Origin of the sequence: Rhodobacter sp. Har01 (genome assembly GCF_020564565.1) — a bacterium.
In the GTDB taxonomy this organism is placed as follows: Bacteria; Pseudomonadota; Alphaproteobacteria; order Rhodobacterales; family Rhodobacteraceae; genus Pseudogemmobacter.
Genome location: NZ_JAJCTD010000005.1, coordinates 112539 through 220268 on the forward strand (window position 1 = coordinate 112539; position 107730 = coordinate 220268).

Annotated in this window: 114 protein-coding genes (2 of these 114 running past the window's edge); 59 read left to right on the forward strand and 55 right to left on the reverse strand. The window is 68.4% G+C overall.

Going from position 1 to position 107730, the window contains the following annotated elements; genetic code table 11:
• Positions 1-828: the 5' portion of a bifunctional allantoicase/(S)-ureidoglycine aminohydrolase gene (locus LHP98_RS13375; protein WP_227253044.1), read on the reverse strand. Its footprint begins 30 nt before the window's first position; only the first 828 of its 858 coding nucleotides appear in the window; the start codon lies at positions 826-828; its stop codon lies off the left edge, out of view.
• Positions 825-2240 carry an allantoinase PuuE gene (gene puuE, locus LHP98_RS13380; RefSeq protein WP_227253045.1) on the reverse strand — a complete coding sequence of 472 codons (1416 nt, stop codon included), beginning with the start codon at positions 2238-2240 and terminating at the stop codon, positions 825-827. Before puuE ends, LHP98_RS13375 begins: the two co-directional genes overlap by 4 nt.
• Before the next feature lie 120 nt (positions 2241-2360).
• On the opposite strand from puuE, the gene uraH reads away from it, so the two are divergent.
• A complete protein-coding gene (uraH, locus tag LHP98_RS13385) occupies positions 2361-2720 on the forward strand; it encodes a hydroxyisourate hydrolase (RefSeq protein WP_227253046.1) in 360 nt (119 codons plus the stop codon).
• Here uraH and LHP98_RS13390 read toward each other — a convergent pair.
• Entirely contained in the window at positions 2717-3385 is a 669-nt protein-coding gene (locus tag LHP98_RS13390; RefSeq protein ID WP_227253047.1) for a hypothetical protein, read from the reverse strand. The two genes, uraH and LHP98_RS13390, sit on opposite strands and share 4 nt — an antisense overlap.
• A gap of 184 nt (positions 3386-3569) precedes the next feature.
• Between LHP98_RS13390 and LHP98_RS13395 the strand changes: the two genes are divergently transcribed.
• Positions 3570-5069, forward strand: coding sequence for a DUF2125 domain-containing protein (locus LHP98_RS13395; protein WP_227253048.1), 1500 nt, complete (start codon positions 3570-3572; stop codon positions 5067-5069).
• Between the two features lie 123 nt (positions 5070-5192).
• The gene (locus tag LHP98_RS13400; protein WP_227253049.1) at positions 5193-6428 is read left to right on the forward strand and encodes a urate hydroxylase PuuD; all 1236 of its coding nucleotides are present in this window, start codon (positions 5193-5195) and stop codon (positions 6426-6428) included.
• 31 nt (positions 6429-6459) lie between these two features.
• Here the strand turns inward: LHP98_RS13400 and LHP98_RS13405 are convergent, their stop codons facing one another.
• The 3 genes from LHP98_RS13405 to LHP98_RS13415 all read right to left on the reverse strand — a co-directional run bounded on the left by LHP98_RS13405 (position 6460) and on the right by LHP98_RS13415 (position 8584).
• A complete protein-coding gene (locus tag LHP98_RS13405) occupies positions 6460-7383 on the reverse strand; it encodes a TsoY family (seleno)protein (RefSeq protein ID WP_227253050.1) in 924 nt (307 codons plus the stop codon).
• Positions 7384-7395: 12 nt separating this feature from the next.
• Positions 7396-7686 (reverse strand): hypothetical protein, encoded by a 291-nt coding sequence (locus LHP98_RS13410; RefSeq protein ID WP_227253051.1) that lies wholly within the window; start codon positions 7684-7686, stop codon positions 7396-7398.
• A gap of 79 nt (positions 7687-7765) precedes the next feature.
• The gene (locus LHP98_RS13415; protein ID WP_227253052.1) at positions 7766-8584 is read right to left on the reverse strand and encodes a sulfotransferase family protein; all 819 of its coding nucleotides are present in this window, start codon (positions 8582-8584) and stop codon (positions 7766-7768) included.
• Positions 8585-8730: 146 nt separating this feature from the next.
• On the opposite strand from LHP98_RS13415, the gene LHP98_RS13420 reads away from it, so the two are divergent.
• From LHP98_RS13420 to LHP98_RS13430, 3 genes are all read left to right on the forward strand, one after another.
• Positions 8731-10308, forward strand: a complete 1578-nt coding sequence (locus LHP98_RS13420) for a DUF5928 domain-containing protein (RefSeq protein WP_227253053.1) — start codon at positions 8731-8733, stop codon at positions 10306-10308.
• A gap of 6 nt (positions 10309-10314) precedes the next feature.
• Positions 10315-10695, forward strand: a complete 381-nt coding sequence (locus LHP98_RS13425; protein ID WP_227253054.1) for an HIT domain-containing protein — start codon at positions 10315-10317, stop codon at positions 10693-10695.
• 71 nt (positions 10696-10766) lie between these two features.
• Positions 10767-11273: a DUF1203 domain-containing protein gene (locus LHP98_RS13430; protein ID WP_227253055.1), complete on the forward strand. Its 507-nt coding sequence runs from the start codon at positions 10767-10769 to the stop codon at positions 11271-11273.
• 12 nt (positions 11274-11285) lie between these two features.
• Here the strand turns inward: LHP98_RS13430 and LHP98_RS13435 are convergent, their stop codons facing one another.
• Both LHP98_RS13435 and polA read right to left on the reverse strand, forming a co-directional pair.
• A complete protein-coding gene (locus LHP98_RS13435; RefSeq protein WP_227253056.1) occupies positions 11286-11645 on the reverse strand; it encodes an MmcQ/YjbR family DNA-binding protein in 360 nt (119 codons plus the stop codon).
• Between the two features lies 1 nt (position 11646).
• Positions 11647-14448, reverse strand: a complete 2802-nt coding sequence (polA, locus tag LHP98_RS13440; RefSeq protein ID WP_227253057.1) for a DNA polymerase I — start codon at positions 14446-14448, stop codon at positions 11647-11649.
• 153 nt (positions 14449-14601) lie between these two features.
• On the opposite strand from polA, the gene LHP98_RS13445 reads away from it, so the two are divergent.
• Positions 14602-15075: a cupin domain-containing protein gene (locus LHP98_RS13445; RefSeq protein ID WP_227253058.1), complete on the forward strand. Its 474-nt coding sequence runs from the start codon at positions 14602-14604 to the stop codon at positions 15073-15075.
• Here the strand turns inward: LHP98_RS13445 and LHP98_RS13450 are convergent.
• The 3 genes from LHP98_RS13450 to LHP98_RS13460 all read right to left on the reverse strand — a co-directional run bounded on the left by LHP98_RS13450 (position 15072) and on the right by LHP98_RS13460 (position 16681).
• Positions 15072-15257: a zinc-finger domain-containing protein gene (locus LHP98_RS13450; protein ID WP_227253059.1), complete on the reverse strand. Its 186-nt coding sequence runs from the start codon at positions 15255-15257 to the stop codon at positions 15072-15074. The genes LHP98_RS13445 and LHP98_RS13450 overlap by 4 nt on opposite strands.
• Positions 15258-15325: 68 nt before the next feature.
• The gene (locus LHP98_RS13455; RefSeq protein ID WP_227253060.1) at positions 15326-16099 is read right to left on the reverse strand and encodes a hydroxypyruvate isomerase family protein; all 774 of its coding nucleotides are present in this window, start codon (positions 16097-16099) and stop codon (positions 15326-15328) included.
• A 9-nt stretch (positions 16100-16108) separates the two neighbouring features.
• Positions 16109-16681 carry a DUF1285 domain-containing protein gene (locus LHP98_RS13460; protein WP_227253061.1) on the reverse strand — a complete coding sequence of 191 codons (573 nt, stop codon included), beginning with the start codon at positions 16679-16681 and terminating at the stop codon, positions 16109-16111.
• A gap of 85 nt (positions 16682-16766) precedes the next feature.
• Between LHP98_RS13460 and LHP98_RS13465 the strand changes: the two genes are divergently transcribed.
• From LHP98_RS13465 to LHP98_RS13485, 5 genes are all read left to right on the forward strand, one after another.
• Positions 16767-17771 carry an AAA family ATPase gene (locus tag LHP98_RS13465; RefSeq protein ID WP_227253062.1) on the forward strand — a complete coding sequence of 335 codons (1005 nt, stop codon included), beginning with the start codon at positions 16767-16769 and terminating at the stop codon, positions 17769-17771.
• Positions 17768-18634 (forward strand): DUF58 domain-containing protein, encoded by an 867-nt coding sequence (locus LHP98_RS13470; RefSeq protein WP_227253063.1) that lies wholly within the window; start codon positions 17768-17770, stop codon positions 18632-18634. Before LHP98_RS13465 ends, LHP98_RS13470 begins: the two co-directional genes overlap by 4 nt.
• Complete coding sequence (locus LHP98_RS13475; protein ID WP_227253064.1) at positions 18635-21421, forward strand: DUF4159 domain-containing protein; 2787 nt, start codon at positions 18635-18637, stop codon at positions 21419-21421. It abuts the gene before it with no gap.
• Positions 21418-23490, forward strand: a complete 2073-nt coding sequence (locus LHP98_RS13480) for a hypothetical protein (RefSeq protein ID WP_227253065.1) — start codon at positions 21418-21420, stop codon at positions 23488-23490. The genes LHP98_RS13475 and LHP98_RS13480 overlap by 4 nt, the downstream gene beginning before the upstream one ends.
• Before the next feature lie 157 nt (positions 23491-23647).
• Positions 23648-24886: a flavin monoamine oxidase family protein gene (locus LHP98_RS13485; protein ID WP_227253066.1), complete on the forward strand. Its 1239-nt coding sequence runs from the start codon at positions 23648-23650 to the stop codon at positions 24884-24886.
• Positions 24887-24951: 65 nt separating this feature from the next.
• Here LHP98_RS13485 and LHP98_RS13490 read toward each other — a convergent pair whose 3' ends face one another.
• Complete coding sequence (locus LHP98_RS13490) at positions 24952-25644, reverse strand: DUF599 domain-containing protein (RefSeq protein ID WP_227253067.1); 693 nt, start codon at positions 25642-25644, stop codon at positions 24952-24954.
• An 85-nt stretch (positions 25645-25729) separates the two neighbouring features.
• On the opposite strand from LHP98_RS13490, the gene LHP98_RS13495 reads away from it, so the two are divergent.
• From LHP98_RS13495 to LHP98_RS13520, 6 genes are all read left to right on the forward strand, one after another.
• Positions 25730-27163 carry an FAD-linked oxidase C-terminal domain-containing protein gene (locus LHP98_RS13495; RefSeq protein ID WP_227253068.1) on the forward strand — a complete coding sequence of 478 codons (1434 nt, stop codon included), beginning with the start codon at positions 25730-25732 and terminating at the stop codon, positions 27161-27163.
• 66 nt (positions 27164-27229) lie between these two features.
• Positions 27230-28324 (forward strand): FAD-binding protein, encoded by a 1095-nt coding sequence (locus LHP98_RS13500; RefSeq protein ID WP_227253069.1) that lies wholly within the window; start codon positions 27230-27232, stop codon positions 28322-28324.
• On the forward strand, positions 28324-29613 hold the full coding sequence (gene glcF, locus LHP98_RS13505; RefSeq protein ID WP_227253070.1) for a glycolate oxidase subunit GlcF: 1290 nt from the start codon (positions 28324-28326) through the stop codon (positions 29611-29613). Before LHP98_RS13500 ends, glcF begins: the two co-directional genes overlap by 1 nt.
• 81 nt (positions 29614-29694) lie before the next feature.
• The gene (locus LHP98_RS13510) at positions 29695-30522 is read left to right on the forward strand and encodes a trypsin-like serine peptidase (protein ID WP_227253071.1); all 828 of its coding nucleotides are present in this window, start codon (positions 29695-29697) and stop codon (positions 30520-30522) included.
• Entirely contained in the window at positions 30519-31361 is an 843-nt protein-coding gene (locus tag LHP98_RS13515; protein WP_227253072.1) for a trypsin-like serine peptidase, read from the forward strand. Before LHP98_RS13510 ends, LHP98_RS13515 begins: the two co-directional genes overlap by 4 nt.
• A 132-nt stretch (positions 31362-31493) precedes the next feature.
• A complete protein-coding gene (locus tag LHP98_RS13520) occupies positions 31494-31967 on the forward strand; it encodes an Hsp20 family protein (protein ID WP_227253073.1) in 474 nt (157 codons plus the stop codon).
• Between the two features lie 64 nt (positions 31968-32031).
• Here LHP98_RS13520 and LHP98_RS13525 read toward each other — a convergent pair whose 3' ends face one another.
• Together LHP98_RS13525 and LHP98_RS13530 are read right to left on the reverse strand one after the other, a co-directional pair.
• Entirely contained in the window at positions 32032-34089 is a 2058-nt protein-coding gene (locus tag LHP98_RS13525; protein ID WP_227253074.1) for a vWA domain-containing protein, read from the reverse strand.
• Complete coding sequence (locus LHP98_RS13530) at positions 34086-34622, reverse strand: RNA polymerase sigma factor (RefSeq protein WP_227253254.1); 537 nt, start codon at positions 34620-34622, stop codon at positions 34086-34088. Before LHP98_RS13530 ends, LHP98_RS13525 begins: the two co-directional genes overlap by 4 nt.
• 137 nt (positions 34623-34759) lie before the next feature.
• Between LHP98_RS13530 and LHP98_RS13535 the strand changes: the two genes are divergently transcribed.
• Complete coding sequence (locus LHP98_RS13535) at positions 34760-36694, forward strand: DUF3857 domain-containing transglutaminase family protein (protein ID WP_227253075.1); 1935 nt, start codon at positions 34760-34762, stop codon at positions 36692-36694.
• A gap of 106 nt (positions 36695-36800) precedes the next feature.
• On the opposite strand, the gene LHP98_RS13540 is transcribed toward LHP98_RS13535, so the two are convergent.
• The 7 genes from LHP98_RS13540 to ubiA form a co-directional block, all read right to left on the reverse strand.
• Positions 36801-37295 (reverse strand): peptidoglycan-binding domain-containing protein, encoded by a 495-nt coding sequence (locus LHP98_RS13540; RefSeq protein ID WP_227253076.1) that lies wholly within the window; start codon positions 37293-37295, stop codon positions 36801-36803.
• A 173-nt stretch (positions 37296-37468) separates the two neighbouring features.
• Positions 37469-38320, reverse strand: coding sequence for a glutathione-dependent disulfide-bond oxidoreductase (gene yghU, locus LHP98_RS13545; protein ID WP_227253077.1), 852 nt, complete (start codon positions 38318-38320; stop codon positions 37469-37471).
• A gap of 63 nt (positions 38321-38383) precedes the next feature.
• Complete coding sequence (locus LHP98_RS13550; RefSeq protein ID WP_227253078.1) at positions 38384-39862, reverse strand: NAD-dependent succinate-semialdehyde dehydrogenase; 1479 nt, start codon at positions 39860-39862, stop codon at positions 38384-38386.
• 128 nt (positions 39863-39990) lie between these two features.
• Positions 39991-40563 carry a hypothetical protein gene (locus LHP98_RS13555; RefSeq protein ID WP_227253079.1) on the reverse strand — a complete coding sequence of 191 codons (573 nt, stop codon included), beginning with the start codon at positions 40561-40563 and terminating at the stop codon, positions 39991-39993.
• A gap of 157 nt (positions 40564-40720) precedes the next feature.
• Positions 40721-41053: a hypothetical protein gene (locus LHP98_RS13560; RefSeq protein WP_227253080.1), complete on the reverse strand. Its 333-nt coding sequence runs from the start codon at positions 41051-41053 to the stop codon at positions 40721-40723.
• A gap of 15 nt (positions 41054-41068) precedes the next feature.
• Positions 41069-43039: an OmpA family protein gene (locus tag LHP98_RS13565; protein ID WP_227253081.1), complete on the reverse strand. Its 1971-nt coding sequence runs from the start codon at positions 43037-43039 to the stop codon at positions 41069-41071.
• A gap of 58 nt (positions 43040-43097) precedes the next feature.
• Positions 43098-44069 carry a 4-hydroxybenzoate octaprenyltransferase gene (gene ubiA, locus LHP98_RS13570; protein WP_227253082.1) on the reverse strand — a complete coding sequence of 324 codons (972 nt, stop codon included), beginning with the start codon at positions 44067-44069 and terminating at the stop codon, positions 43098-43100.
• A gap of 11 nt (positions 44070-44080) precedes the next feature.
• On the opposite strand from ubiA, the gene LHP98_RS13575 reads away from it, so the two are divergent.
• The 3 genes from LHP98_RS13575 to LHP98_RS13585 all read left to right on the forward strand — a co-directional run bounded on the left by LHP98_RS13575 (position 44081) and on the right by LHP98_RS13585 (position 46997).
• Positions 44081-44809, forward strand: a complete 729-nt coding sequence (locus LHP98_RS13575; protein ID WP_227253083.1) for a 16S rRNA (uracil(1498)-N(3))-methyltransferase — start codon at positions 44081-44083, stop codon at positions 44807-44809.
• Positions 44810-44996: 187 nt separating this feature from the next.
• Positions 44997-45569 (forward strand): hypothetical protein, encoded by a 573-nt coding sequence (locus LHP98_RS13580; RefSeq protein WP_227253084.1) that lies wholly within the window; start codon positions 44997-44999, stop codon positions 45567-45569.
• Positions 45570-45650: 81 nt separating this feature from the next.
• Entirely contained in the window at positions 45651-46997 is a 1347-nt protein-coding gene (locus LHP98_RS13585; protein ID WP_227253085.1) for a glutamate--cysteine ligase, read from the forward strand.
• Here the strand turns inward: LHP98_RS13585 and LHP98_RS13590 are convergent.
• From LHP98_RS13590 to LHP98_RS13615, 6 genes are all read right to left on the reverse strand, one after another.
• A complete protein-coding gene (locus tag LHP98_RS13590) occupies positions 46994-47497 on the reverse strand; it encodes an NYN domain-containing protein (RefSeq protein WP_319638952.1) in 504 nt (167 codons plus the stop codon). The two genes, LHP98_RS13585 and LHP98_RS13590, sit on opposite strands and share 4 nt — an antisense overlap.
• Before the next feature lie 29 nt (positions 47498-47526).
• Positions 47527-48141 carry a glycerol-3-phosphate 1-O-acyltransferase PlsY gene (gene plsY, locus LHP98_RS13595; RefSeq protein ID WP_227253086.1) on the reverse strand — a complete coding sequence of 205 codons (615 nt, stop codon included), beginning with the start codon at positions 48139-48141 and terminating at the stop codon, positions 47527-47529.
• 3 nt (positions 48142-48144) lie between these two features.
• Positions 48145-49428, reverse strand: coding sequence for a dihydroorotase (gene pyrC, locus LHP98_RS13600; RefSeq protein ID WP_227253087.1), 1284 nt, complete (start codon positions 49426-49428; stop codon positions 48145-48147).
• 85 nt (positions 49429-49513) lie between these two features.
• Positions 49514-50137 carry a hypothetical protein gene (locus LHP98_RS13605; RefSeq protein ID WP_227253088.1) on the reverse strand — a complete coding sequence of 208 codons (624 nt, stop codon included), beginning with the start codon at positions 50135-50137 and terminating at the stop codon, positions 49514-49516.
• A 2-nt stretch (positions 50138-50139) separates the two neighbouring features.
• Positions 50140-50583, reverse strand: a complete 444-nt coding sequence (locus LHP98_RS13610) for a hypothetical protein (protein WP_227253089.1) — start codon at positions 50581-50583, stop codon at positions 50140-50142.
• A 119-nt stretch (positions 50584-50702) separates the two neighbouring features.
• The gene (locus tag LHP98_RS13615; RefSeq protein WP_227253090.1) at positions 50703-51665 is read right to left on the reverse strand and encodes an aspartate carbamoyltransferase catalytic subunit; all 963 of its coding nucleotides are present in this window, start codon (positions 51663-51665) and stop codon (positions 50703-50705) included.
• A 105-nt stretch (positions 51666-51770) separates the two neighbouring features.
• Here LHP98_RS13615 and LHP98_RS13620 point away from each other — a divergent pair, with 105 nt between their 5' ends.
• The 4 genes from LHP98_RS13620 to moaB are packed head-to-tail and all read left to right on the forward strand — an operon-like array spanning position 51771 to position 54303.
• Positions 51771-52571 (forward strand): uracil-DNA glycosylase, encoded by an 801-nt coding sequence (locus tag LHP98_RS13620; RefSeq protein WP_227253091.1) that lies wholly within the window; start codon positions 51771-51773, stop codon positions 52569-52571.
• Complete coding sequence (locus LHP98_RS13625; RefSeq protein ID WP_227253092.1) at positions 52568-53131, forward strand: hypothetical protein; 564 nt, start codon at positions 52568-52570, stop codon at positions 53129-53131. Before LHP98_RS13620 ends, LHP98_RS13625 begins: the two co-directional genes overlap by 4 nt.
• A 5-nt stretch (positions 53132-53136) precedes the next feature.
• Entirely contained in the window at positions 53137-53760 is a 624-nt protein-coding gene (locus LHP98_RS13630; RefSeq protein ID WP_227253093.1) for a LysE family translocator, read from the forward strand.
• 3 nt (positions 53761-53763) lie between these two features.
• Positions 53764-54303 carry a molybdenum cofactor biosynthesis protein B gene (moaB, locus tag LHP98_RS13635; protein WP_227253094.1) on the forward strand — a complete coding sequence of 180 codons (540 nt, stop codon included), beginning with the start codon at positions 53764-53766 and terminating at the stop codon, positions 54301-54303.
• Positions 54304-54371: 68 nt separating this feature from the next.
• Here moaB and LHP98_RS13640 read toward each other — a convergent pair whose 3' ends face one another.
• Positions 54372-55202, reverse strand: coding sequence for a protein-disulfide reductase DsbD domain-containing protein (locus LHP98_RS13640; protein WP_227253095.1), 831 nt, complete (start codon positions 55200-55202; stop codon positions 54372-54374).
• Positions 55203-55365: 163 nt separating this feature from the next.
• Between LHP98_RS13640 and LHP98_RS13645 the strand changes: the two genes are divergently transcribed.
• The 7 genes from LHP98_RS13645 to LHP98_RS13675 all read left to right on the forward strand — a co-directional run bounded on the left by LHP98_RS13645 (position 55366) and on the right by LHP98_RS13675 (position 61636).
• Positions 55366-55920 (forward strand): YqgE/AlgH family protein, encoded by a 555-nt coding sequence (locus tag LHP98_RS13645; protein WP_227253096.1) that lies wholly within the window; start codon positions 55366-55368, stop codon positions 55918-55920.
• Positions 55921-56041: 121 nt separating this feature from the next.
• A complete protein-coding gene (locus tag LHP98_RS13650; protein ID WP_319638953.1) occupies positions 56042-57097 on the forward strand; it encodes a Hint domain-containing protein in 1056 nt (351 codons plus the stop codon).
• Positions 57098-57272: 175 nt separating this feature from the next.
• Positions 57273-57893 (forward strand): 30S ribosomal protein S4, encoded by a 621-nt coding sequence (gene rpsD / locus LHP98_RS13655; protein WP_227253098.1) that lies wholly within the window; start codon positions 57273-57275, stop codon positions 57891-57893.
• 262 nt (positions 57894-58155) lie between these two features.
• Entirely contained in the window at positions 58156-58707 is a 552-nt protein-coding gene (locus LHP98_RS13660; RefSeq protein ID WP_227253099.1) for a TIGR00645 family protein, read from the forward strand.
• 75 nt (positions 58708-58782) lie between these two features.
• Positions 58783-59868, forward strand: a complete 1086-nt coding sequence (gene hisC, locus LHP98_RS13665) for a histidinol-phosphate transaminase (RefSeq protein ID WP_227253100.1) — start codon at positions 58783-58785, stop codon at positions 59866-59868.
• Positions 59865-60800 (forward strand): prephenate/arogenate dehydrogenase family protein, encoded by a 936-nt coding sequence (locus tag LHP98_RS13670; RefSeq protein WP_264473790.1) that lies wholly within the window; start codon positions 59865-59867, stop codon positions 60798-60800. The genes hisC and LHP98_RS13670 overlap by 4 nt, the downstream gene beginning before the upstream one ends.
• The gene (locus tag LHP98_RS13675; protein ID WP_227253101.1) at positions 60797-61636 is read left to right on the forward strand and encodes an extensin family protein; all 840 of its coding nucleotides are present in this window, start codon (positions 60797-60799) and stop codon (positions 61634-61636) included. Before LHP98_RS13670 ends, LHP98_RS13675 begins: the two co-directional genes overlap by 4 nt.
• Positions 61637-61639: 3 nt before the next feature.
• On the opposite strand, the gene LHP98_RS13680 is transcribed toward LHP98_RS13675, so the two are convergent.
• Positions 61640-62662: a DUF2125 domain-containing protein gene (locus LHP98_RS13680; RefSeq protein WP_227253102.1), complete on the reverse strand. Its 1023-nt coding sequence runs from the start codon at positions 62660-62662 to the stop codon at positions 61640-61642.
• A 63-nt stretch (positions 62663-62725) separates the two neighbouring features.
• On the opposite strand from LHP98_RS13680, the gene LHP98_RS13685 reads away from it, so the two are divergent.
• The 4 genes from LHP98_RS13685 to LHP98_RS13700 all read left to right on the forward strand — a co-directional run bounded on the left by LHP98_RS13685 (position 62726) and on the right by LHP98_RS13700 (position 66606).
• Positions 62726-63259 carry a gamma-glutamylcyclotransferase gene (locus tag LHP98_RS13685; RefSeq protein ID WP_227253103.1) on the forward strand — a complete coding sequence of 178 codons (534 nt, stop codon included), beginning with the start codon at positions 62726-62728 and terminating at the stop codon, positions 63257-63259.
• 115 nt (positions 63260-63374) lie between these two features.
• Positions 63375-64565 carry a biopolymer transporter ExbB gene (locus LHP98_RS13690; protein ID WP_227253104.1) on the forward strand — a complete coding sequence of 397 codons (1191 nt, stop codon included), beginning with the start codon at positions 63375-63377 and terminating at the stop codon, positions 64563-64565.
• Positions 64566-64568: 3 nt separating this feature from the next.
• Positions 64569-66203: a peptidoglycan -binding protein gene (locus LHP98_RS13695; RefSeq protein ID WP_227253105.1), complete on the forward strand. Its 1635-nt coding sequence runs from the start codon at positions 64569-64571 to the stop codon at positions 66201-66203.
• Position 66204: 1 nt separating this feature from the next.
• Positions 66205-66606 (forward strand): nuclear transport factor 2 family protein, encoded by a 402-nt coding sequence (locus LHP98_RS13700; RefSeq protein WP_227253106.1) that lies wholly within the window; start codon positions 66205-66207, stop codon positions 66604-66606.
• 64 nt (positions 66607-66670) lie between these two features.
• Here the strand turns inward: LHP98_RS13700 and LHP98_RS13705 are convergent, their stop codons facing one another.
• A complete protein-coding gene (locus LHP98_RS13705; RefSeq protein ID WP_227253257.1) occupies positions 66671-67429 on the reverse strand; it encodes a class I SAM-dependent methyltransferase in 759 nt (252 codons plus the stop codon).
• 64 nt (positions 67430-67493) lie between these two features.
• Between LHP98_RS13705 and gloB the strand changes: the two genes are divergently transcribed.
• The 9 genes from gloB to LHP98_RS13750 all read left to right on the forward strand — a co-directional run bounded on the left by gloB (position 67494) and on the right by LHP98_RS13750 (position 76791).
• Positions 67494-68261, forward strand: a complete 768-nt coding sequence (gloB, locus tag LHP98_RS13710; RefSeq protein WP_227253107.1) for a hydroxyacylglutathione hydrolase — start codon at positions 67494-67496, stop codon at positions 68259-68261.
• Between the two features lie 162 nt (positions 68262-68423).
• Positions 68424-70742, forward strand: coding sequence for an ATP-dependent Clp protease ATP-binding subunit ClpA (gene clpA, locus LHP98_RS13715; RefSeq protein ID WP_227253108.1), 2319 nt, complete (start codon positions 68424-68426; stop codon positions 70740-70742).
• Between the two features lie 149 nt (positions 70743-70891).
• A complete protein-coding gene (locus LHP98_RS13720) occupies positions 70892-71137 on the forward strand; it encodes a hypothetical protein (RefSeq protein WP_227253109.1) in 246 nt (81 codons plus the stop codon).
• Between the two features lie 106 nt (positions 71138-71243).
• Positions 71244-71804: a F0F1 ATP synthase subunit delta gene (locus LHP98_RS13725; RefSeq protein ID WP_227253110.1), complete on the forward strand. Its 561-nt coding sequence runs from the start codon at positions 71244-71246 to the stop codon at positions 71802-71804.
• Positions 71804-73342, forward strand: coding sequence for a F0F1 ATP synthase subunit alpha (gene atpA / locus LHP98_RS13730; RefSeq protein WP_227253111.1), 1539 nt, complete (start codon positions 71804-71806; stop codon positions 73340-73342). The genes LHP98_RS13725 and atpA overlap by 1 nt, the downstream gene beginning before the upstream one ends.
• 21 nt (positions 73343-73363) lie before the next feature.
• Positions 73364-74224: a F0F1 ATP synthase subunit gamma gene (locus tag LHP98_RS13735; RefSeq protein ID WP_227253112.1), complete on the forward strand. Its 861-nt coding sequence runs from the start codon at positions 73364-73366 to the stop codon at positions 74222-74224.
• Positions 74225-74245: 21 nt separating this feature from the next.
• Positions 74246-75694, forward strand: a complete 1449-nt coding sequence (gene atpD / locus LHP98_RS13740; protein ID WP_227253113.1) for a F0F1 ATP synthase subunit beta — start codon at positions 74246-74248, stop codon at positions 75692-75694.
• A gap of 55 nt (positions 75695-75749) precedes the next feature.
• Complete coding sequence (locus tag LHP98_RS13745; RefSeq protein WP_227253114.1) at positions 75750-76142, forward strand: F0F1 ATP synthase subunit epsilon; 393 nt, start codon at positions 75750-75752, stop codon at positions 76140-76142.
• Positions 76143-76443: 301 nt separating this feature from the next.
• Complete coding sequence (locus tag LHP98_RS13750) at positions 76444-76791, forward strand: H-type lectin domain-containing protein (protein ID WP_227253115.1); 348 nt, start codon at positions 76444-76446, stop codon at positions 76789-76791.
• A 72-nt stretch (positions 76792-76863) separates the two neighbouring features.
• On the opposite strand, the gene LHP98_RS13755 is transcribed toward LHP98_RS13750, so the two are convergent.
• The 8 genes from LHP98_RS13755 to LHP98_RS13790 form a co-directional block, all read right to left on the reverse strand.
• On the reverse strand, positions 76864-78312 hold the full coding sequence (locus LHP98_RS13755) for a methyl-accepting chemotaxis protein (RefSeq protein ID WP_227253116.1): 1449 nt from the start codon (positions 78310-78312) through the stop codon (positions 76864-76866).
• A 72-nt stretch (positions 78313-78384) separates the two neighbouring features.
• A complete protein-coding gene (locus tag LHP98_RS13760) occupies positions 78385-79404 on the reverse strand; it encodes a ribose-phosphate pyrophosphokinase (RefSeq protein WP_227253117.1) in 1020 nt (339 codons plus the stop codon).
• A gap of 108 nt (positions 79405-79512) precedes the next feature.
• Positions 79513-80538 (reverse strand): threonine aldolase family protein, encoded by a 1026-nt coding sequence (locus LHP98_RS13765; protein WP_227253118.1) that lies wholly within the window; start codon positions 80536-80538, stop codon positions 79513-79515.
• Positions 80538-80990, reverse strand: coding sequence for a YcgN family cysteine cluster protein (locus LHP98_RS13770; RefSeq protein ID WP_227253119.1), 453 nt, complete (start codon positions 80988-80990; stop codon positions 80538-80540). Before LHP98_RS13770 ends, LHP98_RS13765 begins: the two co-directional genes overlap by 1 nt.
• 105 nt (positions 80991-81095) lie before the next feature.
• Positions 81096-81680: a GNAT family N-acetyltransferase gene (locus LHP98_RS13775; RefSeq protein ID WP_227253120.1), complete on the reverse strand. Its 585-nt coding sequence runs from the start codon at positions 81678-81680 to the stop codon at positions 81096-81098.
• A gap of 122 nt (positions 81681-81802) precedes the next feature.
• Positions 81803-82726, reverse strand: a complete 924-nt coding sequence (locus LHP98_RS13780) for a bifunctional riboflavin kinase/FAD synthetase (RefSeq protein ID WP_227253121.1) — start codon at positions 82724-82726, stop codon at positions 81803-81805.
• A gap of 42 nt (positions 82727-82768) precedes the next feature.
• Positions 82769-83221, reverse strand: a complete 453-nt coding sequence (locus tag LHP98_RS13785; protein ID WP_227253258.1) for a MaoC family dehydratase — start codon at positions 83219-83221, stop codon at positions 82769-82771.
• Between the two features lie 126 nt (positions 83222-83347).
• Positions 83348-84235, reverse strand: coding sequence for a TIGR01459 family HAD-type hydrolase (locus LHP98_RS13790; RefSeq protein WP_227253122.1), 888 nt, complete (start codon positions 84233-84235; stop codon positions 83348-83350).
• Between the two features lie 125 nt (positions 84236-84360).
• On the opposite strand from LHP98_RS13790, the gene LHP98_RS13795 reads away from it, so the two are divergent.
• A complete protein-coding gene (locus LHP98_RS13795; protein WP_227253123.1) occupies positions 84361-84759 on the forward strand; it encodes a rhodanese-like domain-containing protein in 399 nt (132 codons plus the stop codon).
• A gap of 52 nt (positions 84760-84811) precedes the next feature.
• Here LHP98_RS13795 and LHP98_RS13800 read toward each other — a convergent pair whose 3' ends face one another.
• Positions 84812-85732, reverse strand: coding sequence for a manganese-dependent inorganic pyrophosphatase (locus LHP98_RS13800; protein WP_227253124.1), 921 nt, complete (start codon positions 85730-85732; stop codon positions 84812-84814).
• Between the two features lie 388 nt (positions 85733-86120).
• Here LHP98_RS13800 and LHP98_RS13805 point away from each other — a divergent pair, with 388 nt between their 5' ends.
• Entirely contained in the window at positions 86121-86309 is a 189-nt protein-coding gene (locus LHP98_RS13805) for a hypothetical protein (protein ID WP_227253125.1), read from the forward strand.
• Positions 86310-86560: 251 nt separating this feature from the next.
• Here LHP98_RS13805 and LHP98_RS13810 read toward each other — a convergent pair whose 3' ends face one another.
• From LHP98_RS13810 to LHP98_RS13820, 3 genes are read right to left on the reverse strand one after another with little or no spacing between them, the layout of a single operon-like run.
• Positions 86561-87406 carry a DMT family transporter gene (locus LHP98_RS13810; RefSeq protein WP_227253126.1) on the reverse strand — a complete coding sequence of 282 codons (846 nt, stop codon included), beginning with the start codon at positions 87404-87406 and terminating at the stop codon, positions 86561-86563.
• A 26-nt stretch (positions 87407-87432) separates the two neighbouring features.
• Positions 87433-88188, reverse strand: a complete 756-nt coding sequence (locus LHP98_RS13815; protein ID WP_227253127.1) for an MBL fold metallo-hydrolase — start codon at positions 88186-88188, stop codon at positions 87433-87435.
• On the reverse strand, positions 88185-89180 hold the full coding sequence (locus tag LHP98_RS13820) for a TraB/GumN family protein (RefSeq protein WP_227253128.1): 996 nt from the start codon (positions 89178-89180) through the stop codon (positions 88185-88187). The genes LHP98_RS13815 and LHP98_RS13820 overlap by 4 nt, the downstream gene beginning before the upstream one ends.
• Positions 89181-89373: 193 nt before the next feature.
• Here LHP98_RS13820 and LHP98_RS13825 point away from each other — a divergent pair, with 193 nt between their 5' ends.
• The 4 genes from LHP98_RS13825 (at position 89374) to LHP98_RS13840 (ending at position 93531) form a co-directional block, all read left to right on the forward strand.
• The gene (locus LHP98_RS13825; protein ID WP_227253129.1) at positions 89374-89661 is read left to right on the forward strand and encodes a co-chaperone GroES; all 288 of its coding nucleotides are present in this window, start codon (positions 89374-89376) and stop codon (positions 89659-89661) included.
• Between the two features lie 50 nt (positions 89662-89711).
• The gene (groL, locus tag LHP98_RS13830) at positions 89712-91358 is read left to right on the forward strand and encodes a chaperonin GroEL (RefSeq protein WP_227253130.1); all 1647 of its coding nucleotides are present in this window, start codon (positions 89712-89714) and stop codon (positions 91356-91358) included.
• 181 nt (positions 91359-91539) lie between these two features.
• Positions 91540-91701 carry a hypothetical protein gene (locus LHP98_RS13835; protein WP_227253131.1) on the forward strand — a complete coding sequence of 54 codons (162 nt, stop codon included), beginning with the start codon at positions 91540-91542 and terminating at the stop codon, positions 91699-91701.
• Between the two features lie 267 nt (positions 91702-91968).
• A complete protein-coding gene (locus LHP98_RS13840; RefSeq protein ID WP_227253132.1) occupies positions 91969-93531 on the forward strand; it encodes a peroxidase family protein in 1563 nt (520 codons plus the stop codon).
• A gap of 36 nt (positions 93532-93567) precedes the next feature.
• Here LHP98_RS13840 and LHP98_RS13845 read toward each other — a convergent pair whose 3' ends face one another.
• The 3 genes from LHP98_RS13845 to LHP98_RS13855 are packed head-to-tail and all read right to left on the reverse strand — an operon-like array spanning position 93568 to position 94992.
• Positions 93568-94050, reverse strand: coding sequence for a GNAT family N-acetyltransferase (locus tag LHP98_RS13845; RefSeq protein ID WP_227253133.1), 483 nt, complete (start codon positions 94048-94050; stop codon positions 93568-93570).
• Positions 94037-94537: a GreA/GreB family elongation factor gene (locus LHP98_RS13850; protein WP_227253134.1), complete on the reverse strand. Its 501-nt coding sequence runs from the start codon at positions 94535-94537 to the stop codon at positions 94037-94039. The genes LHP98_RS13845 and LHP98_RS13850 overlap by 14 nt, the downstream gene beginning before the upstream one ends.
• Entirely contained in the window at positions 94534-94992 is a 459-nt protein-coding gene (locus LHP98_RS13855) for an NUDIX domain-containing protein (RefSeq protein ID WP_227253135.1), read from the reverse strand. Before LHP98_RS13855 ends, LHP98_RS13850 begins: the two co-directional genes overlap by 4 nt.
• 84 nt (positions 94993-95076) lie before the next feature.
• On the opposite strand from LHP98_RS13855, the gene LHP98_RS13860 reads away from it, so the two are divergent.
• Together LHP98_RS13860 and LHP98_RS13865 are read left to right on the forward strand one after the other, a co-directional pair.
• A complete protein-coding gene (locus tag LHP98_RS13860; RefSeq protein WP_227253136.1) occupies positions 95077-95475 on the forward strand; it encodes a low affinity iron permease family protein in 399 nt (132 codons plus the stop codon).
• Between the two features lie 57 nt (positions 95476-95532).
• Positions 95533-96231: an esterase/lipase family protein gene (locus LHP98_RS13865; protein WP_227253137.1), complete on the forward strand. Its 699-nt coding sequence runs from the start codon at positions 95533-95535 to the stop codon at positions 96229-96231.
• Between the two features lie 69 nt (positions 96232-96300).
• Here LHP98_RS13865 and LHP98_RS13870 read toward each other — a convergent pair whose 3' ends face one another.
• Together LHP98_RS13870 and purE are read right to left on the reverse strand one after the other, a co-directional pair.
• Positions 96301-97368 carry a 5-(carboxyamino)imidazole ribonucleotide synthase gene (locus LHP98_RS13870; RefSeq protein ID WP_227253138.1) on the reverse strand — a complete coding sequence of 356 codons (1068 nt, stop codon included), beginning with the start codon at positions 97366-97368 and terminating at the stop codon, positions 96301-96303.
• Positions 97361-97846 (reverse strand): 5-(carboxyamino)imidazole ribonucleotide mutase, encoded by a 486-nt coding sequence (gene purE / locus LHP98_RS13875; RefSeq protein WP_227253139.1) that lies wholly within the window; start codon positions 97844-97846, stop codon positions 97361-97363. The genes LHP98_RS13870 and purE overlap by 8 nt, the downstream gene beginning before the upstream one ends.
• Before the next feature lie 119 nt (positions 97847-97965).
• On the opposite strand from purE, the gene LHP98_RS13880 reads away from it, so the two are divergent.
• Entirely contained in the window at positions 97966-99081 is a 1116-nt protein-coding gene (locus LHP98_RS13880; RefSeq protein WP_227253140.1) for a hypothetical protein, read from the forward strand.
• 28 nt (positions 99082-99109) lie between these two features.
• Here the strand turns inward: LHP98_RS13880 and LHP98_RS13885 are convergent, their stop codons facing one another.
• Positions 99110-99328, reverse strand: coding sequence for a YdcH family protein (locus LHP98_RS13885; RefSeq protein WP_227253141.1), 219 nt, complete (start codon positions 99326-99328; stop codon positions 99110-99112).
• A gap of 210 nt (positions 99329-99538) precedes the next feature.
• Between LHP98_RS13885 and LHP98_RS13890 the strand changes: the two genes are divergently transcribed.
• Positions 99539-99967, forward strand: a complete 429-nt coding sequence (locus LHP98_RS13890; protein WP_227253142.1) for an Hsp20 family protein — start codon at positions 99539-99541, stop codon at positions 99965-99967.
• Positions 99964-100194 (forward strand): DUF1150 family protein, encoded by a 231-nt coding sequence (locus LHP98_RS13895; RefSeq protein WP_227253143.1) that lies wholly within the window; start codon positions 99964-99966, stop codon positions 100192-100194. The genes LHP98_RS13890 and LHP98_RS13895 overlap by 4 nt, the downstream gene beginning before the upstream one ends.
• An 11-nt stretch (positions 100195-100205) precedes the next feature.
• On the opposite strand, the gene LHP98_RS13900 is transcribed toward LHP98_RS13895, so the two are convergent.
• Complete coding sequence (locus LHP98_RS13900; RefSeq protein WP_227253144.1) at positions 100206-101177, reverse strand: threonine dehydratase; 972 nt, start codon at positions 101175-101177, stop codon at positions 100206-100208.
• A 216-nt stretch (positions 101178-101393) separates the two neighbouring features.
• Between LHP98_RS13900 and LHP98_RS13905 the strand changes: the two genes are divergently transcribed.
• Positions 101394-101849 carry a cytochrome b gene (locus tag LHP98_RS13905; RefSeq protein ID WP_227253145.1) on the forward strand — a complete coding sequence of 152 codons (456 nt, stop codon included), beginning with the start codon at positions 101394-101396 and terminating at the stop codon, positions 101847-101849.
• Between the two features lie 70 nt (positions 101850-101919).
• Here LHP98_RS13905 and LHP98_RS13910 read toward each other — a convergent pair whose 3' ends face one another.
• From LHP98_RS13910 to trxB, 4 genes are all read right to left on the reverse strand, one after another.
• A complete protein-coding gene (locus tag LHP98_RS13910) occupies positions 101920-103626 on the reverse strand; it encodes a bifunctional sulfate adenylyltransferase/adenylylsulfate kinase (protein WP_227253259.1) in 1707 nt (568 codons plus the stop codon).
• Between the two features lie 204 nt (positions 103627-103830).
• Positions 103831-104340, reverse strand: coding sequence for an RES family NAD+ phosphorylase (locus tag LHP98_RS13915; RefSeq protein WP_227253146.1), 510 nt, complete (start codon positions 104338-104340; stop codon positions 103831-103833).
• An 8-nt stretch (positions 104341-104348) separates the two neighbouring features.
• Positions 104349-104723 (reverse strand): hypothetical protein, encoded by a 375-nt coding sequence (locus LHP98_RS13920; protein ID WP_227253147.1) that lies wholly within the window; start codon positions 104721-104723, stop codon positions 104349-104351.
• Between the two features lie 122 nt (positions 104724-104845).
• Positions 104846-105784: a thioredoxin-disulfide reductase gene (gene trxB, locus LHP98_RS13925; protein WP_227253148.1), complete on the reverse strand. Its 939-nt coding sequence runs from the start codon at positions 105782-105784 to the stop codon at positions 104846-104848.
• Between the two features lie 179 nt (positions 105785-105963).
• Here trxB and LHP98_RS13930 point away from each other — a divergent pair, with 179 nt between their 5' ends.
• Positions 105964-106464 carry an Lrp/AsnC family transcriptional regulator gene (locus LHP98_RS13930; protein WP_227253149.1) on the forward strand — a complete coding sequence of 167 codons (501 nt, stop codon included), beginning with the start codon at positions 105964-105966 and terminating at the stop codon, positions 106462-106464.
• Between the two features lie 153 nt (positions 106465-106617).
• Here the strand turns inward: LHP98_RS13930 and LHP98_RS13935 are convergent, their stop codons facing one another.
• Entirely contained in the window at positions 106618-106785 is a 168-nt protein-coding gene (locus LHP98_RS13935; RefSeq protein WP_227253150.1) for a hypothetical protein, read from the reverse strand.
• A gap of 222 nt (positions 106786-107007) precedes the next feature.
• Positions 107008-107730 carry the 3' portion of a peptidoglycan editing factor PgeF gene (gene pgeF, locus LHP98_RS13940; protein WP_227253151.1) on the reverse strand. Its footprint extends 36 nt past the window's final position, so the window shows 723 of its 759 coding nt (coding positions 37-759); its start codon lies beyond the right edge, outside the window — the gene reads right to left on this strand; its stop codon occupies positions 107008-107010.

Genomic DNA, 107730 nt, shown 5'->3' on the forward strand with positions numbered 1-107730 from the left:
AGCCCAGGGGCCGCGCAGTTTGGCGTGGCGGTTCACGTCCTTGTAGAGCAGATAGCGGAAGCGGCCCGGTCCGGCGGCATAGCAGGCCTGCGGGCAATAAGCGCGCAGCCACATGAAGTCGCCGGCCTCGACCTCGACCCAGTCCTGGTTCAGCTTGTAGACCGCCTTGCCTTCCAGCACGTAAAGCCCGTGCTCCATGACATGGGTTTCCTCGAACGGGATCACCCCGCCGGGCTGGAAGGTGACGATGTTGACATGGGCGTCATGCGCCAGGTCCTCGGGGTCGACAAAGCGGGTGGTGCCCCAGCGATCGCCGGTGTCGGGCATCCAGCGGATCGGCACGTCGCGTTCGTTGGTCACGAAAGGTTCGGGCGGGCGCAGGCCCGGGGCCGGCTCATACAGCTTGCGCAGCCAGTGAAAGCGGCTGGGGTCGTGGCCCTCGGCCAGCAGCGTCCAGCGGGTGCCGGGCGGGATGTAGGCGTAAGAGCCGGCCTCCATCTCGTAGCCGGTTCCGGCCAGGGTCAGGGTGGCCAGCCCGCCGGTGAAGAACAGCCAGTGCTCGGCCCCGGCCTCGGGGTCGGGCGCGTCCGAGCCGCCGCCGGGGGCGACCTCCATCACGTATTGGCTGAAGGTTTCGGCAAAGCCCGACATCGGCCGGGCGATCAGCCACAGCCGGGTGCGGGTCCAGCCGGGCAGCAAGCTGGCGACGATGTCGGAAAAGCACCCGCGCGGGATGACGGCATAGGCGGGAGTGAAGACGGCGCGGCCGGTCATCAGCGCGGTCTGCGGCGGCAGGCCGCCGGGCGGGGCGAAGTAGGTGGGGCTCATGGCAGGTGGTCCTTGAGGCGGAGTTCGGCGATGCGTTCGACCTGGGCGCAGGCGGTGGCGAATTCGGTTTCGGTGTCGTTGGCAAGGCGGGTCTGGAACGCCTGCAGGATACTGTCGCGGGTGTGGTCGCGCACGGCGATGATGAAGGGAAAGCCGTGCCTGGCCGTGTAGGCGGCGTTGAGGCGCTGGAAGGACTCGCGCTGGGCATCGGTCAGCGCGTCGAGGGCCGCTGACGCCTGTTCGGCGGTGCTTTCGGCCGTGAGTCGCCGGGCCTGTGCCAGCTTGCCGGCGAGGTCGGGGTGGGCCTTGAGGACGGCCAGACGTTCCTCGGGCGCGGCACTGCGGAAGGCGCGGCAGAGCGCGTTGTGCAGGCCCGTCGCGCTGTCATGGGCGGGGCCAAGTTCCAGCGCCCAGGCACGCTCGGCGATCCAGGGGGAATGTTCGAAAACGTTGCCGAAGCGGGCGACGAACGCTTCGCGCGGCATCTGAGTCGGACGCTCGAACCGCCTGTGAGGATGAGTTTTCCGCCAGTGGTCGGCAATGTCGATCCGGCGCGGGAACCAGACCCCCGGGTGCGATTGTGCATGGTCGAGAAAGCGGCGCAGGCCGGCGATCTTGCCCGGGCGACCGATCAGCCGGTTGTGCAGGCCGATCGAGAACAGCTTGGCCCGGCCCTGGATGCCCTCGGCATAGAGGGTGTCGAAGCTGTCCTTGAGATACTGGAAGAACTGCTCGCCGGTGCTGTAGCCGGGCGCGGTGGCAAAGCGCATGTCGTTGGCTTCCAGCGTGTAGGGGATCACCAGCTGGTTGTAGTCCCCCACTTCGCGCCAATAGGGCAGGTCGTCGTCGTAGGTATCGGAAATCCAGTCCAGCCGGCGGGTTTCGGCCGTCAGACGCACGGTGTTCATCGAACAGCGGCCGGTGTACCAGCCGCGCGGCGGACTGCCTGTCACTTCCTCGTGCAGGCGGAAACTCTCGGCGATCTGGGCGCGTTCCTCGGCTTCAGTCAGGTCGCGGTGGTCGACCCATTTCAGGCCATGCGAGGCGATTTCCCAGCCTGCGGCCTGCATCGCGGCCAGCTGCTCGGGGTTGCGGGCCAGCGCTGTCGTGACGCCGAAGATCGTGACCGGGACCGACTTTTCGACGAAAAGTCGGTGCAACCGCCAGAACCCGGCGCGGGCACCATAGTCGTAGAGCGATTCCATGTTCCAATGCCGCTGACCGGGCCAAGGCGCCGCACCGGCGATGTCGGAGAGAAAGGCCTCGGACTGGGCGTCGCCGTGCAAGAGGTTGTTCTCGCCGCCTTCTTCGTAGTTCAGCACCAGCGACACGGCGATCCTGGCGCCGCCAGGCCAGGCCGCATCGGGCGGGTTCGGCCCGTGGCCGCGGAAATCGCGCGGGTAGCGCTGCATTCGGTCCTCCGTGCCCGTCTGCGCCCAGATGACCGCAAACCGGGGCGCTTGGCCAGACGGTCGTTGCGGGCACGCGGGCGAATGCGGCAAGCTTGCGCGCGCAGGACAGGGAGACGGGCGATGGGCGAGGGGCGGCTGACGACACATGTGCTGGATACCGCGCGGGGGTGCCCCGCGGCGGGGGTGAAGATCGCGCTCTACCGGGTCAGCGGCAATTCGCACCGCAAGATCGCCGAGACGGCGACCAACGCCGACGGCCGGACCGAGGCGCCGATGCTGGCGGGCAAGGGCTTTGCCGCAGGCAGCTATGAATTGGTGTTCTTTGCGGGCGACTATCTGCGGGCCAGCGGGCAGGCGGGCGAAGGCGTGCTGTTCCTCGACCAGATCCCCATCCGCTTCGGCATATCCGACGCGGCGCAGCACTATCATGTGCCGCTGCTGATCTCGCCCTTCGCCTATTCCACCTATCGCGGCAGCTAAGTCGCCAGCCGCTGCCGCAACCGGCCCCCGGCCGAGGCGGCGATGCGCAGCAGGCGGCGGCGGTCGCCGGCCAGAGCCGAATCCAACAGTCCTGCCAGCGCGCCCCGGGCCTTGAGGTGAGGCACCAGGCCGGAATGCGACAGGCCGGGGAACAGGATGTGATCCCGGCCCGGCGCGGGTGGAAAGCCCAGGGCCTGATCGCGGTCGTCGTCCAGGCCATGCAGAAGGATCGTCCAGCGCGCGGCCGGGGGCGGCGGCGTGATGGGGGCGGCGCGGGCGGCCCAGGGCTGCCAGCGCGGCCCTTCCCGGTCCAGCCAGGACTGCGGGCCGAAGGCCAGCGCCACCTCGACCGACAGGACCGAGGCCGCTCGCAAGGCCATGTGGCCGCCCATCGACTGGCCCAGCGTCAGGATGTGCCCGACCGGATGGCGTTGCCGCATCAGCCCGACGGCCTTCGACAGGGCTGCGGCAAAGCCCGGATGCTTGCCCCAGCTGCGGCTGGCATCGCTGACGAACAGCGCCGGCCGCCCGCCTGCCGTGGCGGTGCCGACGAACTCGGGCGAGGGCGCACGCGTGGAGTCGTGGCCGACCGAGGCGAAGGCAATCACCAGCGCCTCGCCAGTGCCTGAAAGGGTATCGACAGCCAGGCCATCGGCTTCGACCAACCTCTCGAAGCTTCGCGCGGGGCGCGCATCGGATAACACCATCGTGTTCAATTCAATCCAGAATCCGGCCGCGGCGGGGTGCCGGAGCAGGCCGGGTGATGAATACCCTGCTTGCGGCGCCGGCGCAAAACGGCTTTGGTATGCGCCGAAAACCTCCCCCATTCCTGCATAGGAGCGCCTTCGCATGTTCATCACCAGGTCATTTGCAGCCTCATCCGCCCTTGTCTTGCTGATGGGCGGCACCGCCCATGCCGCGCTGACCGCCGACCAGGTCTGGCAGTCGTGGAAGGATGCGGCCGCGCTGGCCGGCCTGCAGGTCACCGCCGCGACCGAGGCCAATTCCGGCGGCGTGCTGACACTTAACGGCGTCACCATCGCACCGGCGGGCGCGCCGATGGGGCTGACCATCTCGGACATGACGCTGACCGAGGAAGGCGACGGGTCGGTCACCATCCGGCCGGGCGCCTCGATCGCGGCCGGCGGCGGCGAGGCCGGCGGGATGACGATCACCCACGAGGGCCTGGAGATGACGGCCCGTGAGGGCGAGGCCGGCGGCATGATCTACGACTACAGCGCCGACAAGCTGTCGGCGGCCATCGCCTCTGCGACCGATGGCTTCAGCATGACGGACACGCCGGCGCAGAAGGTGACCAACGACGTCGTGGTCAATTTCGAGAACCTGGCCGGCACCTATTCCGACACCCCCGGCGCCAACCGCACCTTCGGGCTGGATCTGACGGCCTCAACCCTGGCCTATGACGTCAAGACCGAAGACCCGAACATGCAGATGAAGACCGCTTCGACCAGCGAGACGGCGGATGTCAGTCTGGGAGTCACCTTCGCCCTGCCGGCGACAATGTCGCTGGCCGCGCTGGCCGGCCCGGGCGATTTCGGCAAGGCGCTGCAGGACGGGTTGTCGGTCAGCCTGTCCACCAAGCAGGGTGTCTCGACCGGCACGGTGAACCAGGAAGACCAGATCTTTCCCTATCAGGCCACCATCGCGGCCCAGGGCGGCGAGGGCACCTTCAAGCTGGACAAGACGGCCTTCTCGGTTGCCTCGCAGGGTGCTGGCCTGAACGTGGACCTGACCACCCCGGCGATGCCGGCGCCAGTCAAGGTGACCACCGGCCCGATCGTGATGAACCTCTTGTCGCCGGTGCAGGCCATCGACGCGGCGGCCGACTATGGCATGGTGATGAAGATCGCCCAGCTGACCCTGAACGATGAGGTCTGGGGCATGTTCGACCCCGGCGCAGCGCTGAAGCGCGAGCCGTTCGACCTGGCCATCGACGTGTCGGGCAAGACCAGGATCGACTGGATCGGCATGATGGAAGCCAGCGACATGGGCATGCAGCCGCCGGTTCCGGCGCCCGAGACGCTGAACATCACCGAAATCGCGCTCAAGGTTGCGGGGGCCGCCGCCAACGCCACCGGCGCCTTCACCTTCGACAACTCGATGGGCATGCCGATGCCGTTGGGTAGCGCCGATGTCAGCGTGACTGGCGCCAATGCGCTGATCGACGGGCTGATCGCGACCGGCCTGGTCACCTCGGATGATGCGATGGGCGTGCGGATGATGATGGGCGCCTTCATGACCCCGGGCACCGAGCCGGACAGCCTGACCTCGAAGATCGAGGCCAAGGAGGGCTTTCAGATCTTCGTGAACGGGCAGCAAGTTCAATAGGCGCCCACCGCTTCGGCGGATGGCGGGGGAAGGCGGGGCGCAGGCCTCGCCTTTTTCCGTTGCAGGCTTTTCGCCGCGCGTCGGGACGGTATAGCCTGTCCGAACCGGCAGAGGACAAGACGCATGACCGATTGGGTGGTGATCTGGGAGTGGGTGACGATCGCCGCGCGCTGGCTGCATGTGATCACGGCGATGGCCTGGATCGGCTCGTCCTTCTATTTCATCGCGCTGGACCTGGGCCTGCGCCAGACCGCCAGCCTGCCCCCCTTGGCCTACGGCGAGGAATGGCAGGTGCATGGCGGCGGGTTCTACCATGTCAACAAGTACCTGGTGGCGCCCGATGCGATGCCGGACCACCTGACCTGGTTCAAGTGGGAAAGCTACGGCACCTGGCTGAGCGGCTTTGTCATGCTGGTGCTGGTCTATTACCTGGGCGCCGAGTTGTTCCTGATCGACCCGACGGTGATGGACTTGGCGATCTGGCAGGCGGTGGCGATCTCGATGGCGTCGCTGGCCTTTGGCTGGATCGTCTATGACGCGATCTGCCGGGTCTTCGTGAATGCCAACCAGACCGCGGTGATGCTGGCGCTGTTTGGCGTGCTGGTGGGGATGAGCTGGTTCTACACCCAGGTCTTTTCCGGCCGGGCGGCGATGCTGCACCTCGGCGCTTTCACTGCCTCGATCATGTCGGGCAACGTCTTCTTCACCATCATGCCGAACCAGCGCATCGTGGTGGCTGACCTCAAGGCGGGACGCAAGCCCGACGCGAAATACGGCCAGATCGCCAAGCAGCGGTCGATGCACAACAATTACCTGACGCTGCCGGTCATCTTCCTTATGCTGTCGAACCACTATCCGCTGGTCTTCGCCACCCCTTGGAATTGGCTGATCGCCAGCCTGGTGTTCCTGATGGGCGTCAGTATCCGGCACTGGTTCAACCAGCGCCACGCCCGCAAGGGCAACCCGCACTGGACCTGGGCGCTGACGGTCGTGCTGTTCCTGCTGATCGCCTGGCTTTCCACCGTGCCGATGCGGACGGAACCGGAGCCCGAGGCCCGGCTGGCGGGCCCGGCGCTGGTCTATGCCGCCGCGCCGGGGTTCGCCGAAGTGGTGGGCATCGTCCAGGGCCGCTGCAGCATGTGCCACGCCGCCGTGCCGTCCTGGGAGGGCGTGCACGCAGCGCCGAAGGGCGTGCTGCTGGAAACCGAGGCCCAGATTGCCCGCGAGGCCTGGCGCATCTACCTGCAGGCTGGCCTGAGCCACGCCATGCCGCCGGGCAACCGCAGCTTCATCGAACCCGGTGAGCGGGCGCAGATCGTGGACTGGTTCCGCGCCGCCGGGTCCGGCGATCCGGTCTGACGCCCGCCTCTGCCCACCTTGGGTCGCCCGGTCACTCTGCCGGAGGGGTCCGTCCGGGCGCCGACCGGGGCACTTGCGCGGTGCGGTGGAAGTGGCGTCGGTTCAGCTGTGACAGCAGCTTCACCATCCTGAGCTGGGTGATCAGCGGTACAAGGGTCAGCATCCAGTAGGCGGCCGAGAACCTGGTCACCAGCCCGGCGCCGACCGGCACGGCGTTGATCCAGGACGGCATCAGCACGCCGAAGGCGGCGCAGGAACAGATCAGGGCACAGGCGCCCACCGAATTCTTCTCACTTTTCAGTAGCTTGGCCGCATAGCCCAGCCGGCGCAGGATGCCCAGGCCCGGCAGGGCAAGGACGAGTTGCGCCGAAATCAGCTTCGTCAGCAGAGGCAATCGTTCGCCCGGCGCGGCATGCACCTGCAGATGCTCATGCATCCCGTGATCGCCGCGCAGCATCAGGATGCCCAGCACGGTCAGGATCGGGATGACGATCAGAATTGTCGGTGCCGCCTCGGGCGTGCCGCTGCGGCTCAGCATCGAATGGATGTAAGGCAACAGCGCAACCAGCCCTACCAGCACTGCCGCGACCAGGAAGAAGGTGGCCAGCGTCATTCCGACGGCCGAGGGGACGGGCAGCGTGGACATGGCGGCCGGCGCGGCCAGGCTCACGCCCACCATCGACAGCGCGAAGGCCGGCAGCATCTGCGCCAAGGACCCGTTCGCCGTCCAGTCGAAGCCGCCTGCGGTCTTGACCCGGCCCGGAAAGGCGCCCGACTGCGCAAGCGCCAGAACCCCCACGGCCAGGAAGGTCAGAATCGCGGCAGGGAACAGGTATTCCGCCCCGCGCCTTAGCCCGGGTACGACGACCATGCCCAGCCCGAAGCCGACGTTGATCGCCATGGCCAGGGTCAGCGGCAGCGCCAGAAGCTGCGATTCCGCATTCGAGGCGCACAACTTCGCATAGACCTACGTGCGCCTGAAGGTGGACCGCTGGCGCAGGTTCCAGATCAGCAGCCGGTAATGCTTTAGCGCAAAGACCAGGATCGCCGCAGCGGCGAAGACGATGATCCCCTTCATCTGCGGGGGGCCGTGGCGGAACGCGGCCAGGATGTCCTCGTTCACCGGTACCGGATGCGCGGGGTGCGGCATCCAGAAGTGAAGCCACAGGAGGAAGGTGACGGCGATGCCGCCCGCCCCCAGCGAGGCCAGGAAGCAGTGCGGCGAGTAGGCATCCGCAGGTCCTGACCGTTGAGTCATCGGAGCCTATCACATAATCACATGTGAACGTGTGAGAGTGATGCCGCTTCAGGAGTGCGGCCCTGTGGCGCAGGATCCGTCAGTCGCCCAGCTTGGCGTGCACCTCGGCCAGGTCCACCGGGCCCTTGGGCATCTTGTTGCCGGGATTGTCGAAATCATAGCGGAACAGCTGGAAGTCGCGCTTGTAGATTTCCCAGATGATATGCATCGACAGGTCGTCAAAGTAATCCTCGACGGGGTGCGCCCGGGCCGGCCCGTGGCCTTCGCTTTCGTTGAAGCGCGGGATCGTCTTCAGGTCGACAGGGTGCTTGACGGCGACGCTGTCCAGCACCGTCTGCATTCCGGCGTTGAAATTCTCGGTGAAGAAGACGTGGTCGTAACGCCCGCCGTTGGCAATGAAGGTGGCGATGTGGCTGGACATCGCCGACCAGTGGATGTCGGGTTCCATCGGCTTTTTCCAGCGGATGGTGTCACGTGCGAACAGCAGGAAACGGCGAAAGCTCTTGATCTGGTCGAACTCGCGCTTGCCGTCGGGTCCGCCGACCTCGATCCCGTATTTCTGCACCAGCATCGGCACCAGATTGCCGCGATAGCGCTTGCCGTTGCGCTGGATGCCGCAGATCTTGTCGAAGAACGACGACAGGATGCGGGCGTAGGGGTTGCGCACGCAGGTGAAGGCATAGGACTTGTGCGTCTTGACGTTTCGTTCGATCAGGGTCTGGCTGGCCTCGATCGCCCACTTGTGCATGCCCGACGTCGCGTCATGGATGTCGCCGTCGAAGAACCGGCCGTGATCGGAATAGAACATGATCTGGCCGATGGTCGAGCAGGCGCATTTCGGCACCACCCGATACACCATGCTTTCGCTTTCCGTCATCCAGGTGCCTGGAAACCCCATGAAAACCTACTCCTGCCTCATCCGGGGGATCTTTCTGCCCTGGAACCAATGACGCGAAAAAAGCAAAGAACCCCTCGCTTTTCAAGAAAGCATGACGCAATTAATGGGACGTGTCCGACGACGAGCCGGAAGCGAACCCGCGTCCCATGACGAAGATTGCCTATATCCTTCTGTGCCACAAGGACCCCGAGGGGATCATCGCCCAGGCCGAACGGCTGACCGCGGTGGGCGACTGCCTTTCGATTCACTTCGATGCTCGATCGAAGCGCGAGGACTATGAGAAGATCCGCGCTTCGCTGGCGCAGAACCCCCTGGTCACCTTTGCGCCGCGCCGGATCAAGTGCGGCTGGGGCGAATGGAGCCTGGTCGAGGCCACCCTGCAGGCCTTGCGCGCGGCGGTCGATGCCTTTCCACGGGCGACACATTTCTACATGCTCTCGGGCGACTGCATGCCGATCAAGTCGGCGGAATATGCCCATGCCTTCCTGGAACGCGCCGAGGTCGACTACATCGAGAGCTTCGACTTCTTCAGTTCCGACTGGATCAAGACCGGGATCCGGGAAGAGCGCCTGATCTACCGGCACTGGTTCAATGAACGCAGCCGCAAGAGCTGGTTCTACCGTTCGATGCAATGGCAAAAGCGGCTGGGCCTGGCGCGCAAGGTGCCGGCGGACCTGGCGATCCAGATCGGCAGCCAGTGGTGGTGCCTGCGCCGGCTGACCGTCGAGCGGCTGCTGGATTTCGTCGCCAAGCGGCCCGACGTGGTGCGGTTCTTCCGCACCACCTGGATTCCGGACGAGACCTTCTTCCAGACCCTGGTGCGGCACCTGGTCCCCGAGGCCGAGATCAGGGCGCGCACGCTGACCTTTCTGATGTTCACCGATTATGGCATGCCGCTGACCTTCTACAACGATCACTACGACCTGTTGCTCAGCCAGGACTACCTGTTCGCCCGCAAGATCAGCCCCGATGCAAAGGCGCTGAAGACGCGGCTGGGCGAGTTGTATTCGGCCACCGGCCGGCGGTTCCAGATCTCGAACGAAGGCCGAAGCCTGTTCAAGTTCCTGACCGGGCGGGGCCGCATCGGCCGCCGGTTCGCGCCGCGGTTCTGGGAGACCGAATCCAGCCTGGGCCGTGACCGGACGCTGATGATGGTGACCTGCAAGAAATGGCACGTCGCCAAGCGGCTGGTCGAGCGGGTGCGCAACGTGACCAACCTGCCGGCGATCGACTACCTGTTCAACGAGGAGGCGACAGCCCTGCCCGATCTGGGCGGCATCCAGACCACGCTGGAAAAGCGCACCCGCCACCGTCGGGCCTTGGTGCGAATGTTGTTCGATTACTGGCAGACCGACCGGCTGATTCTCTGCATCGATCCGGCCTCGGTGGACCTGATGCAGGATTTCTACAATGACAAGGCCAAGGTCCGGCTGCTGGAGATTGAATGCGATTTCTCGGACGAGTATCTGACCGGGCATGCCAAGCGCGTGGGCCTGGCCGGCGAAAGCACGCCGCGAGAGACCCTGGACCGTCTGCTGCCGACTATCCGCTACGACGTGCGGTTCGAAAGCGACCGGATGCGCGAAATGAACTTGCCGGGGTTCAAGGTCATCCGCCAGTCGGCCAGCGTGGACGAAAACACCGTGCCCCTGGCCGAGTTCCTTGACATTCAGGTCGAGAAGGCGCGCGAGATCGTGGCGATGGAACACCTGTTCGTGGATTGAGCACACATGGCCGAAAAAGCAAGATTCTGGACCTATGACCCGACCAACATCTTCGCCCGCATCCTGAGGGGCGAGATCCCCAACAAGACCGTGATCGAAACCTCTCACACGCTGGCGTTCCACGATATCCACCCGCAGGCGCCGGTGCATGTGCTGGTGATCCCGAAAGGGCCATACGTCGATTTCGCGCATTTCGCGGCCGAGGCGCCGGCCGAGGAGATCGTCGATTTCCATCGCGCCTGCGCCCGGGTCTGCGAGGCGGTGGCGGTGAACGAGGACGGCTTTCGCATCATCTCGAACTCCGGCAGCCACGGCCACCAGGATGTGCCGCATTTCCACCTGCATATCCTGGGCGGGCGGCCCCTGGGGCCGATGCTGGCGCGCTGATCCCGCAAGGATCGGGTCGCCGGGGCGGCGCTTTGCGATGATCCTCTCCGAAACAGCCGGAGAGGCCGAAGATGCGCTTTGTCGCCATGCCCACCGAAGCCGCCCGCGCCTATCGCGCCGGCGGGCCTGATGCGAACGGCCAGCCGCCGGAACGGGCGGTGTCGGACGGGATGGGCAATCCCTGCCGGCATTGTCTGGCAATGATCCCGCAAGGCGCAGGGATGCTGGTGCTGGCGCACCGGCCGTTTTCGACGCTGCAGCCCTATGCCGAGGTGGGGCCGGTGTTCCTTTGCGCCGACGACTGCCCGGGCGGGTGTGGCACGGGCCTGCCCGCGATGCTGGCCAGCCCGGATTACATCCTCCGTGGCTATGGCGCCGATGAACGCATCGTCTACGGCACCGGCGGCGTGGTGCCGCGCGACCGGATCGAGGTGCGGGCAGCCGAGATTTTCGCCGATCCGCAGGTGGCCTTCGTGCATGTCCGAAGTGCCCGGAACAATTGCTTCCAGTGCCGGATCGACCGCCAGGGTGGCCGGCCGGAAAGCGGGGGCCAGCCCCCGCACCCCCGGGATATTTGAGGACAGATGAAATCAGGCGGCGGGGTGGGCGGCATCCCAGGTCTTGAGCCAGCGTTTCGGCGCGGCATTGCGCCAGTCGCGGATCAGCCTTGGCCGGACCCAGGCGGGGTCGATGCGGCCGGCGCAGACCAGGACAAGGGCATGCGAAGCGTAATGGGGGTGCAGGAAGAAGGTGTCGGGGTCTGCCTGCATCAACATCTCGCGTTCGTCGCGGTCGGCACGGAACACGGCGGCGTCCTCAAAGGGCGACCACCAGACCCACATCTTGCCGTGCGCTTTCAACGCTTCGTGGCCCCAGGGGTGGGCGAGAGCAACCTCGGGCAGGTCCAGCGCCAGGGCAAAGGCCTTGAGCGTGGGCCAGTCGCGGATCATCTCAATGCGCCTCGGCCCAGCTGCGGCCCTTGCCGGCATCGACCACCAGCGGGACCTTCAGGGGTACGATGGGGTGGTTGGCCTGTTCCATGGTCTTGCGGGCGGCCGTGATCAGGGCGTCGGAGGCGTCTTCGTCGACCTCGAACAGCAACTCGTCATGCACTTGCAGCAGCATCGTTGCCGGCAGGCCTTCGATCGCTGCGGGCATCCGGATCATGGCGCGGCGGATGATGTCGGCCGCGGTGCCCTGGATCGGCGCGTTGATCGCGGCGCGCTTGGCAAAGCCGGCGCCGGGGCCCTTGGCGTTGATCTCGGGGGTGTGGATCTTGCGGCCGAACAGGGTCTGCACGAAGCCGTTTTCCTGCGCGAACCTGACGGTTTCGGACATGTATTCCCGGATGCCCGGGAAGCGTTCGAAATAGCGGTCGATGAAGCCCTGCGCCTCGGCCCGCGGGATGCGCAGGTTGCGCGCCAGGCCGAAGCCCGAGATGCCGTAGATCACGCCGAAGTTGATCGCCTTGGCGCGGCGGCGGATGTCCGGCGTCATCTGGTCCAGTGGCACGTTGAACATCTCGGACGCGGTCAGCGCGTGGATATCCAGCCCGTCGCGGAACGCCTGTTGCAGCGACGGGATGTCGGCCATGTGTGCGAGGATGCGCAGTTCGATCTGGGAGTAGTCGAGCGATACCAGCACCCGGCCCTTCGGCGCCACGAAGGCCTCGCGGATGCGGCGGCCCTCCTCGGTGCGGACCGGGATGTTCTGCAGGTTCGGGTCGGTCGAGGCGAGCCGGCCGGTGTTCGCCCCGGCGATGCTGTAAGAGGTATGGACGCGGCCCGTCTCGGGGTTGATCGCCAGTTGCAGGGCATCGGTATAGGTCGATTTCAGCTTTGAAATCTGCCGCCAGTCCAGCACCTTGGCCGCCAGCCGGGCGCCCTGCGGGTGGCTGTCTTCCAGCGTGGTGATGTCTTCCAGGATGTCGGCGCCGGTGGTATAGGCGCCGGTCTTGCCCTTCTCGCCGCCCGGCACTGCCAACCGGTCGAACAGGATCTCGCCCAGTTGCTTGGGCGAACCGACGTTGAACGGCTGGCCGGCCAGGGCGTGGATCTCGTCCTCATACTGCGCCAGCTTCTGGGCAAAGGCGTTCGACATCCGCGAAAGCGTGTCGCGGTCGACGATGATGCCCGCCATCTCCATCTCCGCCAGCACGGTCACCAGCGGGCGTTCCAGCGTCTCGTAGACGGTGGTGACCCGGGCACGGTGCAGTTGCGGCTTCAGGTGCTGCCACAGGCGCAGCGTCACGTCGGCATCCTCGGCGGCGTATTTCACCGCGTCGTCGATGGTGACCCGGTCGAAGGTGACCTGCGCCTTGCCGCTGCCCAGAAGCGGCTTGATCGGGATCGGGACGTGGCCAAGGTGGCGTTCCGACAACTCGTCCATGCCGTGGTTGTTCAGGCCTGACGACAGCGCATAGCTCATCAGCATGGTGTCGTCGAAGGGGGTGATGCGGATGCCGTGGCGGGCGAAGATCTTCCAGTCATACTTCATGTTCTGGCCGATCTTCAGGATCGCGGGGTCTTCCAGAACCGGTTTCAGGGCCTTGAGGGTTTCGCCCAGGTCAAGCTGGCCCTCGACCAGCGCCGAGGCGCCGAAGAGATCGCCGCCCCCCTGGGTATGACCCAGCGGAATATACGCCGCCTGCCCGGGATCGACCGAAAGCGAGATGCCCACCAACTCGGCGCGCATCTCGTCCAGGCTGGTGGTCTCGGTGTCGACGGCCACATGGCCGACCTCGCGGATGCGGGCGATCCATTGCGCAAGGGTGCCGGCATCGCGGATGGCGACATAGGCCGCATGGTCAAAGGGCAGGCGGTCCTCGACCTGCGGCGTCTCGGGGCGGGCTTCGATCACCGGCGCGGCGACCTTCAGCCGCTCCGACACCCGGCGGGCAAGGTTGCGGAACTCCATCTCGGCGAGGAACTTCATCAGGGTGTCCGGGTCGGGCCCGGCAACCTCCAACTCGTCCAGCGTGACCGGGACCGGCGCCTGATCGTCCAGCGAGACCAGTTGCTTGGAAATTCGGATCAGATCGGCGTTGCTCTCCAGCGCCTCGCGCCGCTTGGGCTGCTTGATCTCGGCGGTGCGGGCCAGCAGGCCTTCGAGGCTGCCGAATTCGCTGATCAGCAGGGCTGCCGTCTTCAGCCCGATCCCGGGGGCGCCGGGCACGTTGTCGGTGCTGTCGCCCGCCAGGGCCTGCACGTCGACCACCTTGTCGGGCGTCACGCCGAACTTTTCCATCACCTCGTCGGGGCCGATGGGGCGGTTCTTCATCGGGTCGTGCATGTCGACGCCGGGGCGGACCAGCTGCATCAGGTCCTTGTCCGACGAGACGATGGTGCAGCTTCCCCCCGCCTCGACCGCCTGCCGGGCCAGCGTGGCGATCACGTCGTCGGCCTCATAATCCGGCACCTCGATGCAGGCCACGTTGAAGGCACGGGTGGCGTCGCGGGTCAGCGGGAACTGCGGGCGCAGGTCTTCCGGCGGCTCGGGGCGGTGGGCCTTGTAGGGCGCATAGATGCGGTTGCGAAAGGTCTTCGACGAATGGTCGAAGACCACGGCGATGTGGGTGGCGCCGGTGCCCTTTTCGCGGGTGATCTCGCCCCACAGGATCGACGCAAAGCCGGCCACCGCGCCGACCGGCAGCCCGTCGGACCGGGTCAGCGGCGGCAGGGCATGGTAGGCCCGGAAGATGTAGGCCGAGCCGTCGATCAGATGCAGGTGGTGGCCCTTGCCGAAACTCGTCATCCTTGTCCCCTTTGGCGCCGAACGCACCGCCTTTTGATGCCATCTTTGCCAGGCCGCCAACAGTCTTCGGTCGCGTCTTGCCGCAGAAATCCGCCCCGTCTCGGCGGCTATATGCTATGTCTGTGATATCGCTTCCAGCAAAGGGGCACGAAAATGAAGGGCATTGCACAAGAGCGCCCGCCCGCCGCCGTCCGGCAAGGTGAATCGCTGACCGGGCGGTCCTTCGGATTTCTGAACGGCACCTTCGATCTCAAGGTGTCTGGCGCCGACACCGGGGGCGGCCTTTGCGTCTATGACACCGCGCGCAGTGAGCCGGGCGGCCCGCCGATGCATGTTCATGCGGCGCAGGACGAATGGTTCCTGGTGACAGAGGGTGCGTTCGACATTCGCGTCGGCGATATCACGCATCACCTTGGACCGGGCGATTCCGTGCTTGGCCCTCGTGGGGTGCCGCACGCCTTTCGCAATACCAGCCGGACCGGGCGCATCCTCGTCGTCTTTCAGCCGGCAGGAACGATGGAGGCCTTCTTCGACCAGGGCAGCGCGCTTGGTCCGCTGACGCCGGCCGCCTTTGCCGAACTGTCCAGCCGTCACGGCATGACCGTGGTCGGCCCGCCGCTGACCTAGTGGTTGGCTGACGCGTGGTCGCGGTCGATCACGAAGCGGCGGTCGCAGTAGCCGCATTCCACCCAGCCGCGGTCTTCCGGGATCACCAGCCAGACCCGCGGATGCCCCAGCGCGCCCTCACCGCCGTCGCAGGCCACTTTCCAGGTGGTGACGACCTTGGTCTCGGGGGCGGGTACGGGCATGTCGATTGGTCCTTGCTGCAGTCGTGATGCCGCATTCTACGGATACGCCGCCCGGCGGCAAGGGTCGGTCACGCCCCGATCAGGGCGCTGCGCGACTTCAGGGCGTTCAGCCAGAACAGCCCCTGTGCGGTGCCCTTGGCCGGCACGTATTCCGCGGCGATCCAGACGTCGTCCAGCTTGTCTACCTCGTCGCACAGGGCGGGCAGGGAAAAGCCGCCGCCGCCGGGCTCGTTGCGGCCGGGAAAGCCGGCGATCTGGACGTGGTTCACCCGGTGTCGATGCGTGGCCCAGACCAGGCTGGCGTCGCCATGCAGACGAGCGGCGTGCCAGAGGTCGAACTGCAACCCCACCCGATCATGCGCCAGGTCGTCCAGGATGCGGGCGGCCTGATCGTAGTCGTTCAGGAAGTAGCCCGGCATGTCGTCGGGGTTCAGCGGCTCGATCGTCAGGCGCAGAGCGGGGGCCTGGGCGGCCGCCCAGGCCAGGTTCTCGACATAGGTCGCCTCGGCCTGCGGCCCCTTGGCCACCCCGGCCATGACGTGAACACACCCCGCCCCAAGCCGGATGGCATAATCGGCGGCGCGCAGAAAGCCGTCGCGGAAATGGCCCACATCATCGGGCCGGGCCGCAAAACCGCGGTCGCCCGAAATCCAGTTGCCGGGTGGCGTGTTGATCAGCGCCAGGGGAACACCCGCCAGCGCCTTTTCCCAGTCGGCCACCGGGTGGTCATAGGGAAACAGCACCTCGACCCCGTCAAAGCCGGTGCGCGCGGCCCAGTCGGGCCGGTCCAGCATGGGGACCTCGGTGAAGAGAAAGGTCAGGTTGGCGGCGAAACGGGGCATTCGGTCTTTTCAGGGCAGGTCGGACGAAGGGATCACCGGAAAGAACGCGCCCTGTGACCAGAGGCCGAACCAGCTAGCCCCCTCATGCGGCTCGTGGCAACCCAATTCGATCAGCCGGTAAAACGATTTCCGGTCGATCAGGGCCCAGAGGTTGGCGCGGATCAGCACATAGGGCGACGGCTCGCCGTCTTCCGCACGCTCGACCCGGATCGGGTGGTCGGGGCCGGCAACGGCCTCATCCTCGGTCTTGGTGACGAAGGTCAGGCGCTGGTTGCGGCCCGCACCTTCGGCGGTGAAGTCCACCGCCAGCAGGGGGGCGCCATCGACCCGGATGCCGACCTTCTCGACCGGTGTCACCAGGAAATACCGGTCCCCCTCGCGCTTGAGGATCGACGAGAACAGCATGACCAGCGGTGCGCGGCCAATCGGCGTGCCCAGATAGTACCATGTCCCGTCGCGCGCGATGCGGATGTCCAGATCGCCGCAGAACGGCGGGTTCCACAGATGCACCGGCGGCGGCCCCTTGGCGCCGGCGGCCTTCACGGATGCGACCAGTCCATCGGCCGAGGGTTTCACGATCATTTGTGTCAAGTCGCCTTTCCGGGTTTGCGGACGCAGGGGCTTTTCGGTCTAATGTCTAGAATACAGGGATCAAGGGAGCCATGCCATGGCCGGAACCGACGCGCTTGTGGCCGAAATCGAAAGCCTGGGCGGCAGGCTCAGCGAGGCCAAGGCCAGCATCGACCGGCGCTTCATCGGCCAGGGCAAGGTGGTCGATCTGGTGCTGGCCAGCATGCTCTGCGGAGGCCACGCGCTGCTGGTCGGCCTGCCGGGCCTGGGCAAGACGCGGCTGGTCGATACGCTGGGCACGGTCATGGGCCTCAAGGCCAACCGGGTGCAGTTCACCCCCGACCTGATGCCGGCCGACATTCTGGGGTCGGAAGTGCTGGAAACCGCCGCCGACGGCAGCCGCGCCTTTCGGTTTCTCGAAGGCCCGGTGTTCTGTCAGCTTCTGATGGCGGATGAAATCAACCGCGCCAGCCCGCGCACGCAATCGGCCCTGCTGCAGGCGATGCAGGAGAAAGAGGTCACCATCGCCGGCCAGCACCGCCCGCTGGGCAAGCCGTTCCACGTCTTGGCCACCCAGAACCCGATCGAGCAGGAAGGGACCTATCCGCTGCCCGAGGCGCAGCTTGACCGCTTCCTGGTGCAGGTCGACGTCGACTATCCCACCCGGGCGGTCGAGCGCGACATCCTGATTGCCACCACCGGCGCGGAAGAGGCCGCCAGCCATCAGGTCTTCACCGCAGAAACCCTGCAGGCCGCGCAATCCGTGGTGCGGCGGATGCCGGTCGGCGACAAGGTGGTCGAGGCGATCCTGGACCTTGTCCGCGCCTGCCGCCCTGGCGAGCCGGAGGGCCGCGACCTTTCGGACAGCCTGTCCTGGGGCCCCGGCCCGCGCGCGGCGCAGGCGCTGATGCTGACGGTGCGGGCGCGGGCGCTGCTGCAGGGCCGCCTTGCACCCTCGACCGAAGACGTGGCGGCGCTGGCGCTGGCGACGCTGGAACACCGCATGGCGCTGTCCTTTGCGGCCCGCGCCCGAGGCGAAACGCTGGCCGGGATCATCAGCCGCGTGACCGCCCGCACCCTGGGGCTTGAGGCGGCGGCGTGACGCTTGATCTCAGATCGCGCGCCGAGGCGCTGGGGCAGACGCTGCCCCCGCTTCTGGCGCAGGCCGAGATGCTGGCCGCGACCGTGATGCTGGGCGAACACGGCCGGCGGCGCGCGGGTCTGGGCGATGAGTTCTGGCAATACCGCCCGGCGCATGGAGGTGACAGCGCGCGTATGATCGACTGGCGCCGAAGCGCCCGGTCGGATGCGCATTACGTCCGCGAACGCGAATGGCAGGCGGCGCAGTCGGTCACGCTCTGGGTCGATCCGTCGAAAAGCATGGCCTTCACCGGCGACAAGGCCCGCGCCCCCAAGGCCGACCGGGCGCGTCTGCTCGCCCTTGCCCTGGCGGTGCTGCTGCTGAAGGGCGGCGAACGGGTGGGGCTGGCGGGAATTGCGCCCCCGCGCGGCGGGCGCAGCCAGATCGTGCGGCTGGCAGCCCGGCTGGCGGGCATCAAGGACGGCGGCGACTATGGCGCGCCCCAGGTGGAGGGCATGGTCGGCCACGGCCGCGCGGTGTTCCTGTCCGATTTCCTGGGTCCGTTGGACGGCGTCGAGACGGCGCTGGCCCGGGCGGCGGACCGCGGCGTGAAGGGCGCCCTGTTGCAGGTGCTGGACCCGGCGGAAGAGGAATTTCCCTTCGACGGCCGGACGATCTTTGAATCGATGGGCGGCAGCCTGAGGCACGAAACCCAGCAGGCCGGGGAACTTCGCGCCCGCTATCTGGCCCGGCTGGCCGAACGCAAGGACCGCCTTGCCGCGCTGGCCCGCGCCGTGGGCTGGCATTTCAGCACCCACCACACCGGCGCCCCGGCGCAATCGGCGCTCTTGTGGCTCTATCGGGCGCTTGAGGGTGGGCGATAGATGTTCGGCCTCGGCCCCATCGGGTTCCTGACGCCCTGGCTGCTCTGGGGCCTGGTCGCCTTGCCGATCCTGTGGCTGCTCCTGCGCGCCGTGCCGCCGGCGCCGATCCGGCGGCAGTTCCCCGGCGTGGCGCTGCTGCTGGGCCTCAAGGACGACGACGCCGAAACCGACAAGACGCCGTGGTGGCTGCTCTTGTTGCGGATGCTGGCGGTGGCGGCGGCGATTGCGGGCTTTGCCGGCCCGGTGCTGAACCCCGAGGCCAAGCAGGCCGGGCAGGGGCCGCTTCTGGTGGTGCTGGATGGCGGCTGGGCCGAGTCGCGAGACTGGCCGCGCCGGGTGGAACGCGCGGCGCAACTGGTGGACGAGGCCGGGCAAGAGGGGCGCACCGTCTCGGTTATCCGCCTGACCGAGGCGCCGCAGGACGTGACCTTCCAGACCGCCGAAGTCTGGGCCGGCCGGGTGGCGGCGATGCAGCCCACGGCCTGGGGGCCACAGGCAATGCAGGACTGGGCCGAAAAGCTGCCGGCCGAGGGGTTCGATACTATCTGGCTGTCCGACGGCATCGCCCACGAAGGGCGCGAGGCGCTGGCGGCCGCTCTGTCCGACAAGGGCCGCCTGACGGTGATCGAGAGCGGCCGCCCGGTGCTGGCGCTGCACCCCGCGGAATTCGCCGATGGCCGCGTGCAGGTGGCGGTCAGCCGCGTTCCCGCGGGCGGGCCGGTCGAGGTCGAGGTGGCCGCTCGCGGCCCCGATCCGGCCGGGATCGACCGCGAACTGGCCCGCGTGACGCTGGCCCTTGCCGCCGGTGAGGCCCGCGCCGAGGCGCCGATGGACCTGCCGCCGGAACTGCGCAACCGCATCACCCGGTTCGAAATCGCCGGCCTGCGCAGCGCCGGCGCGGTCAGCCTGACCGACGACAGCCTCAAGCGGCGCAAGGTGGCAATCCTCGGCCCTGGCTCGGCGCAAGAGGGGCTGCAGCTCTTGTCGCCCACCCACTATCTGCGGCAGGCGCTGGCGCCGGTGGCCGACCTCGTCGAAGGTTCGCTGTCCGAAGTGCTGTTGGCCAAGCCCGACGTCATCATCCTGGCTGACGTGGCCAAGTTGACGCAAGGAGAGCAGGACGCGACGGTGGACTGGGTCGAGGAGGGCGGGCTGCTCTTGCGCTTCGCCGGCCCCCGGCTGGCGGCCAGCGAGGTCAGCCGGTTCGAGGAAGACGCGCTGATGCCGGTTCGCCTGCGCGAAGGCGGTCGCGCGGTGGGCGGCGCGATGAGCTGGGGCGAACCGAAGGCGCTTGCGCCCTTTGCCGAGGGCAGCCCGTTCTTCGGCCTGGCCCTGCCCGAGGATGTGGAGGTCAAGGCCCAGGTCCTGGCCCAGCCCGACCCGGAGTTGGCCGAGCGCACCATCGCCGCCCTGGCCGACGGCACGCCGTTGGTCACCCGCAAGGCGCTGGGCGACGGCTCGGTAGTGCTGGTCCATGTGACGGCAAATGCGGAATGGTCCACGCTGCCCTTGTCAGGCTTGTTCGTGCAGATGCTGGAACGGCTGGCGGTGTCGACCCGTCCTGCCTTGCCCGAGGCGGCGGACCTGGAAGGCCAGACCTGGGTGCCCGAACTTGTGCTGGACGCCTGGGGCGCCGAGGCGGAAGCCGGCGAGGTGGCGGGGGTCGAAGGCGAGGTGCTGGCGCAGGCGATGGAAACCGGCCCCGGCCCGGCCCATCCGCCGGGTCTTTATGCCGGGCAGGACCGGCGCGTGGCGTTGAACGTGATCGGCGCCGGGGCCGAATTGCTGCCTGCCGAATGGCCGGCTGGGACCGTGGTCGAAGGGTTGGCGGTGGCCCCCGAGCGCAGCCTGAAAGGCCCGGTTCTGGCGGCGGCGCTGACCCTGCTGCTGCTGGATATCCTTGCGGCGCTGTGGGTGGCGGGGCGGCTGTCGGGCCTGCGTCGGGGCGTGGTCGTGCTGGCAGTGGCGATGCTGGTGCTGGGCGGGCATGCCCGGGCAGAGGATGCGGCGCCGGACGGACCGCAGCCCGGCGATGATTTCGCGCTGCAAGCGACGACGGCGGTCGTCCTGGCGCATGTGCTGACCGGCGATGTCCAGGTCGACGACCTGGCGCAGGCGGGCCTGACGGGCCTGGGCGAGCGGCTGTGGGAGCGCACCTCGATCGAGCCGGCGGAGCCGATGGGCGTGGACATCGAGCGCGACGAACTGGCGTTCTTCCCCTTCCTCTACTGGCCCGTCACGCCGGGCATGGCGACCCCCAGCGCGGCCGCCTACGACAGGCTGAACCAGTATCTGCGCACCGGCGGGATGATCCTGTTCGACACCCGCGACGCCGATGTGACCTCCTTCGGCGGCAGTTCGCCCGAAGGTGACGCGCTGCAGCGCATCGCGGCCGGGCTGGACATTCCGGCGCTTGAGGCGGTGCCCGCCGACCATGTGCTGACCCGCACCTTCTATCTGCTGCAGGAATTTCCCGGCCGCCATGCGCAAGGCGCGATCTGGGTCGAGGCGGCCCCGCCTGAGGCCGCACTGGAAGAGGGGATGCCGTTCCGGATGCTGAACGACGGGGTGACCCCGGTGGTGATCGGCGGCAACGACTGGGCGGCGGCCTGGGCGGTGAACGACATCGGCGTGCCGCTTCTGCCGGTGGGTCGCGGCGCGGCGGGCGAGCGGCAGCGCGAGATCGCGTATCGCTTCGGCATCAACCTGATCATGCATGTGCTGACCGGCAACTACAAATCCGATCAGGTGCATGTGCCGGCGCTGCTGGAAAGGCTGGGGCAATGATCGCCTCGGTGGTGTTCGATCCGCTGTTGCCCTGGCCGCTGATCTGGGCGCTGGCCGGGCTGGCGTTCCTGCTGCTGGCGCTGGCGCTGTGGCGCGGGCTGTCGGGCTGGGCCTTGCGGGGGCTGGCCTCGGCGGCGCTGGTCGCGGCGCTGGCCGGGCCGTCCTTGCAGAAGGAAGAGCGCACGCCGCTGTCCGACATCGTCATTCTGGTGGTGGACGAAAGCGCCAGCCAGACCCTGGGCGACCGCCCGGCGCAATCAGCCGCGGCGGTGGCGCGGGTGCAGGCCGAGGTGGCTGCCCTGCCCAACACCGAGTTGCGCGTGGTGCGCTTTGGAGATGCCGCCGAGGATGCCGGCACCCTGGCGATGACTGCGCTGGCCGAGGCGCTGGCCGAGGAACCCCGGGCGCGGGTGGCCGGCGTGCTGCTGGTTAGCGACGGGCGGGTGCATGACTTGGACCTGGCGCCACAGATGCCGGCCCCCTTCCACGTGCTGCTGACCGGGCAGGAAGACGATTGGGACCGCCGGCTGGTGCTGAAGAACGCCCCGGCCTTCGCCATCATCGGCGAAGAATTCGTCATGCAGATCAAGGTCGAGGACAGCGGCGCCGTGCCCGCCCGGGCCGGCTCCGAGGTGGACCTGACCATCGCCGTCGACGCCGATCCGCCGCAGACCTTCCGCGTGCCGGTGGGCGAGGACCTGGACTTGCCGGTGGTCCTGCCGCACGGGGGCATGAACGTGCTGCAGTTCAGCGTGGCGCCGGTCGAGGGCGAGTTGACCGACCGCAACAACGCCGTGGTGGCCCAGATCAACGGCGTGCGCGACCGGCTGCGGGTGCTGCTGGTCAGCGGAGAGCCGCACGCCGGCGAGCGGGTCTGGCGCAACCTGCTGAAGTCGGATGCCTCGGTCGATCTGGTGCATTTCACCATCCTGCGGCCGCCGGAAAAGCAGGACGGCGTGCCGGTGGACGAGTTGAGCCTGATCGCCTTTCCGACGCGCGAGCTGTTCATCGAGAAGATCGAGGAGTTCGACCTGATCATCTTCGACCGCTACCGGATGCGGGGCATCCTGCCGATGTCCTATATCGAGAACGTCGTCAGCTATGTGCGCGGCGGCGGCACGGTGCTGGTGGCGGCGGGGCCGGAATACGGCGCGGTCGACAGCCTGTATCGCTCGCCCCTGGCCGAAATCCTGCCGGTGGCGCCCACCGCGCAGGTGGTCGAGGAAGGCTTTCGCCCCAAGATCACCGATCTGGGCCAGCGCCATCCGGTGACCGAAGGGCTTGAGAAGTTTGCCCCCGAAGGCGGCTGGGGCCGCTGGTTCCGCGCGGTCGAAGTGGAACAACTGTCAGGCCAGGCGGTGATGGAGGGGCCGCAGGGCCTGCCGCTTCTGGTGCTGGACCGGGTGGATGCGGGCCGGGTGGCCGTGCTGGCCAGCGACCAGATGTGGCTCTGGGGTCGCGGCTACGAAGGGGGCGGGCCGCAACTGGAACTGCTGCGGCGGCTGGCGCACTGGATGCTGAAGGAACCCGAGCTGGAGGAAGAGACCCTGACCGCCACGGCCGAGGGCCAGGTGTTGACGATCACCCGGCGCACCATCCACGAGGAACCTCCCGGACCGGTAACGGTGACCGGGCCGGACGGCACACAGGTGGTGCTGGAGATGCTGCAAAGCGCGCCCGGCAAATACGCGGTGGAGTGGAAGGCGCCGCTGCTGGGCCTTTACCGGTTGGAGCATGAGGACCTGACGCGGGTGATCGCGGTGGGGGCCACGGCGCCGCGGGAGTTTGTCGCGACCATCGCCTCGGGCGCGGCGCTTGAGCCGTTGGTGGCAGGCACGCGCGGCGCGGTGATGCCGCTCAGCGCGGGCGTGCCGGACCTGCGGACGGTGTCCGAGGGCCGCCCGGCCGCCGGGCGCGGCTGGATCGGCATCACTCCGCGCGAGGCCTATGTCACGGTGGATGTGCAGGTCATGGCGCTGCTGCCCGGCTGGGCCTGGCTGCTGCTGGCGGCGGGGCTGTCGGTCGCGGCCTGGCTGGTCGAGGGCCGCAAGGGCGCCAAGGCGGTCTGACCGGCCGCGCTTCTGCCCGGACGCGGGGGCATCCTGCCCCCGCACCCCCTGGGAGTATTTCCAAAAGGGCAAGCGGCAGGGGGCTTTCGCGAATCCGGCCGGCGTTTCATGCTGAAGAAGGATTTTTGATTGAAGCTTTGCGGCGGAGGCATTGGGCATGGGCGATGTGGATGTGGTGATCGTGGGCGCCGGCTGTGCCGGGCTGGCGGCGGCCAAGGCCCTGCGGGCGGCGGGGCGGTCTTTCGTGGTGCTTGAGGCGATGGACCGGATCGGCGGGCGGGCCTGGACCACGGACAGCGATTTTGGCGTGCCCTTCGACATCGGCTGTGCCTGGCTGCATGCCGCCGACCGCAACCCGTTCTTCCCCGAGGCGCAGGCGGCGGGCTGGACGCTGTTTCACCACGACATGGGGCTGGATCACCTGTGGTTCGGCAAGCGCCGGGCGACGGCAGCGGAGTTGGCGCGCACCCGGGCGGCCGAGGGAGCGCTGGCCGACTGTCTGGCGGCGCATTGCGGGCCGGACGACCGGCTGTCGGCGCTGATCGGCGATTGCCATTGCCTGCGGGCGAATTCCACTTTTGCCGGGCCGATGGACTTTGGCGCCGATGATGACGAGATCTCGGTGGCCGACTTCCGGGCGGCGGCCGATCTGGACCCGAACTACTTCACGCGCGAGGGGTTCGGTGCGCTGGTCCACCGCTGGGGGGCGGATGTGCCGGTGACGCTGTCCACCCCGGTGCGGCGGCTGCGCTGGGACGGGCCGGGGGTGCAGGCAGAGACCGACCGCGGCACGCTGCGGGCGCGGGCGGCGATCGTGACAGTTTCGCCCGGGGTGATGCAGTTCGAGGATCTGGGTTTCGCGCCTGACCTGCCCGAAGGGCACATGGAGGCGATCTTCGATCTGCAGATGGGGCTGCTGACGAAGGTGCCGGTGGCGGTGCGGGGCAGCCGGCTGGGGCTGGCCCCCTTCGACGATATCCTGATCGAGCGGCGGGCGCGGCATGACCTGTTCCTGCTGGCCTTTCCCTTCGATCTCGACCTGATGGTCGGTTTCGTCGGTGGCGATTTCGCCTGGGAGATGGAAGCGGCCGGTCCGGCGGCGGCGGTGGAGTTCGTCACCGACCGGCTGGTTGATCTGTTCGGTGCGGCCGTGCGCGGGCAGGTCGGGCACGGTATCCTGACCCGCTGGGGCGGCGAGCGCTGGACGCGCGGCGCCTATGCGGCGGCGCGGCCGGGGCGGGCGGGGGCGAGAGCGGTGCTGCGCCGGCCGGTGGCGGAGCGCATCTGGTTCGCCGGCGAGGCGCTGGCCGGGGCGGGGCTGATGCAGACCGCCGCGGGGGCGCGGCTGTCGGGCGAAGGCGTCGGCGCCGAGCTGGCCCTGGCTCTGCGCGGGTAGGAAGAAGACGATTTCCGAATTCGGAAATCGTGAACGGAATTCGACTTCGAATTCCTGCGCGTCGGTCAGCCGTCGCGATCCAGCATCACGGCGCGGGACTGCGAGCGGAACTCGCGCCGCAGCAGAACCAGGGTGGCCGCAATCGTGGTCACCGCCAGCATTTCGGGGCCAAGCAGCCAGCCGGCGGACGCCAGGGCGAAGTAGATCGACTGCAGCCCGCGATTGAAGCCCTTGGCCGCAGTGATGTTGATCTCGGCCGCCTGGGCGGCGCGGTGAAAGGCGCGCGGGTGCGAGGAATCGTTCGGCACCGCGGCCATCAGGATCGAGCAATAGCCGAACAGCCGATGCGCCCAGATGAACTTGAGCAGCGCGTTGGACAGGATCGCCACCGGCAGCAGCAGCTTGAGCGACAGGTCGATGCGGCTGGTGTCCAGCGGCAGGTCCTGGGCCAGCGCCTCGACCGTGGCCGAATTGCCGATCAGCGCCAGCCCGCCACCGATGGCGATCATCGAGGCCGAGGCGAAGAAGGCCGTGCCCTGGCGCAAGCTGTCGATCAGCGTGGCGTCGAAGATGCGCGGGTTGCGGGTGACGAAGGTGCGCATCCAGTCGCGGCGGTACTCCTGCATCAGCAGAGAGACCGAGGGGTATCGGGCCGGCGGATGCTCGATCAGCCAGCCCGAGCCGAGCCAGGCGAAGAGCAACCCGCAAAGGGCCGCGATTTCGGGAAGGCTGAGGGCAAGCACCAGGTCGGAGAACATGGCGGGCAGGATAGCGCCTGGCCTTGCGGCTTGCCTATGGGGGAAATTGGTTATATTTGTTGACCAATACTGGGGAGGATCGCCGATGGACATGCCGGTTCCCGATGCCGCGATCCTGTCGCGCAAGGCCGCCATTGTCGCCCGGCTGCGGGCGGTGCTGCCCGCCGATGCCGTGATCGACGACCCGGCCGAGACGCGGGCCTATGAATGCGATGCGCTTTCGGCCTATCGGGCGCGGCCCCTGGCGGTGGTTCTGCCGCGCAGCACGGCCGAGGTGGCGGCGGCGCTGCGGGTTTGCTGGGAGGAAGGCGTGCCGGTGGTGCCGCGCGGGGCCGGCACCTCGCTGGCCGGCGGCTCGATGCCATCCGAGGACAGCGTGGTGCTGGGCATCGCGCGGATGAACGCGGTGCTTGAGGCGGATTGCGACAACCGTTACATCCGGGTGCAGGCGGGGCGAACCAACCTGTCGGTGACCGGGGCGGTCGAGGCCGAGGGGTTCTTCTATGCCCCCGACCCCTCCAGCCAGCTGGCCTGTGCCATTGGCGGCAACATCGCCATGAACAGTGGCGGGGCGCATTGCCTGAAGTATGGCGTGACGACGAACAACCTGCTGGGCGTGACGCTGGTGCAGATGGACGGCACCGTGGTCAGCATCGGCGGGCCGTTCGCGGATGCGCCGGGGCTGGACCTTCTGGGCGTGATCTGCGGCAGCGAGGGGCAGCTTGGCGTGGTGACCGAGGCGACCTTGCGCATCCTGCCCAAGCCTGAAGGTGCGCGGCCGGTGCTGATGGGGTTCGGCTCGAACGAGGTGGCCGGGGCCTGCGTCGCCGACATCATCAAGGCGGGCCTTCTGCCGGTGGCGATCGAGTTCATGGACCGCCCCTGCATCCGCGCCTGCGAGGCCTTTGCCCATGCCGGCTATCCCGATTGCGAGGCGCTGTTGATCATCGAGGTCGAGGGCAGCCCGGCCGAGATCGACGAGCAGCTGGCGGCGATCACGGTGATCGCGCGGCGGCACGATCCGGTGGCGCTGGAAGAGGCCACTGACGAGGCCCATGCCAAGCGCATCTGGCTGGGCCGCAAGTCGGCCTTCGGCGCCATGGGGCAGATCAACGACTACATGTGCCTGGACGGAACCATTCCGGTGTCGGCCCTGCCGCAGGTCTTGCGGCGGATCGGCGAGTTGAGCCGCGACTACGGGCTGGAGGTGGCGAACGTCTTCCACGCCGGCGATGGCAACATGCACCCGCTGATCCTTTATGACGCCAACAAACCGGGCGATCTTGAGCGGTGCGAGGCGATGGGGGCCGACATCCTGAGACTTTGCGTCGAGGTGGGCGGATGTCTCACCGGCGAGCATGGCGTGGGGATCGAGAAGCGCGACCTGATGGGGGTGCAGTATCGGCCGGCCGATCTGGAGGCGCAGATGCGGGTAAAGGACGTGTTCGATCCGAAGTGGTTGCTCAATCCGGCCAAGGTGTTTCCGCTGGAGGCAAGTGCCGCGCGGCGCGCGGGCTGAGGCCGCGGACCGGGGCGCTGCCCCGGACCCCGGGATATTTTCGGACAGATGAAAAGGGCAGGGGCGATGCGGCCTGCGGACGAGGCGGAACTGAGCGAGGCGATCCGCGGCGCCAACGGACCTCTGGTGGTGCGGGGCGGCGGCACGCGCGGGCTGTTCGGCGCCGGCGAGGCGCTGGACACCGGCGGGATCACCGGGGTGCGGCTTTATGAGCCGGCGGCGCTGACGCTGGTGGCGGCGGCGGGAACGCCGCTGGCCGAGGTCGAGGCGGTGCTGGCGGCCGAGCGGCAGCGGCTGGCCTTCGAGCCGGCCGACCTGCGCGGGCTGCTGGAGCGGGACGGCGTGTCGACCATCGGCGGGGTCGCGGCCGAAAACGCCAGCGGGCCACGGCGGGTGCAGGTCGGGGCGGCGCGGGACGCCATGCTGGGGGTGCGGTTTGTCGATGGCACCGGGGCGGTGGTGGCCAATGGCGGGCGGGTGATGAAGAACGTCACCGGCTATGATCTGGTCAAGCTGATGGCCGGCAGCCGGGGCACGCTGGGCGTGCTGACCGAGGTGGCCTTCAAGGTGCAGGCCCAGCCCGAGGCCGAGGCGACGCTGGTCGGCGAGGGGTTCTCGGCCGCCTCGGGGCTGGCCGCGCTGCGGGCGGCGCTGGCGTCGCCGTTCGACGTGTCGGGGGCTGCCTTTGTGTCGGGGCAGGTGCTGCTGCGCATTGAGGGGATGGCGGGATCGGTGGCCTACCGGGCCGGGCGGCTGCGGGCGCTGACGGCGGGCGATTGGACCTTGGTCGAGGGCGCCGAGAGTGCCGCGCTGTGGCGGGCGGTGCGTGATGTGCAGGCCTTTGCCGGACGGCCGGGGGCGGTGTGGCGCATCTCCTGCGTGCCCGGCGAGGCGCTGGCGGTGCCGCAGGCGCTGGCCGCCGCCCGGGTTCCGCACGAGGCGCTGTGGGACTGGGGCGGTGGCCTGTTATGGTTGATCTGCCCCGAGGGGCAGGGGCGTGTGATCCGCTCGGCGCTGGGCGAACGCGGCCATGCCACGCGGGTGCGCGGCGACGAGGCCGCGCCCGCCCTGCCGCCGCTGTCACCGCAGGTGGCGGCGCTTGAGGCGGGGCTGCGCGCGAGGTTCGACCCGCGCGGCCTGTTTGCCGGGGGGCGCGGCTGATGCAGACCAATTTCACCGAGGCGCAGTTGCGTGACCCGGGGTTGGCCCGCGCCAATGAAATCCTGCGGACTTGCGTGCATTGCGGCTTCTGCACCGCGACCTGCCCGACCTATCAGGTGCTGGGCGACGAGTTGGACAGCCCTCGCGGCCGCATCTACCTGATCAAGGAGATGCTGGAGACCGGCCGCCCGGCCGATGCCAAGACGGTCAAGCACATCGACCGCTGCCTGTCGTGCCTGTCGTGCATGACGACCTGCCCCTCGGGGGTGCATTACATGCACCTGATCGACCACGCCCGGGTGCATGTGGAAAAGACCTACCGCCGGCCGCTGATGGACCGGCTGCTGCGCGGGCTCTTGGCGCGGGTGCTGCCCTATCCGGGGCGGCTGCGGCTGGCCTTGCGGGCGGCGGCACTGGGGCGGCCCCTAGCGCGGCTGATCCCCGATGCCCGGCTGCGGGCGATGCTGGCGCTGGCGCCGCAGCGGGTACCGCCGGCCAGTGCCAGCGACAGGCCGCAGGTCTTTGCCGCAACCGGCCCGCGGCGGATGCGGGTGGCCCTGCTGACCGGCTGCGCGCAAAAGGCGCTGGACCCGGATATCAACGACGCCACCATCCGGCTGTTGCGCCGCTTCGGCTGCGAGGTGGTGGTGGCGCGGGGCGCGGGCTGCTGCGGGGCGCTGACGCATCACATGGGCAAGGACACCCTGGCCCATGCCAGTGCCGCGGCCAACATCCGGGCCTGGGTGGCCGAGGCGCAGGGCGAGGGCCTTGACGCCATCGTCATCAACACCAGCGGCTGCGGCACCACCGTCAAGGACTATGGCCACATGTTCCGCAACGATCCGGCGCTGTCCGGGGACGCCGCGCGCATCGTGGCGCTGGCGCTGGACGTGACCGAACTGCTGGCCCGGCTGGACCTTCCCGAAGGCGCGCCCAAGGGGCTGCGGGTGGCCTATCACTCGGCCTGCTCGCTGCAGCACGGCCAGCGGGTCACCACGGCGCCGAAAGACCTGCTGAAACGCGCCGGGTTCGAGGTGGTGGAACCCGCCGACAGCCACCTGTGCTGCGGCAGCGCGGGCACCTACAACCTGCTGCAACCCGCTATCAGCGGCGAGTTGAAGACCCGCAAGGTGCAAACGCTTGAGGCCCGCAAGCCCGACGTCATCGCCGCCGGAAACATCGGCTGCATCACCCAGATCGGCTCGGGCACCGCCGTGCCGGTGGTGCATACGGTGGAGCTGCTGGACTGGGCGACGGGCGGGCCGCGGCCAAGGGCAATGGGCGGCTAGGTCGTGCCGCCGCCAGTCGGACGCGCCGCAAATCCGCCCGAATCCCTGCCTAACCCTGTGCGGAAGTCGCAGAGGATTGCCATGCCGCGCCGTTTGACGCTTGCCCTTGCTCTGTGCCTGCCTCTGGGCCTTGCCCTGCCGGCTGCCGCCCCTGTGCTGGCCCAGGACACGGGTCTTATCGGCATGCCGACGGCAGATGACGCCAAGGGCTGGCAGGGGGTCGGCAAGCTGCTGCTGGGCGACCACGGCTTTTGCACCGCAGCCCTGATCGCACCGCAGATCGTGCTGACGGCGGCGCATTGCCTGTTCGACAAGGACACCGGCGCGCGCACGCCGGATGGCGAGATCACCTTCCAGGCGGGCTGGCGGAATGGCCGGGCCGAGGCCTATCGCGGTGTGCGCCGGTCGGTGGCGCATCCCGACTATGCCCATGCCGACGACGAGGACGTCGCCCGCGTCGCCTATGATGTGGCGCTTCTGGAACTGGACCAGCCGATCCTTCTGCCGCAGCTCCTGCCCTTTTCGACCGCCCGCCAGCCCGGCAGCGGCGACGAGGTCAGCGTCGTCTCCTACGCCCATGACCGGTCGGAAATCCCTTCGATCGAAGAAGGCTGCGCAGTGCTTTCATCCTATCACGATGCGATGGTGCTGAGCTGCGACATCGACTTCGGATCGTCCGGCGCGCCGGTGTTCCTGGTGCGCGACGGGGTAGCGCGGGTGGTGTCGGTGATCTCGGCCAAGGCCGAGCTGGACGGCAAGAAGGTGGCGCTGGCAGTGCCGCTGGACGCGCCCCTGGCGGTGCTGCAGGCGGAACTGGCGGCGGCGGGCGAAACGCACAAGGCAGCGGCCGGGGTCCGGATCATCTCGGGCGGCGACGCCGGGGCCGGAGCCAAGTTCGTCTCGCCATGAAAGCTGCGGTGGCCGTTCTGGCGGCGCTGGCCGCGCTGGGGCCGGTGGCGGCCGAGACCACCGGGCTGGAACCGCTGACCCGGCGTGACCAGCTTCTGGGATTCGAGGCGGTGGGCCGGATCGAACTGGGCCGCGACGGCTTTTGCACCGGGGCGCTGATCTCGACCACGCTGGTGCTGACGGCCGCGCATTGTGTGCATGGCAGCGGCGGCACGCCGGTGGATCCCGGCGAGATCCTGTTCCGCGCCGGCTATTCCGAAGGGATGTCGATCCGCGAAGTGCGGGTCGCGCGCACCGTGGCGCATCCGGACTATGCGCCCGACACCCCGGTTTCGCCTGAGAACGTGCGGCATGACGTGGCGCTTCTGGAACTGGCCGAGCCGATTCCGGCCGCGGTGGCCGCGCCCTTCGCGCTGCGGGCGCCGGGCAAGGGCGACCAGGTCTCGGTCGTTTCCTATGCGGCCGGTCGCGAGGATGTGCTGACCTGGCAAAGGGCCTGCAATGTGCTTGGCCGGGCCGAAGGGCTGATCGCGATGGACTGCGACGTCAGTTTCGGATCGTCCGGTGCGCCGGTGCTGGACCGGACAGGGTCGCGGGCGCAGATCGTCTCGATCATCTCGGCCGGCGGGCCGGTCGAGGGCGTGAACGTGGCCTATGGCATGGACCTGCCGCAGGTGGTTGCCGAACTGAAGGACCTGCTGGCCAAGGGCAAGCCGCTGGCGGTGGCAGGCTCTGGACCAGGCTCTGGGGCAGAGGCGGCAACGGCGCCCAAGGCGCGGCGGCTGGGCGTGGGCGACGGCACCAACCGCGACATCGGGGCGCGTTTCGTCAAGCCTTGAGCGGGGTCTTGAAGGCGCCGCCGGGAATTCCCAAATGACCAATGCCGGGCGCCATGATGGGCCCGGCACATCGGCCCGGCCCCGGCAAGGGGCGGGCCATCCTGACGACGCATCGCTTTTCGGAGGATGAACATGCGCAGCTTCGACTTTGCCCCCCTTTACCGTGCCACCGTCGGCTTTGACCGCGTGGCCGACCTGATGGACCGGGTCCTGTCCGCGGACATCGCCCAGCCCACCTATCCGCCCTACAACATCGAAAAGACCGCCGAGAATGCCTATCGCATCTCGATCGCGGTGGCCGGTTTCACCCCCGACGACCTGTCGGTCGAGGTCAAGGACGGCAGCCTGAACGTCGCCGCCCGCAAGGCCGCCGACGATTCCGAGCGCGCCTTCCTGCACCGTGGCATCGCCACCCGCGCGTTCGAGCGCCGCTTTGCGCTGGCCGACCATGTCCGCGTCTCGGGCGCGGTGCATGAACACGGCATGCTGCACATCGACCTGGTGCGCGAAGTGCCCGAGGCGATGAAGCCCCGCCGGATCGAGATCGCCCGCCCGGCCAAGTCCGAAACGCCGGCGCTGGAAGCCAAGGCCGAAACGGTGAACTGACCGGCTCAGCCCGAACATGCCAAGGCCCGGGGAATTCCCCGGGCCTTTTCCGTTTCCAAAGGTTTCAGCGGTCCAGGCCTTGCGCCAGCCGCATCAGGTTGACCGCCTCGATCCGGTAGCCATAGGCATCGTCGCCCCGCGCCGACAGCGCCAGCGCGATGGCCTGATCCCAACCCCAGTCGCCCAGATAGACGCTGTCGGTCAGCAACTGGCCAAAGCCCGCGATGGCGGCGGCAAAGCGCGCCTCGTCGGTGGCCGGTTCTTGCCCGGTGATCGGCGTCTCGACCAACTGGCTTTCCCCTTCGCCCGGCGCCTTCCAGCGCAGCCGCAGAAAGCCCAGCTCGCCCGCCGCGCCTTCGGTCGCCGCCGCCGTGCCATAGCGCAAGGGATCGTTCAGCAGCGCGTCCGACCCGGGTGCCGTGACCTCGTAGATCGCGGTCACCTGCAGCCCGGCGCCGATCTCGCCCGCGTCCACCGCGTCGTTGTTGAAGTCCTCGCGCCGCAGCGCCCGGGTCTCATAGCCGATCAGCCGGTATTCCGCGACCTGGGCGGGATTCCACTCGACTTGCACTTTCACGTCATCGGCAATGGGGAAAAGCGCCCCTGTCTGCTGGTCCACCAGCACTTTTCGCGCTTCCGACAGGGTGTCGATATAGGACGCCGTGCCGTTGCCGTTCTGCGCCAGCGCCTGCATCGTGGCATCGTCCAGATTGCCCCGGCCAAAGCCCAGCACCGACAGATACACCCCCTCGTCGCGCTTGCGGGCGATGAAATCCTCCAGCCCCGCAGGGTCGGACAGGCCGACGTTGAAATCGCCGTCCGTCGCCAGCAGCACCCGGCTGACCTCGCCTTCGGCGGCCATGCCCGCGGCCACCTGATAGGCCAGCTCGATCCCTTCCGCCCCGGCGGTCGACCCGCCGGCCATCAGCCCGTCCAGCGCGGCCAGGATCCTGTCCCGCTCGGCGGCCCTGGTGGGCGGCAGCACCTCGCCGGCCGATCCGGCATAGGTGACGATGGCGATCTGATCCTCGGGGCGCAGTTCCGCCAGCATCAATGACAGCGACTGCTTCAGAAGGCCCAGTTTGCCCGGGTCTTCCATGCTGCCCGAAGTGTCGATCAGGAACACCAGATTCAGCGGCGGGCGATCAGCCACGGCGGGCAGCTCGCCCTGCAGCCCGATGGTGACCAGCCTTGTGCCGGGGTTCCAGGGCGTCGGCATCACCGAAACCGTGGTGCGGAAGGCTTGCCCCGCCTCGGGTGCGGGGTAGGCATAGGGGAAATAGTTCACCATTTCCTCGACCCGCACCTGATCAGGCGTCGGCAGCGACCCGAGGTCCAGGGTGGACCGGACCACCGCATAGGAGGCCGTGTCGATATCGGTCGAGAAGGTGGACACCGGCTCTTCCGCCGTCACCTTCACAGGGTTTGCCTCGGCAGTGGCAAACTCCTCGGTGTTCGGTTCAAGCTGCGGCATCGGCATCGGCTCGGCCGCAGGCGCGGCGACCGAGGGCATCGTCGCCCCGCCCGCCGCCAGATCGCCGACCAGGCCTTCGGATTTCTCCTTGCGGGCGCGGCCCATCTCTTCTTCGGTCAGGTAGGCCAGCGCGTCTTCCTGAAGGGTTTCGTTCGCCGCCTGGTCGGTGCGGCTGTCGGCCTCGGGCGCGGCGTCGGCGGCTGAGGCGGCCGGCTTAGGTTCGGCCGGCGTCACCGCCACAGGCGCATCCGCCCCGGGCGGGGTGCCGGCATCGGCCAGGGAAGAGGCTTCCGGCTTCGGCGCCTCTGGCGCCAGGGTGCGGGGGGCAACCGGCGGCCCGCCGGGGCTGCGCAGCTGTTCGGTCACCGGCAGCAGCACGGCAACGCCCACGACCAGGGCGGCAATCGAGGTGGTGGCGGCCAGCGCGGGCCGGGTGGTCAGAAGGGTCAGCATGGAACGCACTCCGTTCAGGAACCCCGCCCGCGGTGGGCGGTCTTCCTTCGGACGCGACGCAGGGCCGGAAGCTTGGAGCCGGTCGAAGTTTTCCATCGCAAGCGCCAGCGCGCGGGCCTTCGCCTCGCCGTCAGGCGGCGGGGCGGCCTTGAGACCGGCCTTCAGCCTCTCAAGCGGATCGCGGTCTTCGGTCATGTCGCATCCTCCGCCGCCATCGCCCGCAGCCGTTTCTTCACTTCCGACATCCGCCAGGCGATGGTGCCTTCGGAAACCCCCAGCACGGCGCCGGCCTGGCTTTGGGTCATCTCTTCGCCTAGCACCAGCGCCAGCGTGTCGCGCAATTCGGGCGACAGCCGCGTCATCGCCTCGGCCAGCCAACCTTCGGCCTCGCGCTGCACGGCAATCTCGTCCTGCCGGGCAATCTCCCAATCCCCCCAGCCATCCGCTGCGCGGGCCCGCGTCGTCTGCCGCCGCCGCCGGTCATGTGCGGCGTTCACCACGATGCGGTACAGCCAGGTGGTGAACCGCGCTTCACCCCGAAACTGCGCCAGCTTGACCGGCAATGCGGCGCAGATGTCCTGGGCCAGGTCTTCCGCCTCGGCCCGCACCCCGGTCAGCCGGAAGGCCAGCCCGAAGATGCGGTCGTAGTGCCGCCCGACCAGCGTCGCAAAGGCAGCGCGGTCGCCGGCGTTGGCGGCCTTGGCCAGGGTCTCGTCCGAGGTATCCATCAGCATGACGGTAGTTTGACGCACACCGACCCGCAATCCTTGGCGCCCGCGCCGGCACCCGCGTCCCTCTCTTGCCCGCCACCCGCTTGTCCGGCCGCGGGGCCTCCCCTAGGGTGCGAACACCTTGGGAAAACACCATGCTGCATCTGCTTCGCCTCGTCCTTTTCCTTTGTCTTGCGTCCCCCGCTCTGGCCGAGGGGCTGGCGCGCAGCCCGACCCCTGCCTGGGTGGACGAGATCGCGCTGCCCGCCGACGACCCCGATCTGCGCGCGCAGGCGCTGGACGGGGTGCACTACATCCTGTCCGACTTCCAGGTCGCCTTCGTCGGCGAAGAACGCCACAGCTACGCCCGCACAGTGATGCAGGTCACCGACCGCGCCGGGCTGGAACTGGCGGCGACGGTCAGCCTCGACTTCGACCCGGCCTTCGACCGGATGGCGCTGACCCGGCTGGTGGTGATCCGCGACGGGCGCGAGATCGACCTGCGCGACAGCGTGGCGGAAGAGATCCTGCGGCGCGAAGAGCGGCTGGACGAAGGCATCATCGACGGCACGCTGACCGCCTACCTGCAGATCCCCGACCTGCGGGTGGGCGACATCGTCGACTACGCCTCGGTGCGCGAGATGAAGCCGCTGGTCGGGGCCGGGGAACGCTCGGTCTTCGCGACGATGGAATGGGATGTGCCGGTCGGTCTGACCCGCACGGTGGTGCTTTGGCCCAAGGCCTGGCCGATGACCCTGGGCCCGCTGCCTGACCGGGTGACCCATGCCCAAGGTCCCGGGCCGGGCGGCACCCTGCGCCACGAATGGCGGCGCGAGGGCCATGTGCCGCCCCGGCCCGAGGAAGCGGTGCCCGCGCTGGACGACCCCACTGCCTATCTGCGACTGACTGCCGATGCCGACTGGGGCGCGCTGTCGGCGGCGCTGACGCCGTATTACGCGGCCGACTACCCGCTGACTCCCGAATGGGATGCCAAGGTCGCCGTCCTCGCCGCCGCCAGCCCCGACCCCGAGACCCGCGCCATCGCCGCGCTGAGGCTGGTGCAGGACGAATTGCGCTACGTCTCGCTGTCGGTCGGGGCGGGCGGCATTCTTGCCAGGCTTCCCCAGGAGGTCATTCCCTCGGGCTTTGGCGACTGCAAGGACAAGGCGCTGCTGCTGGTGGTGATGCTGCGCAAGCTGGGGGTGCAGGCGCAGGTGGCGCTGACCGACATCGACAACGGCGCCGGGCTGCCGGCCGAGGTGCCGATGCTGGGCGCCTTCGACCATGCCATCGTGCGGATCGTGGTCGACGGCGAGGCGCATTGGGTGGACCCCACCGCCTCGCACCAGGGCGGCGGATTTGCGACAATGGCCGTGCCGCCCTATGCCTGGGCTTTGCCGCTGGCCGGCGCCGGCCAGACCGGGCTTGAGCCGATCCCCGAAGTCGCCGAGACCGCCTGGTCGACCGATGTCACCGAAAGCTACCGGTTCACCGCCGGCGGAGTGTTCCTGACGGTCAGGTCGGTCTACCTGGGCGGGGCGGCCGATTCGCTGCGGCAGCGCTTTGCCACCTCGCCACGGCGGCAGATTTCTGACGACTACCTGGATTTCTACCTGGGCCGCTATGCCGGCCTGACGTTGCAGGACGACATCGTGATGCAGGATGACCGCGCGACGAACCGGCTGACCATGGAGGAACGCTACGTCCTGCCGCGTGCCGCGCTGAAGCGCGACGGGCTGGACCTGGATTTCCCCTTCGCGGCCGAGGATTTCGCCTCGAACCTGCCGGATCGGCTGATCGGCCCGCGGACCCTGCCGATGGACAGCGGCGGGCCAGCGGTGTTTCGTCATGTCGTCGAGGTGAAGGGGGCGGGGTTCGACTTCAATGTGCCCGACCCGGTGCGCCTGCGGAATGCGGCCTTTGCCTATGATTTCACCGGGCGGGCGCCGGTTCGCGGCGAAATGGTGCTGGCCTGGACCCACCGGCGGACTGGCGGCGTGGTGCCCGCTGCCGAAGTGGCGGCGGTCCTGCGCGATGCCGAGACGGTGCATGACACCACCTGGTTCGGCTGGAACGTCCAGCCCGAATAGGGCCGCCGACAGGCAAAGGCCCCCTTTCCGACATGGCGGAAAGGGGGCGGGCGGCCCGGTCGGGGAGACCGGTTGAGCCCGGGCCGCCTTTGGCTTGCGGGACGGCCTAGAAGATCAGGCCGTCATAGACCGCGAAAGCGCCGCCGGTTGTCCGCAGATTGCCTGCGGCGCCGGCGTCGCGGGCATAGCTGACCACCGCATTGTAGGTGCGCGGCCCGAACGAGCCGTCGATGCCGCCGGCATAGTAGCCGGCCTGGCGCAGGCTGCGCTGGATCGCCTTCCGTTCGGCCGCAGAATAGGTGTTGAAGGCGCGGGCGACCGGGGTCGCGTAGATCGAGGTGGTGGTGTAGGTCGGCGCCGGGTCGGCATAGACCGGCGCCGGGGCGTAGGTCGGGGCCGGCGGAGCGGCGCGCGACTTGCGGCCCTGTTTCAGCATCTCTCCCACCACGACGGCGGTGACGACGCCGGCCACGAAGTTCTGTTCCCCTTCGCCCCAGGCACGGGCGGGAGCGGCGGGAATGGCGGCGACCGACAGCGCGGTCAGGGCGGCAAGGGCGGTGGTGCGGGCGGTGGTGCGAACAGTCTTGGCAGCGGTAAGCATCGGGTCGTCCTTTCTGGCTGGCCCCTCGAGCAGTGGGGCGATGAGGCCAATGTGGGACTGCGGCCGATGCTAGGCAAAATCGCCCGGCTGATAGCGGGAAACAGCCTTCCGCTATCGGATAGCAACCGTGTTTTCAAAGCGTTGACGCAGGCTACTGGTGGCAGCGCTTCGCCTCAGGGCTTGGGCAGCGCGTCGAAGTCGGCGGCCGAGTGGCGTTCGCGCAGTTGCTCCCACGGCTCGCCCCAGGTCCGGTTGACCTTGCGGCCGCGCTGCACGGCGGGGCGGGCGTCGATCCGGCGCGCCCATTCCATGACATGGGCATAGCTTTCCACATCCAGGAACTCGGCCGCGCCATAGGCCCGGCCCAGCGCCACCGAGCCATACCAGGACCAGATCGCGATGTCGGCCAGCGAGTATTCGCCGCCGGCCATCCAGGCATGCTGTGCCAGATGGCGGTCCAGCACGTCCAGCTGGCGCTTGACCTCCATCGCATAGCGGTTGATCGCGTATTCGATCTTGACCGGGGCATAGGCGTAGAAATGGCCGAAGCCGCCGCCCAGGAAGGGCGCGCTGCCCATCTGCCAGAACAGCCAGCTGAACATCTCGGTCCGCGCGCTTGGCTCCTTCGGGATGAACGCGCCGCCGGACTTCTCGGCCAGATACAGCATGATCGAGGCGCTTTCGAACACCCGTTGCGGCGGGCTGGCCGAATGGTCCATCAGTGCCGGGATCTTGGAGTTCGGGTTCACCGCCACGAAGCCCGATCCGAACTGGTCGCCCTTGCCGATGTCGATATGCCAAGCGTCATACTCGGCGGAGTGGCCTGCTTCCAACAATTCCTCCAGCAGGATCGTCACCTTGATGCCGTTTGGCGTGGCCAGCGAATAGAGTTGCAGCGGGTGCTTGCCCACGGGCAAGGGCGCCTCGTGCGTGGCGCCCGCGACAGGCCGGTTGATCGAGGCGAAGGTGCCGCCCGAGGGCTTGTTCCAGGTCCAGACCTTGGGCGGCACATAGTCTTCGGACATGCGGCTCTCCTGACACGCGCAAGGGGGCGGACCGGCCGCCCCCTTGGATCGGGTGGCCGCCGGTCAGATCGACAGACAGATGTATTTCATTTCCAGGTAATCTTCCATCCCGTGCCGGCTGCCCTCGCGGCCCAGGCCCGATTGCTTGACGCCGCCAAAGGGTGCGACCTCGGTGCTGATGATCCCGGTGTTGACGCCGACGATGCCGTATTCCAGCGCCTCCTGCACGCGGGTGATGCGGCCGATGTCGCGGGCGTAGAAATAGGAGGCCAGGCCGAAGATCGTGGCATTGGCCTTCTCGATCACCTCTTCCTCGGTGTCGAACTTGAACAGCGGCGCCACCGGGCCGAAGGTTTCCTCGTTGGTCACGACCATCTGGTCGGTCACCCCGGTCAGGATGGTGGGCTGGAAGAAGTTGCCGCCCAACTCGTGCCGCTCGCCGCCCAGGATCACCTGCGCGCCCTTGGCGGTGGCGTCGGCGATGTGTTCCTGCACCTTCTCGACCGCGGCCATGTTGACCAGCGGGCCGAACTGCACCTCGCCGGCCAACCCGTCGCCCACCTTGGCCTTGGCCACCGCCTCGCGCAGCTTGGCGGCGAAGGCGTCATAGACCCCGGCCTGCACGTAGATGCGGTTGGCGCAGACGCAGGTCTGGCCGTTGTTGCGGAACTTCGACGCCATCGCGCCCGCCACCGCGGCATCAAGATCGGCGTCGTCGAACACGATGAAGGGCGCGTTGCCGCCCAGCTCCATGGAGCATTTCATCACCTGCTCGGCCGCCTGCCGCAGCAGGATGCGGCCGACCTCGGTCGAGCCCGTGAAGGTCAGCTTGCGGACGATCGGGTTCTCGCAGAACTCTTTCCCGATGTCGGAGGATTTCTTCGAGGTGATGATCGACAGGATGCCCTTCGGCAGCCCCGCGCGTTCGCCCAGCACGGCCAGCGCAAGCGCCGAAAGCGGCGTCTCGGCGGCGGGGCGGGCGACGAAGGCGCAGCCCACCGCCAGCGCCGGGCCGCATTTGCGGGTGATCATCGCGTTGGGAAAGTTCCACGGCGTGATCGAGGCGACCACGCCGATCGGCTGCTTCAGCACCATCAGCCGCTTGTCGCGCTGGTGGCCGGGGATGGTTTCGCCATAGACCCGCTTGGCCTCCTCGGCGAACCATTCGATGAAGCTGGCGCCATAGGCTATCTCGCCCTTGGCCTCGGCCATCGGCTTGCCCATCTCGGCGCAGAGGATGACGCCCAGGTCATCCTGGTTGGCCATCATCAGGTCGAACCACTTGCGCAGGATGATCGCGCGTTCCTTGGCGGTGCGCGCTGCCCATTCCTTCTGCGCGTCCTTTGCCGCCGCAATGGCGCGGGCGGTCTCGGCGCGGCTCAGGTTCGGCACCGTGGCGATCACGTCGCCGCGGGCAGGGTTCACCACCGGAAAGGTCGAGCCGTCGTCGGCGTCGATCCATTCGCCGGCCACATAGGCCTGGGTAGCCAGAAGCGACGGGTCCTTCAGAAGGTCGCGCAGGTTGGTGACGGAATCCAGCATCGGGGCCTCGCGGTCATAAAACAGGGATCGCAGACACGTCGCATGTCCGCCCCCCGCTTGTCCAGTTCGGGGCCGGCGTTAGGTCCAGTCCTCACGCAAACTTGGGGCCGGCTGGCCGGATGGCGCCATCACTGGCCGTAGGCAGCCAAGGCGGCATGGTCGATCTGCGCCAGCACCGGCTCCATCACCGCCACCGGCGCGCCGGTGGCCTGCACCATCAGCCGCTCGCCGACGATGGTGAACAGGCTGTCTTCGGCCTGGGTCAGGTACTCGGCCCCGCCGATGGTCTTCTTGCCGCCCATCATGGTGACCAGCATCTCGTTGTTGTACATCTCCTGCATCGACAGGAACATCGGGTTGTCGGCAAAGATCGTGATGGTGAAGTACTGCTCGTCCGGCCCCGAATAGGTGGCCTCGATCCCCGATCCGCCGCCGATCACCACCATGGTGGCGGTCATGTCGGTGTTCTCGCTGCGGGTCCAGCCATCGGGCGCGGGTGGCAGAAGGGCCAGCAGTGCCGCCGATTGCAGTGCCGACAGCGCGCTGTTGGCCTCGGCGATGCGCCGGGCGGTCTCAGTCAGCTTGCCATTGGCATAGGCCGCGGTTGCGGCGTCCAGTGCGTCCGACACGGCATCGGCGCGGGCGGGCGGCGAGGCGAAGGCCACGGCGAAGGCGGCGGCAAGAACGGCGACACGGCGCATGACCGGAACTCCCTCGGCTGATGCGGCGGAGGCTACGCCCGCACCCCGCCGGCTGCCAACAGCCCCAGTGTCGCAAGCAACCGGAATTCGAAGTCGAATTCCGTGGCCGATTTCCGGCTCCGGAAATCGGCTCCGCGACCGGCCGCAGGCGTTTTCGTCAGCCGTTCGCGTGCATCCGCTCGATATAGGCGCGCATTTCCTCGGCTTCCTGGCGGGCGTCGCGCAGGCCCTCCATCGCGGCGCGCAACTCGGCCTCGGTCTGGGAGATCTGGTTCATCAGCTCGGCCTCGCGCTGTTCCAGATAGATCACCGCCTGGTCGCGCACTTCCTCGGCTTCGTGCAGCGATTGCGCCAGGCGGTCCATCTCGGCCAGGTCGGTGCCGGCCGACTGGCGCGAGAAGCGGTGCAGGATCCAGTGCGCAAACCACCCCATCGCAAAGGACAGCAGAAGCGTGATGGCGGTGGCAATGACGAATTCGGTGCGGTTCATGGGGGTTCCTTGGCCTCAATCCTCTCGCGCGGGGCGCGGTTTCGGGCGCATGGTCTTTTCCGAAGGGGCGACCGAGGGGCTGTCGTCGGTCGAGAAATCCGGCGCGGCGGCGGATTCGACGGCCGCTTCGACGGCCGCCGCGACCGCACCGCCGGGCTGCTTCAGCACGAACTCGATGCGCCGGTTGGCCTCGCGGCCGGCTTCGGTTTCGTTGTCGGCGATCGGCAGGGCCTCGCCATAGCCCACCGCCGTCATGCCCGAAACATCGACGCGGCGGCCCTGCAACGCGATCAGCACCGCCTCGGCCCGGGCCTGGCTGAGCGCCTGATTGCCGCCTTCGGAGCCTTGCGAATCGGTGTGGCCGGCAATCTCCATCCACAGTCCGGGGCAATCCTGCAGGATCTTGGCCAGGGCGTCGATCACCGGCCCGGCTTCCGATGCGATCTCGGCCGAACCGGGGGTGAAGGTGATCTTCTGGCTGGCCATCACCGTGCGCAGATTGGCCTCACATTCCTCGGGCGTGGGCAGCGCGGCCAGCGGGTCCAGCTCTTCGTCGTAGCGGACGTCGACGCGGAAGGTCTGGCCCTGGCCCAGCCGCGAGGACAGGATCTGAGTGATCTTCGCCCGCGCCTCCTGCGATCCGGTGACGCCCTTCACCTCGACCAGATCGGACCGCACCAGCAGGCTGCCGTCGTGCAACTGGCCCAGCGCTTCCAGCCCCGCCAGCACCCGCACCGGCCAGCCGTCCGGCAGGTTCTGGTCCAGCAGCGTGGCGACATAGACCAGGTCGGCGCCGAACTGCGCCCGCGCAAAGGCATCCACCGCGGCCTGTTGGGTCTCGTCCACCAGCCGGCCGCGCAGCTCGACCTTGCCTTCTGCCGACAGCGTGGCGGTGAATTCGGCCGGGCCTTGCGCCGCGGTCTCGGCCCTGGGCGGCGTGGCGTCCAGAGAGAACACGTCGGGCAGTGAGGCGCGCAGCTCTCCGACCACCCGGTCGAATTCGGCCTGGGTCACGCCATCGCCGGCAACCAGCGTGATGTCGGTGTCGGAAAAGGTCAGCGTCCCGGCGTTCAGCGCGGCGACGGCGCGGATGCCGGCCGCGGCGGCCTCGCCCCAGCGCGGCGAGGGCACGCCCATGCCGATGGTGCAGGCGACGTCTTCGGTCATGCCTGCCTCGCGCGCGGCGGCCAGGATCTGCCCCTGGGCCCGTGCGGTATCGGCCGAACAGGCGTCGAAGCGGGCGCCGGTCGCGTCCTTGATGAAGCGCAGGGTGAACGGCGTGATCACCGGCCGCGGCGCCGAGATGTCGGCCACCAGCTTCACCCCCTCGGGCACGCTGGCCATGAGGTCGGCCTCGAACTGCCGCTTTTCCTCGGCGCTGTCGGCGATCGCCGTCACTTCGACCCGGTCTGCCATCACCGAGATCTTCGAGCGTTCCAACATCTTCAATGCCTCAAGCCCGAAGCGCAGCGCGGCATCCCAGGTCTCGGGCGGGGCATATTCGGCCGCCTGCAGCATGTTCGCCGGCTCGACCCCGGGCGTCAGTGCGGCGGCGGCTTGCGCCAGGTCTGCGGCCGTCAACCCGCCGATTTGCGTGGTCTTGGGGATCAGGCCGATCAGCTGGATGCCGTCGTCATTGCGCAGCATCTCGACCGAGAACCGCGGCGGGGCCAGCGCGCTGGCCGGTGCCACGTCCAGCCCGTCGCGAATGCGCGAGCTGTCGACCACGCTGCCGACCAGGTTCAGCACCGTGAACCGTGCCGCCTCGGTGGGCGCGGTGCCGGTCAAGAACACCTGCAGCCCGTCGCTTTCCACGCCGACCCAATCCATGCCGGCCGCGGCCAGCCGCTCCGAGACCACGCTTTCAGATCGGCTTTCGATCACCAGCGCGGCGCCAAGGGCGATCAGCAGCATGACCAGGCCGGCCGCGGCAAAGCTCAGCGCGGCAAGGACCGTCGGGGACAGAAGGAGCAGGCGCTTGGGCACGGGATCAGGCTCGTTGCGGCGACCCCCGCTTCGTAGGGGTTTGTCGCGGCGGGTTCAATCAGACCAGCGCGGCAACGGCAAGAAACGGCACAGGGATCAGCCCGGCGTCGCGGTTGGCGCGAAAGGCGACAATGCAACTGGCCGGGTCGTCCAGGTCCAGCCCGCGCATCTGCCAGGCCATGTGCAGCCCGAACCCCCAGACCCCGGCCAAACCCAGAAGCATCGGCCAGACGCCGCGCGCGGCGGGAATCGCCACGATCACCGCCGCGGCCATCAACAGCACGGCCAGCGCCAGGAACCCGGCCAGCCAGGCGCCGCTGCGTTTCCCGAACAGCCGCGCGGTGGACTTCACGCCGATCAGCGCGTCGTCCTCCTTGTCCTGATGGGCGTAGATGGTGTCGTAATACAGCGTCCAGGCGATGCCGCTGGCATACAGCAGCACGGCGGCGACAGGCACGGTCCCGGAATGCGCCGCCCAGAGCAGCACCGCGCCCCAGTTGAACGCCAGGCCCAGGAACACCTGCGGCCACCAGGTGAATCGCTTGGCGAACGGATAGACCGCAACCAGCGCCAGCGAGGCCACGCCAAGGCCAACCGCCAGCCAGTTGTAGCTGAACAGGATCAGCGCCGCAGCCAGCGCCTGCGCCACCATCCAGGCCAGCGCCTGCGACACGCTGACCTGCCCCGACGGGATGGGGCGGCTTTTCGTGCGTGCCACCGCGGCGTCAAAGTCGCGGTCGGTGATGTCGTTCCAGGTGCAGCCGGCGCCCCGCATCAGGAAGGCTCCGGCGCCGCAGGACAGCACCAGCCACAGGTCCAAAAGCCTGAATCCATCAATATTTGCGGCCAGAACCACGGCCCAGAGGCAGGGGATGTACAACAGCCAGGTGCCGATCGGCCGATCAGCCCGCGACAGCCGCAGATAGGGCCGCGTCGGGGCGGGGGCCCAGCTGTCCACCCAGTTGCCGCGCGGGGCGTCGGCCACGGCATCCAGGGGCGCGGCCTCTGGTGTTCGGGGCGGTTCAAACATAGGTTCGCCTCATGGCAGGGCCGAAGATCAGGGTGTTTGTAGATCAGCCGCTTGGGCAGGGGCAAGCCGTGGCCTTGAACGAGGCGCAGGCGAACTATCTGTTTTCGGTCATGCGGCTGGGCCTTGGCGACGCGGTGCAGTTGTTCAACGGCCGCGACGGCGAATGGCAGGCCACGGTGGCCGAGGCCGGCCGTCGCCGCGGCATTGCCGTCTGTGCGGCGCAAACCGTGCCGCAGGGAACGCCGCCCGACCTGTGGCTTCTGTTTAGCCCGGTGAAGAAGGACCGCACCAATTTCATTGTCGAGAAGGCGGTCGAGATGGGGGTGGCGCGGCTGATTCCAGTGGCCACCCGGCACATGAATTCCGAACGTCTGCGGGCCGAAAAGCAGCAGGCCCATGCGGTCGAGGCAGCCGAGCAATGTGGCGCGACCTGGGTGCCCGAGGTGGCCGAGTTGCAGCCGCTGGACCGTCTTCTGGCCAACTGGCCGGCGGCGCGGCGGCTGTTCTGGGCCGACGAGGGCTGCTCCGGGCCTGGAAACGGCTGGGAGGATGGTCCGGCTGGCGCGGCAGCGGCGATCCTGATCGGCCCCGAGGGCGGCTTTTCGGCGGACGAGCGTGCCCGGCTGGCGGCTCTGCCCTTCGTCACCGCGGTCACGCTGGGTCCGCGCATCCTGCGGGCCGAGACGGCGGCGGTGGCAGCGCTTGCGCTTTGGCAGACGCGTTTCGGAGACTGGCGATGATGCGGCCGGCGCTGCAGGGCGGCATCGTGGCCGCAAGGCGACACGCCGGCAGACGGCATGACCTGCCTCGGGTCTGCGGGAACGACAAATCCGCTGCGCGGGCCGCAAGGCCGCGCGGCATCCGGCCGGTCGGCTGCGACCGGCATGCACAGTTGAAGACCCTGGTAAGGGTCGGGGAGATGATGACATGAGCCTGTTCCGTCCCGAAGTCCTCCGCCTGTTGGGCCGTTGGTTCGACCCCGCCGCCGGAGCGGCAACCATCGCGGTCGGGGTCTGGACCGTGCTGCATGGCGGCTTTCTGCCGATCATCACAGGCGTCGCCTTCGTGGCGCTGGGGGCGGGCTGGGCGATCCTTGGCCTGCGGCGGCTGCGGTTCGAAACCGATGCCGCCGCGCCGGGCGTGGTCGAGGTGGATGAGGCGCGGGTTCGGTATCTGCATCCCCGGATGGGCGGTGAAATCAGCCTGAACGACCTGGTCGAGTTGCGCCTTGCCGCCTTCCGCGGCCGGCGGATGTGGCAGTTGACCGATGCCACCGGCCGCGGTCTGCTGATCCCGCTCGACGCCGCCGGGGCGCCAGCGCTTTTCGACACCTTCGCGGCGCTGCCCGGCCTTTCCTCGGCGGCGCTCGTGACGGCTCTGCAGGCGCCGGCCGCGCTGGGCGCGACGGTTCCGGCAACCGCCCTGGACGACCGTCCGGTGTGGCGCCGCCCCGGTGCCGCGCCGCTGAACATCGGCAGCGACGGTGCCGGTCGGGCTTGACAGCGCGGGCGCGGCACGACACCTGTTGCGCTTCCCAAGCCACCCAAGTCTCGACCTCACCAGCAGCCGGAGCCAGCGCCCATGTCGATTCCCCAGTCGGGCGGTGGCCCGATCGAAAGCTTCGACCAGTTGGCCGGGTTCCTTGCGGCCGGCTGCAAGCCGAAGTCTGCCTGGCGCATCGGCACCGAGCACGAGAAGTTCGGCTGGCTGACCGACACGCTTGCCCCCTTGCCCTATGCCGGGGACCGCTCGATCTCTGCCGTCTTCGCGGGCCTGATCGACCGTTTCGGATGGGTGCCGCTGCGGGAGGCAGAGAATGTCATCGGACTTTCGCGCAATGGCGCGAACATCAGCCTGGAACCGGGTGGTCAGTTCGAACTGTCCGGCGCGCCGCTGAGCGATCTCCACGAGGTCAAGGCAGAGCTGGACAACCACCTTGCCGAAGTCGAGGCCGTGGCCGGCCCGCTGGGCATCCGGTTCATGTCGCTTGGCGCCGCGCCGGACTGGACGCATGACCAGATGCCGGTGATGCCCAAGGGCCGTTACCGGCTGATGACCGACTACATGGATCGGGTTGGCACCCACGGCACGCAGATGATGTACCGGACCTCGACGGTGCAGGTGAACCTGGACTTTGCCTCCGAGGCCGACATGGTGCTCAAGCTGCGGGTGGCGCTGGCGCTGCAGCCGGTGGCCACGGCGCTGTTTGCCAATTCTCCGTTCTTCGAGGGCCGGCCGAACGGTCACCGCAGCTGGCGCAGCCGCATCTGGCGCGACCTCGACGCCAGCCGGACCGGCATGCTGCCCTTCGTCTTCGAAGACGGCATGGGGTTCCAGCGCTACGTCGACTGGGTGCTGGATGTGCCGATGTACTTCGTCTTCCGCGACGGCCGCTACATCAATGCTCTGGGCCAGTCGTTTCGGGACTTTCTCAAGGGCGAACTGCCTGCCCTGCCGGGCGAGAGGCCGACACTGTCGGACTGGGCCGACCACCTGACCACCGTCTTCCCCGAAGCGCGGGCAAAGCGCTACATCGAGATGCGCGGGGCGGACGCCGGCGACCTGCCGCACCTGGTGGCCCTGCCGGCGTTCTGGACCGGGCTGATGTATGACCAGGGCGCGCTGGATGCCGCCTGGGATCTGGTCAAGGGCCTGGACGCCGAAACCCGCGAAGGCCTGCGTGTGGCCGCGTCCGTGTCGGCGCTGAAGGCCGAAGCGGGCGACGTGAAGCTGGTCGATCTGGCGCGCTCGGCGGTGGCCTTGTCGCACGCCGGTCTCGCGGCGCGGGGCCTGGGCGAGGAACGCCACCTCGCGCCCCTGGTCGAAAGCCTCAGGTCCGGCAATGCGCAGGCCGACCGCTGGTTGGCCGCCTATGATGGCGTCTGGGGCGGTTCGCTGGCGCCAATCTATGCCGCGTCAAGCCTTTAGGGGTTCGGAAAGTCCAGCACGACCTTGCCGTCGCGCCAGTCGCCGCGGATCAGCCGGCCCTGGGTTGCAAGCTCGGGATAGTCGGCAATCCGGTCGCGGAAGCGGTCGTTGCTGATCACGATGGCGCCGGTGTCGCGCGCGAAATCCAGCAGGAACGGGTCGGCCTGCTGCCCCTTGGGAACGACCAGCACGTCTTTGGCGGGAAGGTCAAGGAAGTAGGCCAGCTGGGCGTCGCCCTGATAGCGGTTGGCCAGCTTGTAGCCCGCATTGGCATCGAAGATGACTCCGGGCTGGTAGCCCGCTCTGCGCAGGGTCTCGACGACGGCGGCGACGGGCGCCAGATCGGGGCGATTGTCGTGCCAGTGCATGACGTTCGATCCATCGATCACCGCAAAGGGCCGCTGTTCTGCGGCAGTCCGCGGCCGTGCCCGTGGCCCTGTCCGCCACCGCAAGACAAGGAAGACGGCAAGCAACACCAGCGCGAAAAGCGCAAGGACCACTCCGTCTGACGAATCCCGGAGCAACCGCCTCAGCCCTTCTTCTGGCTGATCTTCGGTTCGGTCCCGGCCTTGATCCGCCCCAGGTTCGCGGCGTGGCGGACATAAATCAGCACCGTCAGGATCAGCACCAGGACAAGCATTCTGCCGTGATCGAAGGTCCAAAGCCAAAGCGGCGTGACGGCAGCGGCAATCAGCGCGGCGGCCGAGGACATCCGGGTGAGCAGCGCGCCGGCCAGCCAGGTCGCGCAGGCGGCCAGGCCCACCGGCCAGACCAGTGCGATGAGCGTTCCCAGGTAGGTGGCCACGCCCTTGCCGCCGCGAAAGCCCAGCCAGACAGGATAGAGGTGTCCGATGAACGAGGCCAGGGCTGCGACCTGCGCGGCATCCTCGGTGCCGACGACCCAGCGCGCCACAAGAACGGCCACCGCCCCCTTGGCGCCGTCCAGAACCAGCGTCGCCGCGGCCGCGGCCTTGTTGCCGGTCCGCAGCACGTTGGTGGCCCCGATGTTGCCCGAGCCGATCTTGCGCAGATCCCCCAGGCCCATCACCCTGGTGATCAGCACGCCGAAGGGCACTGCGCCCAGAAGATAGGCCAGCAGCGCCGTCAGGCCCAGCGTGTCCCAGGCGGAAACCAGTTCCGGCATCGCTTACTCCTCGGCCTGGAAGACTTGGGCCCCGCCGACCCAGGTGCCCAGAACGCGGCCCTCCATGCGCGCCCCGTCGAAGGGGGTGTTCTTCGACTTCGACCGCAGGCGGAAGCGGTCCATCAGGAACGGCGCGTCGGGGTCGAACAGCACCAGGTCGGCCGGCGCCCCGGGCGACAGGCAGCCCTGCGGCAGGCCCAGCCGCCGCGCCGGGTTCCGCGCCATGGCGCGGAACAGTTGCGGCAGGCTCAGGTGGCCGCCGTGGTGCAGCCGCATCGCGGCGGGCAGAAAGGTCTCCAAGGCCACCGCGCCGGCCGCCGCCTCTTCGAACGGCAGCCGCTTCGATTCCTCATCGGCGGGGGTGTGGAAGCTGGCGATCACATCGATCAGCCCTTCGGCCAGCGCCGCGATCACCGCCTGGCGGTCGTCTTCCGACCGCAAGGGCGGCGTCAGCTTGAAGAAGGTGCGGTAATCGCCGACGTCGAACTCGTTCAGCGTCAGGTGGTGGATCGAGGTGCCCGCGGTCACGTCCAGCCCGGCCTCGCGCGCGCGGCGCAGGGCGGGCAGGGCGCGCGCGGTGGTGATCTGGTCGGCGTGGTAGCGCGCGCCGGTCATCTCGACCAGCGCCAGGTCGCGCTCCAGCCCCATCCGTTCCGCCATCGGCGACACCGCCGGCAACCCGCGAAGCGAGGCGAACTTGCCGCTGGTGGTGGCCGCACCGGCCGACAGGCCGGGGTCCTGCGGGTGGCCGACGATCAGCGCACCCAGGGACCGGGCATAGGTCATGGCCCGGCTCAGCGTCTTGCTGTCGGCACACACCGCGAAGACATCGGTGAAGGCCACCGCGCCCACATCCAGCAGGAAACCGATCTCGGTCATCTCGTGGCCATCGCGGCCCTTGGTCAGCGCGGCCATGTGGCGGATGCGCACCGGGCTGGCCCCGGCGGCGCGGCGGGTGACGAATTCCAGCGTTTCCGGTGTGTCGATCGCCGGCAGGGTGTCGGGCCGCGCGATGATCGTGGTCACGCCCCCCGCCGCCGCCGCCGCCCCGGCCGAGCCAAAGCTCTCGCGGTGCCGCTCGCCCGGCTCGCCGATCTTCACGCCCCAGTCGACGATCCCCGGCGCCAGGCACTTGCCGCCGCAGTCGATGACGGTGGCGCCCTTCGGAGGTTTCGCCCCGCTCCAGGGGCCGGCGATGCTGCCGTCGTCGGCAACCACCAGATTGCCGCGGGTTTCGGTCAGCGTTTCGGGGTCGATCAGGCGTGCGTCGGTGAAAAGGATGGTCATGGCGCCCTTTGCCTGCCCGCAGGGTTGCGCGGTTCATAGCGCGACAGGTGTGCGACTGTCCACCGCCCGGCGTCCGGGGCACGGCTCATGTCATGCCCGCCTGTGCCCGCAGCGCCGCCAGCATCCTGGCATAAACCCCGCGCGCATCCGTGATCGCCTCGAACCCGATCCGGCTGCGGCCCACCGTCACCGAGGAATAGCGCCGCGCCGCCCCGGTGCCGCGCCAGCCGCGGCGGGCCTCACCCTCGGCCACGGCAAACCAGATGCTGCCCGGGTCGCCGTCCTCCAGCGTGGGGCGAAAGCTCGCATCCAGCGGATAGCGGTCCAGCTTGCGCGCCCCGGCGCCTCGGGTGGCGATATAGGCGGCGCGGTCGGACAGGGTGTAGAACGTGGTGCGCCGGCGCAGCGCATCGCGCAGCGGCCGGCCGATGGACAGGTTCAGCCCGATCAGCAGGAACGGCAGCCCGAACAGCGGAAAGGCCCAGGCCATCGGCCCCGGCGCGTTCCCCGACATCGCGGCCGCATTGGCCATCCAGAACACCGCGAACCCCGCGAAGACCAGACCGAACGGCGCCCGCCGGTCCAGGAAATCCACCAGCCGCAGGCCGGGCGCCGGCTGGCCCTGCCACAGGATGGCTTCGCCCGGCTCAAGAATGCCCTCCCAGCCGGCGGGCACCTCGGCGGGCGGTGGCGGGGGCTCGTCCTGCATCGTCATCGCCGGGCCTGCGCGATGCGGTTGGCCACCGCGTCGGGGTCGGCCAGATACTTGATCAGGTGCTTGTCGCCGGCCCGCGTGACCACCTGCACCGCCCCCAGAATCGGCCGCACCGCCGCGATGGAAGACACCGGCACCAGCCGCCCGCCCGGCCCGATCAGCCGCGTCGGGGTCAGCAGCCAGCGGTCGCCCAACGCCTCGGACGCAAGGTAAGCCGCCCGCCCGCCGATGGCGAGGATGGCCCCCAGTGGCCCGGCCACCGGATAGGGATTGCCCTGCCACAACAGCAGCAGCCCCGCCACCACCCCCAGCACCGCGGCCATGATCAGGTGCTGGCGCCAGTAGGTCATCCGGTCGCCGCGGAATTCCGCCAGCACCGCCTCGCCCTCGTCCGGCTCGGCCGGCCGGCGCAGCACGTCGTCAGGTTCGATCCGTGCCATCCGTTATCCCATCGCCACGAAGATCGCGGTGAACACCGCAATGAAGACCAGCACGGCCAGCGCCACCATGCCGCCCGTCCGCATCTCGGATCTTGTCGGCTTGCGGTCCGGGTCGGGCGTCACACCAGCGTCTCCGCGATCTTGCGGCCGCGTTCGCGGCGCAGGTTCCGGGCCAGGAGGTCCATGCAGGCCATGCGCACGGCGACGCCCATTTCCACCTGATCCTGAATGACGCTGCGGTTGATGTCGTCGGCCAGATCGCCGTCGATCTCGACCCCGCGGTTCATCGGGCCGGGGTGCATGACGATGGCATCGGGGGCGGCATGGCTCAGCTTTTCGGCGTCCAGCCCGAAGCGGTGATAGTATTCCCGCATCGAGGGCACAAAGCCGCCGTCCATCCGCTCCTTCTGCAGCCGCAGCATCATCACCACATCGGCGCCCTTCAGGCCCTCGCGCATGTCGTCATAGACCTCGGCGCCCAGGTCGGCGACGCCGGCGGGCATCAGCGTCGGCGGGCCGATCAGCCGCAGGCGGTTTTCCATCTTGCCCAAGAGGATCAGGTTGGACCGCGCCACCCGGGAATGCGCGATGTCGCCGCAGATGGCGATGGTCAGGCGCTGGATGCGGCCCTTGGCGCGGCGGATGGTCAGCGCATCCAGCAGCGCCTGGGTGGGGTGCTCATGCCGCCCGTCGCCGGCGTTCAGCACCGCGCAATCCACCTTCTGCGCCAGCAGGTTCACCGCGCCGGACGAGGGGTGCCGCACCACCAAGAGGTCGGGGTGCATGGCGTTCAGCGTCAGCGCGGTGTCGATCAGGGTCTCGCCCTTCTTCACGCTCGACTGCGCGACCGACATGTTCATCACGTCCGCGCCCAGCCGCTTGCCGGCAATCTCGAAGCTCGACTGCGTCCGGGTCGAGGCTTCGAAGAACATGTTGATCTGCGTCATCCCCGCCAACGCGTCCGACTGCTTGACCGTGCGGCGGTTCAGTTCGACATAGCGCTCGGCCAGGTCCAGGACGGTGGTGATCTCCAGGGGCTGAAGCGGCTCGATGCCAAGAAGATGGCGGGCGCGGAAGGCCATGGTGTTCTCCTGCCGGGATCTCCGCGCTTATAGGAAAGCGGTCGGGTCGGGGCAACGGCGGATTGCGTCTGGCCCGAAGGTCGACGACCGCTTACCGTCGCAGCCATGGGAATCGCCGCCGAAAGTGCCGGAGACATTGCTGCGGACTGGGAGGCCGCGCTGGCCGCGCTGTCCTGGCAGCTGGATGCGGGCGTGGACGAGGTGTTGGGCGATGCGCCGGTGGACCGCTACGCCCTTGCGCCCGCGTCGACGCGCGCCGCTGCGGCGCCGGCGCTTGTTCGGCCGGCCGGTGCGGAGGTGCCCGAAGGCGATGCCGTTGCGGCCGCCAGGGCCGCCGCCAGCTCGGCCCGCACGCTGGATGAGTTGCGCGAGGCCCTGGCGGCCTTCCGGCACTGCGAGTTGAAGCAGGGTGCCCGCACCACCGTCTTTGCCGACGGCAACCCCAAGGCGCGCGTGCTGATCCTGGGCGAGGCGCCTGGCCGCGAGGAAGACCTTGAAGGCCTGCCCTTCGTCGGCCGCGCCGGGCAATTGCTGGACCGGATGTTTGCCGCCATTGGCCTGTCGCGCCGCAGTCCGGATGCCGAAGCAGCGCTCTACATCACCAACGTCATGCCTTGGCGCCCGCCAGGTAACCGCGATCCGGAACCATTGGAAATCAACATGATGCGTCCCTTTGTGGAACGCCACATCGCACTGATCGACCCGCAGGTGGTCGTGGTCATGGGCAACACGCCGCTGCTCGCGCTGACCGGCAACCGCGGAATCCTCAAGGCCCGTGGAACCTGGACACAGGCGCTGGGCCGCCCGATGCTGCCGATGACGCACCCGGCCTACCTCTTGCGCAACCCCGCCGCCAAGCGCGAGGCCTGGGCGGACTTGCTGGCGCTGAAGGCGCATCTGGCATGAGCCGGCTCAGCGCGGCCCTCTTGCTGTCGGCTCTGCCGTCCCTTTCCGGGGCAGAGCCGCTTGTCGATTTGGCCCTGCTGTTCGACCAGCACGCGAACAGGGTGGTGGTGACCACGAACGGCGGCCTGACCTACCGCAACCTCGATCTGGGCGACGGGGTCCACACCCGTTGCAAGGGCGAAACCGGCCATGACGCCTGCGTCAGCATCGACATCAACGGGCGCGGCGAGACGACCGACTGCATCCTGAGTTCGGTCGCCTACACGCTGCTGCTGGCGCGGAAGTGCGAGGTGGGCGGCGCGGCCCGCCGTTTCGTGGTCGAAAGCGTTTTCGACGATGTCGGCGAACACGTGGCCCGCAACGCCGTGCCGCCGCGGGACTGGGCTGACTTGCGGCCCCGTGTTCTGGAGAGGGTCGCGGCCAGCCTGCCGGCGGACTGCAGCCAGATGGACGACTCCAGCCGCGATTTCCTTGAATACAGGATGCGGCTGGACAGACTGAAGACGGCACTCCTGGCAGTGGAAAAGCCACGGCTGCCTGTCGGGCAATGCCTGGACTGAATCCCATGATCGTCGACCCTCTGACCCTTGCTGCCTTCATCCCCGCCGGGTTGGCGCTGAACCTGACGCCGGGGGCGGACATGATGTTCGTGCTGGCGCAGGGGCTGCGGGGCGGGCCGCGCGCGGGGATGGCGGCGAACTTCGGGATCGCGGCCGGCTGCGTGGTGCATGTGGCCATCGCGGCGCTTGGGCTGGCGGCCTTGCTCAAGGCCCACCCGGCCGCCTTCGAGGCGATCCGCTGGGGCGGCGTGGGTTACCTTCTGTGGCTGGCCTGGAACAACCTTCGTGCCGGTCCAGTCCGGCCCGGGACGGCCGCGGCCATGCCGCTGCCGCGCATCTTCCGTGACGCCCTGGTGGTAAACCTCTTGAACCCCAAGGTGGCGCTGTTCATCCTGGCCTTCCTGCCGCAGTTCGTGGACCCTGCGGGCCCGGTGCTGGCGCAGTTCGTGGTGCTGGGGCTGGTGTTCAATCTGGGCGGCCTTCTGGTCAACGGCGCGGTCGCGCTGACGGCGGCGGGGCTTGGCGCCCGGCTGGCGCGGTCGGATGGCCTGTCGCGCGGGTTGGGCCGCGTTTCCGGCGCGATCTTGGCGGCTCTGGCCCTGCGGCTGGCAGTGATGGAGCGGGGGTAGGGCATGAAGATCGACGAGACGAGGCAGTTCATTCCGGTGCGCATCGCGGTGCTGACCATCAGCGACACCCGCAGTCGGGCCGAAGACCGCTCGGGCGACACGCTGGTCGAGAGGCTGACCGGGGCCGGGCACCTGCTGGCGGCGCGCGACATCGTGACCGACGACCGTGACAAGATCGTCAGCCGCCTGCGGCAATGGATTGCGGCGCCGGAGATCGAGGTGATCCTGACCACCGGCGGCACCGGCCTGACCGGCCGCGACGTCAGCGTCGAGGCGCACCGCGAGGTCTATGAGAAGGAGATCGAGGCCTTTGCGACCATCTTCACCGTGGTCTCGATGGGCAAGATCGGCACATCGGCGATGCAAAGCCGGGCGACCGGCGGGATTGCCGGCGGCACCTACCTCTTCGCCCTGCCCGGCAGCCCCGGCGCCTGCCGCGACGCTTGGGATGAGATCCTGGTCTGGCAGCTGGACAACCGCCACCGGCCCTGCAACCTGGTCGAAATGATCCCGCGGCTGGAAGAGCACAAGCACAGGTCCTGAGCCGGACCTGCATTCGCGGTGGCGCAGCGGCGTGCCTTCGGGCCGGCCCGCAACTTGCTTCGCAGGGATCAGGGGGCAGCCGGGCAGCCGGCGATCTCGACCGCGCCGTCGTCGCGGATGACCGTCACGGTGATGCCAGAGCGGTCCAGCGCGAAGGGGCCGCCGGACGGCGGCACCAGGTCGGTCACCGCGACCAGCCGGTCGCCCTGCCGTTGCGACACCGCTTCGGCCACCCAGACCGCGGGGTCGGCGGTCTCGAAGGCAACCGTTTCCGACCGGCCGGCCCAGGGCAGTTCCAGCGTCGCCGTCAGGCGCAGCCCGTCGGCAATCGGCTCGACCGTGCAGCCGATGGCCACAAGTCCCGCCTCGGCCGGGGTATCGGGCCGTGCAGCCAGGGCTGCGCGGATGTCGGAATCCGGCGTGCCGGGCGGGGTGATCGCCGCTTCGAGGGTCAGCGCCGCCGGCATGCAGATGTCACGGCAGACCCCCAGGTCGATCCGCGCCGACAGGACCATGGGCTTCGATGGATCGCGCGCCACGATCTCGGCCGGCAGCACCAGCTGGTCATGGTAACCGATGGTCTGCATGCCGTTGGTGCGGAACACCGAGGGCGCGGGCCAGTGCAGCCGCACCGATTTGACGTTGATCGAGTCCGACCAGTCGAACTGCGGCGGGATGCCGGCATCGCCGGGACTGCGCCAGTAGGTCTTCCATCCGGGTGCCAGGTCCAGCTTCAGCGCCGCCATCTGGGCCCCGCTCTGCAACTGCCAGCCGGGCAGCAGTTCGGCCTGCACCACGTCATCCTGTGTGGTGACCTCGGCGGCGGCGGCAGTGGCGGCCAGGGCCGCCAGAGCGGCGGTCCGGACCAGGCGAAGGGCGGCGGGGCGGCAAATTCTCATGCCGCGAGAATAGGCTTTGCGCGACCGGGCGGAAATCACATCCCTGAGACGGCCGGTGTGATGTGTTCGCCGTGCCGCAGGTGCGGTGGGACTTGTGACGTCGGCCCGGTGCGCCCACATTGCCGACAGGCCGCTTGCGGCAGGGCATATCGGACCGAATCGGATGGAATTGGCGGGAAAGATCCTGATCGCGATGCCCGGCATGGGCGATCCGCGCTTTGCCCGCAGCGTGATCATGCTGTGCGCCCATTCCGGGGACGGGGCCATGGGGCTGGTGGTCAACCGGCCCTCGGACGAGTTGACCTTTGCCGGCCTGCTGCAGCACCTGGGTATCGCCTGCGCGCCCGACCTGCGCGACATCCGCGTCCACCTGGGCGGGCCGGTCGAACGCGGCCGCGGTTTCGTGCTGCATTCGGCCGACTGGGGCACCGGGGCGGGGTCGATGCCGGTTCCCGGCGGCTATCGGATGACCGCGACGCTGGATGTGCTTGAGGCGCTGGCCGGCGGCAGCGGGCCGGATCGGGCGATCTTTGCCTTGGGCTATTCCGGCTGGGGGCCGGGGCAGCTGGAGGGCGAACTGCGCCGCAACGACTGGTTGGTGGCCGATCCGGGCGACGAGGTCCTGTTCGCCGCGCCTGACGACGAGAAATGGCTGCGCGCGTTGCGCAGCCTGGGGATCGACCCGCTGACGCTTTCGGCGGCCGCCGGGCGGGCCTGAGACCGGCGGCAACGAAAGCCGCACCGCAGGCGCAAGAAATTGCTGGCGCTGCGGCGCAACGATTGCTACGATTCGCGCAATAAAAACAAACGAGCAGGCAGTGCAGGCAATGGGAACGGGCTTGAGAGCCACGTTCGTCATCTCCTGGTCGCAGACGGAAGTGGACGGTCTTCGGGCCGGGTCTCCCGACGGGCTGACGGTCGGCGCCATCTGGCGCTGGACGGGCCAGGCGGTGCGAATCGACGCGCCGGGGGACGTTCTGCTTCTGGAAGCGCCAGACGGCGGGACGGACTTGCGGCGCCGCGCGGCGCGCATGGTGGAACGGCTGATCGGTCTGGCGATTGACGGCCCACAGGCGGCGTTGCCGCGCGCGGAGCCGGACGAGATGCCGGACCAGAGCTTCGTCGTGACCGACGGGGTGAAATCGCACATCGTGACGCTGGTGACGGTCAGGGACAGCGCGTCCTGGCTGCTGATGTTCCTGGGCGAGGTGCCACCCGAGGGGCGCGACCTCTGGATCGTGCGGACGCAGATCGACCGTTCGGGCGGGGCGGCGGGCAGCCGCACTTCGGGCGGGGTGATCTGCTTTGCGCCGGACACGCTGATCCTGACGCCCGACGGCGCGCGCCCGGTGCAGGCGCTGCGACCGGGTGACCGGGTGCAGACCAAGGACGACGGGCCGCAGGAGATTCTGTGGACCGGCAGCCGCCGGATGACCGGTGCGCGGCTCTATGCCATGCCGCACCTGCGGCCGATCCGGTTCCGGTCAGGGGTGTTCGGCCTTGGCAGGCCCGAGGGCGACCTCTTGGTGTCTCCGCAGCACCGGATGGTGGTGCAGGGGCCGGCGGCGCGGATGCTGTTCAACGCCGACGAGGTGCTGGTCGCGGCCGAGGACCTGGTCGACGGCAAGGGCGTGGCGGTGGACATGACCGCGCGCGAGGTGACCTATCATCACCTGCTGCTGGAGCGGCACCAGATCGTCTTTGCCAACGGGCTTGAGACCGAGAGTTTTCACCCTTCGGCGACCGAACTGGACACCGTTTCGGCGCCCGACCGGGCGCGTCTGCTGGCGATCCTTCCCGGGATCGAGGTCGACCCGCAGACCTATGGCGATTTCGCCCGGCGCAGCCTGTCCGGCCCCGAGGCGGCGATCCTGCGGCACGCGCGGGCGGCCTGAAAGCCGTGCGGCGACGGCTGTTGACTCTGCCGGAACGGGCAGTATAAGCCGCGCTGTCCCGGGCGAAGGTCCGGGGCTTTTCATTGGTGTTGGCGGCCCCCGCAAGGGACAGCCTGTCGCCGGGGAGACCCGGAGAGGACAACGCCCTTCGCAACCGAGTTGAAGGAGATCAGGGGTGACCAAACGCACCGCTGCCAAACACAAGATCGACCGCCGCATGGGCGAGAACATCTGGGGCCGTCCGAAATCGCCGCTGAACAAGCGCGAATACGGCCCGGGCCAGCACGGCCAGCGCCGCAAGGGCAAGATGTCCGACTTCGGCACCCAGCTGCGCGCCAAGCAGAAGCTGAAGGGCTATTACGGCGACCTGACCGAAAAGCAGTTCAAGCGCATCTACGCCGAGGCCGCCCGGGTGACCGGCGACACCGGTGAGAACCTGGTGGGTCTGCTTGAGCGCCGCCTGGACGCGGTGGTCTACCGCGCCAAGTTCGTGGCGACCATCTTCGCCGCGCGCCAGTTCGTGAACCATGGCCACGTCACGGTGAACGGCCAGGCCGTCAACATCGCCTCGTACCGGGTCAAGGAAGGCGACGTGGTGGAAGTGCGCCAGAAGTCCAAGCAGATGGCGACCATCATGGAAGCTCAGGCGCTGACCGAGCGTGACGTGCCGGATTACCTGGAAGTCGACAGCCACAAGCTGACCGCCAAGTTCGTCCGCACCCCGGCCCTGGGCGACGTGCCCTATCCGGTGCAGATGGAACCGAACCTGGTCGTCGAATACTACGCCAAGAACTGATCTTCGTCCGGCATCGCCGGGCCTCGGGGCCGCTTCCGTCCGGAGGCGGCCTCTTTCCTTTGCGGTGGTGATCTGGCGGAGCGGCGCCGGGGCGCCGCAAGCCTGCGCGTTCGGGGGGCGCTGCCCCCGTCTTCGCGGCCAGGGCCGCGAATCCTCCCCCGGGGGTATTTGGTCCAAGATGAAGCGGTAAGGGCGCCCGGGCTTTCCTTTGCCGGTGGAGGCGCTATTCAGTCACTCCAAGACAGCAGCGGAGGTTCAGAAGATGGGCGGGGCAAACCGGGCGGAGCAGAGGTTCGAGCGGCTGCTGTTCGCCAGCCGCTGGCTGATGGCGCCGATGTATCTGGGGCTGGTCGCGGCGCTGGCGATGCTGATGGTGATCTTCGGGCGAGATCTGCTGTATTACCTGCCCAAGGTCATGGACATGAAGTCCGAAGAGGTGATCCTGGTCGCGCTGACCCTGATCGACCTGACCCTCGCGGCGAACCTGGTGCTGATCGTGATGTTCTCGGGCTACGAGAATTCGGTCTCGAAGTTCGACATCGACGTCGGCGATGACCGGCCCGGCTGGATGGGCAAGGTCGATTTCGGCGGGCTGAAGATGAAGCTGATCGCCTCGATCGTGGCGATCTCGGGGATTCACCTCCTGAAGCGGTTCATGGAGATTTCCGACATCGACACCGCCCGCGAATTCGGCGCGACCGAGCTTTACTGGCTGGTGGTGATCCATCTGACCTTTGTCGTCTCGGGGGTGCTGATGGCCTTGATGGACTGGCTGCAGGCGATGGCCTATGGCAGCAAGGCCGGGCACAAGTAGCCCAGCGCCGCCACGAAGCCTCTGGCCTTGCGGCGGCGGCATTGGTATTGGCCGGGCAATCCCTGGAGGAGCTTCATGTCCGACGCCATCCGACCGCAGCCCGGCATCCTAGACATCGCCCCCTATGTCGCCGGCAAGGCCACCGCGACGGGTGCGCAGAATGCGGTAAAGCTGTCGTCCAACGAAAACCCCTTCGGCCCCTCGGACCGCGCGAAAGAAGCCTATCTGCGTGCGGTGCACGAATTGCACCGCTACCCTTCGACCGATCACGCCGCGCTGCGCACGGCGATCGCCGAGGTGCATCGGCTGGATGCATCGCGCGTGATCTGCGGTGTCGGGTCGGACGAAATCCTTCAGTTGCTGGCCCAGGCCTATGCCGGCCCGCGCGACGAGGTGGTGTTCACCGAGCACGGTTTCCTGATGTATCGCATTCTTGCCCATGCCGTCGGCGCGACTCCGATCGAGGTGAAGGAGCGCGAGAGGGTGACGGATGTCGATGCGATCCTGGCCGCGACGGGGCCGCGGACGCGGCTGGTCTTCATCGCCAATCCGAACAACCCGACCGGCACGATGATCTCTCCCGCCGAAGTGGAGCGGCTGGCCGAGAAGCTGCCGAAGCAGGCAATCCTGGTGCTGGACGGGGCCTATGCCGAGTATGTGGAAGGCTTCGACGCCGGGCTGGCGCTGATCGAAGTGCGCGAGAACGTGGTGATGACCCGGACGTTTTCCAAGATCTACGGCCTGGGCGGGCTGAGGATCGGCTGGGGCTACGGGCCGAAGGAGATCATCGACGTCCTGAACCGCATCCGCCAGCCGTTCAACCTGTCGCCGGGCCAGATGGATGCCGCCGAGGCCGCCGTGCGCGACCAGGACCATGTGGCGAAGTGCCGGGTCGAGAACGCGCGAATGCGCGGCTGGCTGGCCAATGCACTGGCCGAGCATGGCGTGCCCTCGGACGTGTCTTCGGCCAACTTCATCCTGGCCCGGTTCGCATCCGTCGAAGAGGCCGAGGCCTGCGACGCCTTCCTGCAGCAGCGCGGCCTGATCGTGCGCAGGGTGGACGGCTACAACCTGCCGCACTGCCTGCGCATCACCGTGGGGGATGAGTCGTCGTGCCGGCGCGTCGCCCATGCCGTGGCCCAGTTCAAGGGGGCGCGATGATCGTGGTCTTCGACCGTGTGGCGCTGATCGGGCTGGGGCTGATCGCCGGCTCGATGGCGCATGCCATGCGGGCGCAGGGGCTGGCTCGCGAGATCGTGGGAACGGCGAAATCGGCCGAGACGCGGGCGATTGCGCGCGAGTTGTTCTGCGACCGGGTGACCGAGACGGCTGCCGAGGCGGTGCAGGGCGCCGATCTGGTGGTGCTGGCGGTGCCGGTCGGGGCGATGGGCGCCATCGCCGCCGAGATCGCGCCGCATCTGAAGCCCGGCGCGGTGGTGACCGACGTCGGCAGCGTCAAGGGCGCGGTGGTCGACGCGGTGGGGCCGCACATCCCGGCGGGCGTGCATTTCATTCCCGGCCACCCGATGGCGGGCACGGAATATTCCGGCCCGCGGTCGGGCTTTGCGACGCTGTTCCAGAACCGCTGGTGGCTGCTGACCCCGCCCGCGGGAACCGACCCCGCCGCGCTGGCGCGGCTGCGGGCGCTTCTGGAAGCCATGGGCGCCAAGGTCGACACCATGGACGTGGCGCACCATGACCTGGTCGTGGCCGTGGTCAGCCATGCGCCGCACCTGATTGCCTATACGATGGTGGGCGTTGCCGACCACATGCGCCGCGTCTCGCAAGCCGAGATCATCCAGTATTCCGCTGCCGGTTTTCGCGATTTCACCCGCATCGCGGCCAGCGATCCGGTGATGTGGCGCGACGTGTTCCTGACCAACAAGGATGCGGTGCTGGACATCCTGGGCCGGTTCACCGAGGAACTGTTCGTCCTGCAGCGCGCCATCCGGATGGGCGACGGCGACCATCTGCACGCCTATTTCACCCGCACCCGCGCGATCCGCCGAGGCATCATCGAGGCCGGGCAGGACACTGCCGCGCCGGATTTCGGCCGTGGGGTCGATCCGGCCAAGGCGGCGGCGGGCGAATGAAGGCGGCGCTGGTCGCGCTGCTTGTCCTGGGCGGTTCGGCCGCGGCAGAAGGGGTGGACCGCTCGCCCAGACCGGTGCCGAACCCGGCTTACCTTCTGGCGGCCCCGGCGCTGGTGCCCGATGCAGCGACGGTTTCCCCGGCGCCGGTCGCCGAGGTGATCTCGTCCCTACGGCCGCAACCGCGGCCCGGCGGGTTGGAGAAGAAGACCGCCGCAGTCCCTGACGGCAAGGACGAGGGGCTGGACCTGCTGGGCCTTCGCCCCGAGGAGCCGGCGGCCGAACCCGAGACGAAGCCGAAGAAGAAGCGCAAGAAAGACAAGGCGGCGGCGTCGAAAAAGGGCTCGGTCTGCGGGGTGGCCGCGATCAAGGGCGAGAAGATCGCGACGATCAAGTCCAAGGTCAAAGGTTGCGGGTTGAAGGACGGCGTGCGGGTGACCAGCGTGGCGGGCGTGCGCCTCAGCCAGGCGGCGACCATCGACTGCGCCACCGCCAAGGCGCTGGCGGTCTGGGTCGACCAGGTGGTGCAGCCTGCCTATGGCGGGTCGGTGGTCGAGTTGAAGGTGGCGGCGCATTACATCTGCCGCACCCGCAACAACGTGAAGGGCGCCAAGGTCAGCGAGCATGGCCGCGGCAAGGCCATCGACATCGCCGGCTTCGTGCTGGACAGCGGCAAGACGGTCAGCGTGGCGGGCGGCTTCAACAAGACCATGCGGCGGGTCTACAAGGGCGCCTGCGGCATCTTCGGCACCACGTTGGGGCCGGGCTCGGACGGCTACCACGAAGACCACATGCATTTCGATACCGCAGGGTATCGCAGCGGGCCTTACTGCCGCTGAACCTCAGGGTGTGCGCATCTGCGGCGCCGGACCCAGCGGGAAGGGGCCCAGGGACATCCGGCCGTCCTTCATCTCCAGAGGCAGGGCCAGCACTGCCGGGTCGGGCGACTGTGCCGCCAGCGCCTTGAGCATGTTGCCGATGGTGGTGCCCACCCCGGGCTGGATCGCGCCGCCGGCCACCAGCAGCGGCGGCAACCGGTCCCAGTTGGTCAGTTCAAGGCTGATCCGGCCGGAAGCGAAGCCCTGGGCATCGGCCTCGACCGCGCCCTTTGCGGCAAGGGCCAGCTTGCCCCAGGCGAAATTGACGATCTCGATCTCGATCCGGTCCAGTTGCGGCAACGTCTCGGCGGCATGGCGGTCAAGCGCGGCGCTGTACTGCAGGTAAAGCGTACCATAGGCGGACTCGACCGTTTCGGGGAAATCCGGCGCCGGCAGGTCGGGAAGGACAACCGCATTCACCGCTGCCCGGATGGTCGGATCGGGGGTCAGCGGCGCCAGGTCGAAGTCCAGCCGATAGCCGCCCGGCGGGCGTGACGGGTCAAGCTTCAGGTCCACCGCGAATTCGCCCAAGGCAAGGGTCCAGCCGGCATCCGAGGTGGCATCCAGACGGACACCCGACACTGTAATCTCGGCCAAGGGCAGGTCGGTCGAGGCGGCGGCGCCCAGCGTGGCGGTCAGCGCCTCGCCGGTGACCGCCACGGTCTGGCCGGGCAGGGTGACGGTCTGCTGCGCCGGCAGGTCGGCCGTCAGATGCCAGGGCCGCCAGCTTTGCGCGAAGATGTGCAGGTCGGGCGCCTGCCAGGCCGCGCCGCTGGCCGGATCGGCCAGCCGCAGCCCGGTGACCCCCAGGTCCCAGCGGCCGGGAAAGCCGGTTACGGCAAGCGCGGTCTTTTCGGCCGTCATTCCCTGCGCCGCCTGGCTTTCGAACCAGGCCTCGGCGCCCTTTTCGATGGCCACCTTGCCGCCAAACCACAGCCCGCCGAACAGCACCGCCAGAATCCCGCCCAGCCAGCCCAGCAAGCGCATCGCTTTCCCCTTTTCCTGCCGCCGTCCGCGGTGTCTACAAAGGCTTGCACAAGAGGGCCAGCCTTGCACGACGCGCTTTGGATCTTCGGCTACGGTTCGCTGATCTGGAACCCGGAATTTCCGGTGGCCGAGCGGCGGTTGGCGCGCGCCACCGGCTGGCACCGCAGCTTCTGCATGCACTCGATCCACTTTCGCGGCACGCCGCAGGCGCCGGGGCTGGTGCTGGCGCTGGACCGCGCGCCGGATGCCGTGTGCCATGGAGTAGCGCTGCGGGCCGAGCCGGGCAGCGAAGCGGCCACGCTGGCAGCGCTGCGGAAGCGCGAACTGATTTCATCGGCCTATCTTGAGGGTTGGCTGGATCTGGACACCGCCGAAGGCCCGCTCCGCGCGCTGGCCTATGTGATCGACCGCGACCACGCGCAGTATTGCGGCGGGCTCAGCCTTGAGGATCAGGCCGCGATCATCGCCCAGGCCAGCGGCGGCCGCGGGCCGAACCGCGACTATCTTTGGGCCACCAGCACGCATCTGGCCGACCTGGGGCTGGCCGATCCGGACCTGGAATGGCTGGCGGCCCGGGTGCGGGTGTTGAGCGACTGACCGCCCGGGCGGATCGAAGCGCAAGCCGTTGCCCTGCAGCCGAATTGAATTGGCAGCCCCAAGGAACCTGCTACTCTGCGCCCCAAAGCAGTCAACAGGGCAGCCCGTTCCGGCCATGCGCGCAGTAGAGGCAACGCCGGCCACCACGTTCAGCCAGCCGATCCGTGCCATTACCACCATGCTGTTGGTCTGCGTGATGGTCGGCCTGGGAGCCTGGGCGATTCACGGCCAGATCATCGGAATCCTGCGCACCAATCCGGTGCTGAACGGCGTCATCGCCTTCGCCTTCTTTCTGGGCGTGGTCACCTGCTTCTGGCAGGTCTGGATCCTGGCCCAGTCAGTCAGCTGGATCGAGAACTTCGTGCGCGGTGCCGCCGGCGCCTCTGAGGCGACCGCCCCGCGTCTGCTGGCACCGCTGGCCGCCCTTCTGAAGGCGCGCAGCGGCGGGCGGTCGATGACCATCTCGGCCAGTTCGGGCCGCTCGATCCTTGATTCGGTCGCGCAGCGGGTGGACGAGGCCCGCGACATCACCCGCTATCTGATCAACCTTCTGGTTTTCCTGGGTCTTCTTGGCACCTTCTGGGGCCTGGCGACCACCGTCCCGGCGGTGGTGGACACCATCCGCAGCCTGGCTCCGCAGGAAGGCGACAGCGGGCTGGATGTCTTCGGCAAGCTGATGACCGGGCTGGAAAGCCAGCTTGGCGGCATGGGCACGGCGTTTTCGTCATCGCTTCTGGGCCTTGCGGGCTCGCTGGTGATCGGGCTGCTGGAACTCTTCGCCGGCCACGGCCAGAGCCGGTTCTACCGCGAGCTTGAGGAATGGCTGTCCTCGATCACCCGGATCGGCCTGACCGACGGCGAGGGCGGCAATGCCGACCAGTCGATGCTGGTGCAGGTGCTGGACCAGATGGCCGGCCAGATGGAAAGCCTGCAGACGCTGTATGCTCAAGCCGACGTTGCCCGCAGCGTGCTGGACGACCGGGTGAACGATCTGGCGCAGGCGGTGGACCGGCTGGCCAAGCGGCTGGAGAGTGACGGCGGCAGCACGGCACTGCTCAAGCGCATCGCCGAGGGGCAGGACAAGCTGGCCGACGCGCTGACGCGGCGGCTGGTGGCTGCGCCCGAAGGTGGCGAGGACCCCGAAAGCCGGATGCGCCTGCGCTCGATCGACGTGCAGCTCTTGCGCATCCTGGAAGAGATCAGCGCCGGGCGCGAAGAGGCGCTGGCCGACCTGCGCGCCGACCTGGCCGCTCTGACCACCGCGATCCGCCAGGGCGCTCGCGTCCCTGCCGTGCCGCGGGGCTGAGCCATGGCCCTGTCGCGCCGCCGGGACATGAGCCTGATCTGGCCCGGATTCGTGGATGCCGTGACCACGCTCCTGATGGTGCTGATGTTCGTGCTGACCATCTTCACCGTGATGCAATCGGTGCTGCGCGACACCATCACCACCCAGGACACCGAGCTGAGTGCGCTGAACGAGCAGGTGGCGGCGCTGTCGCAGGCGCTGGGGGCGGAACGCAAGCGCGCAGCCGACCTGGAAGGCCAGGTCGGGGTTCTGACCGACTCGGTGGCCGGTCTGCGTACCGACCTGGCGGCGCGGACCTCGGCGCTGGCTTCGGCCACGGCAAAGATCACCGCCTTCGAGGCCCAGATTGCCGCGCTGATCGGTGAACGTGACAAGGCGCAGTTCGACCTTGCGCTGGTGACCCGCGACCGTGACGCTACCGCCGCCCGCGCCGAAGGCCTGGCCGCCACCGTGGCTGACCTGGAGGCGGCCAAGTCCAGGCTGATCACCGAGGCCGAGGCGATGCAACTGGCGCTGGCCCAGGCCCGCGACGAAATCGACGCCGGCGCCGAGGCTGCGCGCCTGTCTGCGGCCCGGACCGAGGCGCTGGAAGCGCTGGTGGCCGATCTGCAAAGCAAGGGCGCCGCCGATGCCGCGGCTCTGGAAGGCGCCAAGACCCAGGTCTCCGAGGCCGAGGCGCAGCGTCTGGTCGATGCGGCGGCGCTGGAAGAGCTGCGCAAGCGGCTGGAAGGGTCGGACACCGAGTTGTCGGCGCTGACCCTGGCGCTCGAGGCCGAGCGGGCTCGGGCAGAGGAGACGCTGACGCTTCTGGCCGCCGCCCGCGCCGCCGCCGAGGGCGCCGATGCGACCGTCAGCGAAAGGGATGCAGCCCTGCTGGCCGCCCAGGCCGCGCTGACCACCGAGCAGGAAAAGGCCCTGGAGGCCGCCCGCGAAGTGGAACTGCTGAACCGGCAGATCGCCGATCTGCGCGGCCAGCTGGCCAGTCTGCAAGAGGTGCTGGATGCTGCCGCAGCCAAGGACACGGACGCACAGGTGCAGCTTGACTCGCTCGGCGCCCAGTTGAACGCGGCGCTGGCGCAGGTGGCGGCCGAACAGAAGCGGCGCGCCGAACTGGAAGAGGCCGAGCGCAAGCGGCTGGAGGCCGAGAAGGCCGGCCTCGAGGCCGAAAAGGCGGACCTCGAGAAATTCCGCTCGGACTTCTTCGGCCAGTTGTCGCGACTGCTGGACGGGCGCGAAGGCGTGCGGGTGGTGGGCGACCGGTTCGTGTTCTCGTCCGAGGTGTTGTTCCAGCCCGGAGCGGCCGATCTGGCCCCCGAAGGCCGGGCGCAGATCGCCGGTGTGGTGCAGATCCTGGACGAGATTCGCGGTGAGATCCCGGAGGGCATAGACTGGATCATCCGGGTCGATGGCCACACCGACGACGTGCCGGTCAAGGGCGACGGGGCGTTCGCCGACAACTGGGAGCTCAGCCAGGCCCGGGCGTTGTCGGTCGTGCGCTACATGCAAGACGAGTTGGGCTTTCCGCCCGACCGCATGGCGGCCACCGGCTTTGGCGAATACCGCCCGGTGGCGCAGGGCGACAGCGAGGACGTCCGCGCCCAGAACCGCCGGATCGAGTTGAAGCTGACCGAGCGGTGACATGACCGCGGCCGACACCCCGCCACACCCCTTGGCCGTCGAGATCGAGCGCTGCGAGCGGGGCGTCTGGCTGGCGCTGGTCGCTGGCGACGCCAAAGCCGACCGGGCCGCGCTGGCCGCGGACTTTCTGGGACTTTACCCCGACGGCTTCGGCGACCGCGCAGCGCATGTCGGGCAACTGGCAGGCGGGCCGACGGTGGCGCGCTTCGCCCTGTCCGACGTGCGGGTCCGTGCCCTTGGCCCCGACCATGTCCTGATCGCCTATCACGCCCGCTACCTGCGGACCGGGGCCGGGCGCAAGGACGAGGAGATGTTCGTCAGTTCGATCTGGCGCCGTGCGGGGTCAGGCTGGGAGAATCTGTTCAGCCAGGATACCCCGGTCACCGGGATTGCGGTGCCCTGAACGGCGGCCGCGCCGCGCGGCCGGCGGCGGGCGGTCCCGACGTCCCGGCCGGAACCTAGCCTCGCTATTCCCGGCTCAGCGCGGGTTCCGGCGACGCGCCGCCGCGCACGCCTTCGAGAACCTTCAGCGGCCGCCGCACCACCGCGCCCAGACCGCCCCGCGTGGGGGCATAGACCTGCTTCGAGGCCTCGACCATCAACACGCCGCCCGCCAGCCAAGGCAGCCGCCGGCCAAGCCGTTCCCAGGCATCTGCGGTGCGCAACCAGAACGGCGTCTGGCTGGGCGGAGCGTGCAGAACGGTCAGGCTGCGTTCGGGGGTGAAGCCGTGCCGGCGCAGCTGCGCCTCAAGCTGGGCGTTCGAGTAGGGCCGGCCGAACCCGAACGGCGTGGCGTCGCGCCGCGACCACAGGCCGGCGCGGTTCGGCACCACCAGCAGCGCCCGCCCGCCCGGGCCCAGCACGCGATAGGCCTCGTCCAGCAGGGCCGAGGGGTTTTCGCTGGTTTCCAGCCCGTGCATCAAGGCCAGTCGGTCGACCAGGCCGGTGGGCAGCGGCCAGGCGGTTTCCTCGCACAGGACCGAGACGTTTTCCAGCCCCGCCGGCCAGGGCATCACGCCCTGCGGCCCCGGCATCAGGCCGATCACCCGCCGCGCCTCTGCCAGATAGGGCCGCAACAGCGGCACCGCAAAGCCGAAGCCCGCCACCGTGTGCCCGGCGGCCGGGGGCCAAAGCCGCACCACCCGGTCGCGGATCGCGCGCTGCGCCACCCGCCCCAACTGGGTGCGGTAGTAGAAGTCGCGCAGATCCTGCACGTCGAGGTGCATTGCGAAGGGGTCCCCGTTCGGGCCAAGCTCGGCGGGCATTCTAGCCGCTGAACGGGGAAAGACCATGGCCTTGGACCTGCTGACCGTGCCGTGCCTGAAGGACAACTTCGCCTTCCTTCTGCACGACGCCGAAAGCGGCGAGACGGCGCTGGTCGATGCCCCCGAGGCCGCACCGATCCTGGCCGCGCTGGACGCGCGTGGCTGGCGGCTGACCGACATCCTGCTGACACACCACCACGACGACCACATCCAGGCCGTGCCCGAGATCCGTGCCGCGACCGGCGCGATGGTGGCGGGCGCCGCTGCCGATGCCCGCCGCCTGCCGCCGTTGGACCTGCCCCTCATCGAAGGCATGTCCTTCTCCCTGGGCCGCGAAAGCGCGCTGGTGCTGAACGTGCCCGGCCACACCCGCGGCCACATCGCCTTTCACTTCCCGGCCAGCGGCCTGGTGTTCACCGGCGACAGCCTGATGGCCGCCGGCTGCGGGCGCCTGTTCGAGGGCACCCCCGCCGAGATGTGGGCCAGCGTGTCAAAACTGGCCGCGCTGCCGCCCGAAACCCTTGTCTGTTCGGGTCACGACTACCTGGATGGCAACCTTGCCTTCGCGCTGTCCCTTGAACCCGACAATCCCGCGCTTATCTCTCGGGTCGAGCGTCTGGCCGGGATGCGCCGCGAAGGCCGCCTGCCGATGCCCTCGACCCTGGCCGAAGAACGGACGACCAACCCTTTCCTGCGTGCAGGCCTGCCGCAGATGAAGGCGGTGGTTGGCCTGCCGGACGCCGCCGATGCCGATGTCTTCGCTGAAATCCGCAGCCGGAAAGACCGCTTCTGAGCCGCCCGCATCACATTTCACGTGAATGGGCGGGCGATTTGCAGACGGTCCGAAGATTGCGCTTGAAGTGCGACAAAAAGAACCGAACTTTAATCTCATGAGGCCACGGTTGAAGACGGGCGGAAGGCCCCCTTTGACCCCGAGGTACAGGAGCACTTTGAAGTGCCGTCATTCTCGTCCACGCTTGAACAAGCCATCCATGCAGCGCTGGCCCTCGCCAACGCGCGCCGCCACGAACTCGCCACGCTGGAGCATCTGCTGCTGGCGCTGATCGACGAACCCGACGCGGCCCGCGTGATGAAGGCCTGCTCGGTTGATCTGGACGAGTTGAAGAAGACCCTGACCGATTTCATCGACGACGACCTGTCGACGCTGGTGACCAGCGTGGACGGGTCCGAAGCGGTGCCGACGGCGGCCTTCCAGCGGGTGATCCAGCGCGCCGCCATCCATGTGCAGTCGTCCGGCCGGACCGAGGTGACCGGGGCGAACGTGCTGGTCGCGATCTTCGCCGAGCGCGAGAGCAACGCCGCCTACTTCCTGCAGGAACAGGACATGACGCGCTACGACGCGGTGAACTTCATTGCGCATGGCGTGGCCAAGGACCCGTCCTATGGCGAAGCCCGTCCCGTGCAGGGTGCCGACGAGCCGCAGGAAACCCCCAAGGCCGAGGCCGGCGAGGCCAAGGAATCGGCGCTGTCCAAATATTGCGTCGATCTGAACGTCAAGGCCCGCAAGGGCGACGTCGATCCGCTGATCGGCCGCGAGGCCGAGGTCGAGCGGGCGATCCAGGTGCTGTGCCGGCGGCGCAAGAACAACCCGCTCTTGGTGGGCGACCCCGGCGTCGGCAAGACCGCCATCGCCGAGGGCCTGGCCTGGAAGATCGTCCACAAGGAAGTGCCCGAGGTTCTGGCCCATGCCACGATCTTCAGCCTCGACATGGGCGCGCTTCTGGCCGGCACCCGCTATCGCGGCGACTTCGAGGAACGCCTCAAGGCCGTGGTCAAGGAGATGGAGGATCACCCCGACGCGATCCTGTTCATCGACGAAATCCATACGGTGATCGGTGCCGGCGCCACCTCGGGCGGCGCGATGGATGCCTCGAACCTGCTCAAGCCTGCGCTGCAGGGCGGCAAGATGCGTTGCATGGGGTCCACCACCTACAAGGAATTCCGCCAGCATTTCGAGAAGGACCGCGCGCTGAGCCGGCGGTTCCAGAAGATCGACGTGAACGAGCCCTCGGTCCCCGACACCATCAAGATCCTGATGGGCCTGAAGCCGCATTTCGAGGAACACCACGACCTGCGCTACACTGCCGACGCGATCAAGTCGGCGGTTGAACTGGCCGCGCGCTACATCAACGACCGCAAGCTGCCTGACTCGGCAATCGACGTGATCGACGAAGCCGGCGCGGCGCAGCATCTGCTGACCGAATCCAAGCGCAAGAAGGTGCTTGGCATCAAAGAGATCGAATCGGTGGTGGCAAAGATCGCCCGCATCCCGCCGAAAAACGTCTCCAAGGACGATGCCGAAGTGCTGCGCGATCTGGAAAAGAACCTCAAGCGCCTTGTCTTCGGTCAGGAAAAGGCCATCGAGGCCCTGTCGGCCAGCATCAAGCTGGCCCGCGCCGGGTTGCGCGAACCGGAAAAGCCCATCGGCAACTACCTCTTCACCGGCCCCACCGGCGTCGGGAAGACCGAGGTTGCCAAGCAACTGGCCAACACGCTGGGCGTCGAACTTCTGCGCTTCGACATGTCGGAATACATGGAGAAACACGCGGTTTCCCGCCTGATCGGCGCGCCCCCCGGCTATGTCGGCTTCGACCAGGGCGGCATGCTGACCGATGGTGTCGACCAGCACCCGCATTGCGTGCTGCTGCTGGACGAAATGGAAAAGGCCCACCCCGACGTCTACAACATCCTTCTGCAGGTGATGGACCACGGCAAGCTGACCGACCACAACGGCCGGGCGGTCGATTTCCGCAACGTGATCCTGATCATGACCTCGAACGCCGGGGCGTCCGACATGGCCAAGGCCGCCATCGGTTTCGGCCGTGAAAAGCGCACCGGTGAGGATACGGCCGCGGTGGAACGCACCTTCACGCCAGAATTCCGCAACCGTCTCGACGCGGTGATCAGCTTCGCACCGCTGGGCCGCGAGATCATCCTGCAGGTGGTCGAGAAGTTCGTCCTCCAGCTTGAGGCGCAACTGATCGACCGAAACGTCCACATCGAACTGACGCCGGAAGCGGCGGCCTGGCTGGGCGAAAAGGGCTATGACGACAAGATGGGCGCCCGGCCGCTGGCCCGGGTGATCCAGGAACACATCAAGAAGCCGCTGGCCGAGGAACTGCTGTTCGGCAAGCTGACCAAGGGCGGGCTGGTGCGGGTGGGCGTCAAGGACGATGCCATCGTGCTGGACATCCAGGAACCGCAAAAGCCCCGCCTTACCGGCCAGAAGCCACCTCTGCTCACCGCTGAATAAGGCCGCATTGCCGGTCGATCGCGCCCCGCCTGTCCGAAAGACAGTGCGGGGTGCCCTTTTGCCGGGAATCTCTGCGCCCCTTACGCCGTGCCCTTGCCGCAGATCGCGCCCTAAGGCCTGTGGAACTGGCCGTCCCGATGCGACCGGAGATGCGTGCCGACAGCCGGAATGACAGCGGAAACGATGCGTATCCGGCCCGGAGACAGGCGCCGGACGGGCCGGGGACCGGTTTCCCCGACGGCTTCGCCGAGGCCGCCGATTCTCACGGGACCGCCCTGTTCCTGGCCTGCGACGAACGCTTTCGCGACAAAGTGGCATCGGCCCTGCAGGAAACCCCGATCTCAGGTTCGGGAAAGCGTGCCTATCCGGTTGCGGGGCTGCAAAGCCTCTGCTAAGGACGCCGCAAAATCGGTATTCCGAGGGCGCCCTTTTGTCCGTGGCCTTGCAGGTGCAAGGCGCGTGGTCGGGAAAGGTGAAGCCCGACACAAGGGAAGGACGACTGTGGCCGAAGCTGTTTCCATCTCGCAAGGCATTGCCGCCCGCTACGCCACCGCGCTGTTCGAACTGGCCAAGGAAGACGGCACGTTGGCGGCCCTTGAGGCCGATGCCGATGCGCTGAAAGCCACCTTGGTCACCAGCCCCGACCTGGGCGCGATGATCGCCTCGCCGATCATCAGCCGCGCCGAGCAGACCAGCGCCATCGGCGCGATCGCGGTCAAGATGGGCCTGGGACCGCTGGTCGCCAACACCCTGGCGCTGATGGCCGAAAAGCGCCGCCTGTTCACCCTGCCGCAACTGTTGGCCGAAATCGACGCCCGCATCGCCGAGGAAAAGGGCGAGATGACCGCCGACGTCACCGCCGCCACGGCACTATCTGCGGCGCAGACCAAGAAACTGGCCGACACACTGAAGGCCAAGGTCGGCAAGACCGTGAAACTGAACACCACCGTCGATGAAAGCCTCATCGGTGGAATGATCGTCCGCTTGGGCTCGACCATGATCGACACGTCGGTCCGGTCGCAACTTGCGGCTCTCCAGAATGCCATGAAAGAGGTTGGGTGATGGGAATTCAGGCTGCCGAGATCTCTGCGATCCTGAAAGAGCAGATCAAGAACTTCGGCAAGGATGCCGAGGTGGCCGAGGTTGGCCGCGTGCTGTCGGTGGGTGACGGCATCGCCCGCGTCTACGGCCTGGACAACGTTCAGGCCGGCGAGATGGTGGAATTCCCCGGCGGCATCCGCGGCATGGCGCTGAACCTGGAAGTCGACAACGTCGGTATCGTGATCTTCGGCACCGATAAGGACATCAAGGAAGGCGATACCGTCAAGCGCACCAAGTCCATCGTGGACGTCCCCGCCGGTGACGCGCTTCTGGGCCGGGTGGTCGATGCGCTGGGCAACCCGATCGATGGCAAGGGCCCGATCAAGGCGACCGAGCGTCGCGTGGCGGACGTCAAGGCGCCGGGCATCATCCCGCGCAAATCGGTGCACGAACCGATGGCCACCGGCCTGAAGGCGGTGGACGCCATGATCCCGATTGGCCGCGGCCAGCGCGAGCTGATCATCGGTGACCGCCAGACCGGCAAGACCGCCGTGGCGCTGGACACCATCCTGAACCAGAAAAGCTACAACGAAGCCGCCGGCGACGACGAATCGAAGAAGCTCTACTGCATCTACGTCGCGGTCGGCCAGAAGCGCTCGACCGTTGCCCAGTTGGTGAAGAAGCTGGAAGAGACCGGCGCCATGGCCTACACCGTGGTCGTCGCCGCCACCGCCTCGGACCCCGCGCCGATGCAGTTCCTGGCGCCCTTCTCGGGCACCGCCATCGGCGAATTCTTCCGCGACAACGGCCGCCACGCGCTGATGATCTACGATGACCTGTCCAAGCAGGCCGTCGCCTATCGCCAGATGTCGCTGCTTCTTCGCCGCCCGCCGGGCCGCGAAGCCTATCCGGGCGACGTGTTCTACTTGCACTCGCGCCTCTTGGAGCGTTCGGCCAAGCTGAACAGCGATTTTGGCGCCGGTTCGCTGACCGCGCTGCCGATCATCGAAACCCAGGCCGGCGACATCTCGGCCTATATCCCGACCAACGTGATCTCGATCACCGACGGCCAGATCTTCCTTGAGTCCGAACTGTTCTACCAGGGCATCCGCCCGGCCGTGAACACCGGTCTTTCCGTGTCGCGTGTGGGCTCGTCGGCCCAGACCAACGCGATGAAGTCGGTGGCCGGCAAGGTCAAGCTGGAGCTGGCGCAGTATCGCGAAATGGCGGCCTTCGCGCAGTTCGGCTCGGACCTCGACGCCTCGACCCAGGCGCTCTTGAACCGCGGCGCGCGCCTGACCGAGCTGATGAAGCAGAACCAGTATTCGCCGATGACCAACGCCGAGATCGTCTGCGTGATCTTCGCGGGCACCACTGGCTATCTTGACAAGATCGCGGTCAAGGAGGTCGGCCGGTTCGAAGCGGGTCTGCTGAAACACCTGCGCACCAAGGGCAAGGCCCTGCTTGACGACATCACCAAGAACGACCGCAAGGTCGCGGGTGATCTGGAAAAGGCCATCCGCGCGGAAATCGACGCCTTCGCCAAAGACTTCGCTTGAGCCCCCTGAAGGAGTAGGCAGATGCCCAGCCTGAAGGACCTCAAGAACCGGATCGCCAGCGTCAAGAACACGCGGAAGATCACCAAGGCGATGCAGATGGTCGCCGCCGCAAAACTGCGCCGGGCGCAGGACGCGGCCGTGGCCGCCCGGCCCTATGCCGAGCGGATGACGGCGGTGATTGCCTCGCTGGCCAACGGGCAGGGCGCCAACGCGCCGAAGCTTCTGGCCGGCAACGGTCGCGAGCAGGTGCATCTCCTGGTGGTGATGACCTCCGAGCGCGGCCTGTGCGGCGGCTTCAACTCGACCATCGTCCGGCTGGCCCGGGCGCGGGCCAACGAGTTGGTGACGCAGGGCAAGACGGTGAAGATCCTGACCGTCGGCAAGAAGGGCCGCGAGCAGTTGAAGCGCGACTGGTCGAACGCCTTTGTCGGCCATGTCGACCTGAGTGAGGTCAAGCGCCTTGGATATTCCAACGCGCAGGGCATCGCCCGGGAAGTCCTGGCCGCCTTCGAAGCCGGCGAGGCCGACGTGGTGACGATCTTCTACAACCGCTTCCAGTCGGTGATCAGCCAGATTCCGACCATGCAGCAGGTGATCCCGGCCAAGTTCGAGGCCACCGCGGCGAACGCCAGCTATGACTACGAACCCGGCGAAGAGGCCATCCTGGCCGATCTTCTGCCGCGGGGCGTGGCCACGCAGATCTTTACCGCGCTTCTGGAAAACGGCGCCAGCGAGCAGGGCGCGCGGATGTCCGCCATGGACAACGCCACCCGCAACGCCGGCGACATGATCAACAAGCTGACGATCCAGTACAACCGGAGCCGTCAGGCGTCGATCACCAAGGAACTCATCGAAATCATTTCGGGCGCCGAGGCGCTCTGACGAACCCGGAGTAAGACGAGAATGGCAAAGGCCCCGAAAGCTTCCGCCGCCGCCGCTGCCGGCAAGGTGACCCAGGTCATCGGCGCCGTCGTGGACGTGCAGTTCGAAGGCGATCTCCCGGCGATTTTGAACGCGCTGGAAACCACCAACAACGGCAAGCGCCTGGTGCTGGAGGTTGCCCAGCACCTGGGCGAGAACACCGTGCGGACCATCGCCATGGACGCCACCGAAGGAATGGTGCGCGGCACGCCCGTGAACGACACTGGCGCGCCGATCTCGGTTCCGGTGGGCGATTGCACGCTGGGCCGCATCTTGAACGTCATCGGCGAGCCGGTGGACGAAAAAGGCCCGGTTGTGTCCACGGAAACCCGCGCCATCCACCAGCCGGCGCCGGACTTCGTGTCGCAGTCGACCGAAAGCATCGTGCTGGTCACCGGCATCAAGGTGATCGACCTGCTGGCACCCTATGCCAAGGGCGGCAAGATCGGCCTGTTCGGCGGCGCCGGCGTGGGCAAGACGGTTCTGATCATGGAACTGATCAACAACATCGCCAAGGTTCACTCGGGCTACTCGGTCTTCGCCGGCGTGGGCGAACGGACCCGGGAAGGCAACGACCTCTATCACGAGATGATCGAATCCGGCGTCATCAAGATCGACGACCTTGCCGCCTCGAAGGTGGCGCTGGTCTATGGCCAGATGAACGAACCCCCGGGGGCCCGCTCGCGCGTGGCGCTGACCGGCTTGACCCTGGCCGAACAGTTCCGCGACCAGTCGGGCACCGACGTTCTGTTCTTCGTCGACAACATCTTCCGCTTCACCCAGGCGGGTTCGGAAGTCTCGGCGCTCTTGGGCCGTATTCCTTCGGCCGTGGGCTACCAGCCGACGCTGGCCACCGACATGGGCGCGCTGCAGGAACGCATCACGTCCACCAAGTCGGGCTCGATCACCTCGGTGCAGGCGATCTACGTGCCGGCCGACGACCTGACCGACCCCGCGCCGGCCGCCTCGTTCGCGCACCTTGACGCGACGACCGTGCTGTCGCGTGCGATCTCGGAACTGGGCATCTACCCGGCGGTGGACCCGCTCGACTCGACCTCGCGCCTGCTGGACCCGACGGTGATCGGAGAAGAGCATTACCAGGTTGCCCGCTCGGTACAGGGGGTGCTTCAGCGCTACAAGTCGCTGCAGGACATCATCGCCATCCTCGGGATGGACGAACTCAGCGAAGAGGACAAGCTGACCGTGGCCCGCGCCCGGAAGATCCAGCGCTTCCTGTCGCAGCCCTTCGACGTGGCCAAGGTGTTCACCGGCTCGGACGGCGTGCAGGTGCCGCTGGACAAGACCATTGCCTCGTTCAAGGCGGTGGTTGCCGGCGAATACGACCACCTTCCCGAAGCCGCCTTCTACATGGTCGGCGACATCGAGGACGTGAAAGCCAAGGCCGCGAAGATGGCGGCGGCCGCGGCCTGATCGGGTATCGGCGCCGGACGGACCCCGCCCGGCGCCCCATCGCCAAGGAGACATCATGGCCGAAACCATGCAATTCGACCTCGTCGCCCCCGAGCGCCGCATCGCGTCGGAACGCGCCACGCAGGTCCAGATCCCCGGCTTCGAGGGCGATCTGACCGCGATGCCCGACCATGCGCCGCTGATCACCACCCTGCGCCCCGGCATCCTGCGCTCGGTCTCGGCCGAGGGAACCAAGTCCTACCTGGTGACCGGCGGCTTCGCCGAGATCAACCTCGCCGGCGTCTCGGTCCTTGCCGAGCAGGCGATCCCACTGGAAGAGCTGAATGCCAAGCTGATGGACCAGCTGGTTGCCGATGCCTCCGAGGCAACGGCGGTGGCGGTGGACAAGGACAGCGCCGACAAGGCGATGGCCGATCTGCTGGCGGTAAAGGCTGCGGCCGGGTTCTGAGACGGCCAGGATTGCACGGATGCAAACTCGGGCGTGCCGGATACACCGTCGCGCCCGTTGCGTCTTGCGGCTGCCGCGGCGTGTCGAAACCAGACCGCGCGTGCAGGTCGGGCCGGCGGCCGGTAGCACCCTTGCGCGCTGGCCGGCATGGCTGCATGCACGACCGGCGCCGCCTTGCCTTTCCCCCATCGGTGCCCTCATGTTCGCGTGAATGGGGCAGGCCGCGCCGAAAGTCCGCGGATTTGGTCCAATTTTGACCGAAATTTCCGAATACGGCCTCGGCAGTCCTGGGAAGTGTGTGATGAAGCGATTTAGGTCCAGCGTCGGCGTCCTGCAAGGCACGAAGGTTCTGTTCTCGGACTTTGCCGACGGCGGCCAGATGTGGACGGGGCATGGCCCGCGCGAATGCCGCGTGGCCGTCAGCTTTGCCGAAGCCTTCGCGCAGGTGCCGGCGGTGACGGTGGGCCTGACGATGTGGGACATGGACCACAAGACGAATTCGCGCGTGGACCTGACGGCCGAGGATGTCACCGTCAAGGGCTTCAAGCTGGTGTTCAAGACCTGGGGCGACACCCGCATCGCCCGGGTGCGCGCCGACTGGATGGCCATCGGCACTGTCCGCGACGATGACGACTGGGAAGTCGACTAGCGCGGCGTCAGACGGCAGACGCCTCCGCAGGCCAAAGGCCGAACGCCCTCGCGGCGGCGGGGCATCGGCCGATCAGAACCGGTAGGCCAGCCGCAGCCCGCCCCAGTGCTGGCCGTTGACGAAAATCGGCGCCGAGACGTCCTTCATCATCGCGAATTCGCCCCCGCCCATGTCGCGCCGGTAGATCTGCATCAGGAACGGCGCGGTCGAGCGTCCGGCGGCCAGGCCGACCCGGTCGTCGAAGAGGCGCCGGTTGCGGCTGTTGGCGGCGTTCCAGACCGGATCGGCGCCCTGCGGAGCCGAGAACTTGCGGTTGTGGGTGGGCAGATAGCCGTTGCGATCCACCGCGGCGCAGAAGGCCACCCGCGGGTCCGCTGCCAGAACCGGCTCTTGCAGGGGCGGGAACAGCCGGTCGGTCAGCGCGGTGAACGGCGCGACCAGCTGCGCCGGGTTGCTGCCCGGAACCGGCCGGTAGTCGGTCGAGAACAGCGCCGCGCCGGTGATCTCGCCCAGGGCCAGCGCGCGTTCCAGGGCACGACCCAGGTCGCCGGCCCGCTGCATCACCATGTCGATCAGCGGCCGGTCGGCACTGGCCCCGCCCAGGGCGAAGACATGCTGGACCATCCCCTCGCCCAGCCGAATCAGCCGCGACACCCGCTGGCGGGCATCGTTCACCAGGCCGGCCTGGGTGGTGACACCATCGTGCAACGCGCGGAAGGTCGGGCCGAAGCCCTGCATCACCGACCGCATCTTCGCCGCCTCGCCCGCCATCGTGTCCAATTCGCCGCCGGCCTCTGCGGCCTGGGTGCCGATGGTCTTCAGCGCCGCCTCGGCCGAGGCCAGGTCGGCCAGCCCGGCCTTGGCATTGGCGGCCACGCTCTGCGCCTCGGCGCGCAGCGCGCCGATCTCGGCCGCCAGCGAAGCCACCGTCCCGGAAATCACCTGTGCCGCCTCGGCGGTCTGCGCCGACAGCGTGTTCACCGCATCGGCCACCACGGCGAATCCGCGACCGGCCTGGCCCGCGCGGGCTGCCTCGATCTTGGCGTTGATGGCCAGCATGCTGACCTCGCGCGCGATGTCCAGGATGCGGGCATTCGAGGCCTGTGCGGCCTGCATCGCGGTATCAATCCGGCCCAGGTGCCCGCCCACCCCGCCGACCCAGCCCATCACCTGCTGGCTGGATTGCACCGCCTGTGCCAGTTGCGCAGTCGAGGTGCCAAGCACGTCGAACAGCCCCCGCATCACCGCCGAAAGCCGATCGGTCGCCTCGACCATCGAGGTGCTGGCCCGGGTCACGCCCCGGGTGCTGCCGCTGGCTTCGGTCAGCCGATCCAGCTGCTGGCGCGCGGCACTTTCCACCCCTTCCAGGAAGCCCGCGACATCGACGATGTCATGGCCCAGCCGCATCGAGGCGCTGGCCATTTCGTCGGTGATCTGGTCCACCGTGCGCCGCAGCGGATGGTCACGCGGCGGCAGGGGAACCTGCGACGGAAAGTCGGGCCTGGGCAGAGGAGAAGCCATGCGGGTGCCGGATCGGGGAAGGGTTCCGCGCCACCTTGCCCGACGCCCGTTTCCGCCCGGTTAACGGCTGCCTCAGCTGCGCGGGTACAGGCCTTCGTAGATTGGCGTCAGGGTCTCGGTCTCGAACAGCGACGACACCGACATGCCGCCCCAGATGTTCAGGATCGCCTGGGCAAACATCGGTGCAGTGGGCACGATGCGGATGTTGTGGGCGGCCTGGACCTTGTCGCCCTGCTCGATCGAGTCGGTGATGACCAGGCTTTTCAGCACCGAGTTCGAAATCCGCTCGACCGCCGTGCCGGACATCACGCCGTGGGTGGTATAGGCGTGAACCTCGGTCGCACCGGCCTCGATCAGCACTTCGGCCGCCTTGCAGAGCGTGCCCCCGGTATCGCACATGTCGTCGACGATGATGCAGGTCTGCCCGGTCACATCGCCGATGACGGTCATTTCCGAGACTTCGCCGGCCTTCTCGCGGCGCTTGTCGACAATGGCCAGCGGCGCGTTGATCCGCTTGGCCAGTTCGCGCGCCCGTGCCACGCCGCCGACGTCGGGCGAGACCACGGTGATCTGGCCAAGCTGACTTTTCAGGTTGTGCTCGATGTCCAGCGCGAAGATCGGGCTGGCATAGAGGTTGTCCACCGGAATGTCGAAGAAGCCCTGAATCTGGGCGGCGTGCAGGTCCAGCGTCAGGACGCGGTCCACGCCGGCCTGGGTGATCAGGTTTGCCACCAGCTTGGCACTGATCGGCGTGCGGGCCTTGGCGCGGCGGTCCTGGCGGGCATAGCCGAAGTAGGGGATCACCGCAGTGATGCGGCTGGCCGAGGACCGGCGCAGCGCATCGACCATGATCAGGAGTTCCATCAGGTTGTCGTTGGCCGGGTTCGACGTGGGCTGGATGACATACATGTCCTCGCCGCGGACGTTCTCGAACACCTCGACGAAGATTTCCTGGTCGTTGAAGCGTTCGATCCGCGCCTCGACCAGGTTGATCGACATTCCCCGGTGCATCGACATCCGCCGCGCGATCGACTTGGCGAGGCTGAGGTTGGCATTGCCGGAGATAAGCTTCGGCTCGGTGATCGCGGGCATGTGGCTGGCTCCGGGTGGCAGCGGAATCGTCTGCGCGCGGCATAGCACCGGGGCCGCCCGGGCGCAAAGGGGCGGCGATGCATCAGATGCCCGGGCGTGGCGGATCGGTCAGCCGAAGGCGGCGAGGAAGCGGTCGATCTCGGCCTCGGTCGTGCTCCAGCTGGTGACCAGCCGGGCGGCTTCGCGGCCGGCTGGCGCCGGCATCTGGTAATACACGGCGCCGGCGGCCTGCAGGCGGGCATGGGTGCCGGCCGGCCAGTCGGGGAACATCATGTTGGCCTGGACCGGGTGCTGCTGGCGAATGCCGGGCGTTCGGGCCAAGCCTTCGGCCAGGCGGGTGGCCATGGCGTTGGCCTGTGCGGCCAGCCGCAGCCACAGGCCGTTCTCCAGATAGGCGGCCATCTGGGCGGCAAGGAAGCGGTGCTTCGAGGCGAGGTGCCCGCCGCGCTTGCGCCGCAACTCGAATTCCCAGGCCTTTGCCGGGTCGAAGAACACCACCGCCTCGACCCCCAGGCAGCCGTTCTTGGTGCCGCCAAAGGACAGCAGGTCGATGCCGGCTTTCCACGTCATCTCGGCGGGGGTGGCGCCGGTGGCGACCAGGGCGTTGGCAAAGCGCGCGCCGTCCAGGTGGCTGGGCAGGCCAAATGCACTGGCCTCGGCCGTCAGCGCGGCGATCTCGGCGGGGGTGTAGGTGGTGCCCGCCTCGGTGACGGTGGTGATCGACACCGCGCCGCGCTGCACGCCATGCACGCTGGTTCCGGTGCGCGCGATGGCGTCGCGCAGGGCCGGCAGCGTCATCTTGCCGTGGTCGCCGTCCACCAGCACCAGCTTGCCGCCGCCGGAATAGAACTCTGGCGCGCCGCATTCGTCTTCGGCGATGTGCGCGTGGGTGTGGCAGAACACGGCCCCCCAGGGCGGGCAGACGGTGGCCAGCGCCAAGGCATTCGCCGCGGTGCCGGTGGCAACCAGGCAGACCGCGGCCTGTGGTGCCTCAAGCACCTCGCGGACGGCATCGCAGGCGCGCGCCGTCAGCGCGTCGTTGCCGTAGCCGCGGGCGTAGGCGTCGTTGGCAGCGGACAGGGCGGCCATGATCTCGGGCGCCGCGCCCGAGCCGTTGTCAGAGGCGAAGAACATCAGGGGGCTTCCTCGATGAGGTGATCTTCCCAGTCGTCCTCGGCCACCTCTTGCTCGCTCAGCGTGCGGCCGCGGATCGAGTTGCCCGAGGTGTGCGGGCTTTCCGGGTCTCCGGTGACCAGGGGGTGCCAGTCGGGCAGGGGCTCGCCCAGCCAGAGCAGCTTGTAGGCGCAGGTTGCGGGCATCCAGTAGGCGACGCGGGGCAGGGATTTGGGCGTCAGCACCACGCATTCCGGGACGTGGCGCTTGCGGTTGGGGTAATCGGCGCAGCGGCAGGTGGCATCGTCGAACAGCCGGCAGGCGATGCGGGTGTAAAGCACCTCGCCGGTGTCCTCGAACTCAAGCTTGTTCAGACAGCATTTGCCGCAGCCGTCACACAACGCCTCCCACTCGGCGGCGGTCAGATTCTTCAGCGGGACGGTTTCCCAGAACCGGGGGCGGAGCGTTTCCATGCGCTGCAAGGTGCGGTATGCGGCAGGCGAAGGGAAGGGGCGCGGAGTCGATTTCCGAAGCCGGAAATCGGCGACGGAATTCGAGTTCGAATTCCGGTTCCGGCGTCAGGTGTCGAGCGTCAGCCGCATCAGCGGGCGGCCCTCCTTTCGGCAGGCCACCTCAAGGAACCCCGCCTTGCGGAAGGTCGCCGCCGGGCCGACGAACAGCGGGATCGACTTCGACTGCTTGGCCTTTACCATCGGCGCTGCCTCCAGCAGCCTTGCGCCATTGGCCCGGGCGAAGGCGATGCCTTCGGCAAGCAAAGCATGCGTCAGGCCGCGCCCACGCCAGGGGCGGCGGAAGAAGAAACAGGTGATGGCCCAGACGGCCGGGTCATCCGCCGGGGCGTCGGGCAGCGGCGACGACACGCGGCCGGGATTGTTCCATTCCGGCACGTCCGACCGCGGGCCGACCTGCATCCAGCCCACCGCCTGATCGCCGTCCAGCGCCAGCAGGCCGGGCGGAGGGCCGCGGCGGATGCGATCCAGCGTCAGGGCGCGGCGCTCGTCCCCGGGCATCTTGGACCAGGCTTTTGCCGGCACCCGGAAGATCGTGCACCAGCAGCCGGCGCAAGCCCCTTGCGGGCCGAAAAGACCGACGAATTCGGGGATCAGGTCCGGGGTCAACGGCAGGATGCGGGGGGAATCCATGGCGGCCCTCCTGGAAAGATGTTCACACTATGTTCATGTCATGCCGGTCGGTCAACCCGGCCGTTGTCGCAGATGATTTCCGCGCGGAAGTCGTGCCCGGAATTCGCACGAATTCCGTTGCCTCAGGCCGCCAGCAGCACGTCGCGGGCGCGGTCGCAATCCGCCTGCATCTGCACGATCAGTGCCTCCAGCCCGTCGAATTTCATCTCGGGCCGCAGGTAATCGACCAGCGCGACGGAAAGGTGATGGCCGTAAAGGTCACCCTGAAAATCCAGCAGGTAAGTCTCAAGGTTCGGCGCCTGCCCGCCGAACATCGGCCGCACCCCCAGGGACGCCGCCCCCATGTAGGTGCCCGCCTGCGGCCCCGTCCGCAGGTCGACCTTCACCGCGTAGACGCCGAAGCGCGGCAGGTGCAATCCGTCCAGCGCCATGTTCGCGGTCGGAAAGCCCAACTCGCGGCCGCGCTTTTCGCCATGGATCACCTCGCCTTCGATCCGGTGCCAGTGGCCCAGCATCGCCGCCGCATCGCGCGGTCGCCCCTCGCTCAGCGCGTTGCGGATCGCGGTGGACGACACATCCGTCTCGCCGTGCCGCAACAGCGGGGCGACGGTGGTGCGGAAGCCATGCGCCAGTCCCAGCCGCTGCAGGTCTTGCGCGGTGCCGGCGCGCCCCTTGCCGAAACGGAAATCCTCGCCCACCACCACATGGCTGATCCCCAGGCCCTTCGCCAGCACCCGGGCGGCAAAGTCCTCGGGCGTCAGCCCCGCCAGGACCGAGCCGAACTGCAACTGGAACAGATGCGCCACCCCCAGCTTGGCCAGCCGGTTCGCGCGCGCCTCGGCGTTCATCAGGCGGAACGCGGGGGCGGCGGGCGCGAAATACTGCCGCGGGTGCGGCTCGAAGGTGATCACCCCCAGCGGCGCCGTCCCGCGCGCCAGATCGATCACCGAGCGGTGCCCCAGATGCACGCCGTCGAAATTGCCCATGGCGCAGGACGCGCCGCGCGCTGCCGGGTCAAGCCATTGCCAGTCCTGGTGAATTTCCATTGCGGTCCCGGGGTGTGGGGCGGCCCCGGCGGCTGGGGCGCCTCAGTCGAACTTGCGGCTGGGCGCCAGCACCAGCGCCTCGCCCTTCAGCACCACGGTTTTACCCACCGAGGCCCAGGTTTCAAGGGTCACCCGGCGTTTGGCATGGTCAATCGCCAGCACCTTGACCTCGGCCGTCACCAGATCGCCCGGCCGCACCGGCGCCAGGAACTTGAGGCTCTGGCCCAGATAGACCGAGCCATGCCCCGGCAGCTGTTCCCCGATCACCGCGGAAATCAGCCCGGCGGTCAGCATGCCATGCGCGATCCGGCCCTCGAAGATGGTGTCCTGGGCATAGCCTTCGTCCAGATGCACCGGGTTGCGGTCGGTCGAGACCTCTGCGAACAGCTCAATGTCGCGGTCCGTGACCTCTTTGGTCAGGCTGCGGGTCATGCCGATTTCCAGATCTTCGATGCAGATCGTGCCGCGGGGCAGATTATGCGTGCTGTCGAGCATCATGCTGAGTCCTTTTCAGGTCGCCAGACCCTAGCAGATGCTGCGACGCAGCGCAATTCCGTTGCGCAAGAAATGTTCCACGGTGCGGGCGATGCCGCAACAAAGTTACCGCTGCGGCGCAGCGTTTCAGCGCAAGTGGCCCATGGCAAAGGTCGCCGACAGCTGGCGTTTGTCCAGCCAGACCTGCAGCAGGTCCGGATCGGGTCGCTCGGGGTCTGGGCCGAAGGCCGCGGCGTCGATGCCGCCGGTGATGAACAAGGTGTCCAGCCCCTCGGCGATGCCACCCTGAATATCGGTGTCGATCCCGTCGCCGATGCACAGGATCGCGCCCACATCGCCGCGAATCGCCTCAAGCCGGCGTCGGGCCAGATCATAGATCGGCGGGTGCGGCTTGCCGAAATACAGCGCGCGGCCGCCCATCGCCTCATAATCTCGGGCCAGGGCGCCGGCGCACCACAGCCGCCTGTCGCCAAAGTCGACCACGATGTCGGGGTTGGCGCACAGCATCGGCAGGCCCAGCGTCTTGGCCATCAGAAGCTCGGCCCGATAGTCCTGCGGCGTCTCGGTCAGGTCGTCGCGCAACCCGGTGCAGACCACGCCATCGGCCTGTTGCAGCGGCACGCGGGTCACCGGCGGCTGGCCCTTGGCAAATTCGGCGATGTCGGGGGCCAGGTCGGTGAAGAACGATTCGTCCTTGGGCGCGCCGATGTGGAAAACCTTGCGGCCCACCGCGCCCGACGCCAGCGCGAACTGCGCCGCATCGCCCGAGGTGGCGATTTCGTCCCAGGCATCGCCCGGCACGCCCAGCCGCAGCATCTGCTCGGCCACGCTGGATTTCGGCCGCGGGGCGTTGGTCAGCAGGACCACGGCGCCTCCGCCCGCGCGAAAGGAGCGCAGGGCCTCGACGGCCTGGGGAAAGGCGGCCTTGCCATTGTGCAGGCAGCCCCAAAGATCGCAATAGACGGCCTGATGGCGGCGGGAAATGTCGGCCAGGGCGGAAATGATCTGGGTCATGGGCTCCTCCGGTTCAGGATATGTCGGCTTCGCGCGACGAAAAGGAAAGGGGCGGCGGAACGGCGCATGGCGCAGGCGGTGGCGAATCGTTATATGCCAGGTTCGGAATGTGATCGGAGGACAGGATGGGTTCGACAGGCAGACGGCTGGTTCTGGCGGCGCTTCTTGCGGTCGCGTCGATGGCCGCGCAGGCGGGCGAGGTCGAGGTCAAGGCGCTGACGTTGGCCGAGATGAAGGCCGAAGGCGCGCTGGTGGTCGATATCCGCCGGCCCGAGGAATGGGCTGAGACCGGCGTGATCGAAGGCGCGCGGCTGGTCACCTTCACCGACCCGCAAAGCTTTCTGGCCCAGATCGGCCCGGAAATCGCAGATGGCCGCGACCTGGTGCTGGTCTGCCGCTCGGGGCGGCGCACCGGCATTGCGGCACAGGCGCTGTCGGGGATGATCCCGAACCGCATCGTGTCGCAGGACGGCGGCATGTCGCGGCTGATCGAGGGTGGCTACAACCCCGCTCCGGCCGGCTGAAACGCCAAGGGCCGGGAAGGTTCCCCGGCCCCCTTCGCGCTGTGGCTGCCGGTCAGAGCTTCAGCGCCGGGATGATCTGCTTCTTGCGGCTCATGATGCCGGGCAGGACCACCGTGTCGCCGGTGAAGGTGCAGGGGAACGAGGCCTCGGCGATCTGCTTCACCAGGTCGTTCGGCACCAGCAGGGTGGCTTCTTCCTTCAGGATGTCGATGATGAAGAGCAGCACCTGGTCGGCGCCGTCTTCCTGCGCAACGCCCGGCATCGCGGCCATCAGCGCCGCCTTGCGGTCCAGGATCAGCTTTGGCGCGGTGGTCTCCAGCACCGAGACGCGCAGCTCTTTGCCGGCGATGGTGTATTCCTTGCTGTCCATCCGCAGCAGGGCGGCGTCCGAATAGGCCGAGACGTCGGACTTCGCCTCGAACAGCTGCGCCGCCAGCTCGGGGATCGAGACGCCCAGTTCGGCCGCCAGCTTCTCGGCCACCGCCTTGTCGTGCGGCGTGGTGGTGGGGCTGCGGAATTCCAGCGTGTCGGACAGGATGCACGACAGCATCGCGCCCTTGATGGCCTTGGGGGCCTTCGCAAGGTCGGCGCCCATCAAGTCGGCCATGATGGTGGCGGTGCAGGCCAGCGGGCGGATGGTGATGTCGATGGGGTTCTTCGTCTTCAGGCCGCCGACGAGCAGGTGGTGGTCGATGATCGCCTCGATCTTCGCCTCGTTGATCGAGGGCGGCAGCTCGGCGGGGTTGTTGGTGTCGACGATGACGACGCTGGCGCCGGCGTCCACGTCGGCGATGATCCCGGGCTTGTCGAGGCCCCAGTGGCGCAGGACGAAGGCGGCCTCGGTGTTCGGCTCGCCGAGGAGGACGGGTTTGGCGGGGGTGCCCTTCACGGTGGACAGGTACCAGGCCCAGATGATGGGGCTGCCGGTGGAATCGGTGTCGGGGGATTTGTGGCCGAAGACGAGGGTGGTCATGGGCGGGGCTCTCGCGGGTTGGGATTTGGCGGGCTTATAGGCGAGGGGCGCGCGATTGTCACCCTGTCCTGGGGGAAAGGGTGTCCCATGATGGGACACGATGTGCCGCAAATGATTTCAAGGGCTTGGCGACGCATCTTCAGGATTTGTTTACCTTTGGCGCGTTTTGTGGCATACTGCGCCCCTCTGGCAGAGGAGTGCCCCGCAGATGGACCTGAGCGTCTGACGCCCTGACGGGCGAGATCGTCGCCGCCGCCCGGATGGGCCGCGGCCCGCCCCACCGCTGCGCAGAGGAGTGCCCCGGAGATGATCCTGACGGCTTGATTTCCCGGCCCCGCGCGTTTTGCGCGTCGGGCCGGTTCCCGCCCCCTTTTCAGGAGAGCTTGCGATGACGAAACACCCTGACGATCCGACCCCGGGCAGTGCGACACCCGCATCCGGCGCGCCGGTGCCGCCGGTGAAATCGGCCAAGGCGCATGTGCCGCCGCCGCCGAAACAGACCAAGGGCCCGAAGGGACCGGAGGTCACCGAGCCGCCGCGCCGTCCGCTGCGGCCGCCCCGGGCCGGCCACGAGTGAGCAAAGGCGCCGGGCGCAAGACGCCCGGCGCCGCGCGTCCCTGACGTCGCCCACCCGCCCACCCCGACGTCAGGGACGCGCGGGGGAAGGACGGTGATGCCAGGCGCTTTGTCTGCAACAAGAGCGGCACGGTGCGGCCGGGCGGCCCGAGGGACGCGGATCCTGGTCCGCGACCCGAGACAAGAGGCGTGCGTCCTTCCCCCGCCTTCTGGCGGGGGAAGGACGCTCATCTGGATCACCGTCCCTGAGGATCAGCGCCCGCCGCGGGACAGGTGACCCAGCACGGCCAGCATGACGATGCCGCCGCCGGCCAGCGTGGCCGCCGTGGGCTGTTCGGCGAACACCAACCAGACCCAGAGCGGCGTCAGCGGCGTTTCCAGCGCCCCGATCAGCGCGGTTTCCACCGGCGGGCAATGCCGAGAGCCGTAGATGAACAGCGCAAAGCCCAGCGTCGAGTTCAGCAGCCCGAACCCCGCCATGAGAAACACGTTCCAAACCGTCAGCCCGTCCAGCGTGGCGAAGGGCAGGCAGACCAGCGGCACCCAGATCGCCGAGACGATGCCCGCTGCCAGCACCGGCAGCCCGGGCCGGGCGCGGGCGATGACGATGATCGCGGCCATGGCCAGCACCATGCCCACCGCCATCAGATCACCCAGCGCACGGCCATCGCCGCCGAGGCCCACCATCACCACCGACCCCGACAGCGCCGCGATGGCCGCGGCCATCGCCCCGCTGCCCGGCCTTTCGCGCAGCACCAGCCAGCCAAGCCCGGCCGCCGCAAAGGGCACGGTGGCGTAGATGATCGCCACATGGGCAATCGTGGTGGCCTTGAGCGCGCCGACGAAGCACAGCATCCCCAGCCCCGAACACAGCGCATACAGCCAGCCCGCCCGGCCCAGCCGGCCAAAGTCGCGCAGGCCCGCCGGACCTTGCAGCACCAGGAGCAGCCCGACCAGCCCCGCGGCGCCGAACAGCCCGCGCCAGAGAATCACCGTGGGCGTATCCAGCGGGATCGCGCGGGCGAAGAGGCCGGCCGTGCTCCAGGCCAGGGTCGCTCCCAGCAGCAGCAGCCGGCCCCGGCGCCGGGCGTCGGTCATGGCGCCAGGGGTCATGCTGCCAGGGATCATGGCGCCAGGGCCGCGGGGGCCTTGGGAAGGGCCGGCCAGTCCGCCGGTTCATGGCCGCAGACCAGCCGGGCGCCGCGGTCGCTCACCAGCCGCAACAGGCGGTCGGCGCTGGCCCTTGCGGTTTGCGGGTCTTCGGCATCGGGGAACCCCTCGGCCGGTTCCGAGTGGCGGTTGATCGCGTCGGCGGCCAGCAGGATGGGTGCGGCCCCCGGCAGTTCCAGCAGCAGCGACAGGTGACCCGGGGTGTGGCCGGGCGTGGGCAGCAGGGTGATGCCGTCGCAAAGCCGGGTCTCGCCGTCGATCCGCAGCGTCGGCACGTCCGGCCAGTCCGGCGGCCGGGCGCTGGCGAAGTAGCGCGGGCGCGGGTCGGCACGCTCGACCGCGGTCAGCACCAGCGGGCAGGTGATCAGCGGCAGCGCGCCGACATGGTCGATGTGGCCATGGGTCAGCACATGCGCCGCCAGGTCGGCCAGCGAGACGCCGCACAGCGCCAGTTGTGCCGCCACCGCGTATTGCGGCCCGTAGCCAATCAATTCGCCGAAACTGCCAAGGCCATCGACGCTTGCCGCGGCTGCGGCATCCGCCGCATAGGCCGGGGGAAAGCCGCCATCGACCAGCACCTGCGCGCCGCGGTCGGTGGTCAGCAGCCAGGCCGGAATGCCGATGACCCGCTGCCCGCCGCGCACCGAAAAGGTGCCGCAGTCCAGGCAGGTGACGCGGGCCAGCCGGTGGCCGGCAAGGGCCGCGATCATGGCAGGGGCAGCGGTGTGACCGTCCAGCCATCCTGCGCCAGCAGGTTCAGCACGCCCTTTTCCCCCGGCAGGTGCAGCGCCCCGAAGGCCACCACCAGCGGCCCTTGTGCCGCCGCCGCGTCGATCACCGGAATCCAGCTGAGGTTGCGGCGGCTGATCAGCACCTCTTCCAGCGCGGCCATCTCGGCATCGACCTGGGCCCGGGTATAGCCGGGCATGGCGTAGGATTGTTCGCGCATCAATTCCCAGGTCAGCTGGCTTTGGCCGTCGAAATAGGCGTCTGCCAGCGTGGCCGAGAAATCGGCGCTGGCCGGTTCCATGATCAGCGTCTGGTCGATCATCGCCACCTGGTCCTGCTGGTTGAACAGCTCGAAGATGGTGAAGACGGTGTCATAGGGTTCCAGCGCCCGGACCGGAATCTCCGCGGCCTTGGCGGCGTCGATCAGCAGCCCGTCCAGGCCCTTGGGCTGGGTCATTTCGGACATGGCGCAAGGCGGCACCGACAGCATCACGGTGACATACCAGGGCTGGAACTTCGCCGCCATGAAGCCGGGAATGCCGCGCGCCGACATCGCCTGTTTCAGCCGGGTCCAGGTCTCGGGCGGCAGCAATTCGATCAGCGTCGGGCCTTCGGTGATCATCATCACCGAGGGATCGCGGGCGATCCGGTCCAGCAGCTGCTTTTCCTCTTCCGGCCCGGCCTCGACCAGCAGGGCGCTGGCCTCTTCCACCAGCGGGGTCAGCCGGGCCAGCGTCGCGTCGTGCCGGGGGTCGTCAAGGTGATAGGTGCCGACGACGGTCAGGCTCTGGTCGCCCTTGCGGGCGGTCCAGAGGTTGCCTTCCGGGAACGGCACGGCGGCGGCGGCGGCTTCGATCCGCGCGCGGTCCTCTGCCGGCATCAGGTCAAGCAGGTTCATGCCGTAGCAGGCCGCGCGGGCGGGGGCTGCGGCCAGCAGGGTGAACGACAGAAGGCAGGCGATCAGGGCGCGCATCGGGGCCTCGGGGCAGGGGCGGTTGGTGCATGGTGGCATCCGCCGCCGGGAAGGCCAAGCGAAACCACCGGCCGCTTCGCTGCACGCCGGGTGTTGACAGCCGGCCGGGGTTTGCCTATCTCCGGCGTCGTTAGCACTCGCTGCCTGTGAGTGCTGATCCGTTTCAACCTGGAACCCAAGGGAGTGTTACCAGATGGCCTTTACCCCGCTGCATGACCGTGTGCTGGTCCGGCGCGTCCAGTCCGAAGAAAAGACCAAGGGCGGGCTGATCATCCCCGATACCGCCAAGGAAAAGCCCGCCGAGGGCGAGATCGTCTCGGTCGGCCAGGGCGCCCGCAAGGATTCGGGCGAGCTGATCGCGCCGTCGGTCAAGGCCGGCGACAGGATCCTGTTCGGCAAATGGTCGGGCACCGAAGTCACGCTGGACGGCGAAGAACTGCTGATCATGAAGGAAAGCGACATCCTCGGGATCATTTCCTGAGTCCGACGTCGCTGTCCGTAACCGCAACCGAGATTTGAGGAGTCTGCACTATGGGTGCGAAAGACGTTCGTTTCGATACCGATGCCCGCGACCGGATGCTGCGTGGCGTGAACATCCTGGCCGACGCGGTCAAGGTCACCCTCGGCCCGAAAGGCCGGAACGTGGTGATCGAGAAATCCTTCGGCGCGCCGCGCATCACCAAGGACGGCGTGACCGTCGCCAAGGAAATCGAACTTAGCGACAAGTTCGAGAACATGGGCGCGCAGATGGTGAAGGAAGTCGCTTCCCGCACCAATGACGAGGCCGGCGACGGCACCACCACCGCGACGGTCCTGGCGCAAGCCATCGTCAAGGAAGGCATGAAGGCGGTCGCCGCCGGCATGAACCCGATGGATCTCAAGCGCGGCATCGACATGGCGACCAGCAAGGTCGTCGCCGCGATCAAGGCCGCCTCGCGCCCGGTCAAGGACAGCGACGAGGTTGCCCAGGTCGGCACCATCTCGGCCAATGGCGAGGTCGAGATCGGCCGCCAGATCGCCGACGCGATGCAGAAGGTCGGCAACGAGGGTGTCATCACCGTCGAAGAGAACAAGGGCCTGGAAACCTCGACCGACGTCGTCGAAGGCATGCAGTTCGACCGCGGCTACCTGTCGCCCTATTTCGTCACCAACGCCGACAAGATGATCGCCGAGCTGGAGGATGCCTACATCCTGCTGCACGAGAAGAAGCTGTCGTCGCTGCAGCCGATGGTGCCGCTGCTGGAAGCCGTGATCCAGTCGCAGCGCCCGCTGGTCATCGTGGCCGAAGACGTCGAAGGCGAGGCCCTGGCCACGCTGGTCGTCAACAAGCTGCGTGGCGGGTTGAAGATTGCCGCCGTCAAGGCGCCGGGCTTCGGCGACCGCCGCAAGGCCATGCTGCAGGACATCGCCATCCTGACCGGCGGTCAGGTGATCAGCGATGATCTGGGCATGAAGCTGGAGAACGTCGGCCTGGACATGCTGGGCCGCGCCAAGAAGATCATCATCAAGAAAGATGACACCACGATCATCGACGGCAACGGCGACAAGGCGGAAATCGAAGCCCGCGTCAGCCAGATCCGCGCGCAGATCGAGGAAACCACCAGCGACTACGACCGCGAGAAGCTGCAGGAACGTGTGGCCAAGCTGGCAGGCGGCGTTGCCGTCATCCGCGTCGGCGGCATGACCGAAGTCGAAGTCAAGGAACGCAAGGACCGCGTCGATGACGCCCTGAACGCCACCCGTGCGGCGGTTCAGGAGGGCATCGTCGTCGGCGGCGGCGTCGCCCTGATCCAGGCCGGCAAGGCCCTGGAAGGCCTGACCGGAGCCAACTCGGACCAGAATGCGGGCATCAACATCGTCCGCAAGGCCCTGGAAGCTCCGCTGCGCCAGATCGCCCAGAACGCGGGCGTCGATGGCTCGGTCGTGGCCGGCAAGGTGCGCGAATCGAACGACAAGGCCTTTGGCTTCAACGCGCAGACCGAGGAATATGGCGACATGTTCGCGTTCGGCGTGATCGACCCGGCCAAGGTTGTTCGCACCGCGCTGGAAGATGCGGCCTCGGTCGCCTCGCTGCTGATCACCACCGAAGCGATGATCGCCGACAAGCCGGCCGACAAGGCCAGCGCCGGCGGTGGCGGCGGCATGGGTGGCGGCATGGGCGGCGGGATGGACTTCTGATCCATCCGGTCTCAGGACAGAAAGGGCGGCCTTCGGGCCGCCCTTTTGCATTTGGAGTGCCGTGCCGGCAGGGTGACGGCGGGTCTACGGCGGTTTTCGCTTCGGAACCCGGCTGGTTTCGGCGATTGCCGACCTGTTCAACCATCCGCACGGCCTGGAGGCCGAGCGGCGGACGTTGGTGGTGCCGGGCAAGCCCGCGTTCCATGCCCGGTGCGGTCTGTCGCTGGACCGGGCGGCGCGGCTGCAGTCGCCCTGTCCGCTGGACCACACGCTGATTGCCCGGCCCGGCGACGATTGCCCCGAGGCCGAACTGGTCGATCCGGCGGCGTCTTCCGCGGTCTGACGCCGGGCGCCGATTTCCGAAGTCGGAAATCGTGCACGGAATTCGACTTCGAATTCCGGCCATCTGGCCAGCGTGGCGCCGGCCCCCGGAAGGACGCGCGCCCACCCGCCCACCCCGCGCGCCCTTCCGGGGGCATCGGCTGCGGCGGTCGCAACGGAATACTGACGGAGTATTCGCGCCGCGCGCTTCTTCCTCCGGTTGTCGCCGAGGCCGCACGGGCGCAGTATCAATGCACGCATTGAACATTCCTTTTTGATGGAGACCAGAATGAAAGCGATTTCCGCCCATGGTCACGCCACGCGCGAAATGACGCGCGCCTCGCTGCAGGCCCTGTCGGCCACCGGCGACCCCGGCAAGTTCGGCCGGATGTTCCCGCTCTTGGACCCGCTGGTGGTCAGCGATGCCAAGTTGGCCGCGCTGGCCGCCGCGATGCAGGATGCGGTCGATCCGGTGACCGGGTTGCCGCTGGCGGCGGGGGACAACCCCAATGTGCCGGCCGGCTATACCTATCTGGGCCAGTTCATCGACCACGACATCACCCTGGACACCACGCCTTTGGAAGCACAGGAGGTCGACCCGCTGGCGACGACGAACTTCCGCTCGCCCACGGCCGACCTGGATTCGCTCTATGGCCAGGGTCCGGCGATCGACCCGCATCTCTATCAGCGCGATCCGGTCACCCATGGCACCACGGCCAGGCTGCTGATCGGCCGCGCCGGGCTGTCGCCCGATTTCACCGGCGGGCCGGACATTCCGGCGATGCCGAACGATCTGCCGCGCAATCAGGTGGGCCGTGCGCTGATCGGAGATGAGCGCAACGACGAGAACCTGCTGGTGGCGCAGACGCATCTGTTGTTCCTCAAGTTCCACAACAAGGTGGTGGATCAGCTGGCGGTCAGCCAGCCCGGCCTGACCGGCGACGCGCTGTTCGACGAGGCGCGGCGGATCGTGACCTGGCACTACCAGTGGATCGTGCTGTTCGACTTTGTCGAGCGGCTGACCGAGCCGGGGCTGGTGCGGCAGATCAAGAACCACGGCCGGCGGTTCTATCGGTTCCGCAGCCGGCCCTACATGCCGGCGGAGTTTGCCGCGGCGGCCTATCGGCTGGGCCATTCGATGGTGCGCGAGACCTACAGCCACAACCGGGTGTTCCGCGACGGTGGGGCGGTGGCGGCCTCGCTGGGGCTGCTGTTCAACTTTACCGGCAAGTCGGGCAACATCGTCGGCGAGTTGGTGGACCAGGGCGCCGTGGCCACGCCCGGCGGGCCGGGGCCGTTGCGCGACCTGCCGTCGAACTGGGTGATCGACTGGCGGCGGTTCTTCGATCTGGGCACGGCGCCGGGCACGCCGGGGTTCGAGCTGAACCTGACCCGCCGGCTTGACCCGTTCATCGTGCCGGCGCTGCACACTCTGCCGGGGATGGCCGGGCCTGCGGCCTCGCTGGCGTTCCGCAACCTGCGGCGGGGGGTGATCCTGGGGCTGCCCTCGGGGCAGGATGTGGCACGGGCGATGGGTGTGGTGCCGCTGACCGCGGCCGAGGTGGGGCAAGGCCCGGATGGCGCGGTGGCGGCGGCGCAACATCTGGATAAGGAAACGCCGCTCTGGTACTACATCCTGAAGGAAGCGCAGGTGAAGCATCAGGGGATGCGGCTGGGTCCGGTTGGCTCGACCCTGATCGCGGAGACCTTCCTGGGGCTGATCCATGGCGACCGCAAGTCGTTCCTGTGGCTGCGGTCGAACTGGGTGCCGGAACTGCCGGGGCAGACGCCGGGGCATTTCACCATGGCCGACCTGATCCGCTTTGTGGATGACATCAACCCGATCGGCTGACCGGTCCGGCCCGGCGCGGGTGGGCGCCGGGCCGGGCTACAGCGGCTTGGACAGCCGGTGGATGGTGTGGCCGGTGGCCGCGTCGTGGCGGAACTGGCCGGTGGGGCGAAACCCCTCGCGGTCCCAGAAGGCGCGGCCGCGGGGGTTCGCCTCCAGCACGGCCAGGTAGAGCATGGGCGCGCCGAGGGCGCGGGCCAGGCCTTCGACATGGGCGAGGAAGGCGCGGCCGTGGCCGGCGCCTTGCGCCCAGGGGCCAAGCAGCATGAGGCCAAGGTAGGCGTCTTGCGGGCCGGGGTAGCCGAAGGACAGCTCGGCCACGCCCGAGAGGCGGCCCTGCAGGAACAGGCCCAGGCGGGCGCTGGCGGCGGGGTCGCAGCCGGGCGGGCAGTCGGTGAAGAACTCGGCCGCCTGGCGGTCAGGGTCGACCGCGCCTTCGGCGAAAAGCCAGTAGTCAGGGGCGTCCCGGTAGAACCGGGCGACCAGCGGGGCCTCTTGAGGGGAAAGCTCACGGATCGGCATGGGTGATCCTGAGGATTTCAAGCTCGATGGCGCCGGCGGGGCGAGGCCAGGTCACGGTATCGCCCACCCGGGCGCCCATCAGGGCGCGGGCAAGGGGCGAATGCGGGGCGATGCGGCCATTGGCGGCGTCGGCCTCGTCTTCGCCGGTGATCTGGTAGGTGGCCTCGCGGCCGTCCTCGTTTGCGACGGTGACACGCAGGCCGAAGGCGACCTCGGACAGGTCGTGGCGGGCCGGGTCCACCGGCAGGGCACTGGCGATGCGCGCCTCAAGCCAGCGGATGTCACGCTCGGCCGCGGCCTCGGGCAGCTTGTCCAGCCGCTCGGGGCGGGACCGCAGGGCCGAGAGGTCGGCCTGGCGGGCGGCGAGGCGGGCCTTGAGCGCCGCAAGGCCGCGCGGGGTGACATAGTTCGGGTGCGGCGACAGCGGCAAGTCGGGCAGGTCGGGCCGGTCCTTGCCGGCATCCTCGTTGACGAAGGCGCGGCTCATCCGACGATCTCTTCGAGCGGGTCGTAAAGCACGCTGCTGCCCCAGGCGGCGCGGGGCAAGAGGTCGGGCTTGAAGCGGATGCGGCCCGAGGCAAGGTCGTCGCGGGCAAAGAAGCGGCGGCGGGTGACGATGCCTTCGGGGTCTTGCCAGGCGGGGTTCAGGGTGCCGCCGGCAAGGCTGCAGCGGAAGAACAGGTCGACCTGGTGGAAGCCGGTCCTCGGGTCATGGAATTCGTTGACCAGGGCGATTTCGCCGACGGCGATGGTGAGGCCGGTTTCCTCATGCACCTCGCGGGCCAGGTTGTCGGGCAGCGACTGGCCGGCATCGCAGCCGCCGCCGGGGGCGCACCAGAGGTCGGACCGGGTGCCGGGGGGCCAGGCGTTGACCAGCAAGAGCCGGTCCTGATCGTCAAGGATCAGGGCGCGGACGGCAAGGCGGGGGCGGGGCCGGGTCATGCCGCGCAGGGTGGCGCGGGAGGGCGGGGCTTGTCCAGAGGCGCCGGCTGCGGGCAAGCTGGAGCCTGGGCATGGGAGGTGCAGATGGCCTATGGCGATGTGGCGAAACGGGTGTCGCACTGGTGCGGGCGGCCGGGGACCTTCGTGCTGGCGCTGGCGGTGATCGCGGTCTGGATCGTGACCGGGCCGGTGTTCGGCTTTTCCGACACCTGGCAGCTGGTGATCAACACCGGCACCACCGTCGTGACCTTCCTGATGGTGTTTCTGATCCAGAACACCCAGAACCGGGATACCGCAGCGATCCAGCTGAAGCTGGACGAGCTGATCCGGGCCACCAAGGGGGCGCACAACGCCCTGCTCGACCTGGAGGAACTGGACGAAGGCATGCTTGAGGAATTCCGCAACCGCTATGAGCTGCTTGCGCGCGAGGCGCGGCAGCGGCTGGCCAAGGGGCTGCCGGATACCGGGTCTCCGGAACCGTGACGCTGGGTCAGGCAGGCCGGACCTTGCGTTGCGGCGGCGGGCGGGGATGATCGGGCCATGCTGCGCGATGCCCTGCCCCTGTTGCGAGACCCGTCCCCCGAGCGGGCGGGCGGCGGCGTGCCGGCCGAACGGGTGATCCTGGTGCATGGGCTGGCGCGGACGCATCGGTCGCTGGCGGCGATGGGGCTGGCGCTGCGGGCCGCGGGCTTTACGGTCGAGCATGCGGCCTATCCCTCGACCAAGGCGCCGCCAGAGGAGCTGGTCGCGGGCGTGGCGGCGGCCTTTGCGGCCCCGCATGCGGGGGTGACGCATCTGGTAACCCATTCCATGGGCGGCATCCTGGTGCGCGACTGGCTGTCGCGGGGGCATCCGCCGGGCCTGGGCCGGGTGGTGATGCTGGCGCCGCCGAACCATGGGTCCGAGGTGGTGGACCGGTTCGGCGACTGGCGGGTGTTTCATCTGTTCAACGGGCCGGCGGGGGTGGACCTGGGCACCGGGCCGCGAAGCTGGCCGAACCGGCTGCCGCCGCCGGATTATCCGGTGGGGATCATTGCCGGAACACGGTCGGTCAGCCCGTGGTTCAGCCAATACTTGCCGGGGCCTGATGACGGCAAGGTGTCGGTTGCAAGCACGCGGCTGGAGGGGATGGCGGACCATCTGGTGATGGACGTCAGCCACACCTGGATGATGGTGAACCCCGGGGTGATCCGGCAGGTGGTGCAGTTCCTGCGGCAGGGGCGGTTCGACCACGGCTGAGGCGGGGAGACGATTTCCGAAGCCGGAAATCGTGCACGGAATTCGACTTCGAATTCCGGTTCCCCGGCCTCAGCCGCGCGAGACGCGGTTGACGTGGCCCATCTTGCGGCCGGGACGGGGGGCGCCCTTGCCGTAAAGGTGCAGGGCCACATCGCGGTCTTGCAGCAGGTGCGGCACGCGCGCCAGATCGTCGCCGATCAGGTTCTCCATCACCACATCGGCATAGCGCCCGCCATCGCCCAGCGGCAGGCCGGCCACCGCGCGGATGTGCTGTTCGAACTGATCCACGGTGCAGCCTTGTTGCGTCCAGTGGCCCGAGTTGTGCACCCGGGGCGCGATCTCGTTTACCAGAAGGCCGGCGCGGGTGACGAACAGCTCGACCCCCATCACGCCGACATAATCCAGTGCGTTCAGGATGCGGGCGGCCACCAGCACTGCATCGGCCTGTTGCCCCGAGGACAGCCGGGCCGGCACGGTGGTGGTGCGCAGGATGCCGTCGCGGTGGATGTTCTCGCCAGGGTCATAGGCGGCAACGCTGCCGTCGGCGCCGCGGGCGGCGATCACCGAGATCTCGCGGTCAAAGGCGATGAAGCCCTCCAGCACGGACGGAGCGCCGTTCATGGCGGCCCAGGCGGCGGGGATGTCTGCTTCGCTGTCCAGCCGCACCTGGCCCTTGCCGTCATAGCCAAGCCGGGTGGTCTTGAGGATGGCCGGCAGGCCCAGGGCCTGTGCCGCGGCCTGCAGGTCGGATTCGGAGTTGACCGCGGCCCAGGGGGCGGTCTGCAGGCCCAGGGCGTTGAGGAAGGACTTTTCCTCGATCCGGTCCTGGCTGACCGCCAGCGCGCGGCGGTTGGGGCGGATCGGGCGCAAGGCTTCCAGCAGATCCAGCGCCGAGGTGGGGACGTTCTCGAATTCGTAGGTGATCACGTCCACCGAGGCCGCAAAGGCGCGCAGGGCCGCCTCATCCTCATAGGGCGCGGTGGTCACGCGGTGGGCCACATCGCCCGCCGGCGCCGTCCCCGGTTCATAGATGTGACAGCAATAGCCCAGCCGGCTGGCCGCGACCGAGAGCATCCGGCCCAGTTGCCCGCCGCCCAGGATGCCGATCGTGGCGCCTTGCGGAAGCGGTTCAGTCATCCTTCGGCTCCTCGGGGATCGACGCCGACAGCGCCGCGCGCCAGGCGTCCAGCCGGTCGGCCAGGGCTGCATCGGACAGCGCCAGAATGCCGGCGGCCATCAGCCCAGCGTTGGCTGCCCCGGCCGCGCCGATGGCCATGGTGGCGACCGGATAGCCCTTTGGCATCTGCACGATGGAATAAAGCGAATCCACGCCCGACAGGGCCTTGGTCTGCACCGGAACGCCGATCACCGGCAGCCGGGTCTTCGACGCCATCATGCCCGGCAGATGCGCCGCCCCACCGGCGCCGGCGATAATGACCCTCAGCCCGCGCTCGACCGCCGTCTTGCCGTAGGCCCAGAGCCGGTCGGGCGTGCGGTGCGCCGAGACGATGCGGGTTTCATAGGCCACGCCCAGTTCGTCCAGCAGCAGCGCGGCCTCCTTCATCGTGTCCCAGTCGGACTGCGACCCCATGATGATGCCGACGGACACGCCCATTTCTGGCCCTCCTGCCTTTGGCCCGCGCATACCCTGCCACGACTTGGGGAGCAAGCCGGGAAGGGGGTTTCGCCCGCCGACGCTTGCGCTAGGCTGCGCGTGGCGGTTGGGAGTGGCACATGCGGATCGGAGCTTGGCTATCGGCACTGGCCCTGGCGGCGGCGGCCGCCGCAGGCCCGGCGGCGGCGCAAGTGGCGGGCGGGCTTTGCGCCCGCGGCGCCACGGCGGGCCCGGTGCCGCTGAGCTATCTGTTCGAACAGGACGCACTGGCGCTGCGCAATGCCGCGCTTGCGACGGTGGACTGGGAGGCGGCCGGGGTGGACGGCTCGTATCCGCCGGCGCCCGAGGCCGCCGCCCTGCGCGACGCGCTGGCCGCGCGTGCGGCGTCGCTGCCGCCAGCCTTGGCCGACCTGCCCTATCTGATGATCCTGGCCGAGGTCGAGAACGAGCCCTCGGCGGCGGTCTATGCCCTGACCCAGGGCGCGGAATCACTGGTCGCGGCGCGGCTTCTGGATGCGATGGACCGCAGCGGCCTGACAGCCGAGGCCCGGCTTCTGCGCGAGGCCATCGGACTGTACCCGGATTGGGGCGATCTGCCGGCGGACCGGGTGGCGCAACTGGTGGATGACAGCGGCGAGACGGTGGACCAGGCGCTGAGCGATGCGCTTGACGATCTGTCGTTCCGCTGGCCGCCGCCGGGCGACCGCGCGCTGGCCGCCGCCGAGGCGCTGATCGCACAGGACCCGGCCACCGCAAGCTCCTATGCCGCGCAACTGGCCGCCTTGACCGAGGACGACCGCTTTGGCTGGCTGATGGACCGGCTCTGGACCGAGTGCATCGGTCAGTCCTGGTGGACCGCCGAGGAAGGCGACCGCGCGCATTTCTCGGGCGGATCGGCGCAGGCGGCGCTGGTGATGATGGATGCCTACCTGGCCGATTCGGCCGAGGGCGGGCTGGACGGATATTTCTTCAGCCCCTCTGCCACCATGGCGCCGAAGCTGGCGCTGGTCTTCGAGATCCGCGGCCTGACCGCCGAGGCCTTGGCCCTGCGCGAGGGCATGGCGCTGTTCGGCCCGGCCTTCCCGCGCGACCCCGAGGTCCGGATGGGCGCGATGCAGGATTTCACGGCCGAGCAGCACGACCTGATGGCCCGGCTGGGCCTGGGCCTTGACCCGGTCCTGATCGAGGCCGACATGCGGCGGCTGGCGCGCGAGGCAGGGCTGATGCCCGGCTGAACCGGCGGGCAAAGCGGCCGGGCGCGTCTCAGGCGATGATGTCGGGGATCAGCTGATCCTCGATCCGGGCGATGGTGTCCTTCAACGCCAGCTTCTGCTTTTTCAGCCGCCGCAGGGTCAGCTGGTCGGGCCGGCCGGTGGCTTCCAGAGCGTGGATCGCCTCGTCCAGATCGCGATGCTCGCGCCGAAGCACCTCGAGCTTCACGCGCAGCATTTCATCGAAGCTCATTTCGGAAGGGGCGTTCATGGCAGCCTTGGGTCGCTGTGCTTGTTTTGGCGGCAAGGATACAGGGAACGGAGCGATTCGCAGCAGTTTCCGGCAGGATTATTCTCATCTTCGGCATCATGTCGCGGGCTTGCGGGCGCGCGGGGGGCGCCCCATATTCCGAAAGACGGACGGGATGCCCGATCGCGGGGTTCGGTCCGGCTGGCGTCGCTTTCTTGAAGGACTGTCCGAATGACGAAACTGGGCCTGGGCACGCATCCCTTTCTGCTGGGCTTCGAACAGCTTGAGCGGCTGGTCGAGCGCACCGCGAAATCGGGAGGCGAGGGCTACCCCCCCTACAACATCGAGGCGACCGGCGAGAAGGCCTATCGCATCACCCTGGCGGTGGCCGGCTTCCGCGAAGAAGACCTGTCGATCACCATCGAGGACCGGCAACTGGTGATCCGCGGCCGGCAGGGCGAAGAGCCGCAGGACCGGGTGTTCCTGCACCGCGGCATCGCCGCCCGCGCCTTCCAGCGCAGCTTTGTGCTGGCCGATGGCGTGGAGGTTGCCGGAGCGGCGCTGGAGAACGGGCTTTTGCACGTCGATCTGCACCGGGTGGTGCCCGAGACGGTGGTGCAGACCATCCGCATCGGCCGCAAGGAAGGAGGCTCTAGATGAACACGCCTTTCCGTGGCTTGCCCGAGGGTGGCGCGCGCATCGTCTATGTCCGCCCCGTTGCGGTGGCCGACCTGCCCGATGAGCTGCGCGCCCAGATCGAGGGCGGGGTCGAGATGATCTATTCGGTGCATGCCCCCGACGGCCAGCGGCTGGCCCTGGTGTCCGACCGCAATATGGCCTTTCACCTGGCCCGCGCCCACGATTTCGCGCCGGTTTCGGTGCACTGAGGCCGCGGCCCCTAGGCGGCGGGCACGCCGCCCCCCAGCACCTGCGCATAGAGCGGGCTGTCGATGTTGCCGCCCGACAGCACAAGGCCGACCTTGCGGCCGGCGATCTGGTCACGCTCTTGCAGGGCCAGCGCCAGCGCGGCCGCGCCGGCGCCTTCGGCCAGGTTGTGGGTGGCGGTGAAGTAAAGCCGCATGGCGGCGGCGATCTCGCCCTCGGACACCGCGCCCAGGTGGTGCGCGCCGGTGCGGTAGATCGCCAGCGCCTCGGCCACCGGCACCCGCACCGCCAGCCCGTCGGCAAAGGTGCGGGCGCTGTCGGTTTCCACCACATGCCCGGCCCGGACCGAGCGCAGCGCGCCATCCGCTGCCGAAGCCACCACGCCGACGATTTCCGTCTTCAGCCCCAGCGCATCGCGCGCCGCGATGGTGCCGCAGATGCCCGAGCCGCAGCCGATGGGCACATAGACCCGGTCAAGGTCCGGGTGGGCGCGGAACAGCTCCAGCCCGTAGGTGGCGACACCGCGCACCAGTTCGCGATGAAACGGCGGCACCGGGAACAGCGGCTGGCTTTCGGCCAACTGCATGGCATGGGCGCGGGCGGCGTCGAAATCCTGCCCGTGTTCGATCAGCTCGGCGCCATAGGCCCGCATCGCGGCGTTCTTTTCCACCGAATTGCCCTGCGGCACCACGATCAGCGCGCGCAACCCGGCCGCCGTGGCCGCCCGCGCCTGCGACTGGCCGTGATTGCCGCGGGTGGCGGTAACGATGCCCTGCATCCGCGGATGCGTGCGGCGCAGCCAGTCGATGAAGGTGATGCCGCCGCGCACCTTGAAGGCGCCGGTGGGGGCGTGGTTCTCATGCTTGACGATCACCTGGCCCGCGCCCAGGGCCTGTGCCAGCAGCGGCCAGTCCAGCGCCGGCGTGGGCGGCACCCGCGCAGCCACAAGGCCCGCGGCGGCGTCAAGCTCTGCAATCGCGAACATCCGTCACCTCCGGTTTCGCGGCGAGGCTGGCAGAGCCGGCGGGCCGGGTAAAGGCGGCGCCTTGCCGCCGCGCGGGCAGGACCGTGTGGACGCGCCGCGGCGCGGGCAGGGCCGTGTGGACGCGCCGCCGCGCGGGCAGGGCCGTCTGGTCGCATTGTCCACCCGACGCGCCTGCGCCTAGACTGCGCGCGGGACCCTTTTTCTGGTGAGGACGAGATGGCGGTACGCTATGGCTACAATGGTGCGCAGATCGCGCTGCACTGGTTGATCGCGCTGGCGGTGCTGGTGAACTATCTGACCGGCGAAGGCATGGAAGAGGCCCTGAAGCACCCCGAGGCCGGCGGCGGTCTGCATGTCTGGCTGGGCCTGACGATCCTGGGGCTGGCGGTGATCCGCATCCTGCTGCGGCTGGTCCGCGGCGGTCCGGAACAGGAGCCGGGTCCGCGCGGCAAGGCGGCCTCGGCGCTGCACGGGCTTTTGTATCTGCTGATGGTGGCGGTGCCGCTGGGCGGTTCCATCGCCTGGTTCGGCGGGGTGGAGTTCGTCGGTGGCGTCCACGCCCTGGCCGGGAACATCCTGATCCTTCTGGCCGGGGTGCATGCCCTGATCGGGTTGGCCCACCACTACCTGCTGAAGGATGATGTGCTGCGCCGGATGATGCGGCCCGAGTGACCGCCCGGCCGACCGCAAAAAGCCAAAGGGCGCCCCGAAGGGCGCCCTTTTTCGCTGCGAGGATCTGGCCTCAGGCCTTGATCAGACCCATCGCCTCCAGCTTGAGGATCACTTGGTGGGCGCAATGGTCCACCTCGGTGCCTTCCGTCTCGACCCGCAGTTCGGGCTTTTCCGGCGCCTCGTAGGGGTCGGAAATGCCGGTGAACTCCTTGATCTTGCCTTCGCGGGCCAGCTTGTACAGGCCCTTGCGGTCGCGCCGTTCGCATTCGTCGATGCTGGTCGCCACATGCACCTCGACGAAAGCGCCGTAGGCTTCGATCATCTCGCGCACGGCGCGGCGGGTGGCGGTATAGGGAGCGATCGGCGCACAGATGGCGATGCCGCCGTTCTTGGTGATCTCACTGGCGACATAGCCGATGCGCTTGATGTTGATGTCGCGGTGTTCCTTGGAGAACCCCAGCTCGGACGACAGGTGCTTGCGCACCACGTCGCCGTCCAGAAGGGTGACCGGGCGGCCGCCCATCTCCATCAGCTTGACCATCAGCGCGTTGGCGATGGTGGATTTCCCCGATCCGCTGAGGCCGGTGAAGAACACGGTGAAGCCCTGCTTGCTGCGCGGCGGCGAGGTGCGGCGCAGTTCGGTCACCACTTCGGGGAAGCTGAACCATTCCGGGATGTCCAAGCCTTCGCGCAGGCGGCGGCGCAATTCGGTGCCCGAGATGTCCAGCACGGTGCTGCCTTCGGGCACCTCGTTCGCCGGGTAATACTGGGCTTTTTCCTGCACATAGACCATGTGCTTGAAATCTTCCATCTCGATGCCGATCTCGGCCGCGTGCTGGGCGAACAGCTCTTGCGCGGCGTAGGGATCGTAGAAGTCCTGGCCGGCGCTGTTCTTGCCAGGACCGGCATGGTCGCGGCCCACGATCATGTGGGTGCAGCCGTGGTTGCGGCGGATGATGCCGTGCCAGACCGCCTCACGCGGGCCGGCCATGCGCATGGCAAGGTTCAGGAGCGACAGGTGGGTGGTCTGCGCAGGGTACTTGTCCAGCACCGCCTCATAGCAGCGGACGCGGGTGAAGTGGTCCACGTCGCCCGGCTTGGTCATGCCGACGACGGGGTGGATCAACAGGTTCGCCTGCGCGTCCTTGGCGGCGCGGAAGGTCAGTTCCTGGTGCGCGCGGTGCAAGGGGTTGCGGGTCTGGAAGGCCACCACGCGGCGCCAGCCCAGCTTGCGGAAATGGGCGCGCAGCTCGTTCGGCGTGTCGCGGCGACCCTTGAAGTCATAGTGCACCGGCTGCTGGATGCCGGTGACCGGGCCGCCCAGGTAGACCGGGCCGGCCTGGTGGTGCAGGTAGTGCACCGCCGGATGCGCCAGATCGTCGGCACCAAACACCTTGGCGGCCTCGTTCGGCTTGTTCGGCACCCATTTGTCGGTGACGGACAGGATCGCCAGGATCACGCCCTCGGCGTCGCGGAGCGCGATGTCCTGGCCGGGTTCGACCTTGTCGGCGAAGGCTTCGCTGACGTCCAGCGTGATCGGGATCGGGAACAGCGTGCCGTCGGCGGTGCGCATGTTTTCCACCACGCCGTCATAGTCGGCCTGGCTCATGAAGCCCTTGAGCGGATGGAAGCCGCCGTTCATCAGCAGTTCCAGATCGCAGACCTGGCGCTGGGTCAGGTCCCAGGACGGCAGGTTCGCCGCCTCATGCTTCAGCTTCTGGGCGGATTCGTACGAGACATAAAGCTCGGGGATCGGGGCGAGGTTGGGAAGCGGCAACATGTGCAAGGGGCCTTTCAGGACATGGCTGGGCAGGGGCGGCGCTGCCCGCTTTCGCGCGGGGCCTTAGCCCGCGTTTGCGGCGGAATTCAAGCGGAAGCGAAGAATTTGAATCAAGAAAAGGCGGAACTGCTGCGACAGGGGCGCAGCCCGGGCGGCCGTTCCGCCAGCGCTGCGGAAACGGAAACGGCGTTCCGGTACCGGTCAGCCGGGGGCAATGAACGGCCGCGGCGGGCCGGCGGGGGCCAGCGCGGCCGAGCCGGGACCGGCGTTCCAGGCAAAGAGCACCAGGTGCCAGCGGTCGGGGGCCGAGCGGGCGGTATAGATCATCCCCGGCGCACCGCTGGCGCGGACGGCATCGCTGGCACGCCAGGTGGTGGCGGGCAGCCCGGCCGCGCGCTGGGGTCGCCAGGGCACGGCGGTCTCGTCGCCCGCAAGGCCCAGGCGGGCCAGCGTCGCGGGGTCGCGCAGATCGCACAGGCCGGCGACGGTCAGCCGAAGCGGCACAAGAAGCCGCGGCCCGTCGCCGGGGCGCAGGTAGGGGGCAACGGCGTGGCCCGCGGCCTGCGGGCTGGGCGAGCAGTAGAAGGCGGGCTGTCCGTCATGGTGGAACCGCCCCTCGGGGTGGTGCGCACCGTCCATCAGTCGGGGCAGGTCGCTGGCGCGGAGGATGCGCCAGATGCGGAGGTCTGCGACGGCTTCGACGGCAGGCATGCGCGGCGTCACACCGGCAGCAGCCGGGTCAGGATCCAGCCCGCAAGCGGCAGATACAGGGTCTCTGAGATCCCCCCGGCAATGGCCTCGGTGCGGCTGTAGTCGGGGCCAAGAGCCTGGCCCACCTCGCCGATGACGAACATGCCCCACCAGAGCGCGACGTAGATCAGGGGCGAGAAGCCGGGGGCATCGCGGGCGACCAGCCAGAGCCCGACAAAGGCCAGCGCCGTGCCGGCCTTGGACACGGCGACCCCGGTCAGGAAGGCCCGCGGGTCGCCGCCGGGCGGCTGGATGCCGGTCAGCGCGGAGGCCGCGCCATAGACCAGGATCGGGATCACGAACAGGGCCGCGAAGACCGCAGCCCAGGCCAGAAGGATGCTCATCGGCGCCTCCGTTCGCGGATGGTGGGCAGGCTGCAGCCAGCCTGCAGCCAGTCTGCAGCCAGCCTGCGGCCAGTCTGCAGCCAGACCGGCCGGCCCGCCATGCGCAAGGTCAAGACGCTGCCCTAGTGTCCGGCGAGGAACTTTTCCGCGTCCAGCGCGGCCATGCAGCCCATGCCGGCGCTGGTGACGGCCTGGCGGTAGATGTGGTCGGTCAGGTCGCCCGCCGCGAAGACGCCGGCAATCGAAGTGCGGGTGCTGCCCGGTTCCACCTTCACGTAGCCTCCGTTGTGCAACTCCAACTGATCCTTGACGAGTTCGGAGGCGGGCGCATGGCCGATGGCGACGAAGAAGCCGTCGCAGGGGATGTCGCGGGTCTCGCCCGTCTTGACGTTCTGCACCGTCACGGCGGTGACGCCCAGCGGCGCCTCGGTGCCCTTGACCTCGGTCACCGCGCTGTCCCAGACGACGGTGATCTTGGGGTTCTTGAACAGCCGGTCCTGCATGATCTTCTCGGCGCGGAAACTGTCGCGGCGGTGGACCACGGTGACCTTCGAGGCGAAGTTGGTCAGGAACAGTGCCTCTTCCACGGCGGTGTTGCCGCCGCCGATGACGACGACCTCGCGGCCGCGGTAAAAGAACCCGTCACAGGTGGCGCAGGCCGACACGCCGAAGCCCTTGAACTTTTCCTCGGACGGCAGCCCCAGCCAGCGCGCCTGGGCGCCGGTGGCCAGGATCACGGCATCCGCCGTCCAGGTGGTGCCGCTGTCGGTTTCCGCGGTGAAGGGGCGGCGGGACAGGTCAAGCCGGGTGACGATGTCGGTGATGACCTCGGCCCCCATCTCGCGGGCGTGGTCCTCCATCCGCTGCATCAGGTCGGGGCCCATCACGGTCTTGTCGCCGGGCCAGTTCTCGACCTCGGTGGTGATGGTCAATTGGCCGCCGGGCTGCATGCCCTGGATCAGCACCGGGTTCAGCATGGCGCGGCTGGCATAGACCGCGGCGGTATAGCCCGCCGGGCCGGAACCGATGATCAGAACCCTGGTGTGACGTGTCTCGGCCATGGCTGTCCCCTTGTTGCAGGGCCGATATATTCAACCCTTGCGCGGGCCGGAAGCCCCGATGCGTTGCGTTCCCGGGCATTCGCACGAAACGGCGGCGACTTTTTCTTGCGCGGGTTTGAAAGATTGTTGCGCAGCCCCGTCCAAGGCCCTAGACAGACGGCAAAACCGGAGAGACGGGGATGGCTGGCCACAAGCTGGACGAGATCGACCGCAAGATCCTGGCGGAACTGCAGGTCGATGGCCGCATGACCAACGTGGAACTTGCCAGCCGGGTGGGGATTTCCGCGCCGCCCTGCCTGCGCCGGGTGCGCACGCTGGAAGAGCAGGGCTACATTCGCGGCTACCACGCCCAGATCGACCCGCGCGAACTGGGCTTCGAGGTGGCGGTGTTTGCCATGGTGCGGCTGAACAGCCAGGCCGAGGCCGACCTTTCCACCTTTGAAGCGCGCTGCCGGGCCTGGCCGCTGGTTCGCGAATGCCACATGCTGAACGGCGAGATCGACTTCATCCTGAAATGCGTCTCGCCTGACCTGTCGACGTTCCAAAGCTTTCTGACCGGCGAGTTGCTCAAGGCCGAGAACGTGGCGAACGTGAAGACCAGCCTGGTCATCCGCTGCGCCAAGGACGAACCCGGCGTGCCCTTCGACGTGCTTGAGGCGCGCCTCGCCCGCCACGCCTGAGGCTTGCCCGGATCGCAAACGAAAATGCGGCCCCGGTCGTGCCAGAGGAGCACCGGAGCCGCATCTTCCCGAGCGGGACCCCGTTCCTCAAGGAGACCGGGCCTGGCATCCGGCCCTGGCGGGCCGGAGGGTGCCGGAGAACCGGCGAAGCCGTCAGCGCGCCGCCACCGCGGGGCGGCGCGGGGCCGGAACAGGCTGCGGCGCGGCGCGGCGCTGCGGATTGCGCGCCCCGCGCGCCCAGGGCAGGGCCGGCAGCGGCTGACTCGAGGCGGCAATCACCGCGGTCAGCCAACGGCGTTCCGTCTTGGTCTCGCGGGTCATCGGGGCCTCCTTGCCTTGCGTTCCGGGTCTTGCTTGCAGATTCACGGCACAATGCGGCAAGGATTGGGCCGATTGGTGATGGATCGGCGCCATTTCTCATTGGGAAACGATGGCGGGTGATCGTGCCGGATTTGCGATCAATGCGGCCGATGGCACCTTATCTTGTGCCCGCCGCCAGCGCCGGGCCGGGCGGACTGCCGAATCAAGGAAATCCTGTGGCGATCACAGTCGGATGGCCGAGATCAGCCGGCCGTAATCGGCCTCGCCGGCATGGCTGGTGCGGCGGAAGCTGTAGAACCGCTCCGAATCGCGATAGGTGCAGTGCCGCGTCCATTCGGCATGGCCCACCCCGGCGCTGCGCAGCCGGTGCAGGCCATAGGCCGGCAGGTCGAACCGCGGCCGGCCGTTCGGCCCGCCGGCGAAAAACCGGGCGTTGCCGGGGTCTTCGTCGAGGAAGGTTTGCAGGAATTCCGGCCCCACCTCATAGGCGGCCTGGCTGATGCAGGGGCCGATGACCGCGGCAATGTCGACGCGCCGGGCGCCCAGAGCCTCCATCGCGTCGAGGGTGGCTTCCAGCACGCCATCTCGCGTCCCGCGCCAGCCGGCATGGGCGGCGCCAATGACGCGGGCGCCGGGGTCGGCGAACAGCACCGGCTGGCAATCGGCGGTCAGCACCGCCAGCGCCAGGCCGGGCGTGGCGGTCACCAGCGCGTCGGCCTGCGGGTGGCCCTGCAACAGGCCGGTGACCGTGACGACATCCGGCGAATGCACTTGGTGGACGGTCAGCAGCGCCTCGGGCGGCACGTCCAGCGCCGCCGCCACCCGGCCCCGGTTGATTGCCACGATCTCGGCCTGGTCACCCGAACCGGTGCCGCAGTTCAGCCCGGCATAGACCCCCGACGAGGCGCCGCCCTTGCGGGTAAAGAAGCCGTGCCGGAACGGCAG

What these genes read in the sequence shown, in the direction of transcription:
- puuE (WP_227253045.1), bottom strand. Translation starts at nt 2,240, where the DNA reads ATGCAGCGCTACCCGCGCGATTTCCGCGGCCACGGGCCGAACCCGCCC.
- uraH (WP_227253046.1), top strand. Translation starts at nt 2,361, where the DNA reads ATGGGCGAGGGGCGGCTGACGACACATGTGCTGGATACCGCGCGGGGG.
- LHP98_RS13395 (WP_227253048.1), top strand. Translation starts at nt 3,570, where the DNA reads ATGTTCATCACCAGGTCATTTGCAGCCTCATCCGCCCTTGTCTTGCTG.
- LHP98_RS13400 (WP_227253049.1), top strand. Translation starts at nt 5,193, where the DNA reads ATGACCGATTGGGTGGTGATCTGGGAGTGGGTGACGATCGCCGCGCGC.
- LHP98_RS13410 (WP_227253051.1), bottom strand. Translation starts at nt 7,686, where the DNA reads ATGACTCAACGGTCAGGACCTGCGGATGCCTACTCGCCGCACTGCTTC.
- LHP98_RS13415 (WP_227253052.1), bottom strand. Translation starts at nt 8,584, where the DNA reads ATGGGGTTTCCAGGCACCTGGATGACGGAAAGCGAAAGCATGGTGTAT.
- LHP98_RS13420 (WP_227253053.1), top strand. Translation starts at nt 8,731, where the DNA reads ATGACGAAGATTGCCTATATCCTTCTGTGCCACAAGGACCCCGAGGGG.
- LHP98_RS13425 (WP_227253054.1), top strand. Translation starts at nt 10,315, where the DNA reads ATGGCCGAAAAAGCAAGATTCTGGACCTATGACCCGACCAACATCTTC.
- LHP98_RS13430 (WP_227253055.1), top strand. Translation starts at nt 10,767, where the DNA reads ATGCGCTTTGTCGCCATGCCCACCGAAGCCGCCCGCGCCTATCGCGCC.
- LHP98_RS13435 (WP_227253056.1), bottom strand. Translation starts at nt 11,645, where the DNA reads ATGATCCGCGACTGGCCCACGCTCAAGGCCTTTGCCCTGGCGCTGGAC.
- polA (WP_227253057.1), bottom strand. Translation starts at nt 14,448, where the DNA reads ATGACGAGTTTCGGCAAGGGCCACCACCTGCATCTGATCGACGGCTCG.
- LHP98_RS13445 (WP_227253058.1), top strand. Translation starts at nt 14,602, where the DNA reads ATGAAGGGCATTGCACAAGAGCGCCCGCCCGCCGCCGTCCGGCAAGGT.
- LHP98_RS13450 (WP_227253059.1), bottom strand. Translation starts at nt 15,257, where the DNA reads ATGCCCGTACCCGCCCCCGAGACCAAGGTCGTCACCACCTGGAAAGTG.
- LHP98_RS13455 (WP_227253060.1), bottom strand. Translation starts at nt 16,099, where the DNA reads ATGCCCCGTTTCGCCGCCAACCTGACCTTTCTCTTCACCGAGGTCCCC.
- LHP98_RS13460 (WP_227253061.1), bottom strand. Translation starts at nt 16,681, where the DNA reads ATGATCGTGAAACCCTCGGCCGATGGACTGGTCGCATCCGTGAAGGCC.
- LHP98_RS13465 (WP_227253062.1), top strand. Translation starts at nt 16,767, where the DNA reads ATGGCCGGAACCGACGCGCTTGTGGCCGAAATCGAAAGCCTGGGCGGC.
- LHP98_RS13475 (WP_227253064.1), top strand. Translation starts at nt 18,635, where the DNA reads ATGTTCGGCCTCGGCCCCATCGGGTTCCTGACGCCCTGGCTGCTCTGG.
- LHP98_RS13480 (WP_227253065.1), top strand. Translation starts at nt 21,418, where the DNA reads ATGATCGCCTCGGTGGTGTTCGATCCGCTGTTGCCCTGGCCGCTGATC.
- LHP98_RS13485 (WP_227253066.1), top strand. Translation starts at nt 23,648, where the DNA reads ATGGGCGATGTGGATGTGGTGATCGTGGGCGCCGGCTGTGCCGGGCTG.
- LHP98_RS13490 (WP_227253067.1), bottom strand. Translation starts at nt 25,644, where the DNA reads ATGTTCTCCGACCTGGTGCTTGCCCTCAGCCTTCCCGAAATCGCGGCC.
- LHP98_RS13495 (WP_227253068.1), top strand. Translation starts at nt 25,730, where the DNA reads ATGGACATGCCGGTTCCCGATGCCGCGATCCTGTCGCGCAAGGCCGCC.
- LHP98_RS13500 (WP_227253069.1), top strand. Translation starts at nt 27,230, where the DNA reads ATGCGGCCTGCGGACGAGGCGGAACTGAGCGAGGCGATCCGCGGCGCC.
- glcF (WP_227253070.1), top strand. Translation starts at nt 28,324, where the DNA reads ATGCAGACCAATTTCACCGAGGCGCAGTTGCGTGACCCGGGGTTGGCC.
- LHP98_RS13510 (WP_227253071.1), top strand. Translation starts at nt 29,695, where the DNA reads ATGCCGCGCCGTTTGACGCTTGCCCTTGCTCTGTGCCTGCCTCTGGGC.
- LHP98_RS13515 (WP_227253072.1), top strand. Translation starts at nt 30,519, where the DNA reads ATGAAAGCTGCGGTGGCCGTTCTGGCGGCGCTGGCCGCGCTGGGGCCG.
- LHP98_RS13520 (WP_227253073.1), top strand. Translation starts at nt 31,494, where the DNA reads ATGCGCAGCTTCGACTTTGCCCCCCTTTACCGTGCCACCGTCGGCTTT.
- LHP98_RS13525 (WP_227253074.1), bottom strand. Translation starts at nt 34,089, where the DNA reads ATGACCGAAGACCGCGATCCGCTTGAGAGGCTGAAGGCCGGTCTCAAG.
- LHP98_RS13530 (WP_227253254.1), bottom strand. Translation starts at nt 34,622, where the DNA reads ATGGATACCTCGGACGAGACCCTGGCCAAGGCCGCCAACGCCGGCGAC.
- LHP98_RS13535 (WP_227253075.1), top strand. Translation starts at nt 34,760, where the DNA reads ATGCTGCATCTGCTTCGCCTCGTCCTTTTCCTTTGTCTTGCGTCCCCC.
- LHP98_RS13540 (WP_227253076.1), bottom strand. Translation starts at nt 37,295, where the DNA reads ATGCTTACCGCTGCCAAGACTGTTCGCACCACCGCCCGCACCACCGCC.
- yghU (WP_227253077.1), bottom strand. Translation starts at nt 38,320, where the DNA reads ATGTCCGAAGACTATGTGCCGCCCAAGGTCTGGACCTGGAACAAGCCC.
- LHP98_RS13550 (WP_227253078.1), bottom strand. Translation starts at nt 39,862, where the DNA reads ATGCTGGATTCCGTCACCAACCTGCGCGACCTTCTGAAGGACCCGTCG.
- LHP98_RS13555 (WP_227253079.1), bottom strand. Translation starts at nt 40,563, where the DNA reads ATGCGCCGTGTCGCCGTTCTTGCCGCCGCCTTCGCCGTGGCCTTCGCC.
- LHP98_RS13560 (WP_227253080.1), bottom strand. Translation starts at nt 41,053, where the DNA reads ATGAACCGCACCGAATTCGTCATTGCCACCGCCATCACGCTTCTGCTG.
- ubiA (WP_227253082.1), bottom strand. Translation starts at nt 44,069, where the DNA reads ATGTTTGAACCGCCCCGAACACCAGAGGCCGCGCCCCTGGATGCCGTG.
- LHP98_RS13575 (WP_227253083.1), top strand. Translation starts at nt 44,081, where the DNA reads ATGGCAGGGCCGAAGATCAGGGTGTTTGTAGATCAGCCGCTTGGGCAG.
- LHP98_RS13580 (WP_227253084.1), top strand. Translation starts at nt 44,997, where the DNA reads ATGAGCCTGTTCCGTCCCGAAGTCCTCCGCCTGTTGGGCCGTTGGTTC.
- LHP98_RS13585 (WP_227253085.1), top strand. Translation starts at nt 45,651, where the DNA reads ATGTCGATTCCCCAGTCGGGCGGTGGCCCGATCGAAAGCTTCGACCAG.
- plsY (WP_227253086.1), bottom strand. Translation starts at nt 48,141, where the DNA reads ATGCCGGAACTGGTTTCCGCCTGGGACACGCTGGGCCTGACGGCGCTG.
- pyrC (WP_227253087.1), bottom strand. Translation starts at nt 49,428, where the DNA reads ATGACCATCCTTTTCACCGACGCACGCCTGATCGACCCCGAAACGCTG.
- LHP98_RS13605 (WP_227253088.1), bottom strand. Translation starts at nt 50,137, where the DNA reads ATGCAGGACGAGCCCCCGCCACCGCCCGCCGAGGTGCCCGCCGGCTGG.
- LHP98_RS13610 (WP_227253089.1), bottom strand. Translation starts at nt 50,583, where the DNA reads ATGGCACGGATCGAACCTGACGACGTGCTGCGCCGGCCGGCCGAGCCG.
- LHP98_RS13615 (WP_227253090.1), bottom strand. Translation starts at nt 51,665, where the DNA reads ATGGCCTTCCGCGCCCGCCATCTTCTTGGCATCGAGCCGCTTCAGCCC.
- LHP98_RS13620 (WP_227253091.1), top strand. Translation starts at nt 51,771, where the DNA reads ATGGGAATCGCCGCCGAAAGTGCCGGAGACATTGCTGCGGACTGGGAG.
- LHP98_RS13625 (WP_227253092.1), top strand. Translation starts at nt 52,568, where the DNA reads ATGAGCCGGCTCAGCGCGGCCCTCTTGCTGTCGGCTCTGCCGTCCCTT.
- LHP98_RS13630 (WP_227253093.1), top strand. Translation starts at nt 53,137, where the DNA reads ATGATCGTCGACCCTCTGACCCTTGCTGCCTTCATCCCCGCCGGGTTG.
- moaB (WP_227253094.1), top strand. Translation starts at nt 53,764, where the DNA reads ATGAAGATCGACGAGACGAGGCAGTTCATTCCGGTGCGCATCGCGGTG.
- LHP98_RS13640 (WP_227253095.1), bottom strand. Translation starts at nt 55,202, where the DNA reads ATGAGAATTTGCCGCCCCGCCGCCCTTCGCCTGGTCCGGACCGCCGCT.
- LHP98_RS13645 (WP_227253096.1), top strand. Translation starts at nt 55,366, where the DNA reads ATGGAATTGGCGGGAAAGATCCTGATCGCGATGCCCGGCATGGGCGAT.
- LHP98_RS13660 (WP_227253099.1), top strand. Translation starts at nt 58,156, where the DNA reads ATGGGCGGGGCAAACCGGGCGGAGCAGAGGTTCGAGCGGCTGCTGTTC.
- hisC (WP_227253100.1), top strand. Translation starts at nt 58,783, where the DNA reads ATGTCCGACGCCATCCGACCGCAGCCCGGCATCCTAGACATCGCCCCC.
- LHP98_RS13670 (WP_264473790.1), top strand. Translation starts at nt 59,865, where the DNA reads ATGATCGTGGTCTTCGACCGTGTGGCGCTGATCGGGCTGGGGCTGATC.
- LHP98_RS13675 (WP_227253101.1), top strand. Translation starts at nt 60,797, where the DNA reads ATGAAGGCGGCGCTGGTCGCGCTGCTTGTCCTGGGCGGTTCGGCCGCG.
- LHP98_RS13680 (WP_227253102.1), bottom strand. Translation starts at nt 62,662, where the DNA reads ATGCGCTTGCTGGGCTGGCTGGGCGGGATTCTGGCGGTGCTGTTCGGC.
- LHP98_RS13690 (WP_227253104.1), top strand. Translation starts at nt 63,375, where the DNA reads ATGCGCGCAGTAGAGGCAACGCCGGCCACCACGTTCAGCCAGCCGATC.
- LHP98_RS13695 (WP_227253105.1), top strand. Translation starts at nt 64,569, where the DNA reads ATGGCCCTGTCGCGCCGCCGGGACATGAGCCTGATCTGGCCCGGATTC.
- LHP98_RS13700 (WP_227253106.1), top strand. Translation starts at nt 66,205, where the DNA reads ATGACCGCGGCCGACACCCCGCCACACCCCTTGGCCGTCGAGATCGAG.
- LHP98_RS13705 (WP_227253257.1), bottom strand. Translation starts at nt 67,429, where the DNA reads ATGCACCTCGACGTGCAGGATCTGCGCGACTTCTACTACCGCACCCAG.
- gloB (WP_227253107.1), top strand. Translation starts at nt 67,494, where the DNA reads ATGGCCTTGGACCTGCTGACCGTGCCGTGCCTGAAGGACAACTTCGCC.
- LHP98_RS13720 (WP_227253109.1), top strand. Translation starts at nt 70,892, where the DNA reads ATGCGTGCCGACAGCCGGAATGACAGCGGAAACGATGCGTATCCGGCC.
- atpA (WP_227253111.1), top strand. Translation starts at nt 71,804, where the DNA reads ATGGGAATTCAGGCTGCCGAGATCTCTGCGATCCTGAAAGAGCAGATC.
- LHP98_RS13735 (WP_227253112.1), top strand. Translation starts at nt 73,364, where the DNA reads ATGCCCAGCCTGAAGGACCTCAAGAACCGGATCGCCAGCGTCAAGAAC.
- atpD (WP_227253113.1), top strand. Translation starts at nt 74,246, where the DNA reads ATGGCAAAGGCCCCGAAAGCTTCCGCCGCCGCCGCTGCCGGCAAGGTG.
- LHP98_RS13745 (WP_227253114.1), top strand. Translation starts at nt 75,750, where the DNA reads ATGGCCGAAACCATGCAATTCGACCTCGTCGCCCCCGAGCGCCGCATC.
- LHP98_RS13750 (WP_227253115.1), top strand. Translation starts at nt 76,444, where the DNA reads ATGAAGCGATTTAGGTCCAGCGTCGGCGTCCTGCAAGGCACGAAGGTT.
- LHP98_RS13755 (WP_227253116.1), bottom strand. Translation starts at nt 78,312, where the DNA reads ATGGCTTCTCCTCTGCCCAGGCCCGACTTTCCGTCGCAGGTTCCCCTG.
- LHP98_RS13760 (WP_227253117.1), bottom strand. Translation starts at nt 79,404, where the DNA reads ATGCCCGCGATCACCGAGCCGAAGCTTATCTCCGGCAATGCCAACCTC.
- LHP98_RS13765 (WP_227253118.1), bottom strand. Translation starts at nt 80,538, where the DNA reads ATGTTCTTCGCCTCTGACAACGGCTCGGGCGCGGCGCCCGAGATCATG.
- LHP98_RS13770 (WP_227253119.1), bottom strand. Translation starts at nt 80,990, where the DNA reads ATGGAAACGCTCCGCCCCCGGTTCTGGGAAACCGTCCCGCTGAAGAAT.
- LHP98_RS13775 (WP_227253120.1), bottom strand. Translation starts at nt 81,680, where the DNA reads ATGGATTCCCCCCGCATCCTGCCGTTGACCCCGGACCTGATCCCCGAA.
- LHP98_RS13780 (WP_227253121.1), bottom strand. Translation starts at nt 82,726, where the DNA reads ATGGAAATTCACCAGGACTGGCAATGGCTTGACCCGGCAGCGCGCGGC.
- LHP98_RS13785 (WP_227253258.1), bottom strand. Translation starts at nt 83,221, where the DNA reads ATGCTCGACAGCACGCATAATCTGCCCCGCGGCACGATCTGCATCGAA.
- LHP98_RS13790 (WP_227253122.1), bottom strand. Translation starts at nt 84,235, where the DNA reads ATGACCCAGATCATTTCCGCCCTGGCCGACATTTCCCGCCGCCATCAG.
- LHP98_RS13795 (WP_227253123.1), top strand. Translation starts at nt 84,361, where the DNA reads ATGGGTTCGACAGGCAGACGGCTGGTTCTGGCGGCGCTTCTTGCGGTC.
- LHP98_RS13800 (WP_227253124.1), bottom strand. Translation starts at nt 85,732, where the DNA reads ATGACCACCCTCGTCTTCGGCCACAAATCCCCCGACACCGATTCCACC.
- LHP98_RS13805 (WP_227253125.1), top strand. Translation starts at nt 86,121, where the DNA reads ATGACGAAACACCCTGACGATCCGACCCCGGGCAGTGCGACACCCGCA.
- LHP98_RS13810 (WP_227253126.1), bottom strand. Translation starts at nt 87,406, where the DNA reads ATGACCGACGCCCGGCGCCGGGGCCGGCTGCTGCTGCTGGGAGCGACC.
- LHP98_RS13815 (WP_227253127.1), bottom strand. Translation starts at nt 88,188, where the DNA reads ATGATCGCGGCCCTTGCCGGCCACCGGCTGGCCCGCGTCACCTGCCTG.
- LHP98_RS13820 (WP_227253128.1), bottom strand. Translation starts at nt 89,180, where the DNA reads ATGCGCGCCCTGATCGCCTGCCTTCTGTCGTTCACCCTGCTGGCCGCA.
- LHP98_RS13825 (WP_227253129.1), top strand. Translation starts at nt 89,374, where the DNA reads ATGGCCTTTACCCCGCTGCATGACCGTGTGCTGGTCCGGCGCGTCCAG.
- groL (WP_227253130.1), top strand. Translation starts at nt 89,712, where the DNA reads ATGGGTGCGAAAGACGTTCGTTTCGATACCGATGCCCGCGACCGGATG.
- LHP98_RS13840 (WP_227253132.1), top strand. Translation starts at nt 91,969, where the DNA reads ATGAAAGCGATTTCCGCCCATGGTCACGCCACGCGCGAAATGACGCGC.
- LHP98_RS13845 (WP_227253133.1), bottom strand. Translation starts at nt 94,050, where the DNA reads ATGCCGATCCGTGAGCTTTCCCCTCAAGAGGCCCCGCTGGTCGCCCGG.
- LHP98_RS13850 (WP_227253134.1), bottom strand. Translation starts at nt 94,537, where the DNA reads ATGAGCCGCGCCTTCGTCAACGAGGATGCCGGCAAGGACCGGCCCGAC.
- LHP98_RS13855 (WP_227253135.1), bottom strand. Translation starts at nt 94,992, where the DNA reads ATGACCCGGCCCCGCCCCCGCCTTGCCGTCCGCGCCCTGATCCTTGAC.
- LHP98_RS13860 (WP_227253136.1), top strand. Translation starts at nt 95,077, where the DNA reads ATGGCCTATGGCGATGTGGCGAAACGGGTGTCGCACTGGTGCGGGCGG.
- LHP98_RS13865 (WP_227253137.1), top strand. Translation starts at nt 95,533, where the DNA reads ATGCTGCGCGATGCCCTGCCCCTGTTGCGAGACCCGTCCCCCGAGCGG.
- LHP98_RS13870 (WP_227253138.1), bottom strand. Translation starts at nt 97,368, where the DNA reads ATGACTGAACCGCTTCCGCAAGGCGCCACGATCGGCATCCTGGGCGGC.
- purE (WP_227253139.1), bottom strand. Translation starts at nt 97,846, where the DNA reads ATGGGCGTGTCCGTCGGCATCATCATGGGGTCGCAGTCCGACTGGGAC.
- LHP98_RS13880 (WP_227253140.1), top strand. Translation starts at nt 97,966, where the DNA reads ATGCGGATCGGAGCTTGGCTATCGGCACTGGCCCTGGCGGCGGCGGCC.
- LHP98_RS13885 (WP_227253141.1), bottom strand. Translation starts at nt 99,328, where the DNA reads ATGAACGCCCCTTCCGAAATGAGCTTCGATGAAATGCTGCGCGTGAAG.
- LHP98_RS13890 (WP_227253142.1), top strand. Translation starts at nt 99,539, where the DNA reads ATGACGAAACTGGGCCTGGGCACGCATCCCTTTCTGCTGGGCTTCGAA.
- LHP98_RS13895 (WP_227253143.1), top strand. Translation starts at nt 99,964, where the DNA reads ATGAACACGCCTTTCCGTGGCTTGCCCGAGGGTGGCGCGCGCATCGTC.
- LHP98_RS13900 (WP_227253144.1), bottom strand. Translation starts at nt 101,177, where the DNA reads ATGTTCGCGATTGCAGAGCTTGACGCCGCCGCGGGCCTTGTGGCTGCG.
- LHP98_RS13905 (WP_227253145.1), top strand. Translation starts at nt 101,394, where the DNA reads ATGGCGGTACGCTATGGCTACAATGGTGCGCAGATCGCGCTGCACTGG.
- LHP98_RS13915 (WP_227253146.1), bottom strand. Translation starts at nt 104,340, where the DNA reads ATGCCTGCCGTCGAAGCCGTCGCAGACCTCCGCATCTGGCGCATCCTC.
- LHP98_RS13920 (WP_227253147.1), bottom strand. Translation starts at nt 104,723, where the DNA reads ATGAGCATCCTTCTGGCCTGGGCTGCGGTCTTCGCGGCCCTGTTCGTG.
- trxB (WP_227253148.1), bottom strand. Translation starts at nt 105,784, where the DNA reads ATGGCCGAGACACGTCACACCAGGGTTCTGATCATCGGTTCCGGCCCG.
- LHP98_RS13930 (WP_227253149.1), top strand. Translation starts at nt 105,964, where the DNA reads ATGGCTGGCCACAAGCTGGACGAGATCGACCGCAAGATCCTGGCGGAA.
- LHP98_RS13935 (WP_227253150.1), bottom strand. Translation starts at nt 106,785, where the DNA reads ATGACCCGCGAGACCAAGACGGAACGCCGTTGGCTGACCGCGGTGATT.